This is a genomic window from Streptomyces adelaidensis, assembly GCF_016598475.1.
Taxonomy (GTDB): Bacteria; Actinomycetota; Actinomycetes; order Streptomycetales; family Streptomycetaceae; genus Streptomyces; species Streptomyces adelaidensis.
Window position 1 is genome coordinate 1 of the sequence record NZ_JAEMUX010000008.1, and the last position, 115343, is coordinate 115343.

Annotated in this window: 74 protein-coding genes, 1 tRNA gene and 7 pseudogenes (1 of these 82 running past the window's edge); 54 read left to right on the forward strand and 28 right to left on the reverse strand. The window is 70.9% G+C overall.

The features are described from left to right. Positions 1 to 106 precede the first annotated feature (106 nt). Both I8N67_RS06345 and I8N67_RS06350 read left to right on the forward strand, forming a co-directional pair. Positions 107 to 769: a DegT/DnrJ/EryC1/StrS family aminotransferase gene (locus I8N67_RS06345; protein ID WP_200301707.1), complete on the forward strand. Its 663-nt coding sequence runs from the start codon at positions 107 to 109 to the stop codon at positions 767 to 769. Positions 770 to 935: 166 nt separating this feature from the next. After that, a tRNA-Thr gene (locus I8N67_RS06350) sits at positions 936 to 1008 on the forward strand. Between the two features lie 80 nt (positions 1009 to 1088). Here I8N67_RS06350 and I8N67_RS06355 read toward each other — a convergent pair. After that, on the reverse strand, positions 1089 to 3824 hold the full coding sequence (locus tag I8N67_RS06355; protein ID WP_200301589.1) for a SpoIIE family protein phosphatase: 2736 nt from the start codon (positions 3822 to 3824) through the stop codon (positions 1089 to 1091). Positions 3825 to 4247: 423 nt separating this feature from the next. Here I8N67_RS06355 and I8N67_RS06360 point away from each other — a divergent pair, with 423 nt between their 5' ends. The 9 genes from I8N67_RS06360 (at position 4248) to I8N67_RS06400 (ending at position 18987) form a co-directional block, all read left to right on the forward strand. Then, a complete protein-coding gene (locus tag I8N67_RS06360) occupies positions 4248 to 9743 on the forward strand; it encodes a HAMP domain-containing protein (protein ID WP_200301590.1) in 5496 nt (1831 codons plus the stop codon). 297 nt (positions 9744 to 10040) lie between these two features. Next, positions 10041 to 10724, forward strand: a complete 684-nt coding sequence (locus I8N67_RS06365) for a response regulator (protein ID WP_200301591.1) — start codon at positions 10041 to 10043, stop codon at positions 10722 to 10724. 204 nt (positions 10725 to 10928) lie between these two features. Further along, positions 10929 to 13670, forward strand: coding sequence for an FtsK/SpoIIIE family DNA translocase (locus tag I8N67_RS06370; protein WP_200301592.1), 2742 nt, complete (start codon positions 10929 to 10931; stop codon positions 13668 to 13670). A gap of 322 nt (positions 13671 to 13992) precedes the next feature. Beyond that, positions 13993 to 14859 carry a helix-turn-helix domain-containing protein gene (locus tag I8N67_RS06375; protein ID WP_200301593.1) on the forward strand — a complete coding sequence of 289 codons (867 nt, stop codon included), beginning with the start codon at positions 13993 to 13995 and terminating at the stop codon, positions 14857 to 14859. Between the two features lie 100 nt (positions 14860 to 14959). Beyond that, positions 14960 to 16441: a 30S ribosomal protein S12 methylthiotransferase RimO gene (gene rimO, locus I8N67_RS06380; protein WP_200301594.1), complete on the forward strand. Its 1482-nt coding sequence runs from the start codon at positions 14960 to 14962 to the stop codon at positions 16439 to 16441. After that, the gene (gene pgsA / locus I8N67_RS06385) at positions 16438 to 17169 is read left to right on the forward strand and encodes a CDP-diacylglycerol--glycerol-3-phosphate 3-phosphatidyltransferase (protein ID WP_200301595.1); all 732 of its coding nucleotides are present in this window, start codon (positions 16438 to 16440) and stop codon (positions 17167 to 17169) included. The genes rimO and pgsA overlap by 4 nt, the downstream gene beginning before the upstream one ends. Then, complete coding sequence (locus I8N67_RS06390) at positions 17166 to 17711, forward strand: CinA family protein (RefSeq protein ID WP_200301596.1); 546 nt, start codon at positions 17166 to 17168, stop codon at positions 17709 to 17711. The genes pgsA and I8N67_RS06390 overlap by 4 nt, the downstream gene beginning before the upstream one ends. Positions 17712 to 17820: 109 nt before the next feature. Further along, on the forward strand, positions 17821 to 18198 hold the full coding sequence (locus I8N67_RS06395) for a helix-turn-helix domain-containing protein (protein WP_005481441.1): 378 nt from the start codon (positions 17821 to 17823) through the stop codon (positions 18196 to 18198). 318 nt (positions 18199 to 18516) lie between these two features. Continuing rightward, complete coding sequence (locus I8N67_RS06400; RefSeq protein ID WP_200301708.1) at positions 18517 to 18987, forward strand: Dps family protein; 471 nt, start codon at positions 18517 to 18519, stop codon at positions 18985 to 18987. Positions 18988 to 19495: 508 nt separating this feature from the next. On the opposite strand, the gene I8N67_RS06405 is transcribed toward I8N67_RS06400, so the two are convergent. From I8N67_RS06405 to I8N67_RS06415, 3 genes are all read right to left on the reverse strand, one after another. Beyond that, positions 19496 to 20260 carry an SDR family NAD(P)-dependent oxidoreductase gene (locus tag I8N67_RS06405; RefSeq protein ID WP_200301597.1) on the reverse strand — a complete coding sequence of 255 codons (765 nt, stop codon included), beginning with the start codon at positions 20258 to 20260 and terminating at the stop codon, positions 19496 to 19498. A 32-nt stretch (positions 20261 to 20292) separates the two neighbouring features. Continuing rightward, positions 20293 to 21147: an Fpg/Nei family DNA glycosylase gene (locus I8N67_RS06410; protein ID WP_200301598.1), complete on the reverse strand. Its 855-nt coding sequence runs from the start codon at positions 21145 to 21147 to the stop codon at positions 20293 to 20295. Positions 21148 to 21353: 206 nt separating this feature from the next. Continuing rightward, on the reverse strand, positions 21354 to 26042 hold the full coding sequence (locus I8N67_RS06415) for an Lhr family ATP-dependent helicase (RefSeq protein ID WP_200301599.1): 4689 nt from the start codon (positions 26040 to 26042) through the stop codon (positions 21354 to 21356). A gap of 120 nt (positions 26043 to 26162) precedes the next feature. Between I8N67_RS06415 and I8N67_RS06420 the strand changes: the two genes are divergently transcribed. The 3 genes from I8N67_RS06420 (at position 26163) to I8N67_RS06430 (ending at position 28196) form a co-directional block, all read left to right on the forward strand. Further along, on the forward strand, positions 26163 to 26993 hold the full coding sequence (locus tag I8N67_RS06420; RefSeq protein ID WP_200301600.1) for an AraC family transcriptional regulator: 831 nt from the start codon (positions 26163 to 26165) through the stop codon (positions 26991 to 26993). A gap of 100 nt (positions 26994 to 27093) precedes the next feature. Then, a complete protein-coding gene (locus I8N67_RS06425; RefSeq protein WP_200301601.1) occupies positions 27094 to 27891 on the forward strand; it encodes an AzlC family ABC transporter permease in 798 nt (265 codons plus the stop codon). After that, on the forward strand, positions 27888 to 28196 hold the full coding sequence (locus I8N67_RS06430; RefSeq protein ID WP_200301602.1) for an AzlD domain-containing protein: 309 nt from the start codon (positions 27888 to 27890) through the stop codon (positions 28194 to 28196). The genes I8N67_RS06425 and I8N67_RS06430 overlap by 4 nt, the downstream gene beginning before the upstream one ends. 92 nt (positions 28197 to 28288) lie before the next feature. Here I8N67_RS06430 and I8N67_RS06435 read toward each other — a convergent pair whose 3' ends face one another. Next, the gene (locus tag I8N67_RS06435; RefSeq protein ID WP_200301603.1) at positions 28289 to 29233 is read right to left on the reverse strand and encodes a hypothetical protein; all 945 of its coding nucleotides are present in this window, start codon (positions 29231 to 29233) and stop codon (positions 28289 to 28291) included. Between the two features lie 79 nt (positions 29234 to 29312). Here I8N67_RS06435 and I8N67_RS06440 point away from each other — a divergent pair, with 79 nt between their 5' ends. The 6 genes and pseudogenes from I8N67_RS06440 to recX all read left to right on the forward strand — a co-directional run bounded on the left by I8N67_RS06440 (position 29313) and on the right by recX (position 34399). After that, positions 29313 to 29507 carry a DUF3046 domain-containing protein gene (locus tag I8N67_RS06440; RefSeq protein ID WP_200301604.1) on the forward strand — a complete coding sequence of 65 codons (195 nt, stop codon included), beginning with the start codon at positions 29313 to 29315 and terminating at the stop codon, positions 29505 to 29507. 94 nt (positions 29508 to 29601) lie between these two features. Continuing rightward, on the forward strand, positions 29602 to 30978 hold the full coding sequence (locus I8N67_RS06445; RefSeq protein ID WP_200301605.1) for an AI-2E family transporter: 1377 nt from the start codon (positions 29602 to 29604) through the stop codon (positions 30976 to 30978). Between the two features lie 229 nt (positions 30979 to 31207). Beyond that, positions 31208 to 32056, forward strand: a pseudogene (recA, locus tag I8N67_RS44140) (recombinase RecA); the annotation flags it as partial. Beyond that, a pseudogene (locus I8N67_RS44145) lies at positions 32057 to 32671 on the forward strand (LAGLIDADG endonuclease); the annotation flags it as partial. 123 nt (positions 32672 to 32794) lie between these two features. Beyond that, positions 32795 to 33442 (forward strand): annotated as a pseudogene (locus tag I8N67_RS44150) (intein-containing recombinase RecA); the annotation flags it as partial. A gap of 3 nt (positions 33443 to 33445) precedes the next feature. Then, positions 33446 to 34399: a recombination regulator RecX gene (gene recX, locus I8N67_RS06455; protein ID WP_200301607.1), complete on the forward strand. Its 954-nt coding sequence runs from the start codon at positions 33446 to 33448 to the stop codon at positions 34397 to 34399. A 148-nt stretch (positions 34400 to 34547) separates the two neighbouring features. Here recX and I8N67_RS06460 read toward each other — a convergent pair whose 3' ends face one another. The 6 genes from I8N67_RS06460 to I8N67_RS06485 all read right to left on the reverse strand — a co-directional run bounded on the left by I8N67_RS06460 (position 34548) and on the right by I8N67_RS06485 (position 40682). Beyond that, complete coding sequence (locus I8N67_RS06460; protein ID WP_200301608.1) at positions 34548 to 35114, reverse strand: cupin domain-containing protein; 567 nt, start codon at positions 35112 to 35114, stop codon at positions 34548 to 34550. A gap of 231 nt (positions 35115 to 35345) precedes the next feature. After that, positions 35346 to 37037 (reverse strand): FAD-dependent monooxygenase, encoded by a 1692-nt coding sequence (locus I8N67_RS06465; RefSeq protein WP_200301609.1) that lies wholly within the window; start codon positions 37035 to 37037, stop codon positions 35346 to 35348. Positions 37038 to 37235: 198 nt separating this feature from the next. After that, positions 37236 to 38177 carry an amino acid ABC transporter permease gene (locus tag I8N67_RS06470; protein ID WP_200301610.1) on the reverse strand — a complete coding sequence of 314 codons (942 nt, stop codon included), beginning with the start codon at positions 38175 to 38177 and terminating at the stop codon, positions 37236 to 37238. Continuing rightward, entirely contained in the window at positions 38174 to 38851 is a 678-nt protein-coding gene (locus tag I8N67_RS06475; RefSeq protein ID WP_200301611.1) for an amino acid ABC transporter permease, read from the reverse strand. The genes I8N67_RS06470 and I8N67_RS06475 overlap by 4 nt, the downstream gene beginning before the upstream one ends. Before the next feature lie 118 nt (positions 38852 to 38969). After that, positions 38970 to 39824, reverse strand: coding sequence for a glutamate ABC transporter substrate-binding protein (locus I8N67_RS06480; RefSeq protein ID WP_200301709.1), 855 nt, complete (start codon positions 39822 to 39824; stop codon positions 38970 to 38972). An 81-nt stretch (positions 39825 to 39905) separates the two neighbouring features. Beyond that, on the reverse strand, positions 39906 to 40682 hold the full coding sequence (locus I8N67_RS06485) for an amino acid ABC transporter ATP-binding protein (protein ID WP_200301612.1): 777 nt from the start codon (positions 40680 to 40682) through the stop codon (positions 39906 to 39908). A 320-nt stretch (positions 40683 to 41002) separates the two neighbouring features. Between I8N67_RS06485 and I8N67_RS06490 the strand changes: the two genes are divergently transcribed. Then, positions 41003 to 41689 (forward strand): response regulator transcription factor, encoded by a 687-nt coding sequence (locus I8N67_RS06490; RefSeq protein ID WP_200301613.1) that lies wholly within the window; start codon positions 41003 to 41005, stop codon positions 41687 to 41689. A 9-nt stretch (positions 41690 to 41698) separates the two neighbouring features. After that, a complete protein-coding gene (locus I8N67_RS06495; protein WP_200301614.1) occupies positions 41699 to 43114 on the forward strand; it encodes a HAMP domain-containing sensor histidine kinase in 1416 nt (471 codons plus the stop codon). Positions 43115 to 43237: 123 nt separating this feature from the next. Here the strand turns inward: I8N67_RS06495 and I8N67_RS06500 are convergent, their stop codons facing one another. Both I8N67_RS06500 and I8N67_RS06505 read right to left on the reverse strand, forming a co-directional pair. Then, positions 43238 to 44236, reverse strand: coding sequence for a TAXI family TRAP transporter solute-binding subunit (locus I8N67_RS06500; RefSeq protein WP_200301615.1), 999 nt, complete (start codon positions 44234 to 44236; stop codon positions 43238 to 43240). 116 nt (positions 44237 to 44352) lie between these two features. Next, the gene (locus tag I8N67_RS06505) at positions 44353 to 45495 is read right to left on the reverse strand and encodes a peptidoglycan recognition protein family protein (RefSeq protein ID WP_307835166.1); all 1143 of its coding nucleotides are present in this window, start codon (positions 45493 to 45495) and stop codon (positions 44353 to 44355) included. Between the two features lie 207 nt (positions 45496 to 45702). Between I8N67_RS06505 and I8N67_RS06510 the strand changes: the two genes are divergently transcribed. Next, positions 45703 to 46098: a pyrophosphohydrolase domain-containing protein gene (locus tag I8N67_RS06510; RefSeq protein WP_200301616.1), complete on the forward strand. Its 396-nt coding sequence runs from the start codon at positions 45703 to 45705 to the stop codon at positions 46096 to 46098. Positions 46099 to 46136: 38 nt separating this feature from the next. On the opposite strand, the gene I8N67_RS06515 is transcribed toward I8N67_RS06510, so the two are convergent. The 3 genes from I8N67_RS06515 to I8N67_RS06525 all read right to left on the reverse strand — a co-directional run bounded on the left by I8N67_RS06515 (position 46137) and on the right by I8N67_RS06525 (position 61034). Beyond that, complete coding sequence (locus I8N67_RS06515; RefSeq protein WP_200301617.1) at positions 46137 to 47027, reverse strand: hypothetical protein; 891 nt, start codon at positions 47025 to 47027, stop codon at positions 46137 to 46139. A gap of 157 nt (positions 47028 to 47184) precedes the next feature. Then, positions 47185 to 49878 carry a right-handed parallel beta-helix repeat-containing protein gene (locus I8N67_RS06520; RefSeq protein WP_200301618.1) on the reverse strand — a complete coding sequence of 898 codons (2694 nt, stop codon included), beginning with the start codon at positions 49876 to 49878 and terminating at the stop codon, positions 47185 to 47187. Next, positions 49875 to 61034, reverse strand: coding sequence for an APC family permease (locus I8N67_RS06525; protein ID WP_200301619.1), 11160 nt, complete (start codon positions 61032 to 61034; stop codon positions 49875 to 49877). Before I8N67_RS06525 ends, I8N67_RS06520 begins: the two co-directional genes overlap by 4 nt. A 303-nt stretch (positions 61035 to 61337) precedes the next feature. Here I8N67_RS06525 and I8N67_RS06530 point away from each other — a divergent pair, with 303 nt between their 5' ends. The 7 genes from I8N67_RS06530 (at position 61338) to I8N67_RS06560 (ending at position 73480) form a co-directional block, all read left to right on the forward strand. Continuing rightward, a complete protein-coding gene (locus I8N67_RS06530; RefSeq protein WP_200301620.1) occupies positions 61338 to 63590 on the forward strand; it encodes a coiled-coil domain-containing protein in 2253 nt (750 codons plus the stop codon). A gap of 179 nt (positions 63591 to 63769) precedes the next feature. Beyond that, on the forward strand, positions 63770 to 64069 hold the full coding sequence (locus tag I8N67_RS06535) for a hypothetical protein (protein ID WP_200301621.1): 300 nt from the start codon (positions 63770 to 63772) through the stop codon (positions 64067 to 64069). A 309-nt stretch (positions 64070 to 64378) separates the two neighbouring features. Further along, positions 64379 to 64954: a sigma-70 family RNA polymerase sigma factor gene (locus tag I8N67_RS06540; protein WP_200301622.1), complete on the forward strand. Its 576-nt coding sequence runs from the start codon at positions 64379 to 64381 to the stop codon at positions 64952 to 64954. Then, positions 64951 to 66357, forward strand: coding sequence for a hypothetical protein (locus I8N67_RS06545; RefSeq protein ID WP_200301623.1), 1407 nt, complete (start codon positions 64951 to 64953; stop codon positions 66355 to 66357). Before I8N67_RS06540 ends, I8N67_RS06545 begins: the two co-directional genes overlap by 4 nt. Before the next feature lie 96 nt (positions 66358 to 66453). Then, positions 66454 to 71085, forward strand: coding sequence for an FtsK/SpoIIIE domain-containing protein (locus I8N67_RS06550; protein ID WP_200301624.1), 4632 nt, complete (start codon positions 66454 to 66456; stop codon positions 71083 to 71085). Between the two features lie 65 nt (positions 71086 to 71150). Further along, positions 71151 to 72674 (forward strand): tRNA (N6-isopentenyl adenosine(37)-C2)-methylthiotransferase MiaB, encoded by a 1524-nt coding sequence (miaB, locus tag I8N67_RS06555; protein WP_200301625.1) that lies wholly within the window; start codon positions 71151 to 71153, stop codon positions 72672 to 72674. Between the two features lie 89 nt (positions 72675 to 72763). Beyond that, on the forward strand, positions 72764 to 73480 hold the full coding sequence (locus I8N67_RS06560) for a class III extradiol dioxygenase subunit B-like domain-containing protein (protein ID WP_200301626.1): 717 nt from the start codon (positions 72764 to 72766) through the stop codon (positions 73478 to 73480). Positions 73481 to 73544: 64 nt separating this feature from the next. Here I8N67_RS06560 and I8N67_RS06565 read toward each other — a convergent pair whose 3' ends face one another. Beyond that, the gene (locus I8N67_RS06565) at positions 73545 to 73823 is read right to left on the reverse strand and encodes an antitoxin (RefSeq protein WP_200301627.1); all 279 of its coding nucleotides are present in this window, start codon (positions 73821 to 73823) and stop codon (positions 73545 to 73547) included. A 24-nt stretch (positions 73824 to 73847) separates the two neighbouring features. After that, positions 73848 to 74153 (reverse strand): hypothetical protein, encoded by a 306-nt coding sequence (locus I8N67_RS06570; RefSeq protein WP_200301628.1) that lies wholly within the window; start codon positions 74151 to 74153, stop codon positions 73848 to 73850. Positions 74154 to 74335: 182 nt separating this feature from the next. Between I8N67_RS06570 and miaA the strand changes: the two genes are divergently transcribed. The 6 genes from miaA (at position 74336) to hflX (ending at position 82705) form a co-directional block, all read left to right on the forward strand. Beyond that, on the forward strand, positions 74336 to 75274 hold the full coding sequence (gene miaA, locus I8N67_RS06575; protein WP_200301629.1) for a tRNA (adenosine(37)-N6)-dimethylallyltransferase MiaA: 939 nt from the start codon (positions 74336 to 74338) through the stop codon (positions 75272 to 75274). A gap of 108 nt (positions 75275 to 75382) precedes the next feature. Continuing rightward, entirely contained in the window at positions 75383 to 75907 is a 525-nt protein-coding gene (locus tag I8N67_RS06580) for a hypothetical protein (RefSeq protein ID WP_200301711.1), read from the forward strand. A 53-nt stretch (positions 75908 to 75960) separates the two neighbouring features. After that, complete coding sequence (gene dapF / locus I8N67_RS06585; RefSeq protein ID WP_200301630.1) at positions 75961 to 76830, forward strand: diaminopimelate epimerase; 870 nt, start codon at positions 75961 to 75963, stop codon at positions 76828 to 76830. Between the two features lie 296 nt (positions 76831 to 77126). Then, a complete protein-coding gene (locus tag I8N67_RS06590) occupies positions 77127 to 79313 on the forward strand; it encodes a RelA/SpoT family protein (RefSeq protein ID WP_200301631.1) in 2187 nt (728 codons plus the stop codon). A gap of 110 nt (positions 79314 to 79423) precedes the next feature. Continuing rightward, positions 79424 to 80905, forward strand: coding sequence for a M1 family metallopeptidase (locus tag I8N67_RS06595; RefSeq protein WP_200301632.1), 1482 nt, complete (start codon positions 79424 to 79426; stop codon positions 80903 to 80905). A gap of 303 nt (positions 80906 to 81208) precedes the next feature. Further along, on the forward strand, positions 81209 to 82705 hold the full coding sequence (gene hflX, locus I8N67_RS06600) for a GTPase HflX (RefSeq protein WP_200301633.1): 1497 nt from the start codon (positions 81209 to 81211) through the stop codon (positions 82703 to 82705). Here the strand turns inward: hflX and I8N67_RS06605 are convergent. The 3 genes from I8N67_RS06605 to I8N67_RS06615 form a co-directional block, all read right to left on the reverse strand. Beyond that, on the reverse strand, positions 82695 to 83480 hold the full coding sequence (locus tag I8N67_RS06605; RefSeq protein WP_200301634.1) for a hypothetical protein: 786 nt from the start codon (positions 83478 to 83480) through the stop codon (positions 82695 to 82697). The genes hflX and I8N67_RS06605 overlap by 11 nt on opposite strands. A gap of 301 nt (positions 83481 to 83781) precedes the next feature. Beyond that, on the reverse strand, positions 83782 to 84078 hold the full coding sequence (locus tag I8N67_RS06610) for a hypothetical protein (protein WP_200301635.1): 297 nt from the start codon (positions 84076 to 84078) through the stop codon (positions 83782 to 83784). Positions 84079 to 84089: 11 nt separating this feature from the next. After that, a complete protein-coding gene (locus I8N67_RS06615; RefSeq protein ID WP_200301636.1) occupies positions 84090 to 84479 on the reverse strand; it encodes a hypothetical protein in 390 nt (129 codons plus the stop codon). A gap of 952 nt (positions 84480 to 85431) precedes the next feature. Between I8N67_RS06615 and I8N67_RS06620 the strand changes: the two genes are divergently transcribed. The 5 genes and pseudogenes from I8N67_RS06620 (at position 85432) to I8N67_RS06645 (ending at position 87972) form a co-directional block, all read left to right on the forward strand. Next, a complete protein-coding gene (locus I8N67_RS06620) occupies positions 85432 to 85587 on the forward strand; it encodes a Gfo/Idh/MocA family oxidoreductase (RefSeq protein ID WP_200301637.1) in 156 nt (51 codons plus the stop codon). Beyond that, positions 85562 to 85669: pseudogene (locus tag I8N67_RS44550) on the forward strand (hypothetical protein); the annotation flags it as partial. The gene I8N67_RS06620 and the pseudogene I8N67_RS44550, both read left to right, overlap by 26 nt. 290 nt (positions 85670 to 85959) lie before the next feature. Beyond that, positions 85960 to 86610 (forward strand): annotated as a pseudogene (locus I8N67_RS06630) (Gfo/Idh/MocA family protein); the annotation flags it as partial. A 97-nt stretch (positions 86611 to 86707) separates the two neighbouring features. Then, complete coding sequence (locus I8N67_RS43750; RefSeq protein WP_200301640.1) at positions 86708 to 86971, forward strand: DegT/DnrJ/EryC1/StrS family aminotransferase; 264 nt, start codon at positions 86708 to 86710, stop codon at positions 86969 to 86971. Then, positions 86968 to 87972, forward strand: a pseudogene (locus tag I8N67_RS06645) (DegT/DnrJ/EryC1/StrS family aminotransferase). Before I8N67_RS43750 ends, I8N67_RS06645 begins: the two are co-directional and overlap by 4 nt. 28 nt (positions 87973 to 88000) lie before the next feature. On the opposite strand, the pseudogene I8N67_RS06650 reads toward I8N67_RS06645, so the two are convergent. Beyond that, positions 88001 to 88831, reverse strand: a pseudogene (locus I8N67_RS06650) (trypsin-like serine peptidase); the annotation flags it as partial. Between the two features lie 279 nt (positions 88832 to 89110). Next, positions 89111 to 90334: a trypsin-like serine peptidase gene (locus I8N67_RS06655; protein ID WP_200301642.1), complete on the reverse strand. Its 1224-nt coding sequence runs from the start codon at positions 90332 to 90334 to the stop codon at positions 89111 to 89113. Between the two features lie 380 nt (positions 90335 to 90714). On the opposite strand from I8N67_RS06655, the gene I8N67_RS06660 reads away from it, so the two are divergent. The 4 genes from I8N67_RS06660 (at position 90715) to I8N67_RS06675 (ending at position 97891) form a co-directional block, all read left to right on the forward strand. After that, positions 90715 to 92157 (forward strand): diaminobutyrate--2-oxoglutarate transaminase family protein, encoded by a 1443-nt coding sequence (locus tag I8N67_RS06660; RefSeq protein ID WP_200301643.1) that lies wholly within the window; start codon positions 90715 to 90717, stop codon positions 92155 to 92157. 285 nt (positions 92158 to 92442) lie between these two features. Continuing rightward, positions 92443 to 94668: an IucA/IucC family protein gene (locus I8N67_RS06665; RefSeq protein WP_372443652.1), complete on the forward strand. Its 2226-nt coding sequence runs from the start codon at positions 92443 to 92445 to the stop codon at positions 94666 to 94668. A 122-nt stretch (positions 94669 to 94790) separates the two neighbouring features. Further along, the gene (locus I8N67_RS06670; protein WP_200301644.1) at positions 94791 to 95528 is read left to right on the forward strand and encodes a GNAT family N-acetyltransferase; all 738 of its coding nucleotides are present in this window, start codon (positions 94791 to 94793) and stop codon (positions 95526 to 95528) included. Between the two features lie 362 nt (positions 95529 to 95890). Continuing rightward, on the forward strand, positions 95891 to 97891 hold the full coding sequence (locus I8N67_RS06675) for an ATP-dependent DNA helicase (RefSeq protein WP_200301645.1): 2001 nt from the start codon (positions 95891 to 95893) through the stop codon (positions 97889 to 97891). Positions 97892 to 98079: 188 nt separating this feature from the next. Here the strand turns inward: I8N67_RS06675 and lexA are convergent, their stop codons facing one another. After that, positions 98080 to 98856: a transcriptional repressor LexA gene (gene lexA / locus I8N67_RS06680; protein WP_200301646.1), complete on the reverse strand. Its 777-nt coding sequence runs from the start codon at positions 98854 to 98856 to the stop codon at positions 98080 to 98082. Between the two features lie 551 nt (positions 98857 to 99407). On the opposite strand from lexA, the gene nrdR reads away from it, so the two are divergent. Beyond that, positions 99408 to 99962, forward strand: a complete 555-nt coding sequence (gene nrdR / locus I8N67_RS06685) for a transcriptional regulator NrdR (RefSeq protein WP_200301647.1) — start codon at positions 99408 to 99410, stop codon at positions 99960 to 99962. A gap of 161 nt (positions 99963 to 100123) precedes the next feature. Continuing rightward, positions 100124 to 103021 (forward strand): vitamin B12-dependent ribonucleotide reductase, encoded by a 2898-nt coding sequence (locus tag I8N67_RS06690; protein WP_200301648.1) that lies wholly within the window; start codon positions 100124 to 100126, stop codon positions 103019 to 103021. A gap of 536 nt (positions 103022 to 103557) precedes the next feature. On the opposite strand, the gene I8N67_RS06695 is transcribed toward I8N67_RS06690, so the two are convergent. Further along, complete coding sequence (locus I8N67_RS06695) at positions 103558 to 104091, reverse strand: TerD family protein (protein ID WP_234045209.1); 534 nt, start codon at positions 104089 to 104091, stop codon at positions 103558 to 103560. A 154-nt stretch (positions 104092 to 104245) separates the two neighbouring features. Between I8N67_RS06695 and I8N67_RS06700 the strand changes: the two genes are divergently transcribed. The 4 genes from I8N67_RS06700 (at position 104246) to I8N67_RS06715 (ending at position 108537) form a co-directional block, all read left to right on the forward strand. Beyond that, the gene (locus I8N67_RS06700) at positions 104246 to 104851 is read left to right on the forward strand and encodes a YdbC family protein (RefSeq protein ID WP_200301650.1); all 606 of its coding nucleotides are present in this window, start codon (positions 104246 to 104248) and stop codon (positions 104849 to 104851) included. Between the two features lie 203 nt (positions 104852 to 105054). Then, positions 105055 to 105714, forward strand: coding sequence for a histidine phosphatase family protein (locus tag I8N67_RS06705; protein WP_200301651.1), 660 nt, complete (start codon positions 105055 to 105057; stop codon positions 105712 to 105714). Positions 105715 to 105726: 12 nt separating this feature from the next. After that, positions 105727 to 106629, forward strand: a complete 903-nt coding sequence (locus tag I8N67_RS06710) for an ADP-ribosylglycohydrolase family protein (protein ID WP_200301652.1) — start codon at positions 105727 to 105729, stop codon at positions 106627 to 106629. 417 nt (positions 106630 to 107046) lie between these two features. Then, the gene (locus I8N67_RS06715) at positions 107047 to 108537 is read left to right on the forward strand and encodes a DUF4153 domain-containing protein (protein ID WP_200301653.1); all 1491 of its coding nucleotides are present in this window, start codon (positions 107047 to 107049) and stop codon (positions 108535 to 108537) included. A gap of 177 nt (positions 108538 to 108714) precedes the next feature. Here the strand turns inward: I8N67_RS06715 and I8N67_RS06720 are convergent, their stop codons facing one another. Then, a complete protein-coding gene (locus I8N67_RS06720; protein WP_200301654.1) occupies positions 108715 to 110265 on the reverse strand; it encodes an MFS transporter in 1551 nt (516 codons plus the stop codon). Positions 110266 to 110435: 170 nt separating this feature from the next. Here I8N67_RS06720 and I8N67_RS06725 point away from each other — a divergent pair, with 170 nt between their 5' ends. The 3 genes from I8N67_RS06725 to I8N67_RS06735 all read left to right on the forward strand — a co-directional run bounded on the left by I8N67_RS06725 (position 110436) and on the right by I8N67_RS06735 (position 112518). Beyond that, entirely contained in the window at positions 110436 to 111059 is a 624-nt protein-coding gene (locus tag I8N67_RS06725) for a TetR/AcrR family transcriptional regulator (RefSeq protein ID WP_200301655.1), read from the forward strand. A gap of 82 nt (positions 111060 to 111141) precedes the next feature. Beyond that, on the forward strand, positions 111142 to 111843 hold the full coding sequence (rnhB, locus tag I8N67_RS06730) for a ribonuclease HII (protein WP_200301656.1): 702 nt from the start codon (positions 111142 to 111144) through the stop codon (positions 111841 to 111843). A 69-nt stretch (positions 111844 to 111912) separates the two neighbouring features. Beyond that, positions 111913 to 112518 carry a hypothetical protein gene (locus tag I8N67_RS06735; RefSeq protein ID WP_200301657.1) on the forward strand — a complete coding sequence of 202 codons (606 nt, stop codon included), beginning with the start codon at positions 111913 to 111915 and terminating at the stop codon, positions 112516 to 112518. 352 nt (positions 112519 to 112870) lie between these two features. Here I8N67_RS06735 and I8N67_RS06740 read toward each other — a convergent pair whose 3' ends face one another. Together I8N67_RS06740 and I8N67_RS06745 are read right to left on the reverse strand one after the other, a co-directional pair. Next, on the reverse strand, positions 112871 to 113497 hold the full coding sequence (locus I8N67_RS06740) for a hypothetical protein (protein ID WP_200301658.1): 627 nt from the start codon (positions 113495 to 113497) through the stop codon (positions 112871 to 112873). Between the two features lie 257 nt (positions 113498 to 113754). Continuing rightward, positions 113755 to 115343: the 3' portion of a RecQ family ATP-dependent DNA helicase gene (locus tag I8N67_RS06745; RefSeq protein ID WP_200301659.1), read on the reverse strand. 592 nt of this gene lie beyond the right edge of the window; only the last 1589 of its 2181 coding nucleotides appear in the window; the start codon falls outside the window, past its right edge — the gene reads right to left on this strand; the stop codon is at positions 113755 to 113757.

Sequence of the window (115343 nt, forward strand, 5' to 3'; positions counted from 1 at the left end):
ATAGAGCTGGTCCCCGAATTTCGGTTCGGGGACCAGCTCTTTTTTGTTGTGCGTCACCGGGAGTTCACGTTGTGCGAGCAGGATCCGCGCCATGGGTACCGTTGGAATGCTCAGGGCCGCGGGTGTCGGCGCCGGTGACGAGGTGGTCGTGCCGGCATTCGGGAACCCGGAGGTCGCTCAGGCGGTGAGCCTGACAGGCGCGCTGCCGGTGTTCGCCGACATAGATCCGGCGACATACTGCCTGGACGCCTCGGCTGTCGAAGCCGCGGTCACGTCACGGACGGCGGCTGTCCTCGTCGTGCACCGCTTCGGTCGGTCGGCTGCCATCGCGGCGCTGCATCAAGTAGGGCAGCGGCACGGGCTGTTGGTGCTGGAGCAGGGAGAGTCGGAGACGCCGTACAGCGAGGTGGGGGAGCGTCGGCAGCGGGCCGCGTATCTCAGCGCCAAGCTGAAGGGCGTACGGACTCCCGAGGGCGGTGACGGGCACACCTTCCAGCAGTACGTCGTACGGGTGCCCGGCAATGGGCGGCCGGACCGGGACGCCTTCGCGCGGGCTGTGCGGGCCAAGGGAGTGGAGTGCGGCGTGCCGGTGAAGACGCCCGTGCACCGCACGCCGGGGTTCCGGCGGGACGTGTGTCTGCCGGAGACCGAGCGGGCCGCCGACGAGACGCTGGCGCTGCCCATCGGCGGTGCGATGTCGCGGCGGGAGTTGCATCGGCTGGTGTCCGCCTGCAATGCGCTCGGCGGACTGCTGCAGCCGGCTTTCTAGGCTGGTGTCCCGCACCCTCAGCGATGACCAGGGGCAGATTCTGGTGCGCGGTTCAACTCGGGGGCGCGTGGACCTTGCGGGTGCGCTGTTGGGCGGTTCGAAGCGGTCTGCGATTCAGGGTATGATCTACCTCGTTGCCGCGAGGGAAACCTCAAACGGGTGACAGGCCCCTATAGCTCAGTCGGTAGAGCGTCTCCATGGTAAGGAGAAGGTCAACGGTTCGATTCCGTTTGGGGGCTCAAGCAGAGAAGGCCTCCGCCCTGGTGGGCGGGGGCCTTTCGCATGCCCCGGGCCCGCAGGCCCGGAGCTCCCACTTCTTCTAGACGCCCGGTACGCGCATCGCCAGGATGGCCATGTCGTCGGACGGGGCGTCGGAGGCGAAGCGCTCGACCGCGCGCATGACGCGGGCCGCGACCGCGCCCGCCGTGAGGCCCGTGCAGTTGGTGAGGACCTCGGTGAGGCCGTCGTCGCCCAACATGCGGGTGCCTTCCCGGCGTTCGGTGACCCCGTCCGTGACACAGAGGAGGACGTCGCCGGGGTCAAGGGTGACCGTCTGCTCGTAGAGCTCCAGATCCTCCATGACGCCGAGGAGGGCCTGCGGTTCGGCGGCGGGTTCGACCGTGCCGTCCTGGCGGAGACGCAGGGGGAGCGGATGGCCGGCGCAGACCACCTTCAGTACGGCGCTGCCGTCCTCCTGGGGCCACAACTCGCCGTAGAGGAGCGTCAGGAAGCGGCTGCGGGCCCCCTCGTCGATGATCGCGGAGTTGAGGCGCTCCAGGACCGCGGGGCCGCCGTAACCCTCGCGGGCCAGCAGGCGCAGGGCGTGGCGGGCCAGGCCGGTGACCGCGGCGGCTTCCGGGCCGGTGCCGCAGACGTCGCCGATGGCGAAGCCGTACGCGCCGTCGCGGATGGGGAACAGGTCGTAGAAGTCGCCGCCGACCTCGTTGCCCTCGCCGGCCGCGCGATAGATGACCTCGACCTCGACGCCGTCGATCTGGGGGAGCTCGGGCGGCAGGAGGCTGCGTTGGAGGGACTGGCTGATGGCCACGCGCTCCGAGTACAGGCGGGCGTTGTCCAGGGCGAGGGCGGCCCGGCGGGAGAGGTCCTCCGCCAACTCCAGGATCTCCTGGCGGAAGTGCTCGTCCGTGGGCTTGCCGAGGGTCAGCATGCCGATGACGCGGTTGCGGGCCACGAGCGGGAGCACGACCGTCTCGCCGCCCACCGCCGAGGCCGTCGCCAGCGTCGTGCCGATGCCCGAGCTGACTGTGGCGGGTTCACCGAGGCCCAGGCTGCGCATCGAGGTGCGCAGGGCCGCCTGGTGGGCCGCCTCGGCGGGCGCCGTCCAGACGCGGGCACCCGGAGTGGGGATCGGTTCCGGCGGGGGGATCTTGACGAGGAGGGCCTTGAGGCCGTCGATGAGGTCCTCGTCCTCGTGCAGGACGTAACTGAGGTACGGGTCCGAGGCCTGGTCGGCGATCGTGTAGACCGCGCACCAGGTGGCGAGGGTCGGGATCGTCATCTGGGCCATCAGGGCCAGGGTCTGGTCGCGGTCCAGGGTGCCCGCGAGGAGGTCGGAGGCCTCGACGAGGAACGACAGGGAGCCTCGGCGCAGCCGTTCCAGCTCGCCCAGGCGGGCCGACTCGACGGCGAGGGCGATGCGGTCGGCGGCGAACTGGAGGCGCAGGGCCTCCTCGTTGGAGTACCGGCCCTGGGACTCGGCGGCGACGCCCAGGGAGCCTGTGAGGCGGCCCTCGACCTTGAGGGGGACCGTGACGACCGAACGCATTCCCGTGCCGTTCAGCAGCGGTACGGCGCCGGGGACGGCCGTGAGGTCGTCGTGGACGGCGGGCATGCGGGCCGAGCTGTAGCGGCCGGGGCCGACCTCCACGGGGACGCGGGCGAAGCGCTGGCGGGCCGAGGGGAGGCCGGTCGAGGCCCGCACCTCCAGCTCGGTCTCGTCGTCGGTGGCCAGGAGCAGGAAGGCGGAGTCGCCGTCGAGCATGTCGCGGGCGCGCTCGACCGTGCGCTGGAGGAGGCCGTCGAGGTCGTCCGGGGCCGGGGAGCCGATGAAGACCTCGAAGGGGTCCGTGGCCTGGCCCTCGCCGGAGCCGGAGGTGTCGCCGGCCGAGACGCGGATCGGGGTCTGGAGGACGGCGCGCTCGTGGTCCCGTACGAGAAGGCAGACCGTGGAGGGTTCGCCGGCCGTGTCGCGTACCCGGAGGTGGGAGGCGTAGACCGGGGTCACGCGGCCGTTGGCGCCGCGGATGCCGTAACTGCCCTCCCAGCGGGAGAGTTGGAGTGCCTCGGCGACGCCGGTGCTGGTGCCGGGGGTGTGCGGCCAGGCGGCGAGGTCGGTGAGGGGCTTGCCGATGACGTGGTCGGGGGCGTAGCCGAAGAGTTCCTCGGCGTCCTCGTTCCAGGCGCTGATCGCGGCCGAGCGGTCGATCTGGACGACTGCGACGCGGACCCGGCCGTCGGCGAGGGGCAGCAGGTCGGCGGGGAGGGCCGGGCCGGCCGTGCGGGTGCCCACCGGGCGGTCGGGGAGATCGAGTTGGAACCAGACCTGCTTGTGGGTGGATGTGTACTCGACACCCCAGCGGGTGGCCATCGCCGCGCACAGCTGGAGGCCGCGGCCGCCCTCGCGGTCCGGGCTGCCCATGTTGACGGGGCTGGACTGGAGTGGGATCTCGCGCTCGGGGTATCTGTCGGCGACCTCGACGCGGACGCCGTCCTCCGCGCGCAGGCAGAGGACGTCGGCGGAGGTGCCCGCGTGGATGACCGCGTTGGTGACCAGCTCGCTGGTGAGGACCACGGCGTCGTCGACGATGTCGGCGAACCCCCAGCCCTGGAGGGTGTCGCGGACGAACGAGCGGGCGGTCGCGACGGATCGCGAGACGGGGGCGAAACTGGCGGCCGCGCGCGCGGTGATCACAGCACTCCTTGTCCGGTTCTCGACGTGCGGGGACCCGCGGCCGGCCTCCTGCCGCGGCAGAGACTGTTTCTCCGTCGGCCTGGGGTCCCGGGGGGCTTCCCCAGGATGCAGTCCGGTGGTCATGGTGCGGCCGCCCCTCCGATGCCTGCCCACTGTGCTCGTGCGCCACCGCCCAGGCCGTACGGAACCGGCATGGCTGGACAGCCGCATGCAAGGTTACTTACCTTCGCCGTCCATACGGATGCCGGTCGTCTGTCTTTCCGTCCGGAGGTGTGCGGACCGTGTGCGAAGCTGCCGAACTGTTATGGCCTGGTTCAGCCATGGTGAAACACTGGGCAGGCTTCCGGGAGAAGGCCGGCCACGGCCGAGTATCTTCCCCGTGCGCCGGGGAGTGGCACCTGGTCCGCCGAGCAGAAGTATCCGAGTACGAAGTAGTACGAGTGGTACGAGCAGTGTGAGAAGTATGCACAGTGTGTGTAGTACGAAGCGTTCGAACAAGGCGAAGTACGCCCAGCAGGAACGGTCGACCCTTGCGGGAGGGACACAGTGGAGTCTGGCGCAGCGACGCGGGGCACTAAGGCGCGCGCGAAAGGCGGACAGTCCCTGAACGAGCAGCGCAAATCTCGTAAACCGAACAACGGGACCACGACCGTGGACACGGCGGCCCTGAACCGGCTGCTCACGGCGCTGGAGGCGATGCGGGACGGCAACTTCCGCAAGCGTCTGACGGTCTCGGGTGACGGTGTCATGTCCGAGATCGCCGCGGTCTTCAACGAGGTGGCGGACCGGAATCTGCATCTGACCGGTGAGTTGTCGCGGGTGCGGCGCGTGGTCGGTCGGGAGGGCAAGCTCACCGAGCGGCTGGAGACGGGTGCCGCCGAGGGGTCCTGGGCGACTGCCGTCGAGGCGTCGAACGCGCTGGTCGACGACCTCGTACGGCCTGTCTCCGAGGTCAGCCGGGTGCTGTCGGCGGTCGCGGAGGGCGATCTGTCGCCGCGTATGGAGCTGCGGTCACAGGCGCCGGACGGGACCGGGCATCCGCTGCGCGGGGAGTTCCTGAAGGTCGGTCGTACGGTCAACAACCTGGTCGACCAGCTGTCGACGTTCACCGACGAGGTCACCCGGGTGGCCAGCGAGGTGGGCACCGAGGGCAAGCTGGGCGGGCAGGCCAAGGTGCGGGGGATGTCGGGTTCGTGGAAGGACCTGACGGAGTCCGTCAACACGATGGCGTATCGGCTCACCGCACAGGTGAGGGACATCGCGCTGGTGACGACCGCGGTCGCCAAGGGTGACTTGTCCCGGAAAGTCACGGTTCACGTGGCCGGTGAGATGCTGGAGCTCAAGGAGACCGTCAACACGATGGTCGACCAGCTCTCCGCCTTCTCCTCCGAGGTGACGCGAGTCGCCCGTGAGGTGGGCACCGACGGGCAGCTCGGCGGTCAGGCCGAGGTGCCGGGTGTGGCCGGTGTGTGGAAGGAACTCACCGATTCGGTGAACACCATGGCCGGCAATCTCACCGCCCAGGTACGGGGGATCGCCCAGGTCACCACCGCGGTCGCCAACGGTGACCTGTCGCAGAAGGTGACCGTCCCCGCGCGTGGCGAGGTCGCCAAGCTCGCCGAGACCATCAACCAGATGACAGAGACACTGCGGATCTTCGCCGACGAGGTCACGCGGGTGGCGAACGAGGTCGGTGCCGAGGGCCGGCTGGGTGGTCAGGCGCAGGTGCCGGGTGCGGCGGGGACGTGGAAGGACCTCACCGATTCGGTGAACACGGTCTTCCGGAACCTGACCATTCAGGTGCGGGACATCGCGGCCGTGACGACGGCCGTGGCTGACGGCGACCTCTCGCAGAAGGTCACCGTGGACGTGGCCGGCGAGATGCTGGAGCTGAAGAACACCGTCAACGGAATGGTGGACCAGCTCTCCTACTTCGGTGCCGAAGTGACTCGGGTGGCCAATGAGGTCGGTGCCGAGGGCCGGCTGGGCGGTCAGGCGCAGGTGCCGGGCGCGGCCGGTACATGGAAGGACCTGACGGACTCCGTCAACACCGCGTTCCGGAATCTCACCGGACAGGTGAGGAACATCGCGGCGGTGACGACGGCCGTGGCCAACGGCGACCTCTCGCAGAAGGTCACCGTCGATGTCGCGGGCGAGATGCTCGAACTGAAGAACACCGTGAACACGATGGTGGACCAGCTGTCGTCGTTCGCCGACCAGGTGACCCGGATGGCCCGGGACGTGGGCACGGAGGGCCGCCTCGGCGGTCAGGCCCGTGTGGACGGTGTGTCCGGCACATGGAAGGAACTCACCGACTCCGTCAACTCGATGGCGTCCAACCTCACCGGACAGGTGAGGAACATCGCGCAGGTGACGACGGCCGTGGCGCGGGGTGACCTGTCCCAGAAGATCGACGTCGACGCTCGCGGCGAGATCCTGGAGCTGAAGAACACCATCAACACGATGGTCGACCAGTTGTCCTCCTTCGCCGACCAGGTGACCCGGGTCGCCCGGGACGTGGGCACGGAGGGCCGCCTCGGCGGTCAGGCGCAGGTGCCCGGCGTCGCCGGTGTGTGGCGCGACCTCACGGAGTCCGTGAACGGCATGGCCGGCAACCTCACCGGCCAGGTGCGGAACATCGCGCAGGTCGCCACGGCGGTGGCCCGCGGCGACCTGTCCCAGAAGATCACCGTGGATGCGCGCGGCGAGATCCTGGAGCTGAAGAACACGCTGAACACGATGGTGGACCAGCTGTCGTCGTTCGCGGAGGAGGTCACCAGGGTCGCGCGCGAGGTGGGCACGGAGGGCCAGCTCGGCGGTCAGGCCGAGGTGCAGGGCGTCTCCGGCACCTGGAAGGACCTCACGCAGTCGGTGAACTTCATGGCGAACAACCTGACGATTCAGGTGCGTCAGATCGCCGAGGTCACGACCGCGGTCGCCAAGGGCGACCTGTCGAAGAAGATCACTGTCGACGCGAAGGGCGAGATCCTCGAACTCGTCACCACCGTCAACACGATGGTCGACCAGCTGTCGTCCTTCGCCGAGCAGGTGACCCGGGTGGCCCGCGAGGTGGGCACCGAGGGCATCCTGGGCGGTCAGGCGCATGCGTCGGGCGTCACGGGCATCTGGAAGGACCTCACCGACAACGTCAACCTGATGGCCAAGAACCTGACCATGCAGGTGCGGAACATCTCCCAGGTCGCGGCAGCCGTCGCCAACGGCGACCTGACCCGTACGGTGACGATCGAGGCGCGCGGCGAGGTCGCGGAACTCGCCGACACGTTCAACAGCATGGTGAAGACGCTGAGTTCGTTCGCCGACCAGGTCACCAAGGTGGCCCGCGAGGTGGGCACCGACGGCATCCTCGGAGGGCAGGCGCACGTACCGGGTGTGGCGGGCACGTGGAAGGACCTCACCGAGTCCGTGAACTCGATGGCGTCCAACCTCACCGGCCAGGTCCGCAACATCGCGATGGTCACGACCGCCATCGCCAAGGGCGACCTGACCAAGAAGATCGACATCGACGCGCGCGGCGAGATCCTGGAGCTGAAGACCACCATCAACACGATGGTCGACCAGCTGTCCTCCTTCGCAGAGGAGGTCACCCGCGTGGCCCGCGAGGTGGGCACCGAGGGGCAGCTGGGCGGTCTGGCGCGGGTTCGCGACGTCGACGGCACCTGGCGCGACCTCACCGAGTCGGTGAACGAGATGGCCGGGAACCTGACCCGGCAGGTGCGCGCCATCGCGCGCGTGGCCACCGCGGTGACCCGGGGCGACCTGAACCTGAAGATCGACGTCGACGCGTCCGGCGAGATCAAGGAGTTGCAGGACTACATCAACAAGATGATCGCCAACCTGCGCGACACGACGATCGCCAACCAGGAGCAGGACTGGCTCAAGGGCAACCTCGCCCGTATCTCCGCCCTGATGCAGGGCCGCCGGGACCTCGCCGACGTTGCCTCGCTGATCATGAGCGAGCTGACGCCGGTGGTCTCCGCGCAGCACGGCGCGTTCTTCCTCGCGCTGCCGCTGGTCGACGGCAAGGACCTGGCCCAGGGCGACGAGGACCGGTACGAGCTGCGCATGCTCGGCTCGTACGGCTACTCCATGGGCTCCATGCCGACGTCGTTCCGGCCCGGCGAGGCGCTGGTCGGGACGGCCGCGAAGGAGAAGCGCACGATCCTGGTGGAGAACGCGCCGAGCGGCTATCTGAAGATCTCCTCCGGGCTCGGTGAGGCGCCGCCCGCGCAGGTCATCGTGCTCCCGGTGCTCTTCGAGGGGCAGGTGCTCGGTGTCATCGAGCTGGCGTCCTTCAACTCGTTCACGCAGATCCAGAAGGACTTCCTGAACCAGATCGCCGAGATGATCGCGACCAGCGTCAACACCATCTCCGTCAACACCAAGACCGAGGTGCTGCTGAAGCAGTCGCAGGAGCTGACCGAGCAACTGCGCGAGCGGTCCGACGAGTTGGAGAACCGGCAGAAGGCCCTCCAGGCGTCCAACGCCGAACTGGAGGAGAAGGCCGAGTTGCTGGCCCGGCAGAACCGCGACATCGAGGTCAAGAACACCGAGATCGAGGAGGCGCGGCAAGTCCTGGAGGAGCGAGCCGAGCAGCTCGCGGTCTCCATGCGCTACAAGAGCGAGTTCCTGGCGAACATGTCGCACGAGCTGCGCACCCCGCTCAACTCGCTGCTGATCCTCGCGAAGCTGCTCGCCGACAACGCCGAGTCGAACCTGACGCCCAAGCAGGTCGAGTTCGCCGAGACGATCCACGGGGCGGGTTCCGACCTGCTTCAGCTGATCAACGACATCCTCGATCTGTCGAAGGTCGAGGCCGGCAAGATGGACGTCTCGCCGACCCGTATCGCGCTGGTCCAGCTGGTCGACTACGTGGAGGCCACCTTCCGGCCGCTGACCGCGGAGAAGGGCCTCGACTTCTCCGTGCGGGTCTCGCCGGAGCTGCCCGCCACGCTGCACACGGACGAACAGCGGCTGTTGCAGGTGCTGCGGAACCTGCTGTCCAACGCGGTGAAGTTCACCGACTCCGGGGCCGTCGAGCTGGTCATCCGGCCGGCGAGCGCGGATGTGCCGGTGGCCATCAGGGAGCAGTTGCTGGAGGCGGGCTCGCTGCGCGACGCGGACGCCCCCATGATCGCGTTCTCGGTGACGGACACAGGCATCGGCATCGCGGCCAGCAAGATGCGGGTGATCTTCGAGGCGTTCAAGCAGGCGGACGGCACCACCAGCCGCAAGTACGGCGGTACGGGCCTGGGGCTGTCCATCTCGCGGGAGATCGCCCGGCTGCTGGGCGGCGAGATCCACGCGCAGAGCGAACCGAGCCGTGGCTCCACCTTCACCCTCTATTTGCCGCTGCACCCGAGCGAACTGCCCCCGCAGGGCTATGCGCACAACGCGCCCGCCGCGCTGGAGGCCGGCGAGCTGCTGGCGTCCGAGCACGAGCGCGCCGGGGCGGCCGAGACGCCGGCCGAGGTGAAGTCGTACCGCGAGACGCAGAACGGGGCCGCCGCGCTCTTCCGGCGACGCCGCAGGGCCGTGTCGGCGGCCTCTCCCTCCCTGTTGACGGGGCAGGGCACCCAGAGCGGTCAGGAGCACTGGGCACAGCAGGCCGCTCAGGAGGCGGTGCCGGCGCGCAGGACCGTCCGTTTCGACGGTGAGAAGGTGCTCATCGTCGACGACGACATCCGCAATGTCTTCGCGCTCACCAGTGTCCTGGAGCAGCACGGTCTGTCCGTGCTGTACGCCGAGAACGGCCGGGAGGGCATCGAGGTCCTGGAGCAGCACGACGATGTGACGGTCGTTCTGATGGACATCATGATGCCCGAGATGGATGGATACGCCACGACGACGGCGATTCGCCGGATGCCCCAGTTCGCCGGACTGCCGATCATCGCGCTCACGGCCAAGGCGATGAAGGGCGACCGGGAGAAGGCGATCGACTCGGGCGCCTCCGACTACGTGACGAAGCCGGTCGATCCGGATCATCTGCTGGCGGTCATGGAGCAATGGATGCGGAGTGAGTGACAGGAGGCGCACCAGGCGGTCACAACCCGGCGGGCGGCGCGCGGAGTTGCTGACTGAGGGTGGCCGGGGCCGTGTAGAAACGCGGGATTCGGGGAACCTTCTGGTCCCCTGCCGCGTTTCTGCTACGAGCACAGTGACATCACGGTGACAGGGTGTGGCGACAGGCGGGGTGCGGCTACGATGACCGGCACAAGGACGGGTGGCGCGAGGGAGTCGTCCCCTGGGGTGACGCCGAGCGGTGTCACGTCGAGTCCTTCGGACAGGGGAGGCCCCAAGCCGGGGCGAGGAGGGCGGGCCATGGTGCAGAAGGCCAAGATCCTCCTGGTCGATGACCGGCCGGAGAATCTGTTGGCGCTGGAGGCCATCCTCTCCGCGCTCGATCAGACACTGGTGCGGGCATCGTCCGGGGAGGAAGCGCTCAAGGCGCTGTTGACGGATGACTTCGCGGTCATTCTGCTGGACGTCCAGATGCCGGGCATGGACGGATTCGAGACCGCCGCGCACATCAAGCGGCGGGAACGGACCCGGGACATCCCGATCATCTTTCTCACCGCCATCAACCACGGTCCGCACCACACGTTCCGTGGGTATGCGGCAGGTGCGGTCGACTACATCTCGAAGCCGTTCGACCCGTGGGTGCTGCGCGCGAAAGTTTCCGTTTTCGTCGAGCTGTACATGAAGAACTGCCAGCTCAGGGAGCAGGCGGCGCTGCTGAGGCTCCAGTTGGAGGGCGGCGGTAAGGGTACGGCGGGCGGTTCCAAGGAGCCCTCCGGCGGCATTCTCGCCGAGCTGTCCGCACGGCTCGCGGCGGTCGAGGAGCAGGCCGAGGCCCTCTCCAAACAGCTGGACGACGACTCTGCGGACGCGGCCGCGGTGGCCACGGCGGCCCATCTGGAACGCAAACTCACGGGCCTGCGCAGGGCGCTGGACGCGCTGGAGCCGGGCACGGGCGGACCCGCCTCGGTGCCGTCGCAGAACTGAGGACGTCCCGCAGCGGGGCCGGGTCGCGGAAGTGGCCTCGCCCCGGGTCGAGTTGTGGAGGGCGGATCCGGTACGCGGGTGTGCGGGTGTCCGGCACGAGGTTCTGTCACACCCGTCAGTTTCGGGACTTGAGGTATGCGACACGAACGGGTGAAGCAGTAGGCACACGTGTCGGCTGTGGCCTCCACCGGTAACCTCACACTCATGGCCTCACGTCAGTCCGCAGCGAAGAAGCCGCCCGCGAAGAAGGCGGCCGCTCCGACGAAGGCTCCGGCGAAGAAGGCCCCCGCGAAGAAAGCCGCAGCCAAGAAGGCACCCGCCAAGAAGGCTGCGGCGAAGAAAGCGGCCCCTCCTAAGCCGGCGCCCAATCCGACCGGGGGCGTGTACAAGCTCGTACGCGCCGTCTGGCTCGGTGCCGCGCACGCCGTCGGCGCCGTCTTCCGCGGCATAGGGCAGGGCGCGAAGAATCTCGACCCGGCGCATCGCAAGGATGGTGTCGCGCTGCTGCTGCTCGCCCTCGCCCTGATCGTCGCCGCCGGTACCTGGTCCAACCTGCGCGGCCCGGTCGGTGATCTCGTCGAGATGCTGGTGACCGGTGCCTTCGGTCGGCTCGACCTGCTCGTGCCGATACTGCTCGCGGTCATCGCCGTACGGTTCATCCGGCACCCCGAGCAGCCCGACGCCAACGGCCGGATCGTCATCGGCCTGTCCGCGCTCGTCATCGGCGTGCTCGGTCAGGTCCACATCGCCTGCGGGTCGCCCGCCCGCAGCGCGGGCATGCAGGCGATAAGGGACGCCGGCGGGCTCATCGGCTGGAGCACGGCCACGCCGCTGACGTACACCATGGGCGAGGCCCTCGCCGTGGCGATGCTCGTGCTGCTCACCGTCTTCGGGCTGCTCGTCGTCACCGCGACACCGGTCAACGCGATCCCGCAGCGGCTGCGGCTGCTCGGGCAGAAGCTGGGCATCGTCGCGGCCGACAGCGAGTACGGCGACGAGGAGTACGGCGAGGACGACGCCCGCTACGACGAGCAGTGGCGCGAAGCGCTGCCCGCGCGCCGCCGCAGGCGCGGTTCCGCCCCCGAGTCGTACGACCCCGACGGCGCCGAGCAGGAGGCCCTCATCCGGCGCCGCCCGAGGCGCTCCGCCGTACGGCAGCCCGACCCGAACCGGCCGATGGACGCCGTGGACGTCGCCGCGGCCGCCGCTGCCGCGCTCGACGGGGCCGTGCTGCACGGGATGCCGCCCTCCCCGGTGGTCGCCGACCTCACCCAGGGGGTGAGCGTGGGAGACCGTGAGGAGACCCCCCCCGTCCCGGCCGCGCGCTCCCGGACGCCCAAGCAGGAACCCCCGGACACCAGGCCGCCCAAGGGCGCCAGGCAGGACGTCCTGGTGCCGGACCTCACCAAGCAGGCCCCCGACGCGCCCCGGGACCTGCCGCCGCGCGCCGAACAACTCCAGCTCTCCGGCGACATCACCTACTCCCTGCCTTCACTCGACCTCCTGGAGCGAGGCGGCCCCGGCAAGACGCGCAGCGCCGCCAACGACGCCGTCGTCGCCTCGCTCACGAACGTCTTCACCGAGTTCAAGGTCGACGCCTCCGTCACCGGCTTCACCCGCGGCCCGACGGTCACGCGCTACGAGGTCGAGCTGGGCCCGGCTGTGAAGGTCGAGCGGATCACCGCGCTGACCAAGAACATCGCGTACGCCGTCGCCAGCCCGGACGTACGGATCATCAGCCCGATCCCCGGCAAGTCGGCCGTCGGCATCGAGATCCCCAACACCGACCGCGAGATGGTCAACCTCGGCGACGTACTGCGCCTCGCGGACGCGGCCGAGGACGACCACCCGATGCTGGTGGCGCTCGGCAAGGACGTCGAGGGCGGCTATGTGATGGCCAACCTGGCGAAGATGCCGCATGTGCTCGTCGCAGGTGCGACCGGCTCCGGTAAATCGTCGTGCATCAACTGCCTGATCACCTCGGTCATGGTCCGCGCGACCCCCGAGGACGTCCGCATGGTCCTCGTCGACCCCAAGCGCGTCGAGCTGACCGCCTATGAGGGCATCCCGCACCTCATCACGCCGATCATCACCAATCCCAAGCGGGCCGCCGAGGCGCTCCAGTGGGTCGTGCGCGAGATGGACCTGCGCTACGACGACCTGGCGGCCTTCGGCTACCGGCACATCGACGACTTCAACGAGGCCATCAGGAACGGCAAGGTCAAGCTGCCCGAGGGCAGCGAGCGCGAGCTGTCCCCGTACCCGTACCTGCTGGTGATCGTGGATGAGCTGGCCGACCTGATGATGGTCGCGCCGCGGGACGTCGAGGACGCGATCGTGCGCATCACGCAGCTCGCGCGCGCGGCCGGCATCCACCTGGTGCTCGCCACGCAGCGGCCGTCGGTGGACGTCGTCACCGGTCTGATCAAGGCGAACGTGCCCTCGCGGCTCGCCTTCGCCACCTCCTCGCTCGCCGACTCGCGCGTCATCCTCGACCAGCCCGGCGCCGAGAAGCTGATCGGCAAGGGCGACGGACTGTTCCTGCCGATGGGGGCGAACAAGCCGACCCGTATGCAGGGCGCCTTCGTGACCGAGGACGAGGTCGCGGCGATCGTCCAGCACTGCAAGGACCAGATGGCGCCCGTCTTCCGGGACGACGTCACCGTGGGCACCAAGCAGAAGAAGGAGATCGACGAGGAGATCGGCGACGACCTCGACCTGCTGTGCCAGGCGGCCGAACTGGTCGTCTCCACCCAGTTCGGCTCGACCTCCATGCTCCAGCGCAAGCTGCGCGTCGGCTTCGCCAAGGCCGGGCGGCTGATGGACCTCATGGAGTCCCGGGGCATCGTGGGGCCGAGCGAGGGCTCCAAGGCGCGTGACGTTCTCGTGAAACCCGACGAACTGGACGGCGTGCTGGCGGTGATCCGGGGGGAGACTGAGGCGTAGGAGGGACGCAGGGACGCGACGGGGGCGCACGAGGGTTCCCCGTTCGGGGAAATACGGTTGCCCGGCGGACTGAACGCGGATGGGATTGCGGCATCCGGGTATTCGAACGTGACTCACCCGTAAGGAAATGGTGAGCAACCGTTTCCCTTCGTCGCACGTCAAGTTGGAGGAGGGGCAGTCCCGTGCCCCACCGTCACCACCAGCAGGATGACCGGCCATTCTGATGGCGTACAAAGTCCCACCGCCCGGTTGCCCCACCCTTTCGTACCCCCCCTAGACTGAACCTCCAGCACAGGTGGCTACACGCTCGAAAGGCGCCCCCGTGTCCATCGGCAACTCCCCTGACGGCAATTTCCCCGAAGACAAGCGTCCGTTCGAAGACGACCGTGACGAACCCTCGGCGGAACGCCCCTCGATCGGTCGTGCCCTCCAGCAGGCACGCATCGCGGCCGGGCTGACCGTCGACGACGTCAGCAATGCCACCCGGGTCCGCATCGCCATCGTGCACGCGATCGAGCAGGACGACTTCGCCCCCTGCGGTGGCGACGTCTACGCCCGCGGCCACCTCCGCACCATCGCGCGCGCGGTGCGCATCGATCCCGTCCCGCTGCTCGCGCAGTACGACGACGCCCACGGCGGACGGCCCGCGCCGACGCCGGCGGCCCCGCTGTTCGAGGCGGAGCGGATCCGCCCCGAGCGGCGCGGCCCCAACTGGACCGCCGCCATGGTCGCCGCGATCGTCGCGGTGATCGGCTTCGTCGGCTTCACCGCGTTCAACGGCGGCGACGAGGACGGCGGCACCACGCAGGTCGCCGAGGGTTCCACGCCGACCACCAGCAAGCCCGCCTCGCCCACGCCCAAGGCCGACAAGCCCGACGCCGACCCGAAGCCGGACCCGACCGACAGCGCCATCGCGGCCGCGCCCCGCGACAAGGTGACCGTCCAGGTCAGCGCCGCCGACGGCCGCAGCTGGATCTCCGCCAAGGACCACAACGGCCGGCTCCTCTGGGACGGCCTGCTCAAGCAAGGTGAGTCCAAGACCTTCCAGGACAGCTCCAAGATCGACCTCGTCCTCGGTGACGCCGGAGCCGTCCAGCTCTACGTCAACGGCAAGCAGATCAAGGACGACTTCCAGCCCGGTCAGGTCGAGCGCCTGACCTACACGAAGGGCGACCCCGAGGTCGGCTGAGCGCACAGACGACTCAAAGGGAAACGCGGGTACGGGGTTGGCCAAGATCGGCCAACCCCGTCGACGTGGGCTGTCAGTGGGACGAAGTACTCTTGAGCCCATGCCTGAACGCCGTACCGTCGCACTCGTCACTCTTGGCTGCGCCCGTAACGAGGTGGACTCGGAGGAGCTCGCAGGCCGCTTGGAGGCGGACGGCTGGGAGCTCGTCGAGGACGCCGAGGCCGCGGACGTCGCGGTCGTCAACACCTGTGGCTTCGTCGAAGCCGCCAAGAAGGACTCCGTCGACGCGCTCCTGGAGGCCAACGACCTCAAGGGCCGTGGCAGAACCCAGGCCGTCGTGGCGGTCGGCTGCATGGCGGAGCGGTACGGCAAGGAGTTGGCCGAGGCGCTGCCCGAGGCCGACGGCGTACTCGGCTTCGACGACTACGTGGACATCTCCGACCGCCTCCAGACCATCCTGAACGGCGGCATCCACGCCTCGCACACCCCGCGCGACCGGCGCAAGCTGCTGCCGATCAGCCCGGCCGAGCGCCAGGAGTCGGCGGCCGAGGTCGCGCTGCCAGGACACGGACCGCTCGACCTTCCGGACGGCCTCGCTCCGGCCTCCGGGCCGCGCTCACCGCTGCGCCGCCGCCTGGACGGCTCGCCCGTCGCCTCCGTGAAGCTCGCCTCCGGCTGCGACCGCCGCTGCTCCTTCTGCGCCATCCCCTCCTTCCGCGGCTCCTTCATCTCGCGCCGGCCCTCGGACGTGCTGAACGAGACGCGGTGGCTGGCCGAGCAGGGCGTCAAGGAGGTCATGCTGGTCTCCGAGAACAACACCTCGTACGGCAAGGACCTGGGCGACATCCGGCTGCTGGAGTCGTTGCTGCCCGAGCTCGCCGAGGTCGACGGCATCGAGCGGGTGCGCGTGAGCTACCTCCAGCCCGCCGAGATGCGGCCCGGCCTCATCGACGTGCTCACCTCCACGCCCAAGGTCGTGCCCTACTTCGACCTGTCCTTCCAGCACTCGGCGCCCGCAGTGCTCCGCTCGATGCGCCGCTTCGGCGACACCGACCGCTTCCTGGAGCTGCTCGACACCATCCGCGGCAAGTCCCCCGAGGCCGGCGTGCGGTCCAACTTCATCGTGGGCTTCCCCGGCGAGACCGAGGACGACCTCGCGGAGCTGGAGCGGTTCCTGAACGGCGCGCGACTGGACGCCATCGGCGTCTTCGGGTACTCCGACGAGGAGGGCACCGAAGCGGCGACGTACGACGGCAAGCTCGACGAGGACGTGGTCGCCGAGCGGCTCGCGCGGGTCTCGCGGCTGGCCGAGGAGCTGGTCTCGCAGCGCGCCGAGGAGCGCGTCGGAGAGACCGTGCGCGTGCTGGTCGAGTCGGTCGACGGCGACGAGGGCGCGTACGGCCGGGCCGCGCACCAGGCGCCCGAGACGGACGGTCAGGTGTTGTTCACGAGCGGCGAGGAGTTGACCGTCGGCCTTATGGTCGAGGCGAAGGTGGTCGGCACGGAGGGCGTCGACCTGGTGGCCGAGGTGCTTCCGGGCTCGCTCGGCTCCCTCGTGTGTACTGAGGAGGCGGCCAGATGACGGGAGCCCCGGCATCCGCGGCGGGCGGCACCTCCGGCGCCAAGGGCGCGACGAGTGCTTCCGGCGTTCCCGGCGCCCCGCGCAATGTCGGAGACCCGAAGTCCGTGCGCGGCGGGAAGCTCGGCGCTGCCGCCGTCAACCAGGCCAGCCTCTGGAACATCGCGAACATCCTGACCATGGTCCGTCTGGTCCTCGTACCGGGCTTCGTCGTGCTGATGCTCATGGACGGCGGGTACGACCCGGTCTGGCGGGCCTGGGCCTGGGCCGCCTTCGCCGTCGCCATGATCACCGACATCTTCGACGGCCACCTGGCCCGGACGTACGACCTCGTCACCGACTTCGGGAAGATCGCCGACCCCATCGCCGACAAGGCGATCATGGGTGCCGCGCTGATCTGCCTGTCCTCCCTCGGCGATCTGCCGTGGTGGGTGACGGGGGTCATCCTCGGCCGGGAAATCGGGATCACCCTCCTGCGTTTCATCGTCATCCGGTACGGAGTCATTCCAGCGAGCCGGGGCGGCAAGCTGAAGACCCTCGCCCAGGGCACCGCGGTCGGGATGTACGTCCTGGTGATGGAGGGGCCGCTGGCCACCCTGAGGTGGTGGGTGATGGCTGTGGCGGTCGTCCTGACCGTCGTCACCGGGCTCGACTATGTGAGACAGGCCATTGTGCTGCGACGGAGCGGAATCGCCGAGCGCGAGGCGGCGGCGGAGGGGGCGGAACGTTGACCTCCACGGCCGCCGACGTGCTGCGACTACTGGCGGTGAGGGGCGAGACGCTGGCCGTCGCGGAATCGCTGACCGGCGGTCTGGTCGCGGCCGCGATCACCGCGGTCCCGGGGGCCTCCAACGCCTTCCGTGGCTCTGTCACCGCGTACGCCACCGAGCTGAAGCAGCAGCTGCTGGGCGTCGACGCGACCCTCCTGGACCAGCGCGGAGCGGTGGACGCGCAGGTCGCGGCCCAGATGGCGGACGGCGTACGCAAGGCGCTCGGCGCCGACTGGGGAATTTCGACCACTGGCGTCGCAGGCCCGGAAGAACAGGACGGCCGCCCCGTCGGCACGGTCCATGTGGCTGTCGCCGGGCCCTCCACAGCGGATTCCGGCGCATTCGGTGGCGGGAAAGTGTCGTCGCTGCGGTTGAACGGCGGCCGGACGGAAATCCGTATGGAGAGTGTACGGAGCGTACTCGCACTGCTTCTTGAAGAGCTTGCGGGCGAACAGACCGGAAATGAGCGGGCACAGGATACGGAACAGAACGGGGGGACTTGATGTTTGCAGCCCTGAGTGAACACAACAGCGCTCCCCGCACGGCCGCAGCGCAAGGCGGTACGGTGGGGCGTGAAGGATGCGGCTACGCGGTCCGAGGAGGGAGCCACCGATGATTCTGCTCCGTCGCCTGCTTGGTGACGTGCTGCGTCGGCAGCGCCAGCGCCAGGGCCGTACTCTGCGCGAAGTCTCCTCGTCCGCCCGAGTCTCACTCGGCTATCTCTCCGAGGTGGAGCGGGGGCAGAAGGAGGCTTCTTCCGAGCTGCTCTCCGCCATTTGCGACGCGCTGGACGTACGGATGTCCGAGCTCATGCGAGAGGTGAGCGACGAGCTCGCCCTTGCCGAGCTGGCCCAGTCCGCAGCAGCCACCGAGCCGGTGCCAGCACCAGTGCGCCGACCCATGCTCAACTCCGTGTCGGTGGCCGGTGTGCCGCCGGAGCGGGTCACGATCAAGGCGCCCGCCGAAGCGGTGGACGTCGTGGCGGCGTGAGCGCCGCCTGGCGTGCGTGAGGTTCGGCGCACGCCGATGAAGTAGAAGCGAAGCGGGAGCCCCGGCCGGGGCCTTCAGGGAGACCTGGGGTGTCGGCCGGGGCTTTTGCGTTGCTCGGGGCGGCGGTGTGGGATCGGCGACGCGGGGTGAGCGTGCTGGGTGGGGCGTTTTGGGCGGATCGGGTGTCGGGGGCTCCGGTTTGCCGGGGTGGTGGTGTGCGGTCATGGTGGAGGGGCGGGATCGGGGGCGTGCGCGCGATTCGTTCGTTCGTGCGGCCGTGCAGAGTCGTACGTTCGTATCAAGAACCGGAGCGTGCTGATGTCCGTGGTGAAGAGCCCGCTGTCCGAGGCCGATCTCAGGACGGTGTCCGAGGCGCTGCAGGGTGCACTGGTCGATCTCGTCGACCTCTCCCTCGTGGCCAAGCAGATCCACTGGAACGTGGTCGGGCCGCGCTTCCGCTCCGTCCACCTCCAGCTGGACGAGGTCGTGGACACCGCCCGGCTGCACTCCGACACGGTCGCCGAGCGTGCCGCCACGCTGGGCGTCTCGCCGGACGGGCGGGCCGGGACAGTGGCCGGCAGCAGCGGTATCGGCAAGATCCCCGACGGCTGGGTCAAGGACACGGACGCGGTGGGGAGCCTGGTGGACGGGCTCGGCGCCGTGATCACCCGGATGCGGACGCGGGTGGAGAGCACCGCGGAGGCGGATCCGGTGAGTCAGGACATTTTCATCGGGGTCACGGCGGATCTTGAGAAGCATCACTGGATGTTCCAGGCGGAGAACGTGTAGCGCCTGCGGATGCGCTGTCGGGTCGTGGTGTGGTGCCCCGCGGGTGAGTGTGGGGTGCGGCGGGGGCGTGGGGAGGGCGGTGTGTGGCTGCCGGGCGCATCGTGCGCCCTGTGGGCGCGGTCCGTGTGAGTGGGGCGTGCGTCCCTGTGCCGGTGGTGCGCCCTCTCCGGCCGGGCCGGGAGCCGTCTAGCGTCGTTCTGGGGGCCCGGAGGCCTGGAGGTGGCGGCCATGCGAATAGTCCGCTGGGGGGCGGTTCTGGGGCTTGGTGCGCTGTGGTGGTGGGGTGTGCTGCGGCTTGCGCTGGCGCCGGACGCCGGTGCGGTGGAGGGGGCTGTCGCGGCCGGTGGGTGGGGGCTGAGCCTCCTGCCTGTGCACTGCGTGCCGAAGGGACGGGGGCTGGGACGGCCGGGGGGCGTGTCTGGGGGCGCGGCGGGCGTACCAGGGGGCGCGAAGGGCGGGGTGGGCGAGTGCGGTTGATCCGGCCGGGGCAGGGGGCTCCGGGCGGTGATCACCATGGCATGGCCACCCCGCCGTTCGGGCGGATGATCTGGCCCGTGGTGAAGGCTGAGGCGTCGGAGGCGAGGTGCAGCACGGCGTGTGCGATGTCCTCGGGCTCGCCGACCCGGCCCAGCGGTGAAAGCCGGGCCATGAAGGACTCCGTCCGCGCCTGCGCCTCGTTGTCGTGGCGGTCGGTCATGGGGGTACGGATCCAGCCGGGCGCCACCGCGTTGACGCGGATGCCGTGCGGGCCGGCCTCGGTCGCCAGGGTCTTCGTCAGCTGGACCACCGCCGCCTTGGTCACGCCGTAGCAGAGCAGGCCCGGGCCGCCGGTGTCGACGGCGCCGGAGGCCATGGTCACGATGGAGCCCGGGGTCCCGTCGGCGATCATCCGGCGGGCGGCTTCCTGGCAGGCGTACAGCACGCCCTTGAAGTTGACGCTCCACACCCGGTCGAGATCCTCCTCCCGGGTTTCCAGCACCGGGCTGGTGTGCATGATCCCGGCGATCGCGGCCATCACATGGAGCCGCTCGCAGGTGGCCACCGCCGCCGCGAGCTGTGTGCGGTCGGTCACGTCGAGGTGGTGGGTGTGCGCGGTGCCGCTCCTGGCCTTGATCAGCGTCGCGGTCTCGTGCAGGCCCTGCGCGTCACGGTCCGCGCAGTGCACGGTGGCGCCCGCCTCGGCGAGCAGCACGGCCGACGCGCGCCCGATACCACTGCCGGCGCCGGTGACGAACGCGGTGCGGCCGGTGAGGTCGTACGCGAGGATGGGCATGAAGCGACGGTACGAGCATTTCTGACGGGTCGTCAATTAGTTGTGCGGGGGTTCGCGCGGGGGCGGGGGCGGGCTGCTCGGAGAGTGCCCGGGGCCGGGGCCGGGCCCGACTGGCAGGTGGGGCACCAGTAGGTGGGGCGCTCGCGGGAGCCGTCGCCCTGATCGGCCGCGCGGACGGAGGTGCCGCAGCGCAGGCAGGGGCGTGGAGCCCGGCCGTACACGAAGAGGTCGTGGTGGCGGTGGCCCGTGATGCTGCGGACCGGGCGGTCGCGGTTGGCTTCGAGGAGCTTCTTGGCGAGGGTGGGCAGCCGGGCGGCGCTGTCTTCGGGGAGGGCGCCCACGGGGAGCCAGGGAGTGACCCGGAGCAGGAAGCAGAGCTCGCTCTTGTAGACATTGCCGATGCCGGCGAGGTTGCGCTGGTCGAGGAGGGCCTCGCCGAGGGGGCGCGCGGGGGCGCTCAGGAGGTTGGCGAGGGCGCGGTCGGGGTCCCAGTCCGGGCCCAGCAGGTCGGGGCCCAGGTGGCCGACGACGCGGTGTTCGTCGGTCGTGCGGAGCAGCTCCAGGACCGGGAGCCGGTAGCCGACGGCCGTTCGGCCGGCGGTTCCCAGGATCGCGCGGATCTGGTGCGCCGGGCCGCCGCTCCAGCGGTCGCCGTGGCCGTACACCTTCCAGGAGCCGTCCATCCGCAGGTGCGAGTGGAGGGTCAGACCGCCCTCGATCCGGGTCAGGAGGTGCTTGCCTCGCGGGGTGACGTCCAGGACGGTACGGCCGGTGAGGTCGGCCGTGGCGTACTTCGGTACGCGTAGGTCGAAGCGGGTCAGCACCTTGTCGGCGAGGGCGGTGTGCAGTCGTCCCGCCGTTTGCCAGACGGTGTCGCCTTCGGGCATGGGTCAAGGGTGGCATGGGTTGGGGGCGGGTGGCGGGGGATAAGTCTGTGTGTGGCTGGGGTTGCGTTGCGGGTGGCTGGTGGTGGGTGGGGCGCCTGACAGCTCCGGGGGTTCGGTTGGTTTGGTGGGTTGCGGGTTGCGGGGGCTGGGCGCGCAGTTCCCCGTGCCCCTTTTGGGTGCGGCCCCATCTGGTCGGTCACCCGGGCTCAGGCGCGGATCCGTAGGCCGCGCGGGGTGGCGATGAAGCCGGCTCCTTCCAGGAGGGGGCCGTAGGGGGAGGTGAGGGCGGAGGCGCCGTTCACGCGTTCCACGGTGACTGTGCCGAGGGAGCCGGCGTGGGCTGATGTGGCCAGGGCTTCGGCGGCGGGGCTCAGGCGGGGGTCGTCCAAGGGGCTGCCGTCCTGGTCGGTGGGCCAGGCCAGCAGGGTCTTGCCGCCGCGCTCCATGTAGAGGGCCAGCTCGCCGTCGACCAGGACGACCAAAGAGCCTGCCTTGCGGCCCGGTTTGTGGCCGGCTTCGGTGGGGGGCTCGGGCCAGGGGAGGGCGGCGCCGTAGGCGTTCGCGGGGTCGGCGGCGGCCAGGATCACGGGGCGGGGCGGGGCGGGGAAGCCGTTCGAGCCGGGGCTCGGCCGGGGTTCGCCCCGGTCGCGGGCGTTGGCCACCGCGCGGAGCCGGTCCACCGCGCCGTCCATCGCGAACTGGGCGGCGCCCAGTCCCTCGACCACATAGCCGCGTCGGGCCTGGCCGCTCTCCTCGAAGACGGAGAGGACGCGGTAGGTGGCGGAGAAGCCGCCCTCGACTCCCTCGGCGGCCACCGCGCCACGGGTCACGACTCCGTGCCGGTCGAGGAGGGTGCGCGCCAGGGCATGGGCGCGGACGGTGGGGTCGGGTTCGTGGCCGGCAAGCAGGGACCAGCGGCCCGCGACGGTGGGCGGGCCCGTACGGGACTGGGGGCGTGCGGCGGCGGTCAGGGAGCCGTACCGGCCGCGCGGGACCGTGCGCTTGGCGCGGTGGGCGGTGGAGCCCGCCGTGCGGCCCGAGCCCAGCAGGGAGCGCATGGGGGCGAGCGTGTCGTTGGTGAGCCGGCCCGACCAGGCCAGGTCCCAGACGGCGTCGGCCAGTTGGGGATCGGTGACGTCGGGGTGGGTGGTCGCGCGGACCTGGTCGGCGATCTGGCGGAAGAACAGGCCGTAGCCCCCGGCGAGGGTGTCCAGGACCGACTGGTGGAGCGCGGTCGGCTCCAGGGGGTGTGGGGGCGGGAGGAGGAGCGGGGCCGTGTCCGCCAGGTAGAGCGAGACCCAGCCGTCCTTGCCGGGGAGGGCTCCGGCGCCCGCCCAGACGACTTCGCCGGCGGCGGTGAGTTCGTCGAGCATCGCGGGGCTGTAGTGGGCGACCCGGGACGGCAGGACCAGCTTTTCCAGGGCGGACGCGGGGACGGAGGCACCCTGCAACTGCTCGATCGCGCGCACCAGGCCGTCGATGCCGCGCAGGCCGTGCCCGCCGCCCACGTGCTGCCACTGCGGCAGGAACTGGGCGAGCGCGGCGGGCGGCACCGGCTCCAACTCGTGCCGCAGGGCTGCCAGCGAGCGGCGGCGCAGGCGGCGCAGCACGGCCGCGTCGCACCACTCCTGGCCGATGCCCGCCGGATGGAATTCGCCCTGGACGACACGGCCGTTCGCGGCCAGTCGATGGAGTGCCCCGTCCGTCACGGCCACGCCCAGGCCGAAACGGGCCGCCGCCGTGGCCGAGGTGAACGGGCCGTGCGTGCGCGCGTACCGGGCGAGGAGGTCACCGAGCGGGTCCTTGACCGGCTCGGTGAAGGCCTCCGGGACGCCGACCGGCAGGGCCGTACCGAGCGCGTCCCGCAGGCGGCCCGCGTCCTCGATCGCCGCCCAGTGGTCGGTGCCGGCGATCCGGACTCGGATGGCGCGGCGGGCCCCGGCGAGCTCGCGGGCCCACTGCGGCTCGGCGCCGCGCTCCGCCAACTCGGCGTCCGTGAGGGGGCCGAGGAGCCGGAACAGGTCCGCGACGCCCTCGACGTCCTTGACGCGCCGGTCCTCGGTGCGCCATTGGAGCTCCTGCTCCAGCTCGACGAGCACCTCGGCGTCGAGCAGCTCGCGCAGCTCCGCCTGGCCCAGCAGCTCGGCCAGCAGCCGGGAGTCCAGCGACAGTGCGGCGGCGCGGCGCTCGGCGAGCGGGGAGTCGCCCTCGTACAGGAACTGGGCGACGTATCCGAAGAGGAGGGAGCGGGCGAAGGGGGAGGGCTCCGGGGTGGTGACCTCGACGAGGCGGACCTTGCGGGACTCGATGTCACCCATCAACTCGGTGAGACCGGGGACGTCGAAGACGTCCTGGAGGCATTCGCGGACCGCCTCCAGGACGATCGGGAACGACCCGAATTCACTGGCGACCTGGAGCAGCTGGGCCGCTCGCTGCCGCTGCTGCCACAGGGGAGTGCGCTTGCCGGGGTTGCGGCGGGGCAGCAGGAGCGCGCGGGCGGCGCACTCGCGGAAACGGGACGCGAACAGGGCCGAGCCGCCCACCTGGTCGGTGACGAGCTGGTCGACCTCGCCCTTGTCGAAGGCGATGTCCGCGGCGCCGACCGGGGCCTGCTCGGCGTCGCCCGCCGTGCCGAAGGGAGCGCCCGGTTTCATGGGCTCCTGGTCGAGCAGGTCCAGGCCCATCAGGTCGGCGTCGGGCAGGCGCAGCACGATGCCGTCGTCGGCGTGCATGACCTGGGCGTCCATGCCGTACCGCTCGGACAGGCGGGCGCCCAGCGCCAGGGCCCAGGGGGCGTGGACCTGGGCACCGAAGGGGGAGTGGACGACGACCCGCCAGTCGCCCAGCTCGTCGCGGAAGCGTTCGACGACGATGGTGCGGTCGTCGGGGATGTGGCCACAGGCCTCGCGCTGTTCGGCGAGGTAGGACAGGACGTTGTCCGCGGCCCAGGCGTCGAGTCCGGCGGCCAGCAGGCGCGGCCGGGCGTCCTCCCGGGTCAGGGAGCCCACCTCGCGCAGGAAAGCGCCGACCGCGCGGCCCAGTTCGAGCGGACGGCCGAGCTGGTCGCCCTTCCAGAAGGGCAGGCGGCCCGGTACGCCCGGCGCCGGGGAGACCAGCACCTGGTCGCGGGTGATGTCCTCGATGCGCCAGGAGCTGGTGCCGAGGGTGAAGACGTCCCCGACCCGGGACTCGTACACCATCTCCTCGTCGAGCTCGCCGACGCGGCCGCCGCCCTTCTTGGGGTCGGAGCCCGCGAGGAAGACCCCGAAGAGGCCGCGGTCCGGGATCGTGCCTCCGGAGGTGACCGCGAGGCGCTGGGCGCCCGGTCGTGCCGTGACCGTGCCGGCGACGCGGTCCCACACCACGCGCGGGCGCAGCTCCGCGAAGGCGTCGGACGGATAGCGCCCGGCGAGCATGTCGAGGACGGCCGTGAACGCGGACTCGGGAAGCGCGGCGAAGGGCGCGGCGCGGCGGACGGTGGCGAGGAGGTCGTCGAACTGCCAGGCGTCCATCGACGTCATGGCGACCATCTGCTGCGCCAGTACGTCCAGGGGATTGGCGGGGACCCGCAGGGACTCGATGGAGCCGCTGCGCATCCGCTCGGTGACCACCGCCGCCTGGACCAGGTCGCCGCGGTACTTGGGGAAGACCACGCCCGTGGAGACCGCGCCCACCTGGTGTCCCGCGCGGCCCACGCGCTGCAGGCCGGAGGCGACCGAGGGCGGCGACTCCACCTGGACGACGAGGTCCACCGCGCCCATGTCGATGCCCAGTTCGAGGCTGGAGGTGGCGACCACGGCCGGCAGCCGGCCCGCCTTGAGGTCCTCCTCGACCAGGGCGCGCTGCTCCTTGGAGACCGACCCGTGGTGGGCCCGGGCGAGGACCGGGGGCGCCCCATGGGCCGCGCCCGAGCCGCCCATCAGCTCGGCCGGGGCGTGGTGCTCGTCCAGGGGCTCGCCCGTGGCCCGCTCGTACGCGATCTCGTTGAGCCGGTTGCACAGCCGCTCCGCGAGGCGGCGGGAGTTGGCGAACACGATCGTGGAGCGGTGGGCCTGGACGAGGTCGGCGATCCGCTCCTCGACGTGCGGCCAGATCGATGGTCGTTCCGCGCCCTCGTTGCCGTCGGCGACGGGGGAGCCGCCAAGCTCGCCCAGATCCTCGACCGGCACGACCACGGAGAGGTCGAACTCCTTGCCGGAAGGGGGCTGGACGATCTCCACCAGGCGTTGCGGGGAGAGATAGCGCGCGACCTCGTCGACGGGGCGCACGGTCGCCGAGAGCCCGATCCGGCGTGCCGGCCTCGGCAGCAGCTCGTCGAGCCGCTCCAGGGACAGCGCGAGATGGGCGCCGCGCTTGGTGCCCGCCACCGCGTGCACCTCGTCCAGGATCACCGTCTCCACGCCTGTGAGCGCGTCGCGCGTGGCCGACGTCAGCATCAGGAACAGCGACTCGGGGGTGGTGATCAGGATGTCGGGCGGGCGAGTGGCCAGGGCGCGGCGCTCGGCGGGCGGGGTGTCGCCGGAGCGGATGCCGACCTTGACCTCGGGCTCGGGCAGGCCCAGGCGCACCGACTCCTGCCGGATTCCGGTCAGCGGACTGCGCAGGTTCCGCTCCACGTCCACCGCGAGGGCCTTGAACGGTGACACGTACAGCACCCGGCAGCGCTTTTTCGGGTCGGCCGGGGGCGGGCTCGACGCCAGCCGGTCCAGCGCGGCGAGGAACGCGGCCAGCGTCTTGCCGGAGCCGGTGGGGGCGACGACCAGCACGTCCGAGCCCTCGCCGATCGCCCGCCACGCCCCCGCCTGGGCCGCGGTGGGCGCGGAGAAGGCCCCCGTGAACCAGCCGCGGGTCGCGGGGGAGAAGCCGTCGAGGGCCCGATCTGCGGAGCTGACCATGCCCCCATCCTGCACCCGCCCACTGACAACGGCCCGGACCTGCGGAAACGGCCCGGACGGCAGCCCCGGCAGCCGCCCGGACGGCCGCTCGTACGGTGACGCGCGACGCAGAATGGGGGCATGACGGGTTCGGTGGAGCGGGCGAGGCACTGGAGTTACGAGGAGCTGCCCGGGGTCGACCTGCTGCGGGCGAGCTATGTCGAGAAGAAGTTCGTACGGCACACCCACGAGAACTTCGTGATCGCGGCGATCACCGACGGCGTCGAGGTCTTCCACCACGGCGGCGCCGACCGGTACGCGGGCCCGGGCGCGCTGGCCCTGGTCAACCCCGACACCCCGCACACGGGCCGGGCGGGCGTGCCCGAGGGCTGGCGCTACGGCGCTGTCTACCCGTCGCCGGACGTGGTGGCCGAGATCGCCGCCGAGACCACCACGATCCGCGGCACCCCCGGCTTCACCAGCCCCGTACTCGTGGATCCGTACGCCGCGTACCTCGTCCACCAGGTACTGCGGGCCGCGGACGAGGGCAACGCGCTCGCCGCGGACACCCTGCTACGGGTCGCCGTGACCCGGCTGCTGCGCCTTAACGGCGGGCCCCAGCCCCAGCGCGCGGTCCGCACGGCCGGCGCCCCCGTCGCGGCACGCGCGCGTGCCGTGCTCCAGGACCGGATGACCGACCCGCCGACCCTCGAACGGCTCGCCGCCGATCTCGGCACCAGCCCCTTCGCCCTGCTGCGGGCCTTCCGCAGGGCCTACGGCATGCCGCCGCACGCCTGGCTGACCGATGCCCGCGTCCGCCGGGCCCGGGGCCTGCTCGACGCGGGCACGGCTCCCGCGGAGGCCGCCGTCGCGGTCGGCTTCACCGACCAGCCGCACCTCAACCGCCACTTCAGCCGGATCGTGGGCGTGCCGCCGGGCGCGTACCAGCGCGAACGCGCGGGCAACCGCTGACCGCGCGAGCGGAGGGGGTGACGTACGTGAGCGTCGGGGCGGCGGGCGCGTGCAAGAACGTACAAGACCCACCAGGGCGGCTGCTCCTACCGTCCGGGGTGTGGCAGAACAGACAGCTCTCGCAGAGCCGCACGACGCAGGTGGCGCCAAACCCGACCGGGCCGTCGTCCAGGACGCCCTGGGCGTAGGGATCGCCGTCGGACTCTCCGGGTTCGCCTTCGGGGTGACCTCGGCCGGCGGCGGGCTGAGCCTGCCGCAGACCTGTGCGCTGAGCCTCCTGGTGTTCACCGGCGCCTCCCAGTTCGCCCTGGTGGGCGCGCTCGCCGCCGGCGGCAACCCGTTCACGGCGGCCGCCGGGGCCTTCTTCCTGGGGGTGCGCAACGCGTTCTACGGGCTGCGTCTGTCGCAGGTACTGGCCCTCCCGCGCGCGGTGCGGCCGTTCGCCGCCCAGTGGATCATCGACGAGACCACGGCCGTCACCCTCGCCCAGCCCACGCGCCGCGCCGCCCGCATCGGCTTCACCGTCACCGGGCTCGCCCTCTACGTGCTGTGGAACCTCACCACACTGCTCGGTGCGCTCGGCGCCGAGGCCATCGGCGACACCGAGGCCTGGGGGCTCGACGCGGCCGGCCCCGCAGTCTTCCTGGCGCTGCTCGCACCGATGCTGAGGACCACCGGCGAGCGGGCCGTGGCCGGCATCGCCGTCGTCCTGGGGCTCGGCCTGCTGCCCGTCCTGCCCACCGGGGTCCCGGTCCTGGTGGCCGCGCTGGCCGCCCCGGTCGTGCTCTGGGCGGAGGGACGACGGAGGGCCGACCGCCAACCGGACGGCCGGCTGGAGGATCAACGGGACGGGGGGCGGGACGACCGACGGGGTGGCCGGCAGGGGGAGGGCCGATGAACGTCTGGATCGCGATCCTGGCGACGGCCGTCGGCTGCTACGCCGTCAAGCTCATCGGCCTGCTGGTCCCCACGGGTGTTCTGGAACGGCCACTCGTCCAGCGCCTGGCCGCCCTGCTGCCCGTGGCCCTCCTCGCCGCCCTCACGGCCCAGCAGACCTTCGCCGACGGGCAGGTCCTCGTACTGGACGCGCGGGCCTCGGGGCTTGCCGCAGCCGCCGTCGCGCTGCTGCTGCGCGCCCCCTTCCTGCTCGTCGTGGCGGCGGCGGTGATCGTGACGGCGGGGGTGCGGGCGATGACGGGGTGACGCGCCGCGGTGCATGTACGCGCGCGTGCACGCGTGTTCGTGCGTAGCCGGCACCGGGCGGCCGGGCAGCCAGTCAGTCGGGCAGCCGTCGGTCAGCCGATCGACCGCCCGTACGCCCGCAGCGTGCGCAGCGCCTCGATCGTCACGATCGGACAGCTCTCCATGGCGGTGCTCGGGGCCCACTGCCGCCAGCGGATCGGCCAGCCGCCGTCCGCCGTCTGTTCGCTCGCGAGGAAGTCCAGGGAGCGGCCCATCTCCTCGTCGGTGAACCACGCGCGCGCGAGCGACTCCGGAGTGCGGGCGAAGTCGTGCGGGTAGTGGTGCTCGCCGGGCGCGTAACCGTCGGACACCGGGTACTCGGCCGGACGCTCCGGATCCAGCGTGGCGAGCCGGTGTTCGCGCACGAGGCGGCCCAGCCGGTCGGCGACCGCCTGGGCGCGCGGGCGGTCGGGCACCGACTCCAGGAACGTCACGGCGGCGTGGATCTCGTAGGGGTGCGATTTCTCCAGGGACTCGACCGCACGCCAGCAGAAGTCGGTGGCCCGGAACAGCCACGCGTGCCACACCTGGTTGCGGTGCAGCAGGCCCACCACGGGCCCGGTGGCCAGCAGATCACTGGGCGGGTCGTCGACGATCGGCACGAACGGGGCCACCGGATAGCCGCGCTGGCTGGGATGCACCGCGGGCAGGGCGCCGTCCGGGCCCGACACCGAGGTCAGATAGCGGCACACGCGTTCCACCCGCTGCCCGCCGCAGCGCCCGATCGAGTCCAGGACCCGCAGCGCGTGCCCGGTGTGCAGCGGCTGGCTCACGGGCCCGCGCAGATCGGGTTCGAGCGCGTGCCCGTATCCCTCGTCGGCGTTGCGATAGGCGGCGAGCGCGGTCTCCACCGCGTCGGCGCTCCCGTCCAGGAAGTGGTAGGCGAAGCGGCGCTGCTCCAGCACCCGCGCGGTCAGCCAGACGAACTGCTCGGCGCGGGCGAGCGGGTTGGGCTCGGGGGACGACGAGGGGAGGGGGGATGCTCCGGTTTCGGACATGGGTCAGACCGTAGGGCGGAAAGCGGTCTCGGCAGGCCGTCCTGGCTCGGCCCACCCCCTGGGGCGGGATACTGGAGTCATGCGGTTGACGGTCTTCTGGCAGCGGATGGCGGATCACTTCGGTGAGGGGTACGCCGACACCTTCGCGCGCGATCACGTGATGTCCGGACTCGGCGGGCGCACGGTGCACGAGGCACTGGACGCCGGCTGGGAGGCCAAGGACGTGTGGCGCGTGGTGTGCGCGACCGTGGGCGTTCCGGCCGAAAACCGCTGATTTCCCAGGGACTTCACCGGGTGGCCGTCGGTCGTTGCACCAGAAGATCCGGGGGCGGCGACCGATTGTCGGTGGCGTGGGCGAAACTTGGTCCGTGGCCCCCACAGACGAGACCGCGCAGCACGAGCCTCAGGCATCCCCGTCCGGCACGGCACCGCCCACCCGGCCACCGGTCGGCCCCGGCGCCCCGCCGAGCGACCGCATGCCTCGCTGGCTGCCGCGCGCGATGGTGCTGGCGCTCTCCCTCGTCGCCGTCTTCCAACTGGGCAGCTGGGCCTTCCACCAGATCATCGGCCTGCTGATCAACATCCTCATCGCGTTCTTCCTGGCGCTCGCCATCGAGCCCGCGGTGAGCTGGATGGCCTCGAAGGGCCTGCGCAGGGGCTTCGCGACCTTCCTGGTCTTCCTGATCACACTGATCGGGGCCGCCGGGTTCGTCACGCTGCTCGGCTCGATGCTCGCCGGCCAGATCATCAAAATGGTCGAAGACTTCCCGGCGTACCTCGACTCCGTCATCAGCTGGATCAACACCTCCTTCCACACCGAACTCAAGCGAGTGGACATCCAGGAGGGGCTGCTCCGCTCCGACTGGCTGCAGAAGTACGTGCAGAACAGCGCCACGGGCGTCCTCGACGTCTCGGGGCAGGTCCTGGGCGGCCTCTTCCAACTGCTGACGATCGCGCTGTTCTCGTTCTACTTCGCCGCCGACGGCCCCCGGCTGCGGCGCGCGCTGTGTTCCGTACTGCCGCCCGCCAAGCAGGCCGAGGTGCTGCGCGCGTGGGAGATCGCCGTCGACAAGACCGGCGGCTATCTGTACTCGCGCGGCCTGATGGCGCTGATCTCCGGCATAGCGCACTACGTCCTGCTGGAGTACCTGGACGTGCCCTACGCGCCCGCGCTCGCGGTCTGGGTCGGTCTGGTCTCGCAGTTCATCCCCACCATCGGCACCTATCTCGCGGGTGCCCTGCCGATGCTGATCGCCTTCACGGTCAACCCCTGGTACGCGCTGTGGGTCCTGGTCTTCGTGGTCATCTACCAGCAGTTCGAGAACTATGTGCTGCAGCCCAAGCTGACCGCCAAGACCGTGGACATCCACCCGGCCGTCGCCTTCGGATCGGTCGTCGCGGGCACCGCGCTCCTCGGCGCCGTCGGCGCGCTCATCGCCATCCCCGCCATCGCCACCCTGCAGGCCTTCCTCGGGGCGTACGTGAAGCGGTACGACGTCACGGACGACCCCCGGGTGCACGGGCACCGCAGACGCGGCTCGGGCAACCTCCTCGACCGGCTGCGGAAGCGGCCGCACGAGGCACGGGAGGACGGCGGGAGCGAGGGTGACGTCCTCACGCGCGTGCGTGAGCGGCTGGAGCGGAGGCTGAGCCGGAGGCGGGGCGCGGGGGCCGAGGGCGGTGGCGGGTCCGAAGAGGGCGCCGGGCCCGGAGGGGACGCCGGGCCCGAGGACGGCTCCTCGTAGGCGGCTGTCGCCGTAGCCCCCGGATGCCGCGTGGTGTCGCTTGACACTAAAATCGAACATCCATTCTTATGGAGGCTCCGGCGAGGCTCTCGACGGGAGTTCGACAGGGTTTTCGTGGAGAAGTGCCCGAGTTATCCACAGGCCGGGCGGCCGTCGAGGCCCATTGTCAGTGGCAGGCGTTAGCGTCTTTCACGTGAAGCGATCGACTCAAGCAAATCGGGTGGAACCCATGGCAGGAACCGACCGCGAGAAGGCGCTCGACGCCGCGCTCGCACAGATTGAACGGCAATTCGGCAAGGGCGCGGTGATGCGCCTCGGCGAGCGGCCGAACGAGCCCATCGAGGTCATCCCCACCGGGTCGACCGCACTCGACGTGGCACTCGGCGTCGGCGGCATCCCGCGCGGCCGAGTGGTCGAGGTGTACGGCCCGGAGTCCTCCGGCAAGACGACCCTGACCCTGCACGCCGTGGCGAACGCGCAGAAGGCCGGCGGCCAGGTGGCCTTCATCGACGCGGAGCACGCCCTCGACCCCGAGTACGCGAAGAAGCTCGGCGTCGACATCGACAACCTGATCCTGTCGCAGCCGGACAACGGTGAGCAGGCTCTGGAGATCGTGGACATGCTGGTCCGCTCCGGTGCTCTCGACCTCATCGTCATCGACTCCGTCGCCGCCCTCGTGCCGCGCGCGGAGATCGAGGGCGAGATGGGCGACTCGCACGTGGGTCTGCAGGCCCGCCTGATGAGCCAGGCCCTGCGGAAGATCACCAGCGCGCTCAACCAGTCGAAGACCACGGCGATCTTCATCAACCAGCTGCGCGAGAAGATCGGCGTGATGTTCGGGTGCTTCAACTACTCGACTCGGGTCACGCTCGCCGACGGCACTCAGGAGAAGATCGGCAAGATCGTCAACCAGCGAATGGACGTGGAGGTCCTCTCCTACGACCCGGAGACCGACAAGATCGTTCCTCGACGCATCACCAAATGGTTCGAGAATGGAAACGCCGAGCGGTTCTTGCAGTTCACCGTGGCCAAGTCCGGGAAGAACGGCAAGGCGCAGTTCGCCGCGACTGAGAACCACTTGATCCGCACTCCCGGAGGCTGGCGAGAGGCGGGCGAGCTGATCGCCGGGGATCGTGTGCTCATCAGCGAGAAGAAGGCACTGAGCGCGCAGCAGGAGCAGGTTGTTCTCGGGGCGCTTATGGGTGACGGCAGCCTTTCCCCGAACAGGAAGGGTCGCACCGGGGTCCGCTTCCGTATGGGGCACGGTGCCAAGCAGGCCGACTACCTGGACTGGAAGGTCTCGCTGCTCGGGAACATCGGATGCTCTCGGACGCAGAACGAGAAGGGCGCGGTCTTCGCGGACTTCTCTCCGCTGCCAGAGCTGGACGAGCTGAGGGAAGTCGTCTACTTCGGTGGAGATAAGAAGCACATCACCTGGGAGCACCTCAAGGCGATGACTCTGTTGGCCTTGGCCGTCTGGTACATGGACGACGGCTGTTTCACGGTGCGCTCCCAAGGTCTTCAGGAGCGTACGGAAGGCGGCTCGGGTCGGATCGAGATCTGTGTCGAGGCCATGAGCGAAGGCTCACGGGAGCGCATTGTCGACTACCTGCGAGACACACATGGCCTGGACGTGAGTCTTCGGCTCGCAGGTGAGCGGCAGATGGCCGTGCTGCAGTTCAGCACGGACTCGTCAGCGCGTTTCCAGGAGATGGTGGCTCCCTTCGTGCACCCCTCCATGGAGTACAAGCTCCTTCCGTGCTTCCGCGGTCGATTCGATGTCGAGCCGGAGCTCATCGAGGAGACAGAGCGCCTGGTGGCCTCGGAGATCCTCGACATCCACGTCAAGCCGCTAACGCGTTCCATGAAGAAGTTCGACATCGAGGTCGAGGGCACGCACAACTACTTCGTGGACGGCGTGATGGTGCACAACAGCCCGGAGACCACGACCGGTGGCCGGGCGCTGAAGTTCTACGCCTCGGTGCGGCTCGACATCCGTCGTATCGAGACGCTGAAGGACGGCACGGACGCGGTCGGCAACCGCACCCGAGTGAAGGTCGTCAAGAATAAGGTCGCCCCGCCCTTCAAGCAGGCCGAGTTCGACATCCTCTACGGGCAGGGCATCAGCCGCGAGGGCGGTCTGATCGACATGGGCGTGGAGCACGGCTTCGTCCGCAAGGCCGGCGCCTGGTACACGTACGAGGGCGACCAGCTCGGCCAGGGCAAGGAGAACGCCCGCAACTTCCTGAAGGACAACCCCGACCTCGCCAACGAGATCGAGAAGAAGATCAAGGAGAAGCTGGGCGTCGGCGTACGCCCCGAGAAGCCCACCGCCGAACCGGGCACCGACGCGGCAGCGGTCTCGGCCGCGGTCGCGGCCACACCCGCGGACGACGCCGCGAAGGCGGTGCCCGCTACGGCCGCCAAGGCGCCCAAGACCAGGGCCGCGGCGGCGAAGAGCTAGTCCGTGACACGCAGAACGGACTGGGGCGAGCATGCATACCCCAGTGCTTCCGAGAGCCGGGGGCGCGGGGGTACCGGGGGATCCGCCGCGGACGGGCACGGCTTGGCGCCGTACGACGAAACGGCGTCGTACGGCACGGACGGCGGCACGGACCACGGCGCGGATGACGGGAGTTACGACGGGGAGCTCCACGGCGGCGAACCGTACGACGGTGATGCCGGTCGGCGGGGGGACGGCTCACGCTCCGGTGCGAGCTCGGCCGTCGGCACCCGTCGGCGCGGTGGCGGTGCCTCGCGCGGCGCGGGCGGCGACGCCCGTGGCGGGCGCGGCGGCCGTGGTGGTCGGCGGCGTGGCTTCGGGGAGCCGGCCGACGGACCGGACGGCGGCGCGAACGACGGGCGTTCGCAGGACGGGGGTTCGTCCTTCTCGTCGAGGGCCGCGAAAGGGGATTCCTCAGGGGACCCGGCGGAGCGGGCGCGGGCGATCTGTCTGCGCCTGCTCACCGGGACCCCGCGCACCCGAAAGCAACTCGCCGACGCCCTGCACAAGAGGGAGATCCCCGAGGACGTGGCGGACGAGGTGCTGTCGCGGTTCGAGGAGGTCGGCCTGATCAACGACAGCGCGTTCGCCGACGCCTGGGTGGAGTCCCGGCACCACGGCCGGGGTCTGGCCCGACGAGCCCTCACGCAGGAGCTGCGCACCAAGGGCGTCGACTCCGCGCTGATCGAGGAGGCCGTCGGTCGGCTCGACTCCGAGCAGGAGGAGGTCACCGCGCGCGAGCTCGTCGCCCGCAAACTGCGCTCCACCCGAGGCCTCGACCGCGACAAACGCCTCCGCCGCCTCGCCGGCATGCTCGCCCGCAAGGGCTACCCCCAGGGCATGGCGCTCCGGGTGGTCCGGCAGGCGCTGGAGGACGAGGGGGAGGAGACGGAGGGACTGGAGGACGAGGGGTACTGAGGGGGGCGCCGGACCCGGCAGGTGACGGGCCCGGCTGCCGGAGGGGCGGTCTCGCGGATTCCGGGAGGGCGGCGGTCACGCGGATGCCGATCAAGACAAAGCGGGCGAAGAGCCTTGCCTCACTTACCTGCGCGGCGTCGTCGGCTGCTCACTGCCAGTCTTCCGGTCGCTCGACATGCTCCAGGCGGAGCACCTGGCCGGTACGGCTGTAGCGGCGGATGCGGGGCAGGGGCGGGTAGTAGGCGTGCACGGAGACCGCGTGCTCCTCGGTGGACTCGTTGAGCACCTCGTGCACGTGGTGGTGGCCGAAGGCCCGGCCCTTGCCGGCGGGCAGCGAGCGCTCGCGGTCGACGCCCTCGGTGAGTTCGAGGGTCTGCCAGCCGTCGGTGGGGAGACGGGCGGCGAGCGAGTACTCCTTGAGTTGGCCGGCGGCGGTGACGAAGGCGCCCACCGAGTCGGCGTGGTCGTGCCAGCCGGTGCCGGTGCCGGGCGGCCAGCCGATCAGCCAGGCCTCGCTGCCCCCGGGGCCTTCGAGTCGCACCCACGTACGGCCCTCGGGATCGAGCGGGAGCGAGGCGATCAGCTCGGCGTCGGCGGCCGTCCGGCGCGCGAAGTCGAGCAGGTCCGCCTGGGTGGGAGTGGAGACAGCCGGTGCGGCGGCGGGAGAGACAGCGGGGGACACAGACACGGGTACCGTCCTGAAGTGCGTTCGCATGGGCGCGCGCGGCGGCAGACAGGCGGCGCGCGCGGATGTAATGGGAGGCGAATTCAGCAGGACGGTCGACACACGCCGCCCACATAGCGGACGAGGTCCATATGGACCCTCCGCCACAGGCGCGTAGAGGTGTCGGTCACGGAGCGGAGTACACCATGACAGCGCGGAGCGGTCAACCGACCGTCACTATGCGGACACACAGTGACGGCCGACCGGGAGAAACCAGGCGTTTCAGCGCGAGCCCGCAGGCGTCCCGGTCGTCTCGGACTGCTGCTTCACGCCGCCCAGCGTGGCCTCCGCCGCCGTGTACAGGTCGGCCGGGCGCACACCGGTCAGTGCGGTGACGAGGTGGCCGTCCGGGCGGACGAGGAGCACGGTGTGGGCGGCGGCGCCCGGGTAGCGCTCGGCGACCAGCAGCTCGGCGGGGTGCGGCAGGGCGGACACGGCGGCCGCGAGCCGGGGCATGAGCCCGGCACTCACCCAGTGCTTGCGCTCCCACACGCCCGTACCCGGCGCGACCAGCACCACCAGCAGCGCCCCGCGCCCGAGCCGGTCCCGCAGCGGTACGAAGGAGCCGTCCTCGGCGGTCACCCGCACATCGACGATCTGGGCGCCCGGCATCGTGTCGACAGGGGCCTCCGCGGCGGCGGGCGCGGGCATCAGCGGCGAGTCGGCGTACGGCCCCGGAGCGCCCAGTGCGCCACGCCCCAGATGGCCGTCCGAGAGCAGCGCGTCATGGCCCCGGGCCGAGCCGGGGACGTACGACCGCAGGCCCTTGGTGCCGCGCAGCAGGGGCAGCACCTGGTCGGCGGCGCGCAGCCGGGCGGCGACGACCGCGCGCCGCTCCGCCTGGTAGCTGTCGAGCAGTGCCTCGTGCGGGCCGTGGTGCCAGGCCAGCGCCAGTTTCCAGGCGAGGTTGTCGGCGTCCCGCAGCCCCTCGTCCAGGCCCTGGGTGCCGAGCGCCCCGAGCAGATGCGCGGCGTCCCCGGCGAGGAACACCCGGCCCACCCGCCACCGCCGGGCGAGGCGGTGGTGCACGGTGTGGACGCCGGTGTCCAGCAGGTCGTACGGCGGTGTGGAGCCGCCCGTCCAGCCGGCGAGGGTCTCCCGGACACGGGACACGAGGAGTTCGGGCGTCACCAGGTCCTTGCCCGGTGGCAGCAGCCAGTCCAGGCGCCAGACGCTCTCGTCGAGCGGCCGGGCGGTCACCTCGCCGCCGGAGGGGCCGGACGTCCGCCACGGCGGCATCCGGTGCAGCAACGCTTCGCCCGGCCACGGGAGCTCCGCGCGCAGCGCCGCCACGGCGTGCCGCTCCACCGCCGTACGGCCGGGGAAGCGGATGTCCTGGAGCTTGCGCACCGTCGAACGCGGCCCGTCGCAGCCGACGAGGTAACTGCCACGCCACCACGTGCTTTTGGGCCCGCGGGTGTGGGCGGTGACGCCGGACGTCTCCTGCTCGATGGCGTCCACCCGGCTCTCCACGGCGACCTTGACGAGCCGCTCGCCGGCGATGGCGCCGCGCAGGGCGGCGGTCAGGACGTGCTGGGCGATGTGCAGCGGGGGGAGGTCCGCGGAGCCCTCGACGACGTCCTCGGGGCCGCTGCGGGGGTCTCTCGGCCCCTCCTGGGCCGAGGCGTCCGGCTCCTCGAAGTCGGCCTCCCCGAAACGGACCTGACGCATCACCTGCTTGCGCCGCATCGACCGCCATCCGGCCCAGCGGTACCCGGCCTCCGCGAGCGGGACGCCGGACAACCGTTCCAGCAACGCGGCCGTGTCGTCGTGCAGGACGACCGTCCGCGCGAGTCGCTGCTCGTCCTTTCCCGGCCCCTCGTCGAGGACCACGGACGGCACCTCCTGGCGCGCCAGCGCAAGGGCGAGCGTGAGCCCCACGGGCCCCGCTCCGACGATGATCACCGGGTCCACGGCGCGGCGCTCCCTGCCCGAGGTGACGTCCCGGCGGACGTGGCTGAACAGGAAGTTGGAGCAGGGTGCACGATCACAGAACGTATGCAACCCATTGCCGGTGCTTGCGTCAAGTGACGGAGGGCAGTGGCGATCATGCCACTGCCCTCCGGGGAACTGATTCGGGGACACCCTGGGCGGATGTCACCTGATCATCTGTCAGTTGCCGGAGTCGCCGCCTCCGCCGCCTCCGTCACCCGCACCGATACCGATGCCACCGAAGGCGCCTCCCGCGCCGGTCGCAGCGGTGCCCTCGACTGCCGCCGGGCCGAGCACCGCCCCGGTCGACTTCTTGCCTCGCCGCAGCCGCTGCTCCAGCCAGCTCGCGAAGCTGGTGATGATGAAGTTCACGATGATGTAGATGATCGCCACCACGACGAAGCTCTGGATGACGTTGGCGTAATTGGCCGCCAGGGTGCCGCGCGAGTTGAGCAGGTCGGTGAACTGCAGCATCACGCCGCCGAGCGCGGTGTCCTTCACGATCACCACGAGCTGGCTGACGATGGCCGGCAGCATCACCGTGACGGCCTGCGGCAGCAGGATGCTGCCCATCGTCTGGCCCTTGCGCAGGCCGATCGCCTGGGCGGCCTCTGTCTGGCCCTTGGGGAGGGCGAGGATGCCGGCGCGTACGACCTCGGCGAGTACCGAGGCGTTGTAGAGCACCAGGCCGGTGACGACCGCGTACATCGGCCGGTCCTCGGCGCTGATGCCTGGCCAGCCCGTGTAGACCTGGTTGGCGAACAGCATCAGCAGCAGTACGGGGATCGCCCGGAAGAACTCGACCACGGTGCCGGCCACACCTCGGACCCAGCGGTGGTCGGAGAGGCGTGCGATGCCGAAGAGTGCACCCAGAGGGAGGGCGATCACCATGGAGAGTCCCGCGGCCTTGAGCGTGTTGGCGAGGCCGGGCAGCAGATAGGTGGTCCACGCGTCGGACGTGGTGAAGGGCTCCCAGAGAGACCACTCCAACTGGTCCTTGTCGTCCATCGTCCGCCACACCCACCACAGGAGCAGGGCCAACAGGACGACAAAGACCACTGTGAGGATCACGTTGCGCCGTTTGGCCCGGGGGCCGGGGGCGTCATAGAGGACGGAACTCATCGCTTCACCGCCAGTCGCTTGCTCAGCCAGCCGAGGAACAGGCCGGTGGGCAGGGTCAGTACCACGAACCCGAAGGCGAAGACCGCGCCGATGAGCAGCGTCTGTGCCTCGTTCTCGATCATTTCCTTCATGAGGTAGGCAGCCTCCGCCACACCGATCGCCGCTGCCACGGTCGTGTTCTTGGTCAGCGCGATCAGCACGTTGGCCAGCGGTCCGATGACCGCACGGAACGCCTGCGGAAGCACGATGAGCCCGAGGACCTGGGAGAAGCTCAGTCCGATGGCGCGTGCCGCCTCGGCCTGGCCGACGGGCACGGTGTTGATTCCGGAGCGGATCGCCTCGCATACGAAGGCCGCGGTGTAGGCGACGAAGCCGAGGACGGCGAGCCGGAAGCCCTGGACCTTGAAGTCGTCGGGCGCGCCCATCGTCATACCGAAGATGTCGGCGAGGCCGAGCGAGGTGAAGACGATGATGACGGTCAGCGGGATGTTCCGCACGATGTTCACGTAGGCGGTGCCGAAGCCCCGCATCAGGGGGACGGGGCTGACGCGCATGGCGGCCAGCATGGTCCCCCAGACCATGGAGCCGACGGCCGAGAAGACGGTGAGCTTGACCGTCATCCAGAAGGCGCCCAACAGGCTCGGGTCGTCATAGTTTGAAAGGAAGTCGAACACTGTCTCCCGCGCTTCCGGGTGTGTGGCGTAGGTGGCAGGCGCACCGCGCCGCCGCCCCTACCGCGCCTTGCGGCGGGCGGCGGCGCGTGTGCGAACCGCGCTGGTTGCGGAAACCCGCTTACTTGACGATGTCGCCGATCTTCGGGGCCTGCTCGTTCTTGTAGTCGGCCGGGCCGAAGTTCTCCTTGACCGCGGTCTCCCAGGAGCCGTCGCTGACCATCTTCTCCAGGGCGGCGTTGATCTTGTCCACGGTCGCGGTGTCGCCCTTCTTGACGCCGATGCCGTAGTTCTCGTTGCTCAGCTTCAGACCCGCGAGCTTGAACTTGCCCTTGTACTGCTCCTGGGCGGCGTAGCCCGCGAGGATCGAGTCGTCGGTGGTCAGGGCGTCCACGGCGCCGCTCTGCAGACCGGCGAGGCACTCCGAGTAGCCGCTGTTCTCACGCAGCTGGGCGTCCGGGGCGATCGAGTCCTTGACGTTCTGCGCCGAGGTGGAACCGGTCACCGAGCAGAGCTTCTTGCCGTTGAGGTCCGTGCCCTTGGTGATGTCGGAGTCGGCCTTGACCAGCAGGTCCTGGTGGGCCAGCAGGTACGGGCCGGCGAAGTCGACCTTCTTCGCGCGCTCGTCGTTGATCGAGTAGGTGGCCGCGATGAACTTGACGTCGCCGCGGGCCAGCGCGTTCTCACGGTCGGCGCTCTTGGTTTCGACGAACTCGATCTGGTCGGGCTCGTAGCCGAGTTCCTTGGCCACATAGGTGGCCACGTCGACGTCGAAGCCCGCGAAGGAACCGTCGGGCTCCTTCAGGCCGAGACCGGGCTGGTCGTACTTGATGCCGACCTTGATCTTGTCACCGCCGCCGGAGGTGGAGGTGGAGTCCGACCCGCTGTCCGTGCTGTCGTCACCACCACAGGCGGTGGCCGTGAGAGCGAGGACGAGGGCCGTGGCCGCTGCGGCGGAGACCTTGCGGAGCTTCATGGTGAACATCCTTTGATGGTGAAGAGATGCGGACCGTCATGGTGTGGGTGCCGTGGGCCGTCGCCGGCCTCGGCGGGCCCGTCAGTGGTGCAGGATCTTCGAGAGGAAGTCCTTGGCCCGGTCGCTGCGGGGGTTGCTGAAGAACTGGTCCGGCACAGCCTCTTCGACGATCCGGCCGTCCGCCATGAACACCACCCGGTTGGCGGCCGAACGGGCGAAGCCCATCTCGTGGGTGACCACGACCATGGTCATGCCGTCCCGGGCGAGCTGCTGCATGACTTCCAGGACCTCGTTGATCATCTCGGGGTCGAGGGCCGAGGTCGGCTCGTCGAAGAGCATGACCTTGGGGTCCATGGCCAGCGCCCGTGCGATCGCCACACGCTGCTGCTGACCGCCCGAGAGCTGCGCCGGGTACTTGTCCGCCTGGGTGCCCACACCGACCCGGTCCAGCAGGTTCCGGGCCTTCTCCTCGGCCTTCTTCTTGTCCGCCTTGCGGACCTTGATCTGCCCCAGCATCACGTTCTCCAGCACCGTCTTGTGTGCGAAGAGATTGAACGACTGGAACACCATGCCGACGTCGGCCCGCAGTCGCGCGAGTCCCTTGCCCTCCGCGGGCAGCGGCTTGCCGTCGATGCGGATGTCGCCGGAGTCGATCGACTCCAGCCGGTTGATGGTGCGGCACAGGGTGGACTTACCGGACCCGGAGGGCCCGATCACCACGACGACCTCGCCCCTGGCGATGGTCAGATCGATGTCCTGGAGCACGTGCAACGCGCCGAAGTGCTTGTTGACGCTCTTCAGGACGACCAGATCATCGGTCGCGGCCACAGCGTCCTTGGCCACCGAAACTTCGGTCATCGCTTTAAGGCTCCGTCCTCCTCGGTTTCGGAGGACAGTAGTGACCCGCGACGACCAGCGTCATTACATCTGAGCGAGAATTGAGCATAACGATCTGGTAGCCGGACGGACACTGCACGTAACAGGCTTGCGCGGGGCCGTTTCGGCTGGGTTACGGAACCCGCGTGGAACCTGTACGGCCTTGACGGCGTCCTCACTCATCAGTGTGACTGCGAACGGGCCGATGCGCGCGTGCCCGAGATGCGGATCCGCGTAATGTGTGCCAGCCGAGACGCACAAATGACCGAAACGCATGATCTGCCGAACCGGAAGGGGCCGGAATGCGGCTGCTCCTCGTCGAGGACGACAACCACGTCGCCGCCGCCCTGTCCGCGGTCCTGGCCAGGCACGGCTTCGACGTCACGCACGCCCGCAGCGGCGAGGAGGCGCTCCAGGCGCTCGTCCCGGAAGGGAACGGCTTCGGGGTCGTACTGCTCGACCTCGGCCTGCCCGACCAGGACGGCTACGAGGTCTGCGGCAAGATCCGCAAGCGCACCAGCACCCCGGTGATCATGGTGACGGCCCGCGCCGACGTACGCTCCCGGATCCACGGCCTCAACCTCGGCGCCGACGACTACGTGGTCAAGCCGTACGACACCGGCGAGCTGCTCGCCCGTATCCACGCCGTCGCCCGCCGCCGGGCCCCCGACGCGGCCGCGGTACCCGGTGACAGCGGGCTGCGCCTTGGTTCCGTGCTCATCGAGCTGCCCACCCGCCAGGTCAGCGTGGAGGGCTCGGTCGTGCAGCTGACCCGCAAGGAGTTCGATCTGCTCGCGCTGCTGGCCCAGCGGCCCGGGGTGGTGTTCCGCCGGGAACAGATCATCAGCGAGGTGTGGCGGACCAGCTGGGAAGGGACCGGCCGCACCCTTGAGGTGCACGTCGCCTCCCTGCGCTCCAAGCTGCGGATGCCCGCCCTGATCGAGACGGTGCGCGGGGTCGGCTACCGGCTGGTCGCCCCGACGCCGTAGCGTGCCCGCGTGCGCACTCGTCTTCTCCCGCTGCTCATCGTCCTGATGGCCGCCGTGCTGCTGGCACTCGGCGTCCCCCTGGCCGTGAGTCTGGCGGCCGCGCGGCAACAGGAGGTGGTCGTCGACCGCATCGACGACACGGCGCGCTTCGCGGCCCTCGCCCAGTTCGTCACCGAGTCGCCCGGCGGTTCCCGGACGAACGGCACGACCGACGGCCGTCAGCAGACCCTGCAACGCGAACTCGACCAGTACTACCGCGTGTACGGCATCAAGGCCGGTGTCTTCTACCGGGCCGGAAACGGCCGGGCCATGGCCAACGCCCCCTACAACTGGGAGGTGCCCACCGAGGGCGAGGGCCTCGCCGCGTTCGAGGAGGCGCTCCTGGGGCGCCGCCCGCACAACCCCGAACAGGTGTGGCCCTGGCAGCGCGGCCGGCTGGTCGTCGCCTCCCCGGTCATCCACGACGGCGATGTGGTCGCCGTCGTCGTCACCGACTCGCCCACCGGCCACATGCGCTCCAAGATCCTGCGCGGCTGGCTGGTCATCGGCGCCGGTGAGTTCGCCGCGATGCTCCTCGCCGTCGGCGCCGCGCTGCGGCTGACCGGCTGGGTTCTCAAGCCCGTACGCGTCCTCGACACCACCACCCATTCCATCGCCTCCGGACGTCTGAAGTCGCGGGTCGCCGTGGCCAGCGGCCCGCCCGAACTGCGGCGCCTGGCACGGTCGTTCAACGAGATGGCCGACAACGTCGAGGACGTCCTGGAGCAGCAGCGCGCCTTCGTCGCCGACGCCTCGCACCAACTGCGCAACCCGCTCGCGGCGTTGCTGCTGCGCATCGACCTCCTCGCCCTCGAACTGCCCGAGGGCAACGAGGAGATCGCCTCCGTGCGCACCGAGGGCAAGCGCCTCGGCCACGTCCTCGACGACCTGCTCGACCTGGCCCTCGCCGAGCATGTCGAGGCCGATCTGCGGCTCACCGACGTCGGCGAGCTGGCCACCGAGCGGGTGGCCTCCTGGTCGCCGGTCGCCGACGACAAGGGGGTGACGCTGGTCGGCGACTGCCCCGCCACCACCGCCTGGGCCGACCCGATCGCCCTGTCCAGCGCCCTGGACGCGGTGATCGACAACGCGCTGAAGTTCACACCCGCGGGGGAGAACGTCGAGGTGCGGGTCGCCTCCAACGGCGAGTTCTCCACGGTCGTCGTCACCGACGGCGGCCCGGGACTCAGCGACGAGGAGCTGGAGCGGGTCGGCGACCGCTTCTGGCGCAGCACCGCGCACCAGAACATCAAGGGCTCGGGACTCGGGCTCTCCATCTCCCGGTCACTGATCGCGGCGGGCGGCGGCGCCATCGCGTACGCCCACCACGAGCCCCACGGGCTGAAGGTGACGGTGACGGTGCCCCGGGCGCGCCCGGCAGCGTGAGCCCCCGGGCGCGCCCGGCGGCGTGAGAGGGCCCTTCAGGCCGGTGAGAGGCCTGCCGGGCCGCCCAGGCCTGCCGGTCCTCCCAGGACTGCCATGTCTCCCAGGGCTGTGGGCCCCTACGGCCTACGGCTTGACCGACCGGTAGTACCGCTTGGCGCCCTTCTGCAGGAGCAAGGGGTCCGTGTAGATCGCGGTGCGCAGGTCCACCAGTTGGGCCGCGTGCACGTCCTTGCCGATCCGGTCCCGGTTCTTGATGACCATGCGGGTCAGCCACTCCGTCAGCCGGGGATCCATGTCCGCACGGGTGATGAGCAGGTTCGCCACGGTGATGGTGGGCACCGTGGAGCCCCGCAGGATGGTCGGGTAGGCGTCGGCGGGCATCACGGAGGCCCGGTAGTGGACGAAGGAGTCGTCCTCGCCGTGCAGCTTCGCCACGAGCTCGCTCCCGAGCGGGATGAACCGGAACTCGTACCCCGTGTCCGCCAGGTCGGACAGGCCCCGCGTGGGCAGTCCGCCCGACCAGATGAAGGCGTCGATCCTGCCGTCGCGGAGCGCGTCGGGGGACGTGCGGATGGTGTCGGGCCGTGACTGGATGTCCTTGTCGATGTCCAGCCCCTCCGCCGCCAGCACGCGTCCCGCTATCAGCCGTACGCCGGAGCCCTCGGGGCCGACGGCCACCCGCTTGCCCCTCAGGTCCGCGATGGACTGGATCGGCGAGGTGACCGGGACGACCACCTGCACATAGTCGTCGTACAGCCGCGTCAGGCCGCGCAGCTTCCCGGCGCCGGGCTTGTCCTCCCCCACGTACGTCTGCACGGCGTCGGCCGCTGCGATGGCGAAGTCGGACTCCCCGGTGGCCACCCGGCTGACGTTCGTCTGGGAGCCGTTGCTGGACTTCAGCTCGATCGTCAGGCGTGGCATGTCCTGGGCGATCGCGGTCTTCATCTCCTGGCCGTACTGCTGGTAGACGCCCCCGGCGGCTCCTGTGCTGAGGGTGATCGTCCCGCTCGGGGGCTGCTCGTCGGGCCACAGCAACCACGCCAGCAGCCCGAGGACCACCAGCGAAGCCACCGAGCCCAGTAGCGCCTGCCGCCTGCCGATGCGGGGGAGTACCTGGACCATGCGCGAGATCCTGCCAGGTCACCGGGCGGGCGGCCAGGACGGGGGCCATCCGGTGCGAGCTCGTGACATCGGGGATGCCGGGCCCGCGCTCGACGGGCCCGGCACCGGAGATCCGGTCAGCGGCCGCCGGCCACGGCCGTGCGGAGGCGGTCCAGCTCCTGGTACATGACCTCGCCCGGGCACTCCGTCGCCATCCAGTCGCGGTGGCCGCTGATCTCCGCGACGTCCTTCTGGGTGCCGTTGACCGGGTTCGTGTACGTCACGCGGGCCTGCGGGTCGACGCCGTGCTGCCGGACCAGCACCTTCACCAGCCGGGTGAGCGACTCGCGGGCGGCCTCCTTGGCGCCCTGCTCGGTGAAGGTGCCCAGCAGGGCGATGCCGAGGTTCCCGGAGTTGAAGCCGCCGACGTGGAAGGCGGTGACCAGCTTGCCGTCGGCGTCGTGGGCGGGCAGGCCGTCGTCGCCGGAGTAGCGGCCCTCGTAGATGCGGCCCGCCTCGTCGATGAGGAAGTGGTAGCCGATGTCGCCCCAGTCGTTGGTGACCGCGTGCAGCTGGTAGATCGCGCGGACCGTGGCGGCCGGGTCGGGGTCGTCGTTGGCCATGGCCGTGTGGTGCACGGTGAGCGTCTGGAACGGGTAGAACGCGGTCGGCGAGTTCTCCGTGCCGTCCGCCTTGAACCGCAGCGACTCGTCGGCGCCCCACGCCGCCCGCGACAGGTACTCGACACCCCGGACGCGGGTGGGGTCGGACGGCACGGTGACCTTCCGGCCCGGCCCGTGACGGGTGTCGAGCGCCAGCGAGCGCAGCCCGGTGGCGCCGTCGGGCGCCTTCAGCTCGTACCCGGCGGCCCGGTCGGCCGCGATCAGCAGACCGCCGCCGTTGGCCACCGAGCAGCCGCCGTCGCCGAGCGCCCGCCACTCGCCCTGGCCGCCGTCGGCGTCGCGCAGCCGGATGCCGCCGCCGGTGGTCTCGTCGGTGCCGCCCCAGCGCACGCCCACGTAGCCGATGGGGAAGGCCGCCTCGACGGGCGCCTCACCCGTGGCCGCCTCGCTGCGGGTCTTCGGGAAGGTCTCGGTGGTCGTGCCCGCCTTCGTGTCGTCCGCGGCGGTGTTCGCCGTCTCGGAGTCGTCGGTCGAGGCCATCACGGTCGGCGTGATCACGGCACCGGCCGCGACCGCGCCGACGGCGCCGATGACGCTGCGGCGGGTCACCCGGGAGTTGGCCCGGTGGGCGGGGGAGGTGGGGGGCAGGTCGTTCACGGTGGGTCCTCAATCGCTCGGGGTGGTACCTGAAGATTCAACGGAGCGTACGGAGTCGGTCACCGGGTCCGACGGCCGCCCCCTGTCGCTGATGAGGCGTCAGAGGCGCGTGGGGCGAGGGGGCTTGCCTGCGTCAGGACCGTAGGGGACGGACATGGCTGACGGGGGCGGGGCGGTGGGCCGGCGGTGGATCGGTAGGGTCGGCGGATGAGTTCCTCTCCCGCCCGCCTGGTCCGCGAGTTCCACCGGGCCTTCGGCCTCGCCGCCCGCACCGCGCCCGCCGAGGTCTCGCCCGAACTGGCCGCCCACCGCGGTGAGCTGCTGGCCGAGGAGGCCGCCGAGGTCGCCGAGGTGGCGGTCGACGGCCCGCTCGACCGGCTCGCCCACGAACTGGCCGACGTCGTGTACGTGGCGTACGGGACCGCTCTCGTCCACGGCATCGACCTCGACGAGGTGATCGCCGAGATCCACCGCTCCAACATGACCAAGCTCGGCCCCGACGGCCGGGTCGCCCGCCGGGCCGACGGCAAGGTGCTCAAGGGCGACCACTACCGGGCGCCCGACGTGTCCGCGGTGCTGCGGAAGCAGGGGTGGACCGGGTGAGCGCCCTGAACGGGTGAGCGCCCTGAACGGGCGGGTGCTCAGAAGCGTCCGGAGAGGAACTCGTCCTCCGAGTCGTCGGCGACGGCGGTGACGGTGTAGTGGTCGTGGGCCGCGTCGCGCCCGCCCTGGTCGTGGTTGTACTGGACCTTGAAGACGTAGGTGCCGGCGGCGAGAGTGATACCCGAATTCAACGTCATGACGTACCCCAGCTGGTCGCTGGTGGAGTTCTGGCCCACGTCCATCTTGTCGCCCAGGGAGGTCCAGACGCCGGTGCTCGACACTCCGCCCGTCTGGATGACGCGGACGACGACCTTGAGCGAGGTGAGCGGCTTGGTGGACTTGACGGTGATGGCGCTCTGGTCCCAGTAGTCGTTGGAGTCGGCCTCCACGCTGCCGTCGGCCCACAGGTAGCCGGCCGTCGACTCCGACTCGGTGTTCTGGGTGGTCGAGCTCTTCTTCTCCTGGGTGCCGGTCGAGCCGGACGTGCCTCCCGTGGTGCCGTCCGAGCCGGACTCCGTGTCGCTGTCCGGTGTCGACTGCGCCCCGTCTCCCGTACCCGCACCCGCTCCGCCGGAGACGGGAACGTATACGACTTCGGGGCCGTCCTTGGCCGTGTCCCGCTCCTTCGGCGACGGGACGGCCGTCGCCTTCTTGGTGTCACCGTCGGAGGACTTCTTCTCGGCGGGCTTGTCGGCCGCCGTGGTCACCTTCTCGGCGGAGCCGCTGTCCCAGTCGATGGCGGCGACGGCCGCGGCGGAGCCGGCGATGACCAGGACCGCGGCGGCGGAGCCGCCGACCGCGTTCCATACCCGGCGGCCCGGCAGGAAGCCGCGGAGCGGGGTGCGGGTCTTCCGGGCGAACAGGTCGGCGAACTCGCCCTCACTGTGGTCGCTTTCCCGGTCGTCCTGGTGGGCGGGGGCGTGCGGCATGGAGTCGGTCCTCACGGGGTCGTCTTGCGGGGCGGGAGAGTTCGCGGATCGAACTGGGCGGGTTGGAAAAGCAGACTGACTGGGTTGGGGAAACAAACGAGCTGGGTTGGAAAAACAAACGGGCTGGGGTGGCGGGTGAACCGACCGAGTTCGAGGATCAGACCGACTGCGGGATGTCCTGCGGCCTGAGCGTCATCACGTCGGACTCCGAGGCCTCCGGCAGTTCGGCGATGCGGTAGGCCTGGCGTTCCGTCATCGCCTGGAACAGCTGGCGTGCCGTGCGGCCGTTGCCGAAGCCGCGGTCCCGGGGCATCGTGTCGAAGCGCCCGGTCAGCGCTTCGCGGGCGTCCGGGGTGAGCTCGTACTGGTGCTGCGCGGCCTGGTGCTCGACGATGCTGACCAGCTCGGCGCTGCCGTAGTCCTCGAAGAGGAGGGTGCGGTTGAAGCGGGAGGCGAGGCCCGGGTTGGAGCGGACGAACACCTCCATCTCCTTGAGGTATCCGGCGACGATCACCACGACGTCGTCGCGGTGGTCCTCCATCAGCTTCAGCAGGGTGGCGATCGCCTCCTGGCCGAAGTCGTTCGATCCGGAGTACTGGGTGAGGGAGTACGCCTCGTCGATGAACAGCACGCCGCCCCGCGCCTGTTGGAACACGCGTGTGGTCTTGGGGCCGGTGTGGCCGACGTACTCGCCGACCAGGGCGGAGCGGTCGGCCTCGACCAGGTGGCCGCGCTCCAGGAGTCCGACGGCGGCCAGGATGCGGCCGTAGAGCCGGGCGACGGTGGTCTTGCCGGTGCCGGGGTTGCCGGTGAAGACGAGGTGGCGGCTGAGCGGGGGAGGGGCCAGGCCCATCTCCTCGCGGCGGCGCACCATCCGCATCAGCTTCACCAGGGACGAGACGTCCTGTTTGACGCGGTCCAGGCCGGCGAGCCCGTCGAGTTCGGCGAGCAGGTCCTCGATGGTGTCCTCGGGGGGTGCCTCGGTCTCCCGTGCGGTGGTGGGCGTGTCTGTGCCCGGGTTCCCGGCCGCGGACAGGGCCTGTTCCGCGCCGGTCGGCAGGGACGGGTTCCGCACCTCCCGGGACAGGCAGTCGTCGAACACCGGCCGGGCGCCCTTCTCCAGCGCCACGTCCTCCTCGGTGTCCCGGACCAGACAGCCGCGCAGTACGGGCGCGCCGCCGGCCGCCACATGCAGCGCCGGGAAGGCCGTGCCGTCGCTGCCCGCGCCCGCGAAGACGCAGTCCTCGAAGGTGCCGCGGGCCTTCTCGCCGACGAACAGGCTGTTCTTGCCGGTCCGGGCCACCGTGACGGACTTGACCCGGGGCTCCGCCTGCGGGCCCACCACCAGGCCGGAGCCGGCGGCGTCCCGTACCGTGCAGCCCTCGATGCTGGGCGTGGCGCGTTCGCCGATCACCAGGCCCGCCGTACCGGTCCCGCTGATCCGGCAGTCCCGCAACACCGGTGTCGTTGCCGTGCCGCAGGAGATCCCGGCGCGCTCGGCGTCCGCGACGTCGCACTCCTCCAGGACCACCGTGCCGGTCGACTCGGTGGTGATCCCGGCCCGGCCGCGCACCACGGAGAGGCCGCGCATCCGCGCCTCGGCCGCGCTGTCGATCCGTACGCCGGAGAGCCCGCAGTCGGTGATGCGGCCGCCCTCGACGGTGAGCCCGGCGCGGTCGGTGGCCCGGATCCCGTGCTCCGGCGTGGACGCGATACGGCACGACGTGAGCGTCACCCGGGAGTCGTCGCAGGCGTGCACCGCGCTGAAGGAGCAGGCCGTCAGGTCGCCGGCGGCCATGCGTACCTCGGAACGGTCGCCCGCCAGCAGGCCGTTCGCGCGGCTGCCGGTCACCGAGGTGCCCTCGGCGGTCAGCCGGGCGGAGCCGCGGGCCACCAGACCCGAGCCGTGCGCCCGGTCGACCTGGCAGTCCACCAGTTCGGCGCGGCTCTCGCCGTCCGCGCTGACCCCGGGCCCCGAGCCGTCCCGCAGCCGGCAGTTCAGCAGGGTCACCTCCCCGGTGCCGGAGACGGCGACGCCGTCCGTGCCGGTGCGCAGGATCTCGCAACGGGCGAGCAGGACCCCGCCGTCCGCGATCTCCCGGCCCTCCCCCTGCTCCCGGTCCTCGGGGCGCGGTGAACTGCCCAGTACGCGTACGCCCTCGGCCGCCGTCTCCGCCACGCGGCAGTCCAGTGCGGTGACGGCCGCCTCGTCCTCGACCAGCAGGCCGCTGCGGCCCGGCCCGGTGATGCGGCACTCGCGCAGCAGCGCCCGGGCGCCGCTCCGGACGCGGACACCGGACCCGGTGACCCGGCGTACGGTCAGCTCGGTGGCCTCGGCGTCGGTCCGGGAGCCGATGACGACTCCGGTGCCCTCGATGTCCTCGACCACGACCCGCGTCAGCCGGGCCGACCCGGTGGTGTTGAGGTGCACGCCGGCCAGCTCGGCCCCCGACACCCGGCAGTCCGTCAGGGTGAGGGACGCGTCGGCGCCCGCCTCGACGCGGCCGCCGGTGATCGCGCAGCCGACCAGCTCCAGGTCACCGGCGCCGGCCAGCACGGCGGGCAGGCCGGGGTCCTGGCCGGTCAGGGCGATGCCCTCGACCCGTACGCCCGGGGCGGCGACCTCCAGCACGGGCCGGCCGGGGGACGCGGCCAGCACCCGTACGGCGTGCTCCGGGCCGTCCTCGGGCAGCAGGAGCACCGCGCGGTCGAGGAGCAGGTGCTCGACGTACTCGCCCGGCGCGATCCGGATCTCGTCGCCGTCGCGGGCGGCGCGCAGGGCGGAGGCGATGCTGCGGTGCGCGCCGCGGCCCTTGGGGGCGACCCGGTGCACGGTGGCGGTGGCGGTCACAGGAGTTCCGATCCCTCGATGGGCGAGACGGGTGTGGCGGTTGAGCCGGCCGAGCCGGCCGAGCCGGCCGTGGCGGCGGCCGGTTGCTGCGTCGCCGTGGTGGACGACGTGGCGGTGGTCGTGGTCGTCGTGGGCTGGGCCGGGAAGAGGCGGCCGGGGGCGGGCAGATCGTTGCCGTTCTTCCTGTCCTGCTCGGCGATCAGCCAGTTGATGTACCTGGCGAGCACGGACTCGCTCCAGGTCACGCCCAGCTCGGGGAGGCCGCCCTTGTGGAAGACGCGGGCGCCGGTGGTGAGGTGGAAGGCGTTCCTCGCCAGGCCGGTGGTGACACCGATGAACGCGGAGGCGCCCGCGCCCCACAGTCCGGCCAGCAGGGCGTCGGCGCCCTTGACCTCGTTGCCGTTGACGCCGAAGACCGACGCGCTGATGGCGTTGCTGACGAAACCGCTGAGCGCGCTGGTGGTGATGCCCACGGTGTTGGCGTAGGTGGCGTTGCGCCAGCGGGTCGGCTTCTCCTGGGCGGCCCAGTCGGTGGCCCAGTCGTCGGTGTTGGAGTTCATGGACTGCTTGGGGTGCCCGCCCCAGTCGCGGGCGCCCATGCTGTTCTTGAAGTAGCCGAGCGGTGTGCGGTTGTGGAGGACGTTGAGGCCGGTGTTGAAGGTGCCGCCGACCGCGCCGTTCAGCAGCGCCCTGTAGACGTCGAGCGGGGTGACGCTGCCGTTGCCCATGGTGGCGGCGGTGATGGCCAGGGTCGCGGTGAACTCGGTGATGAAGCCGGTGCCGAAAGTGAGTAGCGCGCCCCGCAGTTCGCGCTGCCACACGGGCATCTCGGCCGAGATCCCGTCCTTCACGCCGGTGAGCACCCCGTGCCAGGGGTCCTGGACCTCGCGCAGCAGACCCAGCGCCTCGATCTCCGCGCCCCGGAAGTCGGTCTCGCGGCCGATGACCCGCCAGCCGGTGTCGCCGGGCAGGCCGACCTCGTCGCCGATGCGGGGCAGGGCCCCGGCCAGGTACTCGGGGACGTAGGCCGGGCCCGAGGTGCTCAGCCGGCCGAACGCGTCGGTCTTCCAGACCCGCCCGGTGAAGGTCCGCTGCTCCACCAGATGGCCGTCCTGGAACTCCCGCCACTGACCCCATTGCTTGTCGACCTCACGGAACCGGCCCGGCGTACCGTCCACGGCGACCCGCTCCCGGAACACCTTGCCGAGGTCGTACTCCTTCCACACCTGCGAGTTCACCCGCACCGTGGTGGGCGGCTCGAACTGACGGGCGGAGTGGGAGATGAGATCCCGTAGTGAGGGGGTGGTCGGCAGGGTGGTGGGCCGCTCGGGGGCGACGATCCTGTAGTCGAACTCGCGGACCCGGCCACCGGCGTCCCGCAGCCGCACCACCTGGTTTTCCACGAGGTCCCGCCAGCGGCCGCCGCCCGCGATGCCGTCGTACACCCGTGTCCCCTCGGAGTGGACCGTGCCGTCGGCGGCGGTCCTCGTCCACTTCCAGGTGCCGTCGGACTGCTTCACCGCGTCGATCCAGGAGCCCCCGATGTCCGTGGCGTTGCGCTCGCGCACCACGTTGCCGAGCCGGTCCAGGTCGACGAAGGAGTCGTCCCAGGTCTTCGAGTAGAACGAGCCGCGGTTCTGTTTGCGGAGGCCGTCGGCGACCGCGGTGGCCGGGTCGTCGGTGGAGAAGGCCCGCCAGGTCCAGGAGGTGCGGTACGGGCTGCCGGACGACTCGACGATACGGCCGTCGATCAGGTCGCGGCGGCCGGTGACGTGCAGCAGGGAGTTCCTGTCGACCCAGGTGCCCGCCCTGTCGTCGAGGGAGAGGTCCCGGGTGGAGGGCGCCTCGAACAGGTACTCGCGCGTGTCGCGGCCCTCGCTGCGCAGCCGTACGCGTTCGACGCCGTTCTCGTCGGTGAAGAGGTCCCGCCAGCGGCCGTTGCCGTCGACATGGCGGGTACCGGTGGTGCCGCTCGTCGTGTCCCGCCAGGACAGCTCGTACGAGCCGCCGTCGCGGTACTCCGGCACGGGCGCCCAGCGGGTGGGGTCGTCCAGGCTTCGGCCGACCTCGATGACGTCGCCGTTGTCGAGCTTGCGGGTCTCGCGCACGATGCGGCCGTACTGGTCGATGTCGATCCAGTTGGGGCCGGTCGGGTTGAGCCGGACGCCGGTGACCGCGGTGCCGTCGGCGGCGGTCTGGGTCCAGTGGCTGACCCGGTGCAGGGAGTCACCGGCGAACAGGTCGCGGAAGAACCCGTCGAACGGGCTGCGGCCGGCCGCGCTCTTCCAGAGGAACGCCGGGGGCCGCATCTCGGCGTACCTCTTCACCAGCAGGCTGCCGCCGTCCGTCAGCGTCTCCAGGCTCTCGATCTGGGCGTTCGCCAGACCGTGGCCGGTGTAGGCGCCCGCGTCGATCCGGCCGCCGGCGGGCGCGTGCCCCGGCACCACCGAGAACTCCTGGTACATGCGTGAGCCGTGCAGTCCGCTGAACGGCCAGACCGAGCCCCGCCGTTGGGCCACTGTCGCCGTGCCGGTGGCCGGGTCGAGGAAGGTGTCCCGGAAGCCGACGTGGTCCAGGTTCCAGTGCCGGGTGCCGGACAGCGACTCGGCGCCGTCCTTGCCGAAGCGCTGCCACGACCACTCGCCGCCCGGGCCCTTCTCGGCGCGGACGAGACCGCCGTCGGAGCCCTTGGTGTACGTCCGCACGTCACCGGCGTTGTCGAGCAGCCGGCGCCAGGAGCCGGACGGCACGTCGTGGAGGGTGCGCATGTCGGCGTCCCCGATCCGCCGGCCGCTGCGGAAGGTGTCCCCGGCGCTGTTGAACTCCGTCCAGCGGGCTTGCCCGAAGCGGTCCCGGGAGAGGTGCAGGACGTTGCCGTTCCTCAGGGTCTCGCGTTCGAAGAGGGTCACCTTGCCGGGGTCGGCGCCGGTCAGCCTGAACTGGCCGGTGCCGGACCGCTCCACCTTGGCGATGTCGAAGCGGCCGGTGAGCGAGGTGCCGGAGGGGTCGGTGCGGACGGCTGTGCCGGAGACGTGGTCGATCTTCCAGAAGTCCCCGGTGAGAGTCGAGCCCTTGCCGCGGATCGCGATGGTCTCCTCCAGCAGCGTGCCCGCCGGGTCGAACACCGTTCGCTCCAGCGGGTGGGCGCCCTTTCCGGTGGGGACCAGGGCGATCCGGCCGTCGTCCAGGACCTCCGCGCGCAGGCCGGGGAATTCCCGACCCGCCGAGTCCAGCACCCGCGGTGCGCCGCCGGGGGTGTCGGCGTCGAAGCGCAGGACACCCCGGTCGGCGGGCAGCCGCAGGTCCCGCAGGGCGACGACGCCTTCGGCACCGTAATGCCAGCTGGTGGTGCCCGCCGCGTCGGTGAGGGTGAAGCCGCCGCGCGGGTCCGTGCCGGGGGCGGGAGTGAAGCCGTCGGCCGTGCGGGTGCCCACGAAGTCGAGCGCGTCCGGCGTCCAGGGTCCGCCCTCGGCCGAGCGGCCCGTGAGGCCGACCTTCAGCCCGTCCAGGTCGCCGGGGCCGCCCCGGAGGAACACCTCCTGGTAGCGGAGTTCGCGGTTCGGGCCGAAGCCCAGCGTCACGTCCGACGGGTCGTGGTGGACGGTGTAGCGGCTGCCGCCGGGCCCGCCGTGCGGTGCGGGGGTGATGGTGAAGTCACCGATGACCCGGCCCGTGCCGCCCTGCGCCACCGACCGGAGGTCGTCGAGCCGGGTCGCCAGGGGCAGGTCGAAGTATCTGCCGAGGGTGGTGACGGCCTCCTGCCGCAGCGCCTCGCGGGCCTGACCGGTCAGGGTCCTCAGCTGGTCGTTCAGCAGCTCGGGCCGCAGGCCGAACCGGTTCAGCGATTCGGCGGCGTCCCCGGCGAACCGCTGTACACCGGGCAGATCCAGCGACGGGAGGGCGGCGGGGTCGGGGTCCAGGAAGTCCATGGCTCGCTGGATGCCGGACAGGTCGCCCGGGGCGCCCTCGGGCAGCGTACGCGGGCCGAGACCGGACGCCTCGTCGAGCGTACGGTCGAAGATCCGCGCCAGGTCGATGCCGTTCAGCGCGTCGCCCAGTACGTCGTCCGGGACTCCCTCCTCGGGGACCGAGCCGAGCGGGAAGCGTTCGCTCAAGTCGCCGCCGAAGTCGCCGAGTTCGTCGAGCCGCACCGGTGGGGTGCCGGGCGCCGCGTCCTCGGTGAAGCGCAGGAAGCCGGAGCCGTCCGGGTCCGCCAGGTCGCGGAGGGCGAGGCGGCCGGTGTGGTCGAAGTGGAAGCGGGAACCGGTGACCGTGTCGGTGAGGGTGAAGCCGCCCGGCAGGCGTCCGGCGAGCGAACCGCTCATAGGGGTGAGCCGCACGGAGGCGGTGGCTCCGGAGGGGCCGAGCACATCGCCCATGACCCGCACGGTGCCGTCCGCGCCGGGGGCGATGGTCACCTGGAGCCGCAGTCCCTCCGGCAGGCCGTCGAACGCGAGAGCGGTCTCCCGGCCGAGGAAATCGCCCTCGGGACCGAACGTGAACCGGGTCGTGCCGGTCGGGTCGACGACCGCGAACCTGCCGCTGTCGTCGAGCATTTCGACCGTGAAATCCGAGGCGCGCACCGGCCCGGTCCCGCCGGGGGTGCGGTCGGCCAGTTCCAGCCGGTACGAGCCCGGCGGTGTCGTGTCGGTCTCCGGGAGGCGCGTCACACGCAGGTCGAAGTCCGCCAGGTCGTCCACGCCGGACAGAGGCACGTTCAGTTCGTCGGGGGACAGGGGCCCTCCGCCCGGGCCCGGCCTGGTGAGGGCGGCCGGATCGTCCACACGGGACAGCGGCCCGTCCGGTGCGTGCCGGAGCTCACGGCCAGGATGCCGGAGGTCGTCGAGCCGTGCCTGCAAGGCCTCCAGGTCAAGATCCGACAGGTCGCTGAGTTCCGAGAGCGAGTCGGTGCGCGGCGAGTCCGGCCCCAGGACGCGGTTGAGTTCGTCGGTGGACAGGGGCTGCCCGTCGGGGCCCAGCCTGCTCCAGAGGTCCTCGACGACTGTCCGTTGCTCCATGTCGAGGTCGCCGAACTCCGGGAGCGCGTCGGTGCGCGGCGAGTCCGGACCCGTGAGGCGGTTGAGTTCGTCGAGGGGGCTGCGCACGCCGGCCGCCTCGTCGAGCGTACGGCTGAAGATCCGCGTCACGTCGTCCGGCGCGAGGCCGGTGTCACCCAGGTCGTCGAGCCGGACCGGCGGGGTGCCGGGCGCCGCGTCCTCGGTGAAGCGCAGGAAGCCGGAGCCGTCCGGGTCCGGCAGGTCGCGGACGGCGAGGGTGCCGGTCGCGTCGAAGTGGAAGCGGCTGCCGGTGACCGTGTCGGTCACGGTGAAACCGCCGGGCAGTCGTCCGGCGAGCGAGCCGTCCGCCGGGGTCAGCCGGAAGGAGCCGGTGAGGTGTGACGGGCCGGTCAGTTCGAACACCCTCGTCGTGGTGGAGCCCGCGCCCGGGGTCAGCGTCACCTTGATCCCGAGGCCGGCGGGCCCGTCGAGGCCCGGCAGCGTGAGCGGCATCTCCTGCTGACGCAGCAGGCCACCGGGTTCGAACCGCCACACCGCCGTGAGACCGTCCGTGCCCGGCACGGGCACCCGCACGGTCAGCTCGCCGAGGACGCCGGACGCGTCCTTGAGGGGGGTCACGGCGGAGCCCGGGACGGGGACCCCGTCCGGGCCGACGACCTGCGGCATCGGGTTGAGGGCGTCGTCGGTGAAGCGCAGCGAGAGGTCGGTGCCGTTCAGCGGCAGTTCGCGGTGTTGCAGGTGTCCCAGGGCGTCGAACTGCCAGCGCACACCGCCCTCGGGGCCGGCGATGCTGAGGCCGCCGCCCTCCCGGACGGTCACCGTCACCTCAGGCAGCCGCACCGGACCGCTCGGGGCGCCGAAGTCGACCACGTCGATCCGGAACGACGCGGGCGTCGTCCCGGCCGCCGGGAGCTCCGTGATCCGCAGCCGCAGGTTCGTCAGTTCGTCCGCCCCGGACAGGGGCATACCGTCGAACCGGGCATCGAAACCGGCCCGTTCCGGCGTCAGGTTCGGACTAGGCAGATCCGTGATCGTGAGGCGTTCCAGCCCGCCGAGGCCGTTCAGCTCACCGAGGCCGTCGAGCGTCGTCAGCGGGCCGACCGTCGTCTCCGGCACCACCGTCCCGGACGCGTCCAGCCGGATCGGCGTAGCCCCGTCCGTCGGCAGGTCCACGAACCGGCCGCCCTGGTCGAAGACGAACCGCGTGCCGGTCGCCGTGTCGGTCACCGCGAAGCCGCCGGGCAACCGCTGGGCCAGATCCCCTTCCAGCCGTACGACGGTGAAGGCGCCCTCGCCCGCCCGGGGCACGGTCAGCCGGGACGACGGGACCACCCCGCCGCCCGGCAACTGCGTGAACGTCGTGGTCAGCCGGGCCCCGGTCAACGGACTGTCGGTGAGGCCGGACAGCGTCACCTGCTCGGACAGCCGCGTACCGTCCAGGTCGAACCGGCCGATCCATGCCCCGTCCGGTGACTGGACCCGGACACCGGTGACCATGCCCAGCGCGCCCCGGACCGGTTCGATCACCGTACCGTCGGACAGCGGCAGTCCGTCCGTGCCGACCACCCGGGGAAGCGAGCCCGGCCCCGGCTCGGCCTCGAACCGGAGAAAGCCGTCCGCGCCCGGGAACCGGAGGTCACGGAACTGAAGGACCTCGTCCGCGGTGAACACCAGGCGTACGTCCCCGAGCTCGTCGGTGAGCATGGCCCCGCCGTGGTCCAGTGGCGTCCGCTGCCACTCCAGCCGAATGCCCGGCGCCCCGGTGACCTGCTGCGGGTCCAGCAGTACCGTTTCGCTCCGGGGTGTGGGCGCGTCGAAGCGGTCCAGGCGGAACTCGTCCGAGAGAGGGCCGAGGTCCGTCGGCGGGCCGTCCGTGCCGACCCTGGTGACGGCACCGTCCGGGGCACCGACCTGCGGCTCCGGCAGTCGGCCGGAGTTCGTGCCGGCCGGAGTACGCCACTCGACGGAGACGTCCTTCACCTCGAAGTCCGTCTTGAACGTGTCCGACAGACGGAGCTTGCCGGCGGCTTCGTCGAGGCCATGGAGCGCGTCACCGACCGGCACCGTGCCACCGGCGACACCGGACCCGGTCGCCCTGGGGTACGGACCCTCCAGGTAACTCTTGGGAATGATGCCCTTGATCAGCCACTCCTGGTCGCGGGTGGTGTTCAGCAGGACGCGGACATCTCTGGCGATCTTGGCGGTCGCGTCCTTGCCGCCCTGGCCCACGGCGTCGTTGTTCCTGAGGAATGCGAGGACGTCCTTCCGGGAGCTGTTCCCGGTGAGTCCCGAGAAGTCGAGACGCTTCCCGAGGTTCCGTTCGATCTGGTCGCTGATCAGCTGCTGGAGGTCCCAGGCCGGGAGAATTCCCGCGTTCTGCAGCTTCCCGGCCCTGATGTCCGTCCCCAGCTTGAAGACGTCGAGCGTGAACTCCGTGTTGCCGTACACCTTCTCGCCGCCGAACACGGCGAATGAGGTGAAGGGACTGTTGCTTTTCCGAATCGCGTTCTCGGCACCTGCCACATGTTGGAAGGCGGTGGTCCTGCCGTCCGGGTTGGCCGGGACCATTCCGATCTCGGGATCGAAGTGCGACTTGCGTAGGCCCTTGGTGTCGACCTCCAACGCGTGGAAGTCGTCCTGCCGGACGAGCTTGACACCGCGCAGTCGCTCCAGGTCGACGTTCGACATGAAGAAATCGTCCGTCTTGAGTTCCAACCGTGGGGTTTCCAGGGGCGGCAGCCCGGAACCGGAGGCCCGGCCCGAGGACTCCAGCATGTCCACGGGCGCCGTGGTCGGTGTGATGGTGGCCGGCGCGTGCGGTACGAATTTCAGGGAGTCGGTGGTCGGATAGGGACCCGTCAGATACTGCTTCGGAATGGCCCCCTGCACGAGCCAGGTGTTGTCGCGGCGTACCTGCAGCAGTGTCTTGATGTCCGACGTGACCGAGGCGGCCGACCTCTTCGGCACGCCGTTTTCGGCAAGGAATTTCTTGATCTCGTCGTTCTTCGTCGTGAAGGTGAACCTCGACGGGATCTCCAGAGTCGAGTCCCCGACGGTGAGCCGGATCTCCTTGAGGATCTCCTGCTGCACTTGGGTGCTGGAGAGGATCCGCACATCCCTGACGCTCTGCGCGCCGGCGTCGATGTCGTTGCTGAGGGATACCAGATCGAGCCCGATCTCGCTGTCCCCGAAGGGCTTTCCGATGCTGCCGGGCGGGGAGAAAGCGGTGAACTGGCCTTTCTCCTTGAACACCTTGGCGTTGGCCGTGGACACCGCCTGGAGCGGTGTGATGGTGCCGTCGATCTTGACCGGTACGAGACCGTCCGCAGTCAGCCGTGTCTTCATGCCGGACTTGCCCGCCACCGCCGAGAAGTCCATGTCCTGCCGCACCAGCCAGTGGATCTGCGGCGCGGACGGCGTCGCCACCTCCGGCGTGACGGGCACCCGCACCGGATCCACACCCTGCGGGACGGCCGACGGACCCGCGGGCGACTCCAGCCGGACCGGGATGTCGGCGAGCACGGTCCTGCCGTCCGGGCTGATCCTGGTGACGAGGCCGTCGGTCCCGGTGACGGTGAAGACGCCGTCGCCCATCCGCACCTCGACGTCGGGAACGATCCCGGAGTCCGTCCTGAGGACCCAGTTGACGCTCTGCCCGGGTTCCATGGTGATCCACTGACCGGTGGGCCGCCCCAGGTCGTCCAGCAGCCGCAGCTCACCCGTCGGCAGGTTGGCGGCCGGGCCGTCCAGGCGGGTCATCATCACCGTGATGTCCCGCTGGACCGTGTTCAGGTTCATCCCGAGCCGGTCGAACTGGATCCGGGCCCGGTTGAAGTCCAGTCGCGCGCCGTTCAGGTCCAGCTCCGCCTGGGCGCGGCTCAGCGGCGGTATGTCGGTGCGGCCGGTGAGCTCGGTGAGCCGGCTGCCGGCGGTGTCCAGCTGGAACTGGGCGGACTGGGTGCGCAGCCAGGTCTGGAAGCGGTCGGTCGCCAGCTTGCCGGTCGCCCCGCCGGTGACGATCTCCCGGAGAGTGAGGGGCGGGAGGGCGGGGTTCGTCGTGACCGGGGCCGTGACGAGGTCCGTCCTGACCGGTCCGAGGCCGAGGAGTTCGCGTGCGGTGCGGCTGGCGTCGGTGGTGTCGGGGATCAGCCGTACGAGATCGTCGAGCTTGAGGCCCAGGTCGTCCAGGCGGTCGGGGCCGGTCGTCGCGGTCAGCGTCGGCACCCGGGTGTCGGCGGGGCCGAGCACCTCGACCGTCACCCCGTCCTTCAGCTGGACCCGGACGTCCACCGGGTCGGTCTTCCCGACGCGCAGGACCACGCTCTGCGGGGTGACGTTCACCAGGTCGATCTCGCCGTCGAGGACCTGCCGCACCTGGACCTCGGTCAGGCCCCCGAGCTTGCCGTCGAAGCTGAGCGGTGCCAGGTCGGCCAGGTCGTCCAGGGGCTTGAGCAGTCCGGCCCCGGTGCGCTCCAGGCCCGTCAGGGCGTCCAGGTCCCGCAGCTGGTCGACCGTGCTCCGCGACGGCAGCAGAGGGATGAGCCCGAGGCGGTCGCCGAAGGGGACCGTGCCGACCGGCAGCCCCACCGTGTCGAGGGAGTCCAGCGTGCTCAGCCGGCCGCCCAGCTCGTCGAGGCGGCCGGGGAAGCGGATGGGGTCCGGGCCGGGCAGGGAGCTGAACCCCGGCGCACCGGGGGCCATGGTCCGTCGTACCGTGAGGTCGGCCAGTTCGTCGAGGGTGTCGTTGAACTCCGGGGTGCCGGGCACGGCGAGCTTGCCGGTGGTGGTGTCGCCCGCCGGGCGCAGGGCTGCGGTCGGGTCCAGGCCCCGCCCGGTCAGGTCCGCGAGGTCCCCGCCGAGTGCGCCCGTCCTGGTGAGCGGGGAGACGCTCCGTGAACTCCAGTGCAGGCCGCGCTCCACGAACCCCATGCGGAAGGCGCTCCGGTAACCGAGCTGGGCTATCTCCCCGTATCTGAGCGGCAGCAGCGCGGACATCGTGAGCCGGCCCAGGCTCATGATCGAGAAGACGCCCAGCCGCAGGGCCGTGTTGCCGCCGATGAACGCCGTGGACTGGGCGAAGTCGCGGCTCACCGCGGACCAGCCCCGCTGCCAGGTGCTCCGGGTGAACCCGCCCATGTACCGCAGCGTGGACGCCAGCGCGCCGGGGGCCTTGGAGAAGACCCGGGGCAGCGCGGACAATCCGGAGAGGGCCCGGCCGCCGAGCCCGCCGAGACCCCCGCCGAGCCTGGCCAGACCCTGGCCGGTCAGGGTGAGCAGGGCGCGGGGCGAGAACAGCGCCCGGCCGCCGCGGAACAGCAGGCGCCCGCTCGCGGAGAGGGCGCCGCTCAGGGCCTTCGCGCCCGAGGACATCATCCGGGTCAGTCCGCCGAGGGTGGTGAGGCCCTTCGTCGACGGGAACAGGATGCCGAGGAAGGCGAGGCCCAGGCTGAGGGCGTTGCCGTTGCCCATCGCGTAGTCGACCAGTGCCTTGGCGAAGAGGACCGCGCCCAGTCCGAAGGCGATCAGCCCCAGCGGGCCCGTCACGACGGCCGCCAGGAGGGTGAGGACCAGCGTCACGATCTCCAGGACCTTGAAGAACGTGGAGACGAACTTCTTCCAGAAGCTCTGCTTCGGCTTCTTGACGGGCCTCGACACCAGGCGGGACGCCTCGCGGAGGGTCTCCTCCAGGATCTTCGCCTCGGCCTGGATGGTGTCGACCTCGGCGTCCACCTCGCCCCGCGCGCGGGTCAGTTCCGGATCGTCCTCGGCCAGCGGCTGTCCGCCGACCCGCTCCAGCGCGGCGACGGTGTCGGCGGCGTTCTCCGCCCGGTCCCGCGCGTCCCCGAGGGCTCGCGCGTACCGGGCCGTGGCGGTGGCGGCCATGTCGAAGGAGCGGTTGACGTTCGCCATGAACGTCTTCAGTTCCTCCTTGACGTACTTGCGCAGGGCGTCGGCGGTCCGCCCCTCGAAGCCCCCGTCCTCGGCCTTCGCCAGCAGGGTGTCGAGGCCGCCGCTGACCCGCCCGGCCAGATCACTCAGCTCCCGCAGCTCCTTGGTGACACCGTCCATCACCCCGGGGGCACCCGTCACCGGGTTGCCGGAGAACCCGACTCTGCTCCACTCGTCGGAGGTGGCCAAGGAAATCCTCCACGGTGTCCAGGACCTGGGGGCCGCGCCGATGTGCCGAGACGGCTCGCTCCCCGGCTCACGCGCGAGGGGCGCCGCAGTACGGAAGGCAGACGCACGGGTGCGGCCCGAGGGTTCACAGAAGTGGCGTACGCCACAGCGCTCGACCCTGCTCCCCCCTGCTCCCACCTCGGGCCCGCCACGTTCTTCGCCGTTCGGAGGGCTCTGTGCGGAATCTCTTTGAACCATCCGGACCCGACTCTCCGTCTACACAGCGACCTCGCCCGAGAGCTTCCCGATGAAAGGACGGCAGCCGTGGTCCGTGTTTCCTATGACTACGACCTCATGACCGTCCTCGCGCGCCACCTCTGGCACCTCCGCGACGAACTGGACGTCGCCTCGCAGACCGACAAGACGTTCGCGGCGGCGGACATCGGCCCCCGCCGTGAGACGGCCGAGGCGCTGGAGGACTTCTACGGCGCCTGGAAGAAGTCGTTCCACGAGGGCTGGCAGGTCATGACGGACCTCGGGAATCTCCTGGACAAGGCGGGCAAGGCCTTCTACGACCAGGACGCCTCCCACGCCGCCGGAGCGGCTCAGCAGGTCACCGGCCAGGTCCGGAACGAGGCCACCAGGCACAACGAGATGCGCCGGCAGGAGCTGAACAACCGCCAGCGCGCGGACCGGGCCCGCGAACTGGAGGCCCAGTACAAGATCCAGCAGGCGCGGCTGAAGAAGGAACAGGACGCGCTGGTCGAGAAGCAGCGGAAGATCGACGCCGAGAGCGCGGCGCAGCAGAAGCGGCAGGAAGATCTCATCAAGGAGCAGGAGGCGCTGGCCGAGAGGCAGGCACCCCTGCTGAAGGAACAGGACGAACTCCAGCGCAAGCAGCAGCTGCTCTGGCAGGAGGAGAAGGAACTCCTCAGGCAGCGAGACGAGAAGCTCCAGGTCAAGCGGGACGAACTCCAGAAGGAGTACGACGCCCTCCGCAAGGACCAGGAGCCCCTCCTGAAACGGCAGGAGGAACTCCAGCGCGAGCAGCAGGAGCTCTGGCAGGAGGAGAAGGCCCTCCGGGAGGAGCAGAACGCGGTCCTGGAGCGGAAGACCGCCGCCCTGGAGGCGGAGCAGAAGGTCTACGACGGCAAACAGGACGCCCTCCAGGAGAAGCAGGAAGCCCTCTCGCGGGAACGCGAAACGCTGTTGAGCAAGGGGAATGCCACCCAGGCGGAACTCGACGACTGGCAGCGCAGACAGGACGCCCTGGACGAGGAACGGGACGCCCTGTGGGAGGCGGAGGGCAAGGGCCTCGCGACGCGGTGGGACGCGCTGGAGCAGGAACAGCGCGACCAGCAGAAGGCGTTCGACCCGCTCAACGAGCGGCAGAAGGCGCTGGACGCGGAGCGCGAGGCGCTGAGCCGCGACCAGAAGCCCCTCTCCGAGCGACAGGAGGAACTCCAGGGCAGGCAGAAGGACCTGTGGGCCCTGGAGAAGTCCACGCAGGAAGAGGTCACGGACGCCTCGAAGACGGCCCAGGACGGCCTCGACGCGGAACGGGCCGACCTCCAGACGCGGCTGGATCCCCTGGACCAGGAGTCGAAGGACCTCCAGGACCGCCAGAAGGAACTGTGGGACGACCAGTCGAAGACCGAGGACGCGCAGACGAAGCTGGGCGAGGAAGAGCAGCCCCTGCTGCAATGGCAGCAGGACATGCAGGAGACCTTCGAAAAGAAGTCCGACGAACTGCGCGACTGGGATCCGGAGAAGGACGCCGACGTCGGCCGGCTCAGGGGAATGCGGGGTCAGCTGGACGATCTGCCCGAGGAGGCCTTCGTCCCCACGGGCTACACCATCGAGGACGCCAACAGCACCACCACGGTGTCGTACCAGCTCGACGAGAACGGTGAGATCAAGGTCGACAAGAACGGCGACCCCGTCGAGACGACGACCACCGTCACCAACAAGAACACCGGGCTGTCCTACTCGGAGACCTACCACGCGCTGACGCGCGACGGGGACTCCGTGACGACGATCCGCAGCTCCGACGGCTCCGTCACCAAGATCTACACGGACTCCGCCCCCGAGGGACAACCCGACGGGTGGTCGATGCGTTACGTCACCGACGAGACGGGCCGGGACACCCTCCAGATCTGGACCAAGCGGCCGGACGGCGAGTGGGAGTTGACCATGGACAAGGAGTCCTACCTCAACTCCGAGGCCGGCAAGGAGGACGCCCAGCAGCGGCTGGCCAGGCCCCCCGCGTACCTCACCGTGGAGAACCCGGTCGTCGACGCGGACGGCCGTCCGTCGGGTCCCTCCGACGGGGGGCGGACGACCACGGTGCAGGAGGGCGTCACCCGGACCGACTACACCGCCCCCGACGGCTCCGTCACCAAGGTCGTCACGGACGAGATCGGGGGCGTCCGCTATGTGGCCGGCCAGAACAACGAGATCCAGGAGATCTGGCAACGCGCCGAGGACGGGTCCTGGTACCTGAGGGAGTCCGTCACGCAGCACGAACGCATCAGTGCCGAACCGCCCCTCGGAACCCTCGGGGAGAACGCGCGCTGACCCCCGGGGGCGCCTCGCCCCCACCCCGAAGCTCCCGGCGCGCGTCTCTCCGGCGCCGCCGGGTCCCTCGCGCACCGGACGACCGGTGCGCGGCAGGCAGTACCAGCAGTACCACCAACCCCTCCGGTGGGTCCGGTCGGACATGACGGGACGCACGGTTACAGAGAACGAGGTGCACCATGCCCAAGAACGTCATCGACGACGAAGAAGTCGAGAGCACTGCCAAGAAGCTGGACTCGGCCGTCAGCGACACGCTGGTCCCCCAGCTGACCTCGCTGCAGGGCGAGGTCGAGAACCTCCTCCAGGGTGGCCTGCTGCTGACGGCGACCAGCCCGAAGATGCAGACGTCCTACGCGAACTTCAACAAGTCGCTGACGGAGGCTGTGAACAACATCACCCAGTTCTCCAAGCAGTTCCGCGACATCTGCAACGCCGTCAACAACCTGGACTCGCAGATCGCCGGCGGCATCCCCAACTGATCCGGGTCCCCCTGAACCGGGGCGCCGGCAGGCCCCCCTCCGGCCGGCACCCCTGTCACGGGGCGCCGCTCCCCCTCCCCCGGGAGCGGCGCCCCTTCCCCAATATTCTCACCAGTAACCTCAGGTTCCCCTCAGAGCCTCTTGAAACTTGCAGAACCACTCATAGACTCCCACCCGTGGAACCTCGCATTCCGCAAAAGAACGCGAGGTCAACCCAGGTACTCGTGCTCAGCCCTGCCCAGCCAACGCCGCCGCCGCGGCGCCCGACCGGACCGGCTCAGAAGATCCATGCCGGCCCTGGGGGAATCTATGAGACCGTCCACGCCCAGTCCCGCTCCGACGGGGAGCGCTCCCGCCCCCGGAAGCACGACGCACCCCGGTGACGGGGCCGTCCGAAAACTCTACGAAGACCACCACGGCCCACTGCTCCGCTACGTCTGCGGCCTCATCCGCGGCGACCGGCAGCGCGCCGAGGACTTCGTCCAGGAAACCCTGCTCCGCGCCTGGCAGAGCACCGCGAACCAACCGCCGGGCTGGACACCGTCCCGAGCCTGGCTGATGAGGGTGGCGCACAACCTGGTGATCGACTGGGCCCGGCGCGAACGGCCGCACACCGAGATCACCCACGAACACACCCTGGAGCACCACGCCGAGACCGTGGACCCGATGAGCCAGGCCGTCCAGCGCCGCTTCATGGTCCACGCCCTCTCCCGGCTCTCCCACTCGCACCGCGAAGTGCTCTTCTACGTCTACGTCCTCGGCTGCACCGGTTCCGACGCCGCCGACGCCCTGGGCATACCGCCGGGCACCGTGAAGTCCCGCACCCACCACGCGATACGGGAGCTGCGCCGCCGGCACCCGGAGCACGTGCGGGCGGCGGCATGACCGCGGCCGCCACGACGGGTTCCGCACCGGGCGCCCCCGACGCGGCGTACGGCGCCGTCGATCCGTCGTACGGCGCGTTCGACCCGGCGTCCGGCTCCGCGCTCGCGCTGGGAAAGCCCAGTGACTCGGTGCTCACGGTGATCATCGTGGGCGTGGTCGTCCTGCTGCTGCTCTTCTTCCTGCTGCGGCACCTGATCCGCAGACAGGGCGGATGGCGGCGCTTCCGGCGCCGCGTCGGCCGTGAACTGACCATGACCCGGCGGGCGTTCGGCGAACCCCTGCGCGCCTACCGGCGCCACCGCCGCGGCGTACGCGCCCTGGCCCGCCACCTGACCGCCCCCCGGGGCGGCCTGCTGGTACGACGGCTGCTGGACGGGGCCGCCGGTGCCCTCACCGACGCTCCGGGGGCCGTTCCGTACGCCGTGCGGACGGAGTCCGGGCTCGCCGCCGTGCAGATCGCCGCACGGCACCTGCCCGAGCCGCCCGTGCCCTGGGAGCCCGCCGCCGGGCCCGGCCCGCAGCGCTGGGAGCTTCCCCTCACGGAGGCCGACGCGCTGCCGCAGGGCCGGACCCGCGCCGGTGCGCACCCGCGTCCGCTGCCGGTCGCCCTCGGCATGGCGGACGGCACCTGCGTCCACCTCGATCTGGCCGCCGGACCCCGGCTGATCACCGTCGAGGGGGACACCGCGGCCCGCGCCCGGCTCCTCCAGGCACTCGCCGCCCAGCTGGACCGGCCCGGCAGCGGAGCCTCGGTCGTCGTCACGGACGGGGTCCATCCGCAGTACCGGGGGGAGCGGCTCGACGCCGTACTCCGGGAGCTGGAGACGGCGGCCGCCGAGACCGGGCCGGGCGAGGAGGCCCCGGGCGAGATCGGGGAATCCGGCCGCGCCGCCACGACCGTGGTCGTCTGCGCCGGCCCCGGTCCCGAGCAGGCACGGCGGCTGGGCGCCCTCGCCGCCGCGGGAGCCGTCGTCTGCCTGGCCGACGGCCGGGTGGCAGGGCACAGCTGGGCCCTGCGGGTCGACGCACGCGGCCGGCTGGTCTCACCCGAACTGGGCCTCGACGTGGACTCGGCGCCGCTGGGCAGAGCCGTCGCCGCCGCCGTGCGTGCGGACCGCCGCCGACTGCGCCGCGACTCCGGCCCACGCCGGGGCACCCCCGCACCGCGGCGGGCCGGCACGGGCGAACACCGGCCGCGCGAGACCGAGGAGACCCGGCCGCTCCCGGAAACCCGGCCGCTGGAAGAGACCGTGTCGCTCCAGGAGACGCCGGCGGAGCCCACCCTCCAGGCCCCCGCCACGTCCGGTGGGGCCCGGACCATCACCGGCTCCGACCTGCTCGACGAACCGGCCGTCGCCCGCGAGCGCTCCACCGCGGCCTCCTCCCACACCCGCGAGGACTAGGGCGCCTCCGATGGATCTCCGCGGCGTCGCGCCGCCCCGCACCGTGAGTGCCGCCCCCCGAACCGCCCACCCCCGAGCCACCCCCGAGGGGGAGACGTGAAACTCCTCATCACGACCGTCGCCGACGGCGACACCACCGGCAGCCAGGACGTCCTGCTCACCACGTCCGGTGGCACCCCTGTCGAGGACATCGCCGCACATCTGGCCGGCCTGCGCGCCGGCAACGGCGACGAGACCGGCACCTCGCCGCCCCCGCCGGGGCCGGCCCCGGCCTGCTACCTGGGCGACGAACCCCTCGCCCCCGGCACCCCGCTGGCCGCCACCGGCCTGATGGACGGCAGCGTCGTCGCGCTGGGCGCCCCGCGGACGCCGGTCGCCGGCGCCTACGGCCGGGAGCGCGCCGCCATGCCGCAGCCGCACGTGGTGGACCACTCGACGGTGGTCGAACTCCAGGTGGTGGGCGGCCCGGACGCCGGGCGGGTGTACCCGCTGGGCCTCGGCACCCACGGCATCGGCCCGCTGGCGGACGCGGCCGTCCCGCTCGACGGCCGGGGTATGCCGGGCGAGGGCATCCGGCTGACCGTACGTCCGGACGGAACGGCCGTCGTGGAGCTGCCCGAGGGCGGGCCGGCGCGGCTGTCCCTGCCGGAGCCGCCGGAGCACCGGGGCAGGCCCAACACCCCGTTGCTGCCGCTCGCGGAGCAGGACGAGGAGGACGAGCCCGCGGAGGACGGCGACGCCACCGCGGAACTTCCCGACGGCTGGGTGCTCTGGCCCGTCGACGCGGAACTCTCCGTCGGCGACTACCTGCTGCGACTGACCGAACCGACCTCCAGGGACGCCGCCGTGGTCCCGTCCGAGGGCGGCGGCGGCCTGGACTACAACCGGCCGCCGCGCATCCTCCCGCACCTCGCGCCCGAGCGGTTCCGGCTGCCCGGCCCGCCCGACCCGCCCAGCCGCCGGCCGATCCCGCTCCTCATGGCCCTCGCCCCGATGGTCCTCGGCGTCTCGATGATGCTGTTCTGGAACTCGTACTTCTATCTGATCTTCATGTTCCTGTCGCCGGTGCTGATGGCGGCGAACTACTTCAGCGGACGACGACAGGCCCGCAAGGAGTACGAGGAGAAGTCCAGCGTCTACCGGCAGCGCCGGGCCTCGCTGGAGGAGGACGTCCGGCAGAAGGTCGCCACCGAACGGCGGCTGCGCACCGAGAGCGCGCCCGACCCGGCGGTGGCCGGACTGTGGGCCGTCGGCCCCGGCCGCCGGCTGTGGGAACGACGCCGGGGCGACCCGGACCACCTGGCCCTGCGCCTCGGCACCGCCCCGCAGCCGTCCCTGCTCGGCATCGACGACACCGCCCGCGAGGACAACCACACCGCCGTCCACTGGACGATCCCGGACGCCCCCGTCGGCGTCGACCTGGTCGAGAGCGGCGTGGTCGGCCTGGCCGGGGCGACCAGCCCCGTGCAGGCCCTGGCCCGCTGGATGACGGCCCAGGCCGCCGTCCTGCACACCCCGCGCGACCTGCGGATCGTCGTCCTGACCGACAACGCCGCGCAGGAGTCCTGGCACTGGGCGCGCTGGCTGCCCCACGCCCGCGACGGCCTGCCCGGCATCCGCGGCGGTGCCGTCACCCTGATCGGCAACGACCCGGAGACGGTCGCCAACCGGGTGGCCGAACTGGTCTCCACCCTGCGCACCCGGCAGCGCGCCGCCGAGTCCACCATGAGCAAGGCGCTGCTCAGCGAACCGGACGTCCTCGTGGTGATGGACGGCGCCCGGCGCCTGCGCGACGTGCCCGGCGTGGTCTCGATCCTCAAGGAGGGCCCGGCCGTCCGGATCTTCCCGCTCTGCCTGGACCAGGAGGAACGGCTCCTGCCGGAGGAGTGCACGGCCGTGGTCCGCCACGAGAACCACCGGCTCACCCTGCGCCGTACCGGGCAGCCCGACGTCGCCGACATCCGGCCCGACCTGGTCGAGCCCGAGTGGTGCGAACGCGTGGCCCGGGGCATCGCCCCGATCCGCGACGTCACCCCGGACGCCTCCGAGGGCCTGCCCTCGACGGCGGGGCTGCTGGACCTCCTCGGGCTGCCCGAGCCGAGCGGCGAGCTGATCGCGGCCCGCTGGGAGCGGCGGCCCGCCTCCACCGCCGTCCTGCTGGGCGCCGGCTACGACGGCCCCGTAGCCTTCGACCTGGTCAAGGACGGTCCGCACGGTCTGGTGGCCGGCACCACCGGCTCCGGCAAGTCCGAACTGCTGCAGACCTTCGTGGCCGCGCTGGCCGCCGTCAACCGGCCCGACGAACTGACCTTCGTCCTCGTCGACTACAAGGGCGGCAGCGCCTTCAAGGACTGCGTGGACCTGCCGCACACCCTCGGCATGGTCACCGACCTCGACAGCCATCTGGTGCAGCGCGCGCTCACCTCACTGGGGGCCGAACTGACCCGCCGCGAGCACATCCTGGCCGAGGCCGGCGCCAAGGACCTCCCGGAGTACCAGGGCATGCGCCGACGTAACCCCGAACTGCTCCCCGTGCCCCGGCTGGTGATCGTCATCGACGAGTTCGCCACCCTCTACCGGGAGATCCCAGACTTCATCCCCGGCCTGGTGAGCATCGCCCAGCGCGGCCGGTCCCTGGGCATCCACCTGGTCCTGGCCACCCAGCGCCCGGCCGGTGTGGTCAGCTCCGACATCCGGGCCAACACCAACCTGCGGATCGCGCTCCGGGTCACCGACACCTCGGAGAGCATGGACGTCATCGACACCAAGGACGCCGTCAGCATCTCCCCGGCCACCCCCGGCCGCGCCCTCGCCCGGCTCGGCCACGGCACCGTCGTCCCCTTCCAGACCGCCTACGCCGGCACCCTCAGGCCCGGCGCGAAGCCCGCCCCCGAGCCCCGGGAACAGCGGCCTGCGGAGGAGTCCCGTATCTGGGGCACCGAACTCCAGTGGCAGCGCCTCGGCCGCGCCGCCGGACTGCCCGGCACCGCGGAGTCGGAGCAGCACGACGACCCGACGGCGGACCAGGCCGGCGACGAGGTCCCCACCGACCTCAACGCCCTGGTCGAGGCCGTGTCCGAGGCGGCCGGACTCACCGGCTGCGCCCCACAGCCCAGCCCGTGGCTGCCGGCCCTCGGCCAGAACCTCCTGATCGACGACCTGCCCCAGCCCGACGAACCCGGCGGCGCCCGCCTGGCCCCCGTCTCCTGGGGCCTGTCGGACCTGCCCGAGGCCCAGGCCCAGCTGCCCGTCCGGCTGGACCTCGCCGAGTTCGGACACCTGTACGTCATCGGCATCCCCCGCTCCGGCCGCTCCCAGGTGCTGCGCACCATGGCCGGAGCCCTGGCCCGGGGCCACTCCAGCGCCGACGTCCACCTCTACGGCATCGACTTCGCCGGCGGCGCGCTCACGGCACTGGGCCTGCTCCCGCACTGCGGTGCCGTCGTGCCCCGCGGCGACATCGAGCGCCTCGAACGACTGTTCGCCCGACTCGACGGGGAACTGGAACGCCGCCAGGAACACCTCACCGAACGGCACGCCGGCAACCTCACCGAACTCCGCGCGTCCGTCGCCGCCGGCGCCCGACCGCCGCACATCATGCTGTTCATCGACGGCTGGGACGCGCTGATCGAGGCCGTCGCCGACCACAACGGAGGCCGGCTGGTGGAACAGCTCAACCGGCTGCTCCGCGAGGGCGCCGCCGCGGGCCTGCACGTCGTCGCCACCTCCGAACGCGCCCTGCTGTCCGGCCGGGCCACCGCCCTCAACGACAACAAGCTGCTGCTGCGCCTCAACGACAAGACCGACTACCACGCCGTCGGCAAGCGCTCCCGCGACATCCCCGACCTCATCCTCCCCGGCCGGGGCTTCACCTCCGACGGCGGCACCGAGATCCAGGTGGCGCTGCTCGCCCCCGGCGCCACCGGCCAGGAACAGGCCGAGGCGCTGCGCGGCATCGGCGCCGAGGCGGCCCGCCGCGACGCCGGACTCCCGGCCGACCGCCGGCCCGCCCGGATCGGCACCCTGCCGGTGAAGGTGACCTTCACGGACGCGTACGAGAAGGTGGGGGAGGAGTTCCGCCGCCCGATGTGGGGTCTGCTGGGCCTCGGCGGTGACGACGTCTCGGCCGTGGGCGTGGACTTCGCGGACACCGCCCCGACCTTCTCGGTCGTCGGCCCGCCCGGCTCCGGCCGCAGCACCACCCTGGCCGCCCTGTCGGTCTCGCTGCTCGCCGCCGGCACCCGCCTGGTGATCCTCGCCCCGCGCGAGTCGCCGCTGCGCACCCTCGGGAACCACCCGGGCGTACGGCTGATCACCGCGACCGAACCCACGGTCGAGGAGTTCACCGAGGCCCTGGAGGCCGGCAGCGGACCCAGGGTGGTCGTCGTGGACGACGCCGACCTGTTCGTCCTGCCGGACATCGACCAGAACCTGCGCTCCCTGGCCCAGTCCGGCAGGGACCGAGGCATCGGCATCGTCATCTCCGCCACCGCGGAGACCATGACGGGCGCGATGGGCTGGCTCAGCGCCCTCAAGCGGCACCGCAAGGGCGTCCTTCTCGGCCCGCAGAGCATTCTGGAAGGCGATTTCGTCGGCGCCCGCCTGGCCCACGCCCACCTGCGCGGCCGCAAACTCGGCCGAGGCCTCACCGTCGACCCGCGCACCGGAGAACTGATCAACGTACAGGTCCCGGAGACCGTGCTCGACGGCGACGACCCGACGGCCTGACCCCCGCAGGGGACCGGCAGCGCCTGGGGACGAGGACTTCCCGGGCGCTGCCTTAGGCTTACGGAGTGACCAACAGCAGCGACCGGAGTCAGGCAGTGGGCGTCAAGACATACGAAGTACGCACTTATGGATGTCAGATGAACGTCCACGACTCCGAACGCCTGTCCGGTCTCCTGGAGGAAGCCGGGTACGTGCGCTCACCGGAGGACGCCGGCGAGGGCAACGCCGACGTCGTCGTCTTCAACACCTGCGCCGTACGGGAGAACGCCGACAACCGCCTCTACGGCAACCTCGGCCGCCTCGCCCCGATGAAGACCGCCCGCCCCGGCATGCAGATCGCCGTCGGCGGCTGTCTGGCCCAGAAGGACCAGGACACCATCGTCAAGAAGGCGCCCTGGGTGGACGTCGTCTTCGGCACGCACAACATCGGCAAGCTGCCCGTCCTGCTGGAGCGCGCCCGGATCCAGGACGAGGCGCAGGTCGAGATCGCCGAGTCCCTGGAGGCCTTCCCCTCCACCCTGCCGACCCGCCGCGAGAGCGCCTACGCCGCCTGGGTCTCGGTCTCCGTGGGCTGCAACAACACCTGCACGTTCTGCATCGTCCCGGCCCTGCGCGGCAAGGAGAAGGACCGCCGCAGCGGCGACATCCTCGCCGAGATCGAGACGCTGGTCGGCGAGGGAGTCTCCGAGATCACCCTGCTCGGCCAGAACGTGAACGCGTACGGCTCCGACATCGGCGACCGCGAGGCGTTCGGCAAGCTGCTGCGGGCCTGCGGGAAGATCGAGGGCCTGGAGCGCGTCCGCTTCACCTCCCCGCACCCCCGCGACTTCACCGACGACGTCATCGCCGCCATGGCCGAGACGCCGAACGTCATGCCGCAATTGCACATGCCGATGCAGTCCGGCTCGGACACCGTCCTGAAGGCGATGCGCCGCTCGTACCGCCAGGAGCGCTACCTGGGGATCATCGAGAAGGTGCGCGCCTCCATCCCGCACGCCGCCATCACCACCGACATCATCGTGGGCTTCCCCGGCGAGACCGAGGAGGACTTCGAGCAGACGATGCACGCGGTCCGCGAGGCCCGCTTCGCCCAGGCCTTCACCTTCCAGTACTCCAAGCGCCCCGGCACCCCCGCGGCCACCATGGAGAACCAGATCCCCAAGAAGGTCGTGCAGGCGCGCTACGAGCGTCTCGTCGCCCTCCAGGAGGAGATCTCGTGGGAGGAGAACAGGAAGCAGGTCGGCCGCACCCTGGAGCTGATGGTCGCCGAGGGCGAGGGCCGCAAGGACGGCGCCACCCGGCGCCTCTCCGGCCGCGCCCCCGACAACCGCCTGGTCCACTTCACCAAGCCCGACCAGGAAGTACGCCCCGGCGACGTCGTCACCGTCGAGATCACCTACGCCGCCCCCCACCACCTCCTCGCCGAGGGCACCGCCCTGGACGTACGCCGCACGCGCGCGGGCGACGCCTGGGAGAAGCGGAACGCCGTCCCGGCGGAGAAGCCGGCGGGGGTCATGCTCGGTCTGCCGAAGATCGGCGTCCCGGAGCCGCTGCCGGTGGCGACGACGGGCGGCTGCGGCAGCCACTGACGGGCTCCGGCCCGGATGACGGGTCCGGCGCCCCGCGCCCCCGAAGGGCGTGACCGTCACTCTCAGCGGCAGAAGTTACCCTGCGGATCATGCTTGTAGCCGCTGGCCTCTGCCCCTGCCCTCCGCTCCTCGTGCCTCAGGTCGCGGCGGGGGCCGCGCCCGAACTGGCCGCGGCACGGGACGCCTGCGCGGACGCGCTCGGAGTGCTCGCCGCCGCCCGGCCCGACCGCCTGGTGGTCGTCGGCCCCGCCGAGCGGGACGGCCCCCACCCGGAGGGCGCACGTGGCTCCTTCCGGGGCTACGGCGTGGATCTCGACGTCCGCCTCGGACGCGGGGGTACGGCGGACGCGCGGGCCGGGCGGGCCGAGCTGCCCGCCTCCCTCGCTGTCGCCGCCTGGCTGCTGGATCGCACGGACTGGACCGGAGTCCCCGTGGAAGGTCTCGGGGTGGGGGAACCGCTCCCCGCCGAGCGGTGTATCCAAGTCGGAAGGGACATCGCCGGGTCCGCCGGTCGGGTGGCCCTGCTGGTGATGGGCGACGCCAGCGCGTGCCGCACGCTCAAGGCCCCGGGATATCTGGACGACCGCGCGGCCGGCTTCGACGCGGAGATCGCACGTGCGCTCGCCACCGCGGACATCGCGGCCCTGAAGGCGGTGGACACTCAGCTCGCCGGCGAGCTGAAGGCCTCCGGCCGCGCCCCCTGGCAGGTCCTGGCGGGCGCCGCCGAGGACGCGGACCTGGGCGGCAGCCTGCTGTACGACGACGCGCCGTACGGGGTGGGCTATCTGGTGGCGGCCTGGTCGTAGACCGGACACGGCGGACGGCCGGGAGCCCGATGTGCTCCTCGGCCGTCCGCCGTTGTCAAGGTGGTCAGGAAGCCGGAGGCGGTGGTGTCGCACCGCCACCGCTCGCGGTCGGGGGCATGGTGCCGCCGCCGTCGTCCTTGTGCGCGAGTCGGTCCATGGCGTGCTTCGCTCTGCCCGTGCCCGACTGGATCTTTCCGCTGTACTTGCCCTTGGTCTTCTTGTCGACCGTGTGCGCGGCCTTGTCGAGACCGTGCTGAATCCTGCCCTCGTGCTTCTGCGCGAGATGCGAGACCCTCTCCTTGGCCGGGGAGAGTTTGGATTTCAAATTACCCAGCAGACCCATGGTTCACCTTCCCGCGCGGGTCAGTCACTTGCGGGCGCCCTCACTGGTCCCGTTGTCGGCCGCCTGCTCGGCGGTCTGCTGCTTGGGGATCTCCACGTCCTCCGCCGCGTCGGTGCTCTCCGCACCGGCGGCGGCCGACTCGTCCTCGACCACCTCGGCCTCGGCCTCTGTCCCGGCCTCGGATCGCGCGGCCTCGGTCGATCCCTTCGCCTCGTCCGACGTCTCCGGCTCTTCCGTCCCGGTCTCGGGGGCCGTCGCGGATTCCGTCACGCCGGTCTCCTCCTCCTCCATGGCCTTCGACTTACGGCGAAACAGCGAAAAAACGCCCATATCAACCTCAATGCTAATCATGCGGGCTAATTCCCGCGCTCTCCCGGAGCGTCCCATTGCGTCACCCGGGCCGCCGGCACTCGAAGCCGGCGCTTCGAACTCGCAAACACGCAACGACCCCGGCCCCCTCGCGTCACGTAGCTCGTTCGAGAAGAGGCCCCGACATTTGCGAGACTGGGTCGGTGAGTAGCGCAGTTCCCCCCCCACGAGTCATCGCCGTCGTCGGACCGACCGCGGCCGGCAAGTCCGATCTGGGCGTCTTCCTCGCCCATCGCCTCGGCGGCGAGGTCGTCAACGCCGATTCCATGCAGCTCTACCGGGGGATGGACATCGGCACCGCCAAGCTGACCCCCGAGGAGCGCGACGGAGTCCCCCATCACCTCCTGGACATCTGGGACGTCACGGCCACCGCCAGCGTCGCCGAGTACCAGCGGCTGGCCAGGGCGCGCATCGACGCCCTGCTCGCCGAGGGCCGCTGGCCGATCCTGGTGGGCGGCTCCGGGCTGTACGTACGCGGTGCCGTCGACAACCTGGAGTTCCCCGGCACCGACCCCGAGGTCCGGGCCCGGCTGGAGGAGGAGCTGACGCTGCGCGGCTCCGGCGCGCTGCACGCCCGGCTCGCCGCCGCCGACCCCGAGGCCGCGCACGCGATCCTGCCCAGCAACGGCCGCCGCATCGTCCGCGCCCTCGAAGTGATCGAGATCACCGGAAAGCCGTTCACGGCGAACCTCCCGGGCCATGACTCGATCTACGACACCGTCCAGATCGGTGTCGACGTGGCGCGCCCCGAACTCGACGAGCGCATCACCCGCCGCGTCGACCGCATGTGGGACGCCGGACTGGTCGACGAAGTGCGCGCACTGGAGGCGCAGGGGTTGCGCGAGGGGCGTACGGCGTCGCGCGCGCTCGGCTACCAGCAAACCCTCGCCGCCCTCGCCGGACAGTGCTCCATGGACGAGGCGCGTGCCGAGACCGTACGTGCCACCAAGCGCTTCGCGCGCCGTCAGGATTCATGGTTCAGGCGCGACCCGCGGGTGCATTGGCTCAAGGGGGGTCTCGCCGACCTGACGGAACTCCCGCAGCTGGCATTGGCGTTGCTCGAACGACCGGTTACAGCCTGATCACGTCCTGGCATCGGCTCGCCCCGGCGGTCATCCCGGCCTCCGGGGGCGTGCCATCATCGAGCTTCGATCGACCAAGTGGAGTCCGAGTTGGGAGGGCGCGTGGCGATGGAGGCCGGCCCTCGCGACACCGCACAAGGCACGGAGCAGGGCACCGCGCAGGACGCGGAGCAGCTGGTTACCGAGGGGTACGCACTGGATCCCGAAGACGATCCGCTGAGCCCCGACGGGCCCGACGACCAGACTCCGGGCGGCGTGAGCGACGACGGACCGGAACCGGACGAGATGTCCGGGCCGGAGGTCGAGGTCGAGCTGCGCCCGCAGCGCAGACTGCGCCTGTGGCAGCTCGCGCCCATCGTGGGCCTCGCCGCGGTCGGCTCCCTGATGTTCGCCTTCCCGCTCGCCTTCGAGTTCGGTGACGGCGGCGCCGTGGTCGCCATGCTCGGCCTGCTGATCTGCTCCACCGCCGCCGGCTGGGGCATGATGGCCGCCCGCCGCGTCGGTTACACGTGGCCGGGCCTGCCCCAGCGCGGCTCCGACCGCCGCGCCGACTGGCGCCTCGTCCTCGCCTACGCCCTGGTGGTCGCCGCGATCGCGGTGCTCGCCGTGTGGCGGGTGGCCCGGCTCCGCTAGCGCCTGGCGCCGGGCGCGAACACGGTGTCGCACCCAGCCCGTACGATCGGGGAATGAGCACGCGGATCGCCTTCCTCAAGGGTCACGGGACCGAGAACGACTTCGTGATCGTCCCGGACCCCGAGAACGTCATCGATCTCTCCCCGGCCGCCGTCGCCGCCCTGTGCGACCGGCGCGCGGGCATCGGCGGCGACGGTGTGCTGCACGTCGTACGGTCCGCCGCGCACCCGGAGGCCGAGGAGCTGGCGGCCGAGGCGGAGTGGTTCATGGACTACCGCAACGGCGACGGGTCGGTCGCCGAGATGTGCGGAAACGGCGTCCGGGTGTTCGCCCGCTACCTCCAGCACGTCGGCCATGTCACCGAGGGCGACCTCACCGTCGCCACACGCGGGGGCATGAAGCGCGTCCACATCGCCAAGAACGGCGACGTCACCGTCGGCATGGGCGGCGCGCGTCTCCCCGAAGGGGACGTCACGGTGCGCGTCGGCGAGCGGAGCTGGCCCGCGCGCAACGTCAACATGGGCAACCCGCACGCGGTCGCCTTCGTCGACGACCTCGCGCACGCGGGCGACCTGTACTCCCCGCCGCCCTTCAGCCCGGCCGCCGCCTACCCGGACGGCGTGAACGTCGAGTTCGTCGTCGACCGGGGCCCGGGCCACGTGGCGATGCGCGTCCACGAGCGCGGCTCCGGCGAGACCCGCTCCTGCGGCACCGGCGCGTGCGCCGTCGCCGTGGCCGCCGCCCGCCGCGACGGCGCCGACCCGGCCGTGACGGGCACCCCCGTGACATACACCGTCGATGTGCCCGGCGGCACCCTGGTCATCACCGAACGGGCCGACGGCGAGATCGAGATGACCGGTCCCGCGGTGATCGTCGCCGAGGGCGAGATCGATCCCAAGTGGCTGGAAAACGCGGCACGTTGAGATGTGGTAGGGCTTTGGATCGCGGCGTCCGGCGGGCGGGCGCCGCGACTATCCAAGCCCAACGGCTGTTCACCCGTGCGAATCCATGGCGCACCCGGGTGGAGTGACCCGAAACCGTATACGTCGGAACCTTCGCTCGAATGGGTGATCCGTTTCACGCTCGGCGAGAGGCGGTCGGACGGGCGTGGTGGGCTCGGTAGCATCAAGCACCGGCACGGACGGGGGAACGACACGATCCCTGGGCCGCCGCACGCCATGGGGCACCCGTCCGCCGGTCCACGCAGCCGGAGGTGCCCATGAGCGCGGAGGCCACGAACCCCGCCGTATCGCCCGCCCCTGCGCCGCCCACAGCGAACCGCAGGAAGGGCCGACCCCGAATCGACCTGCGCCGTCTGGGCCGCGCCGCACTCCTGGGCCCCGCCACCCGCGACCGGCTGCCCGACGCGATCGGCCATGTCGCCGAAGCGCACCGCGCCCACCACCCCGACGCCGACCTGGAGCCGCTGCGCCGGGCGTACGTCCTCGCCGAGTCCTCGCACCGCGGCCAGATGCGCAAGAGCGGTGAGCCGTACATCACCCACCCGCTCGCCGTGACGCTGATCCTGGCCGAACTCGGCGCGGAGACCACGACCCTGACGGCCTCTCTGCTCCACGACACCGTCGAGGACACGGATGTGACCCTCGATCAGGTGCGCGAGGAGTTCGGCGAGGAGGTGCGCTATCTCGTCGACGGCGTCACCAAGTTGGAGAAGGTCGACTACGGTGCCGCCGCCGAGCCCGAGACCTTCCGCAAGATGCTCGTCGCCACCGGCAACGACGTCCGCGTGATGTCGATCAAGCTCGCCGACCGGCTGCACAACATGCGCACCCTCGGCGTGATGCGCCCCGAGAAGCAGGAACGCATCGCCAAGGTCACCCGGGACGTACTGATCCCGCTCGCCGAACGGCTCGGCGTCCAGGCGCTCAAGACCGAGCTGGAGGACCTCGTCTTCGCGATCCTCCACCCCGAGGAGTACGTGCACACCCGCGAACTCATCGTCGACAACGCCGCGCAGGACAACGACCCCCTCGCCGAGATCTCCGAAGAGGTGCGCGGCGTCCTGCGCGAGGCCGGCATCCAGGCCGAAGTCCTCATAAGGCCGAGGCACTTCGTCTCCCTGCACCGGGTCTCCCGAAAACGCGGACAACTGCGCGGCTCCGACTTCGGACGGCTCCTGGTGCTCGTGGGCGAGGACGCCGACTGCTACGCCGTCCTCGGCGAGCTGCACACCTGCCTGACGCCCGTGGTCTCGGAGTTCAAAGACTTCATCGCCGTACCGAAGTTCAACCTGTACCAGTCGCTCCACACGGCCGTCGCCCGCGGCGACGGCCAGGTCGCCGAAGTCCTCATCCGAACGCACCAGATGCACAAGGTCGCCGAGGCCGGCGTAGTCGCGCTGGGCAACCCCTACGCCCCTCCCTCGGAGGAGCGGTCCGACGAGGACGCCGAGCGGACCGGCGGCGCGGGAGCCGCCGGGGAGGGGGAGCGCATCGACCCCACCCGCCCCGGCTGGCTCTCCCGGCTCCTCGACTGGCAGGAGGCGGCACCCGACGCGGACATGTTCTGGTCCACCCTGCGCGAGGACCTCGCCCAGGACCGCGAGATCACCGTCTTCCGGCCCGACGGGGGCACGCTGGGGCTGCCCGAGGGCTCCAGTTGTGTGGATGCCGCGTACGCCCAGTACGGCGAGGACGCGCACGCCTGCATCGGCGCCCGCGTCAACGGCCGCCTGGCGACGCTGAGTACCGTCCTGAAGGACGGTGACACCGTCCAGCTCCTGATGGGCCAGGACCCGGCCTCCGAGCCCTCCAGAGAGTGGCTGGAGCACGCCCACACCCCGGGCGCGCGCATCGCCATCCAGCGCTGGCTCGCCACCCACCCCTCGCCCGCCGCCGACGAGCCGGAGACGCGCGACGACCGACACCCGGACGAGGCACCTGCCCTGCGCCCCGCCCTCGACGAGCCCACCGCCACCTCCGGCGGCGCGAACGCCGTGGTCGTCGTCGGCCGGCCCGAGGCGAACGTACGCCTCGCCGGCTGCTGTACGCCCGTACCGCCCGACGAGGTCACCGGATTCGCCGTCCGCGGGGGAGTGGTGACCGTGCACCGCGTCGAATGCGCCGCCGTGCAGCGCATGAAGAACCTGGGACGCGCGGAGATCGGCGTCGGCTGGGGCGACACCACCGAGTTCCGGGTCACCCTCGTCGCCGAGTCCTTCCAGCGGCCCCACCTCCTCGCCGACCTCACCGAGGCCATCGCCCTGGAGGGCGTCGCCATCGTCTCCGCCACCGTCGAACCCCCGACCCAGCAGCGCGTCCGGCACACCTACACGCTCCAACTCCCGGACGCGGCCCACCTCCAGAGCCTGATGCGGGCCATGCGGAACGTGCCGGGCGTCTACGACGTCGGCCGCGCCCAGCACCAGGCGACGGCCGCGCACTGACCCCGGGCGCTGACTTCGGAGGGGGTGCGGTGGCTCGGCGGACCACTCGTTCGGGTGGGACCGCCGCGCGCCGTTGGCGCCGGGCGGAGGCGCGCTGGTAGCGGTGGTCCATGCCGCTCACCCCACGTCCCAGGACCCGCCGCGTCAAGGCCGCGCTGCTCGCCTCCGCCGTCTCCGTCTGCCTGGTCGCCCCGAGCGCCCCCTCACCCGCCGTGCCCCTCGGCGTCGGCGACCGGCTCTTCCCGCACCTCGGCAACCCGGGGTACGACGTGGAGTCGTACGACCTCGCCTTCACCTACCCCGGCGGCAACCGTGAGCCGCTCACGGCCGTCACCACGATCGACGCGCGAACGACCTCCGCTCTGGAACTGGTCAATCTTGACTTCTCGCACGGGAAGGTGCGTTCCGTGAAGGTCGACGGGGCGCCCGCCGCGTTCACGAGCGCGGGCGAGGACCTGGTGATCACGCCCCGGGAGCCGCTCGCCAAAGGCAGCCGGACGCGCATCACCGTGCGGCATACCAGCGACCCGGTCTACACCGGGGACGAGGAGGGCGGCTGGATCCGGACCTCCGACGGGCTCGCGATGGCCAACCAGGCCGACGCGGCGCACGTCGTCTTCCCCTGCAACGACCACCCCTCCGACAAGGCGATGTTCACCGTCCGCGTCACCGCGCCCGACGGGTACACGGCCGTCTCCAACGGCCTCGCCGCCGGGACGGACCGGGCCGCCGGGGCCACCACCTGGACCTACTACACCGAGCACCCCATGGCCACCGAACTGGCCCAGATCTCCATCGGCCGCTCCGCCGTGCTCCACCGGACCGGACCGGCCGACCTGCCCGTACGCGACGTGGTCCCCGCGAAGGATCGCGAGAAGCTCGAACCGTGGCTCAAGAAGACCCCGGCCCAGATCGCGTGGATGGAGGGCAAGGTCGGCCGGTACCCCTTCGAGACGTACGGGGTGCTGATCGCCGAGGCGCAGACCGGGTTCGAACTGGAGACACAGACCCTCTCTCTCTTCGAGAGAGATCTGTTCACCCGGTCCGAGTACCCGAAGTGGTACGTCGAGTCGATCATGGTCCATGAGCTGGCCCACCAGTGGTTCGGCAACAGCGTCAGCCCCCGCACCTGGTCCGACCTGTGGCTCAACGAGGGCCATGCCACCTGGTACGAGGCCCTGTACGCGGAGGAGACCGCCGGCAAGCCCATGGAGACGCGCATGAAGGCCGCCTACGGCGCCTCCGACCGCTGGCGTGCCGCCGGGGGACCGCCGGCGGCACCGAAGGAGCCCAAGGCCGACCACAAGATCGGCATCTTCCGGCCCAACGTCTACGACGGGGCCGCGCTCTTCCTGTACGCCCTGCGCGAGAAGATCGGCAGGCCTGCCTTCGCCCGGCTGCAGCGGGCCTGGGTCGCCGTCCACCGGGACGACGTCGCGTCGACCGCCGACTTCCGCACGCTCGCCTCCCGGATCACCGGCCGCGACCTCGACGGCTTCTTCCACGCCTGGCTGTACGGGAAGAAGACACCGCCGATGCCGGGGCACCCGGACTGGAAGCCGACGCCGGTGCGGGCGTCGGCGGCGAGGTAAGGGGCGAGGCCGCCGGAATCCGTCGGGTGCGGCCCCGGCACCGACCGGGATTAACCGCGTGACGAGACGGGGCGTGCCGTGCGACCATCTTCGAGTCGGCGGCGCGACCCGCCACCGATCCCATCCGGTCCGGTGCGATCCGGTCCGGTCTGGTCCGGTCCGGTGGACGGGCCCGGTCCCCTAGGGGGCCGGCTCAGGGTCGGCCGGGGGTTGTTCCGGGAATCTCCCGGGTGCCCCGGGCGTTGTCGCCAGTGACGGACGGCGATCCGTCTCCCATCGGTATCCCCTCGACGTAAGGACCCAATGACCTCCTCTTCTTCCCCTTCCCAGGCCGCACAGAGCGCCTTCGCGCAGAACAACCCCGAAGGTCTTCGGGCCGATGCCCTGATGGAAGAGGACGTCGCCTGGAGCTTCGAGATCGACGGAGAGCGGGACGGCGACCAGTTCGACCGCTCCGAGCGCGCGGCCCTGCGCCGTGTCGCGGGCCTCTCCACCGAGCTGGAGGACGTCACCGAGGTCGAGTACCGCCAGCTCCGCCTGGAGCGCGTCGTACTCGTCGGTGTCTGGACCTCGGGAACCGCGCGGGACGCGGAGAACTCGCTGGCCGAGCTGGCCGCTCTCGCGGAGACCGCGGGCGCGCTCGTGCTCGACGGCGTGATCCAGCGCCGCGACAAGCCGGACGCGGCCACCTACATCGGTTCCGGCAAGGCCAACGAGCTGCGGGACATCGTCCTCGAATCGGGCGCGGACACCGTCATCTGCGACGGTGAGCTCAGCCCGGGTCAGCTCATCCACCTCGAAGACGTCGTCAAGGTCAAGGTCATCGACCGTACGGCCCTGATCCTCGACATCTTCGCCCAGCACGCCAAGTCCCGAGAGGGCAAGGCGCAGGTCGCGCTCGCGCAGATGCAGTACATGCTGCCGCGACTGCGCGGCTGGGGTCAGTCGCTGTCCCGGCAGATGGGTGGCGGCAAGGGCGGCGGCCTCGCCACCCGTGGTCCCGGTGAGACCAAGATCGAGACGGACCGGCGTCGGATCCGCGAGAAGATGGCGAAGATGCGCCGGGAGATCGCGGACATGAAGACCGGCCGCGAGATCAAGCGCCAGGAGCGGCGCAGGAACAAGGTGCCCTCGGTCGCCATCGCCGGATACACCAACGCCGGCAAGTCCTCGCTGCTCAACCGCCTCACGGGTGCGGGCGTGCTCGTCCAGAACGAGCTGTTCGCGACCCTCGACCCGACCGTGCGCCGGGCCGAGACCCCCAGCGGGCGGGTCTACACCATGGCCGACACGGTCGGATTCGTACGGCACCTGCCGCACCACCTCGTCGAGGCGTTCCGTTCCACGATGGAGGAGGTCGGCGACGCCGACCTGATCCTGCACGTGGTGGACGGTTCACACCCGGCGCCGGAGGAGCAGCTGGCCGCCGTGCGCGAGGTCATCCGTGACGTCGGCGCGACCAAGGTGCCCGAGATCGTGGTGATCAACAAGGCGGACGCGGCCGACCCGCTGGTGCTCCAGCGGCTGATGCGGATCGAGAAGCGCTCCATCGCCGTCTCGGCCCGCTCCGGCCAGGGCATGGCCGAACTGCTCACCCTGATCGACGACGAACTGCCCCGCCCCTCGGTCGAGATCGAGGCGCTCGTGCCGTACACCCACGGCAAGCTCGTGGCCCGCGCCCACACCGAGGGCGAGGTGATCTCCGAGGAGCACACCCCGGAGGGCACCCTGCTCAAGGCCAGGGTGCACGAAGAGCTGGCGGCCGACCTGGCACCGTACGTACCGGCGGCTACGGCCTGACGGTCCGCTCCGCCGGACGTAGTAAGCACCTTCCGGTGCGCGCACGACCCGAAGGCCCGCCCCCCTCCGCCGAGGGGCGGGCCTTCGGTCTGTGCGGGGCACCGGCCGCTTGGTGCCCCGCACATCCCCCGTCCGTCCCCCGCGCTACGTGGCCTTGTCCGTGACCTCGTAGCCGGGGGAGGTCTCCAGCTCGCTCTCGGCCATCGAGCGGGCCCGTCCGCCGTAGTAGGCCGATCAGTTCACCGGGGCCATAGGCCGGGTGCGCCGCACGCGCCTTGTTCAGCCGGACGAAGATGTTCCACTCGTCGTGGCAGCCGAGGCTGTACGAGCCGCCCGCGCGCACGGTGTAGAAGCGGACGAACTCCTTGCGCCGGGCCTCCCAGAGCAGTGCGTCCTCCCGGTCGGTGAGATCCAGCGGGCGGCGGGATCCGTCCGGGCCGGGGACGGTGTTCGGGGTGGTGCTCGGGCCAGTGCTCGGGACGGTCCCGAAGTCGGTCCAGAAGTCCGGGTCGATGGCGTACTTGCGGGCGAAGAACGCCTCCACCGCCGCGACCAGCGCACCGCCGCCGCCCGAGTCCGCGCGGAAGAAGCCGTGCACGTCGTCGGGGCCGAGGAAGCAGAACGCGTCGAAGAGACCACCGAGCTGGAGCTTCCGGCGAGAGGGCAGCCGGGGTGGACCGGGCGGGCCGGGCGGCTCGGTGAGGTAGTCGTCCTCCGCGAGGACCCGGGTCCACATGCGCATGTAGTCCCCGCCGGACGGCCGGGCGGCGGCCATCAGATCCCAGCGTCAGCGTCCGGCCGGTCTCACGGGCGAGTTCGGCGATGTGCCGGGTGACCAGCCCGGTGCCCTCCTTCGACTCCAGCTGATACGCGGCCGGATTGACGACGAAGAACCTCTCGCCCCACTCGGACGCCAGACGCCGGGCCACGAAGTGGGCGATCTCGGTGTTGACCCGGAAGTGACCGCCGCCCCGAGAACTGATCGGGCAGCTCAGATAGACGACGACACGGTCCTCGGCCTGGGCACGGAGGATGTCCGACTGGATGAGGGCGACATGCTTCTCGAAGACGTCGAATCAGTCACCCGTGTGCCACTCGAAGCGGATGTCCGGTCCGCCTGGGACCGGGAGACCGGTCTCGGTGGGCACGGCGGCGTCGGCCGGCGGGGGCGTCGATCCGGCGGCGGGTGCGGCTGCCGCGGGGGCGGCCTGCCCGGCGGTCGTGGCGGGTCCGGTGGTCGCGGGGGTGGAGGCGGGTCCGGTGGTCGTGGTCGTGGTGGCGAGTCCGGTGGTCGTGGTCGTGGTGGCGAGTCCGGTGGTCGTGGGGGTGGCCGGTCCGGCGGTCGTGGTGGTCAGGGTCGGGTTCTCGGGCATGGTGTCCGTCCTCAACTTCCCCAGCCCGTCGGGCCGAGCAGGTTGTTGTTGCGTACCTTGATCCGGTCCGGGACCTCCGCGTTGTACGCGGCGACGAAGTCCCCGCCCAACTCGTCCTCCGCGCCCGTCTCGTCCATCACGCGCAGCACGGTGAACCAGGAGTTGAGCAGGCCGTCGAAGTGCACGACGCACCAGGTCAGCTCTACGGTCATCGCGTTGACCCAGGCCGCCAGATAGGCCTCCGTGCCGGTGCCCGGCACCTCCGCGAGCGGCCCCTTCGCGATGTTCTCAGCGGCCACGCCCCGCAGGACCTCGCGCAGTTCGGCGAACTGTCCGTCGGTGACGGAGTGCGGGTCCCGCTGGATCGCCTCCGCCAGCCGCAGGCAGTGCTGCTGCGGCACGGTGTAGAGGGGCTCGGTGACCCCCCCCAGGTGAAGGTCCGGTCCTCCCAGCCGGGGTGGCCCGCAGAGTCCACCAGCCGCAGCAGCATCTTCTCGGCCCGCGCCGCCCGTCGCGCCGGGTCCTCGTGGGGCAGTTGGGCGAGCAGCACGCCGTAGCCGTTGAAGCTGTGGTGCGTGAGGGAGTAACGGCTGCGGTTGAGCAGGCTCACCAGGTTGATGACCAGCTCCTTCGTCACCCGGTCCACGAAGCCGCCCTGCGGGAACAGGACACTCTCCCCGGCCGGGTCGCCGGGCGGCCGGGGACCCGGCGCGTACCGAGGGGTGTCGAAGATGAACGAGTTGGGGTACTCGACCTCGGTGAGCGCGAGGCCGGGCAGCCACGCCATCGTCCGGAACAGGTTGCTCGGAATGCCCCAGTCTCGGATCGATCTGTCAAGCTCGGTCCGGACCCGGGCCTCGGTACGCCGGCAGGCAGCACGGGCACGCGGGGGCCGGGTCCGGGTCCGGGGCGAGGATGAGGCTCGCGGCGGCCCCGGAGGGAACCGGGGCCGGGCATCCGGAGGCCGCAACGGAGGCCAGGGACAGAACAGTTGGCGGGACCAGTACGGATACCGACACGGGGCTGGATGCCGACACCTGATCCGGCGTCGGTAGGTGAGCGAGAGCCGATCGAGCACGATCTCGGGCGTCGAACCCGGAATGGGACAGTCCGTCGAATCGGCTCTCGAAATAGCCGGACGAATCAGCTGGCACGAAAGACGCCGAATGGTTTCTTCCAAGTCCCCACACGCTTTGCGATGGACTTCGGCGGCAAACATTCCATCCGGGCATGAACGAATCTATTGGACGCTGTCAGTTCGGTGTTGCGAGCATTCGGGGGAAAGGACCAGCCTCCAGGCCGGGCCTGCGGGCCCATGGCCACCGGCCGCCGCATCGCTGAAGGGTATTCACCGTGGTGAATCTCCGCGCAGCCATGGTCGGCTGCGGACGTATCGCCGCCGACCATGCCGCCGCCTATACCGCCGACCCCCGCGTGAACCTGGCCGCCGTGGTCGACCCCGACCACGACAGAGTCCGGGGCCATGGCCCGCCGGTTCGGAGTACGTGAGGTCTTCGCTTCCCTCGAGGAAATGCTCGCCACCACGGACGTGGACCTCGTGAGCGTCTGCGCCCCGCCCCACCTGCGCACCCCACTCGTCCTGACGGCCCTCCAAGCCGACTGCCACGTGCTGTGCGAGACCCCACCGTCATCGCCGACATCCCCACCAACGCCGCCGACATGCCCGGACGGCCGCCGTCGCCGCGGCCCAGCACCGAGTCCTGACCTTCGGATCCCGCTACCGCCACCTCACCGAGGCGCGCACCGCGCGCAGCGTCGTCGAGAAGGGCGAGATCGGGGAGATCTGCGACGTCCACCTCACCGCGACGCGGCGGGCACGGCGCCCCCGACCAGGGCTTTCCCCCCGAACGGCCGCGGGCCGACGCTGGGTCCCTCATCGACATCGGCAGCCATGCACTCGACCTGGCCCTGTGGCTCACCGACTTCCCCGAGCCCGTCGAGACCACCCTCCTCGCCACTCTCCTCACCGCCTCCGGCCTGATCCCCGACCAGCACCTCGGCCGAGGTGAGGGACGGCAGCGAGGCGACAGCCGCGTCGAGGAGAGCGCCACCGGACTCGTACGCTTCCGCGACGGCATGGCCCTGACCCTCACCACCTCGTACGCCGCCCATCCGGCCGACGAGGAGACCATCCGGGTACGGCTGCCCGGTGACCAGGGAGATCTGGAGATCAAGCTCCAGGACCACCAACTCGCCCACCGGCGGCAGACGGCGGCGTTCGTCGACGCCTGCCTCGGACACGGCCCGGTGCCCGTCACCCCCACCGAAGCCCGTCAGGTCCAGGAGATCATCGACGAGCTCCACCGCTCGGCCCACGGCCCAGCCACCACCGGTCGCTCGGCCGCCGGCAAGGCGGCGCACGCGGCTGCCGACGAGGCCGAACGATCGTTGCGGGGCCAGGCACATGCCAACGAGGCGGCTCCCGACGCCTGCGACGAGACAGTCTCCGCCGCTCCCATTGAGACGGTCCCCGCCGTTGCCTGCGAGACGGCCTCCGCCGCTCCCATTTGAGACCACCCCGGTTGCTCCCACCGAGACAACCCCGGTCGCACCCGACGACACGCCCCCGCCACTGCCACCGCCCACGCCCTCGTCCAGGAGGTGAGCCGTGCCTGAGCCCCTGCTCGCGCTCTTCGGCGGTGACCCGGTCGTCGCCGAACCGCCCTGCTGGCCGGAGCGTGGCCCGCAGGAAGCCCGGATGCTGCACGAAGTCCTCGAAGACGGCCAGTGGTCACTGCACGGCGGCACTCGCTGCGCCCGCTTCGCCGCGCTCCAGGGCCTCGGCCACGTGCTGACCGTCAACAGCGGGACCGCCGCCCTCCAACTCGCCTGCGAGGCACTGGGACTGGGGCGGGGCCCGGCGACGAGGTGATCGTCCCCGGCCTCGCCCCGCGGGCGACGGCCGGCGCGGTCGTGGACGCGAACGCCGTGCCCGTCCCGGTCGACGTGGACCCCGACACCTGATGTCTGGACCCGGCCGCCGTCGAGGCCGCGGTCACCGAGCGGACCCGAGCGGTCGTCGCCGTACACCTCTACGGGACGATGCCCGACCTCACGGCCCTGGCCGCCCTCTCCGCCCGGTACGGCCTCGCGCTCATCGAGGACTGCGCCCACGCGCACGGCGCCCGCTGGGAGGAGTACGGCGCCGGCTCGGTCGGCACACTGCCCTGCTTCAGCTTCCAGCTCGGCCAGACCCTCAGCGCGGGTGAGGGCGGCTGCGTGGCCACCGCCGACCCGCTGCTCGCGGGCCGCCTGTCCGGCCTGCGCGACGGCGGCCGCGCACCGGCGGGCTCACCACCCGGCTGGCGTCCCGTCCAAGGCGGCAGCCACCGGATGACGGAACGGCAGGCGGCGATCCTGCTCGCCCAGTGCGACCGGTTCGCGGAACAGCGCGAGCGCCGGGAGACGGTCACCCGCCGCTGGCGCGAAGCAGCGCTCGCCCACGGCTTCCTGCGCCCCGCCTTACTGCTCCCTCAGGTCGAACGACCACCCGGATACGCTCTGGCCCTGTCCTACGTCCCCGACACGGCCCTCCCGCGGGACATCCCCGTGGACACCGTCCGCGCCGACCTCGCCGCCGAACTCATGGTCCCCGTCGAGGCCTGCTACCGCCCCCTCGACGACTCGCCCCACTACCTGCCGCACAGCAAACCCCGGCACCGCCTCTCCCAGAAGTACTGGGAGGCCATCGACCCCCGCGGAGCCCGACTCCCACACTGCGCCCGGCTGTACGACATTTCCGTCGTCGTCCCGCCCAGCGCGATGCTCCGCCCCGGCGCCGAGGAACACCTGCCCCAGGCACTCGACCGACTCGTCCGCCACGCCGACCAGTTGCGCGACCGGCCCGCCGGACGGAGCAACGCCGCCGCGTGAACCACGCCTCCGGCACGAGCCCACTCGCTCACTCCCCGCCGTACGAGCGACTCATCTCGTCGTGCAACGCCTGAGCCCCGTCGCCCAACCGCGGTCCCGCGAGCCAGGTGTTGTCGGCCGGGCCGATCGACGTGTTCGAGACGAGCCGGGCCTCGGCGCCGACCATGCGGAACCAACCGCCGTCGGAGGAACCACCGGTCATGGTGCAGCCGATGCGGTACATCGTCGGCAGGGACGGATCGTGGGAGAGCCGCCCCGGCCGGTCGACGCACCGGAACATGACCAGACCGCTGAACGGCGGCGCGGCCGGGTAGCCCCAGGCACCCATCGCGTCGACCTCGGACGCGGAGGGCGCCGAGAAGTCCATCTCCGGGGCCGTCCCGACCGTCTCCTCCAGGGACTTGTTGCCCGACTCCGGCTTCACATGCAGCACCGCGTAGTCGTACGGCGCTCCGGCGCCGCCCTGCGCGGAGCCGTCGGCGATCCACTCGTCCGAGGTCGCGGCCCAGTCCGCCCACCACTGGCCGAACGGGGCGATCTCCTCTGCGGCGGCACCCGCGGCCAGTTCCTCCGCGGACTTGCCGAGGTCGTTGTAGGCCGGGACGAAGACGATGTTGCGATACCAGCCGCCACCGCTGCCCGCGTGCACACAGTGGCCGGCGGTCCACACGAGGTTGGACTTCCCCGGATGGTTCACGTCCGAGACGACCGTGCCCGAACAGACCATCGAGCCTTCGGGGGAGTCGAAGAAGACCTTTCCGACCGGTCCGGCGCTCTCGTGGTACGGCGTCCGCTCGGCCGTGGCCTCGACCGGCGCGGGTACGGGGTCGCTGACGTCCTGATCGGCGGAGGCGTCCTGTAGAAACGCATGGTTCTCGACCCCCGTCGGAACTATTCGTGTGTCACGCCCACTATGCGGGGGCGCTGGGGGGTCGGCGGAGGGCGTGCGGCCAGGACTTCCGCGCGCCGCCCGACCTCCACCCGTCCACGTGCCCACAGCCGCCGTTGTCTCTGACGGCCTGTCGGCCTCCCGACGGCGATCACGATCGACCCGACGGTCACCCGGACCGGTTCGGCGGCTACCAGCCGATCACCACCGAACCGTCACCGAGTGCCCGCTGTCACCGCGTGCCCGCCGTCACTGCGCGAACTTGTCACTCACCGCTTCGTACACGCCCTCGGCCTCCTTGCCCAGCCGCGGACCGGCCAACCAGCCCGCGGTCACCGGGCCGATGGAGGTGTTGGACACCAGCGCGGGCTCACCGTTCGAACCGGTCGCCACCCAGCCACCGCCGGACGAACCGCCGGTCATGGTGCAGCCGATGCGGTACATCGTCGGGTCGGACTCGACGATCGAGAGCCGCCCCGGCTTGTCCGTGCACTGGTACATCGTCTCGCCGTCATACGGAGCCCCGGCCGGGTAACCCGTCGCGGTGATGCTCTCCATCTGCGTCACGGCGGGCGCGGCGAAGTTCACCGGCAGAGCCGAACCGACCATCTCCTCAAGCGACTTGCCCCCGTCGCCCTCCTCCGGCGTCACATGGATCACCGCGAAGTCGTACGGCGCTCCGTCACCGCCCGTCTGGCCGCCCTGCTCGATCCACTGGTCCGAGGTCTGCGCCCAGTCACCCCACCAGACTCCGTAGGGGGCGACCTCCTCCTTGGTGGCCGTCTGCAACTCCGCCGCCGACTTCCCGCTGTCGTTGTACGAGGGAACGAAGGCGATGTTGCGGTACCAACCGCCCGACTTGCCGGCGTGCACACAGTGGCCGGCGGTCCAGACCAGGTTGGACTTACCCGGGTTGGCCGGATCCTGGACCACCGTCGCCGAGCAGACCATCGTGCCCTCGGGCGCGTCGAAGAACACCTTGCCCGCCTCGGGCACGTTCTCGTGGTAGGCCGTCGACACACCCTTCGCCTCGATGGACTGCGGCGTCGGGTCGGTCACGCCCTGGTCACCGGTGAGGTCGCTCTCGTCGACCTCCTTCTCCGGCTCCTCGGCGTCCCGCATGCGGTCCGGGTCCCACAGATCCTCGATGATCGGGTTGACGTAGTCCTCGGCCTCGCGCAGCCAGTCGTCCTTGTCCCAGTTCTTCCAGGCCCCACCCCGCCACTTGTCGAGGTCGATCCCGTGTTCCTTCAGCTTGTCCTTGATGTCGTCCGGGATCGTGATCTTGCCGTCGCCCGCGCTGTCCTGCGCGGACGCCGACGCCTCGGCGTTCGCCGTGGTGTCCCCCGAGCCGCACGCGGTGGCGGTCAACGACAGGACCGTGACAAGGCCGACCGCTGCCAGGGCGGGAGAGATTCTGCGGCGTGTGCTCCTCCCGCGACGAGCGGCGAAGAGCGGTCGTATGGGTCGCATGGTTTGAACTCCCCCTGGGGCGTAAGAGAACTCTGTGCTGCCGAAGCGGATCGCGCACGGCTCCTCCGCGCGCCCGCCGCCTCCTTGTACGTAACCGGCACGTCATCCGCGCGGCTCCGGACGTCTGTTTCTTCGTACGTAGCGGTCGTACGCGCGGCTTGGTGACCGGATCCACCGAGCCGCGTCCCTACGGAACGGCACCACACACTATGCGGTCGTTGTGGGGGACATCCGAGGGAACGGCAACGGTTCCGTCACGGCAAGGATCTTCGCCTCACCCGCTTCCCCGTGCGAGCCGCGTCGTTGGTACGTAAGGGGGACCCGCCGGTGTTCGGCGATCCCTGCCAACTCGCCTGTGAACAGCGGGAGGAAGTGCAGTCGTGGCGGTGACCGAGTCTGCGGTGGCGCCTGTGGGGCGCGAGCCCGAGCGGACACGATCGGGATACGAGGACGGACGGGCGCGCACACGACGGGGGCACGACGGGGCGCACTCGGCGCACGAGGGCATCCTTCGGCAGCAGTCCGCCCGCGAGCCGGCGGCGCGCACCTACGCACGTGCCCTGCCGATCGTGCCGGTACGCGCGCGCGGGCTGACCATCGAGGACGCCGACGGCCGCCGCTACCTCGACTGCCTGTCCGGTGCGGGCACCCTGGTCCTCGGCCACAACCACCCGGTCGTCCTGGAAGCGATCCGCAAGGTGCTCGACTCCGGCGTCCCGCTGCATGACCTGGACCTCGCCACCCCCGTCAAGGACGCCTTCACCACCGAACTGTTCCGTACCCTCCCGCCCGGGCTCAGGGACCGCGCGCGCGTGCGGTTCTGCGGACCCGACGGGTCGCACGCGGTCGAGGCCGCGATCAAGCTGGTCCGGGCGGCTACGGGACGCACCGGAGTGCTCGCCTTCGCCGGCGCCCACCACGGCATGACCGCCAGGGCTCTCGAAGCGTCGGGCGGCGCCTGCGACGTACGGGCGGCACGCCTGCCGTATCCCCAGGACTACCGCTGTCCGTTCGGCGCGGGCGGCGAACGGGGAGCCGAACTCGCCGCCCGCTGGACCGAGTCCGTCCTCGACGACGCCAAGGCCGCTGCACCGCGTCCCGCCGGGATGATCCTCGAACCCGTGCTGGGCGAGGGCGGCGTCGTCCCCGCCCCGGACGACTGGCTGCGCCGCATGCGCGAGATCACCGCCGCCTGCTCGATCCCCCTGATCGTCGACGAGGTCCAGACGGGCGTGGGCCGTACGGGCCGCTTCTGGGCCGTCGAGCACAGCGGCGTCGTCCCTGATGTGATGGTCCTCTCCAGAGCCATCGGCGGCAGCCTTCCGCTGGCCCTCGTGGTCTACCGCGACGACCTCGAAGCCTGGCAGCCGGGCGCCCACGCGAGCGCCTTCCGCGGCAACCAGCTCGCCATGGCCGCCGGCACCGCCACCCTCGCTCACGTCCGCGAGAACGGCCTCGCCGACCGCGCCGAAGCCCTGGGCACTCGCATGCTCACCCAACTCCGTTCTTTCACCGAGGAGTTCGCCTGCGTCGGCGAAGTACGGGGGCGGGGGCTGATGATCGGCATCGACATGGTCACCCCGGAGACACCTGCTCCCTCCATCGCCACCGGCCCGCGCCCATCCGCGCCCGCCCTCGCCACCGCCGTCCAACGTGAATGCCTCCGCCGCGGCCTGATCGTCGAGCCGAGCGGCCGCCCCGCCGGAGTCGTACGCCTCCTCTCGCCTCTCACGATCACCGACGAACAGGCGAACGCCGTACTCGACCGCCTGACGGACGCGATCGCCTCCGCATCGGCCGCCGCCGTATCGCGGGCGCCATGAGGGCAGGCGCGGGAACGGGCCGGGGCACCCGGACGCGTGCCGGGCGGACGAGCATCGAGACGACCCGACGAGCCGACGGCAACGGGCACGACCGAGAACGCGACCGCATCGGGCACGACCGAGGGTCCGGTCGGACCGCACATCACCCCACCCCCGCAGCAGCCGCCCAGCCCAGTCGCCGATCCGTCCCGCCACCGCCCCGTACCTGTCCCGCACCAGCCCCCACCCCTTACGACCGCATCACCCCGCGACTGCCCTCCCGCACGAGCAACCCCAGGAACCCCCTTGAACGCGCCCCCCGCCCACACCCACGCTCAGCTCCCCCCGTCCGCCGAGCCGTCGCTCCGCCGGACCGAGCCGGCTGCCCCCTCGACTGAGCCGCCCCCCGCCCAGACCGAGCAGGCTTCCCCACAAGCCGAGTCGGACCCGCGTCCGTCCGAGCGGCTGCCCCGCCAGGCCACGCCGGCGCACAAGCCGACCGAGCCACAGCACGAGCACGTCCAGCCGGCCCCTCGCCAAGGCGACGGAACCTGGACCACCGAGCCTCTGCCCGACCCCGACCCCGACCCCGACGCCCTGCACCACCCCGACCCGCACACCGCGGCCCAGGCGGCAGCAGTCGAGAACCTGCTGCGCTGCTGGGTACGCGAGCACGACCTCACCTCCCCCCACGACGGCACCCTTCGTATCTCCCTCCCCGCCACTGGCACGGCCCTCCTCGCCCCGGTGCACTACTGGTCACCGACCGGCTGGCACCGCTTCGGCCTGCCGTACCTTGCCGACGCCCCCGAGGCCGCACCACCCGCCGACGCGGCCATGGTGGCGGCCCTGCTGGCCAGGGAAGCGGCCGCGCAGGACTCGCCCGATGCGGGCACTCACGAGCCCCGGCCCACGACAGCGCGCATCCCCCCGCCCGACACCACTGGCCAGCCGGACCACACCCATCCGCTCGGCCGAGTCGACCGGCTCGACCTGGTGGCCAGGGTCACCGACTCCGCCCGACGTGTCGCCGTGTTCATCGCCGAGCGCCGGGCCGAGCCCGCCGACGATCCGGACCGTTTCCTCGCCGCCGAGCAGGCCCTCGTTCTCGGCCACCCGCTGCACCCCACCCCGAAGAGCAGGGAAGGGCTCTCCGAGGCCGAAGCACAGCTCTACTCACCGGAGTCGCGCGGCTCCTTTCCCTTGCACTGGATGGCTATCGCGCCTTCCGTTCTCGCGACCGACTCGGCCTGGACCGAGCGTGGCCGTGTCATCCCCGCCGAACAGCTGACGGCACGGCTGGCCGGCACCGGACTGCCGCTGCCCGACGGTCATACCGCCCTGCCTCTGCACCCCTGGCAGCTCCGCGAGGCCCGACATCGCCCCGCCGTTGCCGCACTGCTGGACGCAGGGCTGCTCCGGGACCTCGGCCCGCACGGCACCCCGTGGCACCCCACCTCCTCCGTCCGCACCGTCCACCGCACCGGCGCCCCAGCGATGCTGAAACTCTCGCTCGGCCTGCGCATCACCAACTCCCGTCGTGAGAACCTCCGTAAAGAACTCCACCGCGGTGTCGAGGTCCACCGCCTCCTACGCACCGGCCTGGCCGAGCACTGGCGGGCAGCCCATCCCGGCTTCGACATCGTCCGCGACCCCGCCTGGCTGGCAGTCACCGCACCGGACGGCGCTCCCGTACCCGGTCTGGATGTGGTGATCCGGCACAACCCGTTCCGCCCGGCGGACGACGTGTCCTGCGTCGCGGGACTCGTATCACCGAGGCCGTACCCCCACGGCGAGCGGCAGGCAGCCCCCTCCAGCGAGCCGCAGCAGCGTCTCGGTGGCCAGCAGCGGGAAGGCCTCGGCGATCCCTTGGGGCAGCACTGTGACGGCTCTTTCCCCGAGCGTCTCAGCATGACGTCCCGGCTCGCCCACGTCGTGAGCCGCCTCGCCTGGTGCACCGGCCGACCTCGAGCCGCCGTCGCCGCCGAGTGGTTCCTGCGTTATCTGGAACAGGTCGTGCGCCCCGTGCTGTGGCTGGACAGCGAGGCTGGCATCGCCCTCGAAGCCCATCAGCAGAACACCCTCGTCCTGCTGGACCCCGACGGCTGGCCGATCGGCGGCCGCTACCGCGACAACCAGGGCTACTACTTCCGAGAGTCCCGCCGCGCGGACCTCGACGCCCGGCTGCCCGGCATCGGTGAGCACACCGACACGTTCGTCTCCGACGAGGTCACCGACGAACGCTTCGCCTACTACCTCGGCATCAACAACGTGCTCGGTCTCATCGGTGCGTTCGGCTCCCAGGGCCTCGCCGACGAGCACCTCCTGCTCGCCGCCTTCCGCCGCTTCCTCACCGATGTGACCACCGGCCCGGCCCGACTGGACACGAGCCTGCCGGCCCAGCTCCTCGACTCACCCGTCCTGCGCTGCAAGGCCAACCTCCTGACCCGACTCCACGGCCTCGACGAACTCGTCGGCCCGGTCGACACCCAGTCCGTCTACGTCACCATCGCCAACCCCCTCCACCTCTGATCCGGTCGCCGTACCTGGTCAGGGCGACTGCCTGCCTACCCCCATCTCCGATTTCCGTCAGCTCCGACTCCCTTCAGCTCTGAGGAACATGACCCACCCGATCTCCTGAGAGGAGCGTCGCCGTGCCTCCCACCGACGCGAGCACCGACACCGGCACCGCCTTCGCCCCGAGCAACGAGGACACGCTCGACCTGCGCCTGCCCGACGACTTCCTCGCGCTCATCGCCGAGGAAGCCGCCACGTGTCGCAGCGGGACCGAGGAGGGACGGGAGGCGCCCTCGGCCAACGGCGAGCTGCTCGACCACCTCGCAGACTGGGGGCCGGTCGCCACCCCGGTAGGCACCCTGCACCTCGTCCCCGTCCACGCCGAACGAGAGCTACCGCTCATCTCCCGCTGGATGAACGACCCCGCCGTCGCCTCCTACTGGAAGCTCGCCGGCCCCAAGGCCGTGACCGCGAGCCACCTCAGGACGCAACTCGATGGTGACGGCCGCAGCGTCCCCTGCCTCGGCCTGCTGGACGGCACCCCCGTGAGCTACTGGGAGATCTACCGGGCTGACCTCGATCCCATCGCCCGCCACTACCCCGCCCGCCCGCACGACACCGGAATCCACCTCCTCATCGGTCCCGTGGCCGCCCGGGGAAGAGGTCTCGGCTCCACCCTGCTCCGCGCCGTCGCCGATCTCGTCCTCGACAAACGCCCTTCCTGTGCCCGCGTCGTCGCGGAACCAGACCTTCGCAACTTTCCCTCCGTCTCCGCCTTCCTGAGCGCCGGCTTCCGGTACTCCGCCGAGGTCGACCTGCCCGACAAACGGGCCGCCCTCATGGTGAGGGACCGACTCCTGCGCGATCTGATGTAACTCCGATTCATGTGGCTCCGAACTGGACCTGCGGTGTATCTGCTGTATATCCGCTGTGACGCCGTCATTCCTGGTACACCGCTCGCGCCGGTCCGGTTCCCGATCTGTCCGAGCCGATTTCCGACCAGCGAAAATGAGCCCTGCCCGGTGGGGCATCCGGCACCCCGCCACCCCCGTCCCGTACTCCCGTCCTCCACGCCCAGCCTGTCCTCCACGCCCAGCCCGCCGGGCACACCCACCCCGCCGGGCCCCCCACCCCGCCCACCCGTCGAAGAGAACCCGGTCTTGATCCCGCCCCTCACGTCCCACGCCTCAGCCGTGACCACGCGTTTGTCAGTGGCGCCCCGTAGGGTGGTCGCGCTATGACGAAGCCCTCACTCCACGAACTCCTGCACGCCGCCGTCACCGCTGTCGGCGGTATGGAGCGCCCCGGCCAGGTGACCATGGCCGAAGCCGTCGCGGAGGCGATCGACGACGGTTCCCATCTACTGGTCCAGGCGGGCACCGGCACCGGAAAGTCGCTCGGCTACCTGGTCCCCGCGCTCGCGCAGGGAGAGCGGGTCGTCGTGGCGACGGCGACCCTGGCACTGCAGCGCCAGCTCGTGGAGCGGGACCTGCCGAGGACGGTCGACGCGCTGCACCCGCTGCTGCGCCGCCGCCCCGAGTTCGCGATGCTCAAGGGCCGGTCGAACTACCTGTGCCTGCACCGTCTGAACGAAGGCATGCCGCAGGACGAGGAGGAGGGCCTCTTCGACCAGTTCGAGGCGGCCGCGCCCACCAGCAAGCTGGGCCAGGACCTGATCCGGCTGCGGGACTGGTCCCAGGAGACCGAGACCGGCGACCGGGACGACCTCACCCCGGGCGTGTCCGACCGCGCCTGGGCGCAGATCTCCGTGTCGTCCAGGGAGTGCCTGGGCGCCTCCAAGTGCGCGTACGGCGCCGAGTGCTTCGCCGAGATGGCCCGGGAGCGGGCCAAACTCGCCGAGGTCGTCGTCACCAACCACGCGCTGCTCGCCATCGACGCCATCGAGGGCGCGCCGGTGCTCCCGCAGCACGAGGTGCTGATCGTGGACGAGGCCCACGAGCTCGTCTCACGCGTGACCGGCGTGGCCACCGGCGAGCTCACTCCGGGCCAGGTCAACCGCGCTGTGAAGCGGACGGCGAGGCTCGTGAACGAGAAGGTCGCCGACCAGCTCCAGACCGCTGCCGAGGGCTTCGAGCGGCTCATGGAGCTGGCCCTGCCGGGCCGTCTGGAGGAGGTCCCGGAAGACCTGGCGTACGTCCTCATGGCGCTGCGCGACGCCGCCCGTGCGGTGATCTCGGCGCTCGGCAGCACCCGCGACAAGTCCGTCCAGGACGAGGACGCGGTCCGCAAGCAGGCGCTGGCAGCCGTGGAGAACGTGCACGACGTGGCGGAGCGGATCACCAATGGTTCCGAGTGGGACGTCGTCTGGTACGAGCGACACGACCGCTTCGGCGCGTCCCTGCGCGTCGCCCCCATGTCCGTGTCCGGCCTCCTCAGGGAGAAGCTCTTCGCGGACCGATCCGTCACCCTGACGTCGGCCACGCTCAAGCTGGGCGGCGACTTCAACGGCGTGGGCGCGTCGCTGGGCCTGGCACCCGAGGGCACTCAGGGGGACGACCTTCCGCAGTGGAAGGGTGTGGACGTCGGCTCGCCGTTCGACTACCCGAGGCAGGGCATCCTCTACGTCGCCAAGCATCTTTCGCGTCCCGCGCGGGACGGCGACCGGGGCGACATGCTGGACGAGCTCACTGAGCTGATCCAGTCGGCGGGCGGCCGTACGCTCGGCCTGTTCTCGTCGATGCGGGCCGCCCAGCTGGCGGCGGAGGAGCTGCGCGGCCGGATCCCCGAGTACCCGATCCTGCTCCAGGGCGAGGAGACGCTCGGCGAGCTGATCAAGGGCTTCGCGGCCGACCCGAAGACCTGCCTCTTCGGCACGCTGTCGCTCTGGCAGGGCGTCGACGTGCCCGGTGCCAGCTGTCAGCTGGTCGTCATGGACAAGATCCCGTTCCCGCGCCCGGACGACCCTCTGATGAGCGCCCGCCAGAAGACGGTCGAGGAGGCGGGAGGCAACGGCTTCATGGCTGTCGCCGCCACCCACGCGGCCCTGCTGATGGCCCAGGGCGCCGGCCGCCTCGTACGGGCGCAGGGGGACCGCGGTGTGGTCGCCGTACTGGACCAGAGGCTGGCGACTGCCCGGTACGGGAGCTATCTCAAGGCGTCACTGCCCGATTTCTGGTACACCACTGACCGTGACCAGGTCCGCCGGTCGCTGGCCGCGATCGACAAGGCGGCCAAGGCGACGGAAGAGGCTGCGGAGGCGGAGTCGGCGAAGGCATGAGGAACAGCTGTGGGCCCCTCCCGGTGGGAAGGGCCCACAGCCGTGCTGCGTATCGGGCTCAGGCGCCGGGCGGCGGTTTTCCACCGCGCCCGGGACAGCCCAGGGCCCCGGAACCGGCGCAGTGGATTCCGGGGCCCGGATCAGGGGCGGGGCGGGGCCGGGCACGGGTGCCGGGCTGCCGCTGGGCGTCAGACGCGGCGCAGTACTGCCACCACCTTGCCCAGGATGGTCGCGTCGTCACCCGGGATGGGCTCATAGGCGGCGTTGTGCGGCAGCAGCCAGACGTGGCCGTCCTCTCGCTTGAACCGCTTCACGGTGGCCTCGCCGTCCAGCATGGCGGCCACGATGTCGCCGTTCTCGGCGACGGGCTGACGGCGGACCGTCACCCAGTCCCCGTCACAGATGGCGGCCTCGATCATGGAATCGCCGACGACCTTCAGGACGAAGAGTTCGCCGTCACCCACCAGCTGGCGGGGGAGCGGGAACACGTCCTCGACGGACTCCTCGGCGAGGATCGGGCCACCGGCGGCGATCCGGCCGACGAGCGGCACGTACGACGCGGCCGGCTTGCCCGCTGTGTCCGTCGGCTGCGCCGATGACTGGTCGGAGCCGCGGACCTCGTACGCACGCGGGCGGTGCGGGTCGCGGCGCAGGAAGCCCTTGCGCTCCAGTGCCATCAGCTGGTGTGCCACGGAGGACGTGCTGGACAGGCCGACCGCCTGACCGATCTCCCGCATCGACGGCGGGTATCCGCGTCGCTGCACGGAGTCCCTGATGACCTCGATGACCCGGCGTTGCCGGTCGGTCAGCCCGGAGCTGTCGGCCCTGATGCCTGGAGGTCGGCCGGGCAGGGCACGCTTGGGCCCTTCATGGTTTGTGCCTTCGTTCATTGCATGCACCGGCTCGAGTCGGCTCTGGGAGCGGTCCTGGGCAGTGATGGTGGCACTGTCTGCGGTGGTGGTCACGTCGGCCCCTCTCGATGGTCTCCCGTGCAGCACAACGGTAGTTGCTTTCGAAAGGTTGCGCCAAACACACGTTCGAGTGAAAAACCGTGAATTGTCTGACGCGATCATGTGCCTAGGTGTATGGCTCGCGGGTGCAGAGGGCGAAAGACGCTTGTCGCTGTACTCTTCACCGCCGGGGCGAAGGCCTTGTGGGCCGCTGTCGCCGCGCGGCCCCAGTCTGCCACCCGACGCTCTGTCGATGGAGTACCGGCCCCTTTTCCGTGGCGCCCGACCGTGTTTCCGCCGCTGTTCCCGTCCGTTCCGCGACGGTCCGGCTGCACTCCGCGACGACGTTGCCCGTCTGGCACATGCCGATACGTGCGCGACACGCGCGTCGTGGGCGATTTTACGTGCCAAGCCCTACATCTAGTGCTGGGATTGCAACAACAGCCCAGAAGTTGTGGTCCCCCGGGTCCTCGGGCTCTTGGTCATCCCCTATGCTTGGGGCTGCTTCCACGGGGTCCAAGAGGCCCGTGGAGCTGTTGAGTCGTGCTGTGAGGAGGGTTGGAGTTATGCACTGTCCCTTCTGCAGGCACCCCGACAGCCGAGTCGTCGACAGCCGTACGACGGACGACGGCACGTCGATCCGCAGGCGCCGTCAGTGTCCCGACTGTTCCCGCCGTTTCACGACGGTGGAGACGTGCTCGCTGATGGTGGTGAAGAGGTCCGGAGTGACCGAGCCCTTCAGCCGTACCAAGGTCATCAACGGCGTCCGCAAGGCATGCCAGGGACGACCTGTCACCGAGGACGCGCTCGCCCAACTCGGCCAACGGGTCGAGGAGGCGGTGCGCGCGACCGGGAGCGCCGAACTGACCACGCACGACGTGGGACTGGCCATACTCGGCCCGCTGCAGGAGCTCGACCTCGTCGCCTACTTGCGGTTCGCCTCGGTCTACCGGGCGTTCGACTCGCTGGAGGACTTCGAGGCCGCCATCTCGGAACTCAGGGAAGAGCAGGGGAAGCGTTCCGACGAGGACGTCGACAGCGCGGTCGAGGAGCGCCGGGAGAACGACCGCGGGTCCGGAGGGACTGTCCAAGTCCCCGTGCCCGCCAACGCCGCCGACTGACGGCGGGCCGCACCGCCGGGCTGGCAGGGGGCCGGGCGATCGGCGGCGATTCAGACCTGTCGCGGACGGCTGTGCGAGCCGGGTCGCGGCACAAGACAGAACACCGTGTCACGGGAACAACGTGGCACTTCAGGGCGTTTTCGCCCGTACAGGGAGGCGGCATGACAGAGACGGCGAGCGGTCCGGCACGGAGTTCCCGCGCCAAGGGCACCAAGGCGAGCAAGGGTCTGCGTATCGAGCGCATCCACACCACCCCCGGCGTGCACCCGTACGACGAGGTGGCCTGGGAGCGGCGTGACGTCGTCATGACCAACTGGCGCGACGGCTCGGTCAATTTCGAGCAACGCGGCGTCGAGTTCCCCGACTTCTGGTCGGTGAACGCGGTCAACATCGTCACCAGCAAGTACTTCCGGGGCGCCGTCGGGACCCCGCAGCGCGAGGTGGGCCTGAAGCAGCTCATCGACCGCATCGTGCAGACGTACCGGAAGGCCGGTGAGGACCACAAGTACTTCGCCTCGCCCGCCGACGCCGAGATCTTCGAGCACGAACTGGCGTACGCCCTCCTGCACCAGGTCTTCAGCTTCAACAGCCCCGTCTGGTTCAACGTGGGCACCCCGCAGCCCCAGCAGGTCTCCGCCTGCTTCATCCTGGCCGTCGACGACTCCATGGAGTCGATCCTCGACTGGTACAAGGAAGAGGGCATGATCTTCAAGGGCGGCTCCGGTGCCGGCCTGAACCTCTCCCGCATCCGCTCCTCCAAGGAGCTGCTCTCCTCCGGCGGCAACGCCTCCGGTCCGGTCTCCTTCATGCGCGGCGCCGACGCCTCCGCAGGAACGATCAAGTCGGGCGGCGCCACCCGCCGAGCCGCCAAGATGGTCGTTCTCGACGTGGACCACCCGGACATCGAGGACTTCATCGCCACCAAGGTGAAGGAAGAGGAGAAGATCCGCGCCCTGCGCGACGCGGGCTTCGACATGGACCTGGGCGGCGACGACATCACGTCCGTCCAGTACCAGAACGCCAACAACAGCGTGCGCGTGAACGACGAGTTCATGACGGCAGTCGAGAACGGCACCGATTTCGGCCTGCGCGCACGTATGACCGGCGAGATCATCGAGAAGGTCGACGCCAAGGCGCTGTTCCGCAAGCTCGCCGAGGCCGCGTGGGCCTGCGCCGACCCGGGCATCCAGTACGACGGTGTGATCAACAACTGGCACACCTGTCCCGAGTCCGGCCGCATCACCGCGTCCAACCCGTGCAGCGAGTACATGCACCTGGACAACACGTCCTGCAACCTGGCCTCGCTGAACCTGATGAAGTTCCTCAAGGACGACAGCCTGGGCAACCAGTCCTTCGAGGTCGAGCGCTTCACCAAGGTCGTCGAGCTCGTCATCACCGCGATGGACATCTCCATCTGTTTCGCGGACTTTCCGACCCAGAAGATCGGCGAGAACACCCGCGCCTTCCGCCAGCTCGGCATCGGCTACGCCAACCTCGGCGCCCTGCTGATGGCGACCGGCCACGCGTACGACTCCACGGGCGGGCGCGCCCTCGCCGGCGCCATCACCTCCCTGATGACCGGCACGGCGTACAAGCGCTCCGCCGAACTGGCCTCGGTCGTCGGCCCGTACGACGGCTACGCCCGCAACGCGGACGCCCACAACCGCGTCATGAAGCAGCACTCCGACGCCAATGGCACGGCCGTCCGCATGGACGACCTTGACACGCCGGTGTGGGCCGCCGCCACGGAGGCCTGGCAGGACGTGATCCGCCTCGGCGAGAGGAACGGCTTCCGTAACGCGCAGGCGTCCGTGCTCGCCCCGACCGGCACCATCGGCCTGGCCATGTCCTGCGACACCACCGGTGTCGAGCCGGACCTGGCGCTGGTCAAGTTCAAGAAGCTGGTCGGCGGCGGCTCCATGCAGATCGTCAACGGCACGGTCCCGCAGGCCCTGCGTCGCCTGGGCTACCAGGAGGAGCAGATCGAGGCGGTCGTCGCCCACATCGCCGAGAACGGCAATGTGATCGACGCCCCGAGCCTCAAGCCGGAGCACTACGAGGTCTTCGACTGCGCCATGGGCGAGCGCGCCATCTCCCCGATGGGCCACGTCCGCATGATGGCCGCGATCCAGCCGTGGATCTCGGGCGCCATCTCCAAGACGGTCAACATGCCCGAGACGGCGACCGTCGAGGAGGTCGAGGAGATCTACTTCGAGGCATGGAAGCTCGGCGTCAAGGCCCTCGCGATCTACCGCGACAACTGCAAGGTCGGCCAGCCGCTCTCCGCCAAGACCAAGGACTCGGAGAAGGCCGAGATCACCGAGAAGGCCGAGGAGACCATCCGGACCGCGGTCGAGAAGGTCGTCGAGTACCGCCCGGTCCGTAAGCGCCTTCCGAAGGGCCGTCCCGGCATCACCACGTCCTTCACCGTCGGTGGCGCCGAGGGCTACATGATCGCCAACTCCTACCCGGACGACGGCCTGGGCGAGGTCTTCCTGAAGATGTCCAAGCAGGGCTCGACCCTCGCGGGCATGATGGACGCCTTCTCGATCGCCGTCTCGGTGGGCCTGCAGTACGGCGTGCCCCTGGAGACGTACGTCTCGAAGTTCACGAACATGCGTTTCGAGCCGGCCGGTATGACGGACGACCCGGACGTGCGGATGGCGGCGTCCATCGTCGACTACATCTTCCGTCGCCTGGCGCTGGACTTCCTGCCCTTCGAGACGCGTTCCGCACTCGGCATTCACTCCGCCGCGGAGCGTCAGCGTCACTTGGAGACCGGTTCGTACGAGCCGATCCTCGACGACGTGGAGGTCGACGTCGAGGGCCTTTCCCAGTCGGCGCCGCGCCAGTCGCTGAAGGCCGTCTCCACCCCGAAGGCCGAGGTCGAGGCGGCCAAGCCCGCTCCGAAGCAGGCCCACACCAGTGCCGAACTGGTGGAGATGCAGCTGGGCATCCAGGCCGACGCCCCGCTCTGCTTCTCCTGCGGCACGAAGATGCAGCGGGCCGGCTCCTGCTACATCTGCGAGGGCTGTGGGTCGACCAGTGGTTGCAGCTGATCTGAGCGCCTGCTAGGCGTGAATCGGCAGGTCAGGGCGGTGGAGCTGGTAGTCGGCTCCACCGCCCTCGGCGTGCGGTACGCGCGAGAGTGGCTTGCTGCGGAGGCGTCGCGACGTCATCCTCGGGTACGTGATCAACGCAATTGAGTGCTCTGTCCGCCGGTGAGCGGGGGCGGCCGGCCGGGCGGTGGCTGGTCCGCCACGGCACCGCGACGTACAAAGACGTCGTCGGGCCGGCGTTGCTCTCCGCTGTCGGAACGGTCGACGATGTAGCGCGGATCCGGACCGCCGGACTCCTCGCCTGCGCTTTGGGTGACCGGCTGGGGGCGGGTGCAGGTGGTGGAGTCCCTGTGCTGTCTCGTCCATGACCATCCGGCTGTGCGGCCCTGGCTGTCGCGGAGGGCGACGAGCGGCTGACCTGACGGCGGAACTCGGTCGCAGGGCGTTTTCGGCGGACTGGGTGGGCTGAGCGGACTGAGGGTGGCACGGTCAACTACCGTGCCACCTCTCGGCGTTGGCGCGCCCTACGGCGGGCGTCAGGACTCCCGGGGGCCGCCCATGACGCGGGCGAACGTCGCCGGGTCCTCGTCGTAGCCGTGGATGCCTGGGTGGAAGGTCCACTCGCCGGAGGAGTCGCGGACGAACTCGGCGACCGTGGAGGCCGTGGAGCCGAGGACGCCGGCGAACTCGTCCTCCATCAGGACCGTGTAGTCCTCACGGATGCGCACGCCGGGCTTCTGGACGTCGACGAAGGTCTTCGGGCCGGTCCCCTGCTGTATGGCGACACCGATGACGACCCGCCCGTACCGGCTGTCGAGGCGGTTCAGCTCCACCGTCATGACCTCGTCCCAGCCGAAACCCTGGCCGGTCTTGCTGTCACGGTTGAGAGTGATGGTGCCGTCAGGTGAGCGGCTGTCGAAGTGCACCACATAGGCGGGACCCCCGCTCGGATCGGCCGCCGGGTAGGTCGCCGCGATGATGTCGAGATCCGTGGGCGGCTGTCCGGCGGGGCTCGGGTCCCACTTCACCGCCACCTCGACCTTGCGGATGCCCTTGTTGAGGCCGTTCAACAGAACTCTCCTCCCCGTTCTTCTGTGCTTGCGGGCCGAACTGCCTGGTGGTCCAGGCCAGTTGTCCATCCTCCCATGCACATGGGGGCGTTCGCCCGAGTGTAACCGGCCGGAGCGTGACCGGCGCCACGCTCCGTGGCCTTACCATGGCGCGGTGCTGGTCAAGTGGATTCGCTGCACCGTGGTGGACCGCCGCGGTTTCGAGCGGGGGCAGCGAAAGTGGGCGGGGCTTCCGGGGGAGCCGGGTTTCCGGGGACAGGGTGGGGGCTGGAGCCGGGTACGACCCGGGGTGGCACACATCTTCTCCTTCTGGGAGAGCCGGGCCTTCTACGACTCCTTCATGGCACGTTCCTATGACCGGCTCGCCGCCTCGCAGTCGGGCAGCCATAAGGACATGCAGGTCAAGCTCTTCGACCACCGCTTCGACGTGAAGACCGGTTTCGAGCCGCGCTTCACGGAGGCCGATCTCGTGCGGGTGGCGCACTGCCGGGTTCATGGGGAGCGGGCTGAGCATTTCGCGCTGATGCAGGAGAAGGTCTGGAACCCCGCGATGGCCGGCTCCCCGGGCATGGTGCGGGGCCTGTTCGGCGAGGCCCCGGGGCACGAGTTCGTGATCCTCTCCATGTGGCGTTCGGCCGCCGAGCACGGTAAGTACCGCGTCGAACGCATCGAACGCCTTGCCCTGCGGGCCCAGATCGAGGCCGATGTCGCGGCCCTCACCGGCGACATCGTGGAGCTGGAGCCGAGCTGGACGGTTTGAGAACCGAACTTTTATCGATTTGAACTTCCAACCTTGCAGGTGGGAGGGTTGGGTGGGTGTGAGCTCCGGACTGGCAACATGAGAGTGAGTCCAGAAAACAGACCGACTGATCGAGCGTCCTGATGTGCGGGACTTGTGTGACCTACGCCGTATGCGACCCGGACGAGTGCTCGATACGTCGCCGTCCCCTTTAGGGTCTTGGCATGGCACGACCACGGCGCATCATCCTTGTCCGACACGGTGAGTCAACGGGCAATGTTGATGACACCGTGTACGAGCGCGAGCCCGACCATGCTCTGGCCCTCACCGACCTCGGCTGGCAGCAGGCCGAGGAGACCGGCAAACGGCTCCGCGACCTCCTCGGCCGCGAGCGCGTCAGCGTGTACGTCTCGCCGTACCGGCGGACCCACGAGACGTTCCAGGCATTTCATCTGAACCCTGAACTGGTGCGCGTGCGGGAGGAGCCCCGGCTGCGCGAGCAGGACTGGGGCAACTGGCAGGATCCCCACGAGGTACGCCTCCAGAAGGCCTACCGGGATGCGTACGGGCACTTCTTCTACCGGTTCGCGCAGGGGGAGTCCGGCGCCGATGTGTACGACCGGGTCGGCGGATTCCTGGAGAGCCTGTTCCGCAGTTTCGAGGACCCCGACCATCCGCCGAACGTCCTGCTGGTCACCCACGGGCTCGCCATGCGACTGTTCTGCATGCGGTGGTTCCACTGGACGGTGGCGGAGTTCGAGTCGCTGGCGAATCCCGGGAACGCGGAGATGCGGTTGCTCGTTCTCGGGGAGGACGGCAGATACACCCTCGACCGGCCGTTCGACCGCTGGCGGAATCCGGAATCGTACGGCACCACCGGTTAGAGTGGCGGGGCGATGACCGCTGACTCCTCTCCCGATGGCCGCCTGCAGCGTGCCCTGGCCAGCCTGCGCGGACTCGCGGTGGGGGACGCCCTGGGCTCGCAGTACTTCGTGCCCGTGAACCTGCCGCTGCTCAAGCGCCGCGAGACCCCGCCCGGTCCCTGGCAGTGGACCGACGACACCGAGATGGCCTGTTCCGTCGTGGACGTCCTGGCCGCCCACCACCGGATCGACCAGGACGAACTCGCCCGCTCCTTCGCCGTCCACCACGACTTCGACCGGGGCTACGGGCCCGCCGTCAACCGCCTGCTGCGCCTGGTCCGCGAGGGCGGCGACTGGCGCGAGCTGGCCTCAGCGCTCTTCAACGGCCAGGGCTCCTGGGGCAACGGCGCGGCCATGCGGATCGCCCCCCTGGGCGCCTGGTACGCGGACGACCCCGAGCAGGCGACCCACCAGGCGGAGATCTCGGCCTACCCCACACATCAGCACCGCGAGGCCGTCGTCGGCGCCATGGCCGTCGCCGCGGCCGCCGCCCTCGCCGCCGACCCGGCCGGACGGCCGAGCGCCGGAGCACTTCTCGACGGCGTCATCGCACTCGTCCCGAAGAGCGCCGTCGGGGCGGGCCTGCGGCGCGCCCGGGACATGCTCGACTACGCCGACGCGGACACCGTCGCAGCCGTACTGGGTTGCGGACGGCGTACGACGGCGCACGACACCGTGCCGTTCGCGCTCTGGTCCGCGGCACGGGCCCTCGGCGACTACGAGCAGGGCTTCTGGACGACGGCGCAGGTGGGTGGCGACGTCGACACGACCTGCGCCATCGTCGGGGGAGTAGTCGCCTCCGGGAAGGCCGGGGCGCCTCCCGAGGCATGGGCGGAGCAGACCGAGGGGCTGCCGGACTGGATGCGGATCGGATGACCGGCCGGGGCTGCGCTTCCCCGGTCCAATCCGTCCCAACCGCTTCAACTGTCACAGGAGTGCCACAGTGCGCTCCCGCGCCACCCGTGGCTGCTCCCTGGCGCCATAGCCTGTCCGCCACGCCGCCTGTTGATCATGACGAGCCGCGGCGACGAGGTACCGGCCACGAACCTTCTGCCGCAGCGGAGCGCTGCGTACGGTAGGCGGTGAGGGCCGGTCGGGGGAGGGGGTCCCGTGTCCGAAACACCGTCAACACCATCCACTTCGAAGGTGTCCGGGTCAGAGTCCGAAGGCCAGGTGCCCAGGGCGCACGCTTCGACCGAGGAGCGCCGATCGGGGGCGGCAGCGCTTACGGACGGCGTCCCGGAGCGCCGGGCGGGCGGGCCCGAACCGACAACGGGCGGACCGCCGCCCGCGATGCCCAGGCTGATCGACTTCGGGCCGGAGGACCCCGCGCCGATCCGCACCGCGACCCTGTGGGCCGCTCTGGCAGCCGGCATCCTCAGCATGCTGCTCCTGGGCGAGGGACTGGCGGTGAACACCATCATCGTCGCCGTGCCCGCCACGCTCGCCGTGTACGCCGCCGGACGGCGGGCGGGCCGACGCCCTCGCGCGTGGGCGCTCGTGTGGGGCGTCAGCGGGCTCGCCCTACTGATGGTGCCCGCGCTGCACGCCGCTCAATGGCCCACGTTCTTCGCCGTGATCACCGCGCTCGGCGCGGGCTCGCTCGCGCTGCACGGCGGCCGCACCTGGCCCGCTGTCCTGCTCGGCCCGATCGGTGCGTTCACCTCGCTGGTCACCGGCCAGGTCTGGGCCTGGCAGGGGCTGCGCGAACGGGTGGGCGGCGACCGGGGCCACCTGGTGCCGATCCTGCGGGCGCTGGTCGTGGCGGCGGTACTGCTGCTGGTCTTCGGAATGCTGTTCGCCGGGGCCGACGCGGCCTTCGCGGACCTGCTCGGCTCTCTTGTGCCCGACGTCTCCGTGTCCGACGGGCCCTGGCGGGTGCTGCTCTTCGCGCTGGGCCTGTTCGGGACCCTCGCGGTGGCCCATACGGCGGCCGCGCCCACCCACTGGGACCGGGTCCCGGTGCCCGCGGGCCGCGCCCGAAGCCGTGTCGAGTGGGCGCTGCCGCTGGTCGGGCTCGTCGCGCTGTTCGCCGTCTTCAACGCCGTCCAGCTCGCGGTGCTCTTCGGCGGCTACGACGCCGTCCTGAAGGAGACCGGCCAGACCTACGCCGAATACGCCCGTCAGGGCTTCTGGCAGCTGCTCATGGCCACGCTGCTCACCCTGCTGGTCATCGTGGTCGCCCTGCGCTGGGCGCCGCGCACTCGATCGAGTGACCGGACGCTCGTACGCGGTGTGCTCGGAACCCTGTGCGCGCTGGCGCTCGTTGTCGTGGCATCCGCTGTGCGTCGTATGGACATGTATGTGGAGGCTTATGGGCTGACGCGACTGAGGATCTCGGTGCTGACCATGGAGCTCTGGCTCGGTCTGGTCATCGTGCTCATCATGGCTGCCGGGGTATGGGGTGCCCGCCGGCTGCCGCGTGCCGTCGCGGCCTCCGCGGTCGCCGGAGTGCTCGTCTTCGGACTGGCGTCACCGGACGCGCTGATCGCCGAGCGCAACGTCGAGCGGTACGAGACCACGGGCCGGTTCGATCTCGCATACGCGAAGGGGCTGTCCGCCGATGCGGTACCCGCCATGGACCGGCTGAAGGAGCCCTTGAGGTCGTGCGCGTTGTGGGACATCAGGGCCGACCTGGACGAGCGGGACGACACGCCTTGGTACGCCACGAGCTGGGGAGACGTTGAGGCCCGACGCATCCTGGACGAGCGGCCGGTATCGCCGGGGGCGAGCAGGCCGGCGTGCGGTGCGCTGGGGACGGAGACGGGGACGGAGTACCGCTGAGGAGCTACCGGGCTCGCCGGGGGCGGGTATTGGGGCGCTGGGGCTCGGCGGGCGTCGGCGTGTGTCGTCGCGGCCTGCCAACTCGTGGTGGTACTCGACGCGGCGATCGTGAACATCGCCCTCCCGCGCATGGCCGGACCACGACGGGCGTCGTCCGGCCATCCATGGCGTGCCCCCTCAGCCTCCGGCGGCGGGGCCGGCCGTGCCGGAAAGGGCGTCCAGGTCGCTCTTGCGGACCCTGATCACCAATGCGGCGGTGACCAGGGCGAGTACGGCCATCGCGACCGCCGGGACGAACGCCGTCGAGATGCCCTGGGCCAGCACTTCGTGACTCCAGGGAGCGGGCAGTTGTTGGCTTCTGGCGAACTCGGCCTTCTGTTCGGCCGTGGCCTGCGCCATGAAGAGCTGCACCTGCTTCTCCGCCTCGTCACGGCTGGCCGCGCCGAAGACCGTGGTGAGGATGGACAGGCCGAGCGAACCGCCCACCTGCTGCGTGACGTTGAGCAGACCGGACGCCGCGCCGGCCTCGTGCGGGCCGACCCCGGAGACGGCGGTCAGAGTGAGCGTCACGAAGTTCAGGCCCATGCCGAACCCGAACAGCAGCATCGGGCCGAGCACCCCGCCGACGTACGAGCTGTCGGGGCTGATGAAGGTCTGCCAGGTGAGGCCGAGCGCGACGAATGTCGAACCGACCAGCATGAACGGCTTGGGCCCGAGCACCGGCAGGAACCGCTGGGACAGACCCGCGCCCGTGACGATCGCGACGGTCACCGGGAGGAAGGCCAGGCCGGCCTCGATCGGCGTGTACCGCAGCACGTTCTGCACGAACAGCACGATGAAGAAGAACATGCCGAACATCGCCGCGGCCAGGCTCAGCATGATCACGTACGTGCCCGAGCGGTTGCGGTCGCTGAACATCCTCAGCGGGGTGATGGGCTCCTTGGCCCGGCTCTCGACGAAACCGAACGCCAGCAGCAGGACCACCGCGGCCACGAACGAGCCGATGGTCAGGCTGTCCCGCCAGCCCTCCTCCGCCGCGCGGATGAAGCCGTAGACCAGCGAGGCCATACCGGCCGTCGAGGTGAGCGCGCCCGCGATGTCGAACCGCCCCGGGTGCCGCTCGGACTCGCTGATGTACATCGGTGCGAGCACCGCGATCAGTACACCGATGGGTATGTTGACGAAGAGCACCCAACGCCAGTCGAGCCACTCGGTGAGCATGCCGCCCGCGAGCAGGCCGATGGCGCCGCCACCGGCGGAGACCGCCGCGAAGACACCGAATGCCCGGTTGCGCTCAGGCCCTTCGGGGAACGTCGTGGTGATGAGCGCCAGCGAGGTCGGCGATGCGATCGCGCCGCCGACGCCTTGGAGGGCGCGCGCGGCCAGCAGCTGCCAGGGCTCCTGGGCGAGCCCGCCCAGCAGCGAGGCGAGGGTGAACAGCAGGATTCCGGTCATGAAGACGCGGCGGCGGCCGAGGATGTCCCCAGCCCTGCCGCCCAGGAGCAGCAGACCGCCGAAGGTCAGCGTGTAGGCGCTGACCACCCACGTCAGGTCGGTGGTGCTGAACTTGAGAGCGTCTTGAATGTGCGGGAGTGCGATGTTCACAATCGTCGCGTCGAGTACCACCATGAGTTGGCAGGCCGCGATGACGGTGAGCGCGATGCCGGGGTGCCCCTCCCGGCGGGCCGCTCCCGGCTTCTGATCCTTAATCAACGGAGAGGTTGTCACTATGGGTCCCCCACAAGTGCGTTAGTGAACGCTCGCGTTCACTGCCGCGTCAACGGTAGTGAGTCCCCCTTAGTGAACGCAAGCGTTCACCGAAGTCGCCGCCGTGGCGCGCTCCGTACGTCCGCCCGCTTCCTCGCATCCCCCGCCCCAGGCTCAACGGAGAAACACAGATGGTCACTTCGCGCTGGACGGCCGCTCCTGTTCAGGCGGCCCCCCCTCGTCGGCGCGGCGCAGTGCTGGAGCGCGCGATCCTCGATGCCGCGCTGGAACAGCTCAGCACGGTCGGCTGGAACGGACTCACCATGGAGGGAGTCGCCGCGGGCGCCCAGACGGGCAAGGCCGCGGTCTACCGCCGCTGGCCGTCCAAGGAGGACCTCGTCGCCGACGCGCTCCAGGCCGGACTGCCCCGCTTCGACGAGGCGCCCGATCTGGGAAGCGTGCGCGAGGATCTGCTGGAGCTGTGCCGGCAGGCGCGCGAGGCGATGTTCTCGCGCCCCGGATTCGCGCTGCGCTCGGTTATTCACGAATGCGACACCGTACAGGCCGAACGCTTCCATGGCGTGATCATCGGGGGTGTCGTGGAGCCGACCGTCAAGCTGCTCCGGGAGGTCGTGGAGCGGGGAATCCGGCGGGGCGAGGTGCGACCGGACGCCGCCAACGGCTATGTCTACGACGCGATTCCAGCCATGATGATGTACCGCTCGAAGATGTGCGGCAGTGAATGGAGTGAGCGGGACCTCGAGGAGATGATCGACCAGTTGATGGTGCCCCTCCTGAGCCGGCGAGCTGCCTGAGCCGGGTCCGCGCCGGTGCTGAGGTGGCCCCCAGAGACCTGGGTGTCGCGTGGGGGTGCGGGCGGCGTAGGCTAAGGGCGCCATGCCGTACGAACCACCTACTCACACCGTCGAGCGCTCCCTGCGCGCCACGACCGGAGCGAAGATCATTGCCGGTGTCGACGAGGTGGGGCGCGGAGCCTGGGCCGGTCCCGTCACCGTCTGCGCGGCGGTCACCGGACTGCGCCGACCGCCCGAGGGCCTCACCGATTCCAAGCTCCTCACGATCAAGCGGCGCGAGACGCTCGCCAAGCACCTGCTGACGTGGGTGACGTCGTACGCCCTCGGTCATTCCTCTCCGGAGGAGATCGACGACCTGGGCATGACGGCCGCGCTGCGGCTGGCCGCCGTGCGGGCCCTTGACGCGCTGCCGGTGCGGCCCGACGCGGTCATCCTCGACGGCAAGCACGACTACCTCGGGTCACCTTGGCGGGTCCGTACGGTGATCAAGGGCGATCAGTCCTGCGTCGCCGTGGCGGCGGCCTCGGTGATCGCCAAGGTTCAGCGCGACAAAATGATGGCCGAACTGGGTATCGACCATGCAGACTTCGGTTTCGCGGCCAACGCCGGGTATCCGTCGCCTGTGCACAAGGCCGCGCTGGCGGAGCGGGGCCCCACCCCGTACCACCGGTTGTCGTGGGCGTATCTTGATGCGCTGCCCCAGTGGCGGCACCTCAAGAAGGTCCGCAAATGGGCGGACGGAAGCGTTCCGGAGATCGAGGGGCAGCTCGGCTTCGATTTCTGACGGATTTCGTTCGCACTCATGCGCCACCCGCCGAGGCGAGTCGCACCGGCGTTTGATAAAAATCAGCTCATGCCTCTCATTCCCGAGGAGCCTCAGATTCACGAGAGTGCCCAGGGTCCGCGCACCACTCCGGCCAGTGGCCGCGTCGCGCCGACCCCCCGTCCCGTACCCGGACCCCGTCCCGCGGCCCCGCCGCGTCCCGGTCGCCCGGGTCCTGCCCGGCCGGTGCCGGCTCAGCGCGCGGCGCACGCCGCGGCCAAGCCCGAGCCGTCCGCTCCTGCCGCCACCCCGCAGATCCAGCTGATCCCGGCCTCGGCCGAGGGCGCGCTGGACGCCGCCGAGGAGGCCGTCGACCTGCTGCTGGAGTCGGGCCGTACCCCCGGCGACGTACTGGTGATCACCACCGGTGAGTCGCATCCGTGGGCCGCCCACGAGCTGTCCTTCGGCGAAGCCGCCTACTGGGCGCAGCACGACGCGGGTGACGACGTCTTCTACGCCGATGCCTCGGCCATCGACCGGGCCGCGCCGCGTCCCGTGGTCGTGGTCGCAGTCAACGGCGGAACCGAGTCCGCCACCGCACTGGCGCTGCCCCAGACTCTCGGCCGGGCCCGGACCCTGCTGATCGTCTGTGGTGACACGCAGACGATCAACTCGGTGCTGGGCGTCGGAGTCTGAGCCACTGCGGACCTCGCCCCCGGTCGGCCCGCCAGGGCTCACCGGGGAGCCGTGCGCGCCCGCAGGACGACAAGGGCGCTGCTACGGCCACACCCCGCGATGGGGCGCTTCGGCGTGCCTGCGGGGTGTTTCGGCGTGTCCGGGGGCTCACGTGCGCGAGGGTGGCGCTCGGGAGCTCGCTTCGCAGGTGTGGGAGCCTGCTTCCGAGAACCGAGTCTCAGTCCTACGTTGGTCGAACCGGCCGGACGATTTGAGCGTCCCGGCCGGGGTTTTCAGCGCCTCGCAGACGCAGACGCGGACGCAGTGCAGACGGCGGTCCCGGCCACGGTCGTAGTCGTGGCGGGAGCCGGTGTCAGCGGGCCGCCGCCCGGCGCAGCACATCCGAGGCGACGCCGCCGGTGCGAGGCATCGGCGGCGGTGCCATGGCCGTGGCGAAGGGCTCGGCCGGTGAGTCCGCGTGGGGGCGGCGTCCGCCACGGCCCTCGCCGAGGACCTGCCAGCCGTCACGTGTCAGCGTGATGTACGCCCCGCAGCGCAGCCCGTGCAGTGTGCAGGCGTCCCGCAGCCCCCACATCCACGCCCCGTCCTCCTCCGTCCAACCCGCGTCGCCGTCACGGCAGTAGAGCAGCACGGCCGTACGCACCGGTGTGCGCCGACGAAGGTCGTGTGGGATGACGCGGCGCAACTGGGCGAGAAGCGCGTTGCGGAACATCCAGCCGTCGGCCGGGGCCGGACGCCGGATGAACGAGGCACTCGCGCTCAGCCGCTCGTCCGGATCCAGGACGGCTACGACCGCGGTCGCCGGCCGGGGCTGGTGTCGCGCGTGCAGCCCGCTGACGACCTCACGGGGATTGCGCAGCAGCGGAATCCCGGCGGCGGCCCATTCCGCGGGCTCGAGCAACCGGTTGGCGGAAGCGGCGGACAGGTCGGCAGAGGACGACACGGAGGCCGCCGAGGACGGAGCGAATCCGAAGGTCACGATCCTCCCTTCGGCTACGCGCCCACACTGCGGGCGGGGGTCGGACTTGGGGGAGCGCACGCCGCAGCAGAAGCCCTACCGATTCACGGGTGGGCCGTGCGGGGAGCGGACTCCAATTCTTCCTGGCGAACTTCGTTGCGGCAACGAGCAATTGGGGCTAGTGGCGGTTTTGTGACGATGCATCGCTTATATCCCTGCTCATAGAGCTTGATGGGAAGGCCCAGGTGGCAGTGGACCCACGTCTGGTTCGCGGGCGGTCAGGCCCGGACTGCCAGAACCAGGGGCAACACCCCCTGTGCGCCCGCGCGCCGGAGCACGCGCGCGGCGACCGCGAGTGTCCAGCCGGTCTCGGTCGCGTCGTCCACGAGGAGCACCGGCCCGCCCGCCTCCCCAAGGGCGACGGCCAGTTCGGGGGGCACGGTCAGTGCCCCGTCGAGCGCCTTGAGCCGTTGTGCGCTGTTGCTGCGGGTGACCTGGGAAACCGCGCCGGTGTACGCCACCGATCCCAGCAGGGGCAGGCGGCCGATCTCGGCGATACGCGCGCCCAGGGAACCGATCAGCTGCGGCCGGGAGCGGGACGCCATCGTGACGACCCCCACCGGGCGCGGCTGGGCGTCGGACTGCCCGGAGGCCCAACCGCCGGGGCCCTTCGCCCAGTCGGCCAGCACGGCGACCACGGCCTTCGCCACATCGTCCGGAACGGGGCCGTCCGGGGCCTGAGGTGCGAGCATCGGGCGCAGCCGGTTGCCCCAGCCGATGTCCGAGAGCCGACCCAGAGCCCGCCCGGGGGATGCCTGCTCACCAGCCGGAATGCGCCCCTTCAAATTGACCCCGACCGCCGGCAACCCTGTCGGCCACATCTTGCGGGGCTCCACCTCGACACCTGCGCGCCCCAGTTCACCGCGCGCCGCGTCCAGCGCCGCCGACGAGACGGAGTCCGCGAACCTGGGCTTCGTGCAGGTGTCACAGCGCCCGCACGGGGTGGCGTCCTCGTCGTCCAACTGCCGGCGCAGGAACTCCATGCGGCAGCCCGACGTCGTGACGTAGTCGCGCATCGCCTGCTGCTCGGCCGCGCGCTGCTTGGCGACCCACGCGTATCGCTCGGTGTCGTACGTCCAGGGGACGCCGGTGGAGATCCAGCCGCCCTGGACGCGCCGTACCGCTCCGTCCACGTCGAGGACCTTCAGCATTGTCTCCAGCCGGGAGCGGCGCAGCTCCACCAGCGGTTCGAGGGCGGGGAGGGACAACGGCCGCTCCGCGTGCGCGAGGACGTCCAGGGTGCGGCGCACCTGCTCCTCCGGAGGGAAGGCGACCGAGGCGAAGTACTCCCAGATTGCCTGGTCCTCCTTGCCGGGCAGGAGCAGCACCTCGGCGTGTTCGACGCCGCGGCCCGCGCGGCCCACCTGCTGGTAGTAGGCGATGGGGGAGGACGGCGAGCCCAGGTGCACCACGAAACCCAGGTCGGGCTTGTCGAAGCCCATGCCCAGCGCGGAGGTGGCGACCAGTGCCTTGACCCGGTTGGCGAGCAGATCCTCCTCGGCCTGCTGCCGGTCCGCGTTCTCCGTCTTGCCGGTGTACGACGTCACGGTGTGCCCGCACTGGCGCAGGAACGCTGTGACCTCCTCGGCGGCGGCCACGGTGAGTGCGTAGATGATGCCGGAGCCCGGAAGCTCGTCCAGGTGGTCGGCGAGCCAGGCCATCCGATGGGCGGCGTCCGGCAGTTCGAGCACGCCGAGGCTCAGACTCTCCCGGTCCAGCGGTCCGCGCAGGACCAGCGCGTCGGTGCCGCCGCCGGTGCCCAGTTGCTCGGCCACGTCGGCCGTCACGCGAGCGTTGGCTGTCGCGG

Coding starts and splice junctions, on each gene's coding strand:
- I8N67_RS06345 (WP_200301707.1), top strand. CDS start 107: ATGCTCAGGGCCGCGGGTGTCGGCGCCGGTGACGAGGTGGTCGTGCCG.
- I8N67_RS06355 (WP_200301589.1), bottom strand. CDS start 3,824: ATGACCACCGGACTGCATCCTGGGGAAGCCCCCCGGGACCCCAGGCCG.
- I8N67_RS06365 (WP_200301591.1), top strand. CDS start 10,041: ATGGTGCAGAAGGCCAAGATCCTCCTGGTCGATGACCGGCCGGAGAAT.
- I8N67_RS06370 (WP_200301592.1), top strand. CDS start 10,929: ATGGCCTCACGTCAGTCCGCAGCGAAGAAGCCGCCCGCGAAGAAGGCG.
- rimO (WP_200301594.1), top strand. CDS start 14,960: ATGCCTGAACGCCGTACCGTCGCACTCGTCACTCTTGGCTGCGCCCGT.
- pgsA (WP_200301595.1), top strand. CDS start 16,438: ATGACGGGAGCCCCGGCATCCGCGGCGGGCGGCACCTCCGGCGCCAAG.
- I8N67_RS06395 (WP_005481441.1), top strand. CDS start 17,821: ATGATTCTGCTCCGTCGCCTGCTTGGTGACGTGCTGCGTCGGCAGCGC.
- I8N67_RS06400 (WP_200301708.1), top strand. CDS start 18,517: ATGTCCGTGGTGAAGAGCCCGCTGTCCGAGGCCGATCTCAGGACGGTG.
- I8N67_RS06405 (WP_200301597.1), bottom strand. CDS start 20,260: ATGCCCATCCTCGCGTACGACCTCACCGGCCGCACCGCGTTCGTCACC.
- I8N67_RS06410 (WP_200301598.1), bottom strand. CDS start 21,147: ATGCCCGAAGGCGACACCGTCTGGCAAACGGCGGGACGACTGCACACC.
- I8N67_RS06415 (WP_200301599.1), bottom strand. CDS start 26,042: ATGGTCAGCTCCGCAGATCGGGCCCTCGACGGCTTCTCCCCCGCGACC.
- I8N67_RS06420 (WP_200301600.1), top strand. CDS start 26,163: ATGACGGGTTCGGTGGAGCGGGCGAGGCACTGGAGTTACGAGGAGCTG.
- I8N67_RS06430 (WP_200301602.1), top strand. CDS start 27,888: ATGAACGTCTGGATCGCGATCCTGGCGACGGCCGTCGGCTGCTACGCC.
- I8N67_RS06435 (WP_200301603.1), bottom strand. CDS start 29,233: ATGTCCGAAACCGGAGCATCCCCCCTCCCCTCGTCGTCCCCCGAGCCC.
- I8N67_RS06440 (WP_200301604.1), top strand. CDS start 29,313: ATGCGGTTGACGGTCTTCTGGCAGCGGATGGCGGATCACTTCGGTGAG.
- I8N67_RS06460 (WP_200301608.1), bottom strand. CDS start 35,114: ATGCGAACGCACTTCAGGACGGTACCCGTGTCTGTGTCCCCCGCTGTC.
- I8N67_RS06470 (WP_200301610.1), bottom strand. CDS start 38,177: ATGAGTTCCGTCCTCTATGACGCCCCCGGCCCCCGGGCCAAACGGCGC.
- I8N67_RS06480 (WP_200301709.1), bottom strand. CDS start 39,824: ATGAAGCTCCGCAAGGTCTCCGCCGCAGCGGCCACGGCCCTCGTCCTC.
- I8N67_RS06485 (WP_200301612.1), bottom strand. CDS start 40,682: ATGACCGAAGTTTCGGTGGCCAAGGACGCTGTGGCCGCGACCGATGAT.
- I8N67_RS06490 (WP_200301613.1), top strand. CDS start 41,003: ATGCGGCTGCTCCTCGTCGAGGACGACAACCACGTCGCCGCCGCCCTG.
- I8N67_RS06500 (WP_200301615.1), bottom strand. CDS start 44,236: ATGGTCCAGGTACTCCCCCGCATCGGCAGGCGGCAGGCGCTACTGGGC.
- I8N67_RS06510 (WP_200301616.1), top strand. CDS start 45,703: ATGAGTTCCTCTCCCGCCCGCCTGGTCCGCGAGTTCCACCGGGCCTTC.
- I8N67_RS06515 (WP_200301617.1), bottom strand. CDS start 47,027: ATGCCGCACGCCCCCGCCCACCAGGACGACCGGGAAAGCGACCACAGT.
- I8N67_RS06535 (WP_200301621.1), top strand. CDS start 63,770: ATGCCCAAGAACGTCATCGACGACGAAGAAGTCGAGAGCACTGCCAAG.
- I8N67_RS06540 (WP_200301622.1), top strand. CDS start 64,379: ATGAGACCGTCCACGCCCAGTCCCGCTCCGACGGGGAGCGCTCCCGCC.
- I8N67_RS06545 (WP_200301623.1), top strand. CDS start 64,951: ATGACCGCGGCCGCCACGACGGGTTCCGCACCGGGCGCCCCCGACGCG.
- I8N67_RS06560 (WP_200301626.1), top strand. CDS start 72,764: ATGCTTGTAGCCGCTGGCCTCTGCCCCTGCCCTCCGCTCCTCGTGCCT.
- I8N67_RS06565 (WP_200301627.1), bottom strand. CDS start 73,823: ATGGGTCTGCTGGGTAATTTGAAATCCAAACTCTCCCCGGCCAAGGAG.
- I8N67_RS06570 (WP_200301628.1), bottom strand. CDS start 74,153: ATGGGCGTTTTTTCGCTGTTTCGCCGTAAGTCGAAGGCCATGGAGGAG.
- I8N67_RS06580 (WP_200301711.1), top strand. CDS start 75,383: ATGGAGGCCGGCCCTCGCGACACCGCACAAGGCACGGAGCAGGGCACC.
- dapF (WP_200301630.1), top strand. CDS start 75,961: ATGAGCACGCGGATCGCCTTCCTCAAGGGTCACGGGACCGAGAACGAC.
- I8N67_RS06590 (WP_200301631.1), top strand. CDS start 77,127: ATGAGCGCGGAGGCCACGAACCCCGCCGTATCGCCCGCCCCTGCGCCG.
- I8N67_RS06595 (WP_200301632.1), top strand. CDS start 79,424: ATGCCGCTCACCCCACGTCCCAGGACCCGCCGCGTCAAGGCCGCGCTG.
- hflX (WP_200301633.1), top strand. CDS start 81,209: ATGACCTCCTCTTCTTCCCCTTCCCAGGCCGCACAGAGCGCCTTCGCG.
- I8N67_RS06605 (WP_200301634.1), bottom strand. CDS start 83,480: ATGGCCGCCGCCCGGCCGTCCGGCGGGGACTACATGCGCATGTGGACC.
- I8N67_RS06610 (WP_200301635.1), bottom strand. CDS start 84,078: ATGCCCGAGAACCCGACCCTGACCACCACGACCGCCGGACCGGCCACC.
- I8N67_RS06655 (WP_200301642.1), bottom strand. CDS start 90,334: ATGCGACCCATACGACCGCTCTTCGCCGCTCGTCGCGGGAGGAGCACA.
- I8N67_RS06675 (WP_200301645.1), top strand. CDS start 95,891: ATGACGAAGCCCTCACTCCACGAACTCCTGCACGCCGCCGTCACCGCT.
- nrdR (WP_200301647.1), top strand. CDS start 99,408: ATGCACTGTCCCTTCTGCAGGCACCCCGACAGCCGAGTCGTCGACAGC.
- I8N67_RS06690 (WP_200301648.1), top strand. CDS start 100,124: ATGACAGAGACGGCGAGCGGTCCGGCACGGAGTTCCCGCGCCAAGGGC.
- I8N67_RS06705 (WP_200301651.1), top strand. CDS start 105,055: ATGGCACGACCACGGCGCATCATCCTTGTCCGACACGGTGAGTCAACG.
- I8N67_RS06710 (WP_200301652.1), top strand. CDS start 105,727: ATGACCGCTGACTCCTCTCCCGATGGCCGCCTGCAGCGTGCCCTGGCC.
- I8N67_RS06715 (WP_200301653.1), top strand. CDS start 107,047: ATGCCCAGGCTGATCGACTTCGGGCCGGAGGACCCCGCGCCGATCCGC.
- I8N67_RS06725 (WP_200301655.1), top strand. CDS start 110,436: ATGGTCACTTCGCGCTGGACGGCCGCTCCTGTTCAGGCGGCCCCCCCT.
- rnhB (WP_200301656.1), top strand. CDS start 111,142: ATGCCGTACGAACCACCTACTCACACCGTCGAGCGCTCCCTGCGCGCC.
- I8N67_RS06735 (WP_200301657.1), top strand. CDS start 111,913: ATGCCTCTCATTCCCGAGGAGCCTCAGATTCACGAGAGTGCCCAGGGT.